We start from the raw sequence: 83,600 nt of genomic DNA on the forward strand, positions 1-83,600 counted from the left end.
TACCCGGAAATCCGCTACGTCGACCTGATCTGCCTGGATATCCCCGGCCACTTCTACGGCAAGCGTTATCCCATCGAGATGGTGGAAAAGGTGGCTGCTGGCAGCCCGCTGAAAGTGCCGCAGAACTGCGTCCTGCTGGGCACCCAGGGCGGGCTCTATCCCATTGGCGATTACTGCTTCGCCGACGGCGACCCGGATGCACCGCGCCGCCTGGTGCCGGGCACCCTGGTACCGGTGCGTTGGGAGAAGGAGCCCCTGGGGCAGATGCTCATCACCTCCGACGGGACCGAAGCCCCCATCGAGTTCGAGCCCCGCGAGGTGCTGGCGCAGGTCATCAAGCGTCTGGAAAAACGTGGCATCCATCCGGTGGTGGCCTTCGAACTGGAGTTCTACCTGTTCGACCGCAAGCTCAAGGAAGGCCTGCCGCAATTCCCCCGCGACCCTCTCTGCGAGGACGAGGACGACCAGCCGAACATGCATATCGAGCGCCTGTCGCGCTTCTCCAGCGTGTTGCATGAGATGGTCGAGGCCGCCAACGAGCAGGGTGTCGCCGCCAACGTCATCACCGCTGAACTCGGCCCGGGTCAGTTCGAAATCAACTTCGGCCACTGCGACGACGGCCTCAAGGCCGCCGACTGGGCCGCCCTGTTCTGCCGCAGCACCCGCGGCGTAGCGATGAAGCACGGCCATCGCGCCAGCTTCATGAGCAAGCCCTACCTGAACGCGCCGGGCAGCGGCATGCACGTGCATGTCAGCCTCTACGACCGCGACGGCAACAACCTGCTGGCCGCCGACGACCAGCGCCCGCTGCGCCACGCCGTAGCCGGCTGCCTCGACCTGCTGCCCCACTGCATGCCGATCTTCGCCGCCAACCACAACGCGTTCCGCCGCTATGGCGCGATGGTCAACGCCGCCAGCCGCGCGAGCTGGGGCTTCGAGGACCGCGATGCGTGCATCCGCATCCCCGAATCCGATGGCCGAAACCTGCGCCTCGAACACCGCCTGGCCGGCGCCGACGCCAACCCCTACCTGGTGCTGGCTGCGATCCTCAGCGGAATGGAACACGGCCTGGACGCTGCCCGCGAACCCATCCCGCCGCTCAACGAAGACCGCGAAAGCGGCATCGACTTCCCCAAGGACATGCTCACCGCCGTGACCGCCATGCGCAGACACCCCGTGGTGAATGAAGGCCTGGGCAGCGAGTTCGTGATGGTCTATTGCGAGAACAAGCGGCAGGAGTTTCTCGACTTCATGAACGAAGTGAGCGCGCGGGAATATCGTTGGTACATGTAACCCCGGAGTCTCCGTAGGTTGGGCAGAGCGCAGCGAAGCCCAACATTCGAAGCATCATGCGAGCACCTCGTTGGGCTTCGCATAGCTCAGCCCAACCTACCCGCTCGGCGAATGAAATCGCCCCCACAGAACAGCAGGCAGTCCTGCGTCAGAGGTGAGCCCAGAGTCACTCCTCTCCTCTTCAGGGAGAGGGGCCGGGGGTGAGGGTGTTCGCTGGCTGGCGCGGTGCCAATTCCATTTCGCGAATGAATTCGCCCCCACAAAAAAATCGCGCCTACGTACCCCGAAAGGCAGCCAACAAATCCTCCACAAACGCCACCTGCGCCTCGCTCGGCTGCCGTCCGCGATGGTGGCTGAGGTGGAATTGCACGCGGTAGCCGGTTTCTTCTGGCAGCAGGGCGCGCAGTTGCCCGCTGGCTTCCCAGGGCGCGGAGATGTGCTCCGGCAGGTAGCCGATATGCGCCCCGGAGAGGATGAACGCCAGGCTGCACTCCACCTGCTCCGTGCGGGCGCTGCTGGGGCCGCTCGGGAAGGATTGCCGGGCTTCCTCGAAGCGGTAGGGGTGCTGCACCAGGTCGCAGGCGGCGAGGTCGTCGAGGCTGAGGTCGCGACGGGTGAATAGCGGATGCCCGACCCCACAGAACAGGCGCTGCTGCTCACTGAACAGCGGCTGGAAATCCAGCGCCGCCTGGGTGCCGGAAAAATAGCCGATGGCCAGGTGCAACTGGTCCTGCAGCAGGCGTCGCTCCAGCTCGGCGGGCATGGCGCTGATCAGCTCGAACTGCACGGCCTGATTGCGCTGGCGGAAGCGCCCAATGGCCGCGCCCAGGCGCTGCAGCACCTGGCTGTCGAGGGATTCGGACAAGCCGATGCGCAGCTCGCCTAGGAGCATGTCGGCCATGCCCCGCGCTTCACCCTTGAAAGTCTCGATGGCGCCGAACAGCTTGCGGGTGGCGGCCAGTACCTGCTCCCCCTTGGGCGTCAGGCGGAACCCGGCCTTGCCGCGTTCGCAGAGGCGAAAGCCCAGGCGCGTTTCTAGCTTGGCCATCTGCGTGCTGATGGTGGATTGGCCGATCCCCAGCTCGCCCTGGGCTGCACTGAAGCCGCCGCTTTCCACCACCGTGATGAAGATGCGCAGCAGTTGCAGGTCGAGGTCATGGAGCTGGCTGAGCATGGTGGCACCAAACATTGATATTCGTAGATGCCAAAGTAGAACACTTCATATTTATTCAAAGCAAAGCCCGGCGCAGCATGGCCCCACCTGCAATCCCCCAGGAGTCCATCATGCGTTGTCCCTTGTTGCTTGCCGCCCTGTTTGCCTGCGCCTTGCCGGTGCATGCCGAAGACAAGGCGCTGAACCTCTACAGCTGGTCGGCCTACATCCCGGAAAAGGCCCTGCAAGGCTTCAAGGACGAAAGCGGCATCGAGGTCAAATACGACATCTTCGACAGCGCCGAGGCCCTCGATGCCAAGCTGATGACCGGCGGTAGCGGCTATGACGTCGTCTTTCCCGCCAGCAGCGGCCTGGCCCGCGCCATCCAGGCCAAGGCGGTGCAACCGCTGCAGCGCGAGCGCCTGAAGAACTTCGCCAACCTCGACCCGGAACTGCTGGCGAAGCTCGCCACCGTCGACCCCGACAATCGCTTCGGCGTGCCCTACACCTGGGGCACCGTGGGCCTGGGTATCAACAAGGAAGCCGTCACCAAACGAATTCCCGACGCGCCGCTGAACAGCCTCGACCTGCTGTTCAAGCCCGAATACGCCAGCCGCCTGAAGGATTGCGGCATCGCCGTGATCGACTCGCCGCAGGAGGTGATCAGCGTTGCCTTGCATTACCTCGGCAAGGAGCCCTACAGCACCGACAAGGCCGATCTGAAAGCCGTGCAGGAGTTGTTCGCGCAGTTGCAGCCCAACGTGCGCTACGTCGGCGCCGGCAAGCACATCAACGACCTGGCCAAGGGCGAAATCTGCCTGGCCCTCACCTACAACGGCGATGCCGCCATCGCCGCCGACCAGGCCCGCCAGGCGAAGATGCCCTTCGAGGTGATCTACCGCATTCCCCGTGAGGGCACGCTGATCTGGTTCGACACCATGGTCATTCCCGCCGACGCGCCGCACCCCCAGGCGGCCCACGCCTTCATCGACTACATGCTGCGTCCCGAGGCCATCGCCGAACTGACCAACAGCCAGTTCTTCGCCAATGCCAACAAGGCCGCTACTCCGCTGCTGACCCCGGAAGTGGCCGGCGACCCGGATATCTACCCGAGCAAGGACGTGCGTGACCGCCTGTTCGGCGAGCAGATCCAGTCGCTCAAGGACCAGCGCGCCCGCACCCGCCTCTGGACCAGTTTCCGTACCCAGTACTGAACCACCTTCAACCACCCTCACCCCCGGCCCCTCTCCCAGAGGGAGAGGGGAGAAGAACTAATGGGAGCCCGATGAGATGGACCACGCCTTCGACAACGACCAGGCCATTACCCGCGACAGCCTTTATGGCACCGCTGCCGAATCCACCTATGCCGGCATCACCAGCTTTATGCGCCGCCGCTACAGCCGCGACCTGCGCGGCGTCGACCTGGTGGTGAGCGGGGTGCCCTTCGACACCGCCACCACCAACCGCCCCGGCAGTCGCTTCGGACCGCGCGCCATCCGCGCCGCCTCGGTGCAGATGGCCTGGGCCCGGCATTTCCCCTGGGAGTTCGACCCCTTCGACCACCTGGCGGTGATCGACTACGGCGACTGTGCCTTCGACCACGGCACGCCCCAGGACACGCCTGAAATCATCCAGGCCCATGCGGCGCGCATCCTCGAATCCGGCGCGGCCATGCTCACCCTGGGCGGCGACCACTTCATCAGCTACCCGCTGCTGAAGGCCCACGCGGCGAAGCACGGTCCGCTGTCGCTGATCCACTTCGACGCCCACAGCGACACCTGGCCGGACGAAGAGGTGAAGCGCATCGACCACGGCACCATGTTCTATCACGCGGCCCGCGAAGGGCTGGTGGAACCGGCACGCTCGGTGCAAGTGGGCCTGCGCACCACCAACGACGACGTGATGGGCTTCCAGGTGCTGGACGCCCGCGAGGTCCATCGCCACACGCCGGAACAGATCGCCGAACGCATCCGCGCACGGGTGGGTGACAACCCGGTGTACCTGACCTTCGACATCGACTGCCTCGACCCGGCTTTCGCACCCGGCACCGGCACGCCGGTATGCGGCGGGCTGTCCAGCCACCAGGCGCTGGAAATCCTCCGCGGCCTGCGCGGCATCAACCTGGTGGGGATGGACGTGGTGGAAGTGGCCCCGCCCTACGACAACGCCGAAGTCACCGCCCTGGCCGGCGCGACCCTGGCGATGGAGATGGTTTGCCTGTATGCGGCGCGGCATAAGTTGGGGATGCGCTAGGCGCGACGGCCGGGCCATGAGGCACTACGTGCTCCGAAAAAGACGCGGGCTCAAGACGAGCCCGCGTTTCACGCACGAAACTTCAATCAGGCTGGATCAGCTCACGTAACCCAATGCGCGCCTCGCGAAACAGCCGCGCATCCATCAACTTCGGCTCGCGCACGATGGGGCGGAAATCCATGCGTTGCAGGATGTCCCGCTCCAGCTCCACGCCCGGTGCGATCTCGATCAACTCCAGCCCTTCGGTCGTCAGACGGAACACGCAGCGCTCGGTGACATAGAGCACCGGCTTTCCGGATTCCGCAGCCAGGCGACCGGCGAAGGTACGGTGTTCCACCTCGCGGACGAACTTGCGCACGTCGCCGTCTTGCACGATGCGCAGTTCACCGTCTTCGATGCGGATGTCCTGCGCCCCGGCGCTGAACGTGCCGACGAAGACCACCGCCTTGGCGTTCTGGCTGATGTTGATGAAGCCGCCGGCACCGGCCAACCGGCTGCCGAAACGGGAGACGTTGAGGTTGCCTTCGGCGTCCGCCTGGGCGAGGCCGAGGAAGGCGATGTCCAGGCCGCCGCCGTCGTAGAAGTCGAACTGGTAGGGCTGGTCGATCAGCGCGCTGTGGTTGCTCGCTGCGCCGAAGTCCAGGCCTGAGGCGGGCACGCCGCCGATCACGCCGGGCTCGGCGGTCAGGGTCAGCAGGTCGATCACCCCTTCCTCGGCTGCGACCGCTGCTACTCCCTCCGGCATGCCGATGCCCAGATTGACCACCGCGCCCGGCGGCAGCTCCAGGGCGGCGCGGCGGGCGATCAGCTTGCGCAGGTCCAGCGGCATCGGCGCCAGGCTGTCCACCGGGACCCGCACCTCGGCGGCAAAGGCCGGGTTGTAGTGGGTGGCGAAGGTTTGCTGGTGGTTTTCCGGACGGGCTACCACTACGCAATCCACGAGGATGCCGGGAATCTTCACCTCACGCGAATTCAGCGAACCGCGTGCCACCACGCGTTCCACCTGGGCGATCACCAGGCCGCCGGAATTACGTGCAGCCATGGCGATGGCAAGGCTCTCGATGGTCAGCGCCTCGCGCTCCATGGACAAGTTGCCGTCTTCATCGGCGCTGGTGGCGCGGATCACCCCGACGTTGATCGGGAAGGCCTTGTAGAACAGGTAGTCCTCGCCCTCGATGGGCATGCGCCGCACCAGTTCCTCGGTGGTCCGCGCATTCAGCTTGCCGCCGCCGAACTCGGGATCGACGAAGGTGCCGAGGCCGACCCGCGACAGCTGCCCGGGCTTGCCGGCGGCGATGTCGCGGAACAGCTGGGATATCACCCCCTGAGGCAGGTTGTAGGCCTCGATGCGGTTTTCCACGGCGAGCTTCTGCAAGCCAGGCACCAGGCCCCAGTGGCCGCCGAGCACCCGACGCACCAGGCCTTCATGGGCCAGGTGGTTGAGACCACGACCCTTGCCGTCGCCTTGCCCGGCCGCATACACCAGCGTCAGCCCCTGCGGCGCCTGTTCTGCTGCGAAGCGCTGTTCCAGGGCGATGGCGATTTCCTCGGCGAAACCGATGCCGACGAAGCCACCGGTGGCCAGGTTGGCGTTGTCCGGAATCCTGGCCACCGCTTCGGCGGCGCTCATCACTTTGCTCATGGGGTTCCTCGAGCGTTGAAACGGGTTGCAGGGAGCTGCTTTTCCTGTGGGGGCGATTTCAATCGCTGAGGGCTGCGCAGCGGCCCCATAGGGCAACCCTTCGGGCTGCTTAGCGAATGAATTCGCCCCCACAAGTAAAGGCCCATGACAGTGGGGTGGTGCATCAGAAACTGCCGAACGCGGTACCCAGCACGATCACCAACACCAGCGGCACCACCGGCAGCAGGGCGCTGGTCATGAACACGTACTTGTAGGAGTCGCGGTGGGTCAGCTTGCAGATGGCAAGCAGGGTGATCACCGCGCCGTTGTGCGGCAGGGTGTCGAGGCTGCCGGAGGCCAGGGCGGCGACGCGGTGCAGCAGCTCGGGGCTGATACCGGCGGCATTGGCCATTTCCAGGTATTGGGCGCCGAGGGCCTTGAGGGCGATGGACATGCCGCCAGAGGCCGAGCCGGTGATACCGGCCAGGGCGCTGACGGTCAGGGCTTCGGACACCAGCGGGTTGCCCGGCGCCACGTTGAGCAGGAGGTCGCGGAGCACCACGAAGCCGGCCAGTGAGGCGATCACACTGCCGTAGCCCACTTCGGAAGCGGTGTTGAGCACCGGCAGCATGGCGCCGAAGGTGCCGTCGTTGACGCTCTTCTTCAGGTTGACCCAGCGCCGCCAGTGCAGCACCACCAGCAGCAGAATGGCGGCGGTGAGGGCGATGATGATGGCCCAGATACCGATGACCGAGCGGGCGTCCTGCAGGCCGCCGAATTCCGGTTTTGCCAGGTAGCTGGTGTCGAGGCCGGGCAGGTAGACCTTGGCCATCAGGAAGTTCAGCACGATCACCACCAGGATCGGCAGCAGCGCCACCCAGAAGCCGGCGCCCGGCTGGTTGTCCTGCCCGTGCGGATCGTCGGCGTGGTCGCCGTAGCCTTCACCGGCGGCGATCAGCTTGCGGGCCTCGTTGCTCAGCCACCAGGAACCCAGGGCGAAGATCACCACGCCCGCGAGCAGACCGAGGCCGGGCGCGGCGAAGGTGTCGGTGCCGAAGAAGGGGATCGGGATGGCGTTAGTGATGGCCGGGGTGCCGGGCAGCGCCGTCATGGTGAAGGTGAAGGAACCCAGGGCGATGGCGCCCGGCAGGATGCGTTTGGGAATGCCCGCCTCACGGAACAGCGCCGCACCGATGGGGTAGACCGCGAAGGCCACTACGAACAGCGAGACGCCGCCGTAAGTGAGGATGCCGCAGGCGATGACGATGGCCAACACGGCGCGGGAGCTGCCGATCTTGCTGACGATGCCGTGGGCGATGGCGCGGGCGGAGCCGGAGTCGTCCATCAGCTTGCCGAAGATGGCGCCGAGCATGAACAGCGGGAAGAACTGGATCAGGTAGCCGCCGAGCGCCTTCATGAAGACCTGGGTGTAGGTCGGCAGCAGCAGCGCCGCGTCGCCGGCGAACAACACCGCGAGCAGGGCCAGCAGGGGTGCGAGAAGCAGGACGTTGATGCCTCGGTAGGCGAGGTACATCAGCAGAGCGAGCGAAATCAGGATGCCTAGGGTGCCCATGGGGACTTCCTTCTTGTTGTTGTTTTCCGCTGCGTCGGGGCAGCGGGTAGAAGGCGTTAGAGCGAAAGCTGTGCCAAGTGTGGAGGGGAGGGGTTGGATGGCTCTGGGATGGGGATTGCAGGGAAATGGTCGTGTTTTGCAGGGGAAATGGGGCGTCCATTTCTTTGGACTGTGTCCAGGAAATTGGACGCTTGATGTGTCCATGAATTTGGACGATCACGTTGGATTGAATCCTTGTGGGGGCGAATTCATTCGCTAAGGGACGCGCAGCGTCCCCCTTGGGATTCAGAAGGGCAGCCCTGCGGCCTGCTTAGCGAATGAATTCGCCCCCACAGGAAAAGCAAAGGCCCGCGTCGTTACAACCCATGCACCTGCAACTTGTTGTACAGGCTCGCCCGGGCGATACCGAGGCGTTCTGCGGCCTGGGTGCGGTTGCCATTGCAGGCGGCCAGGGCGGCGAGGATGGCCTGGCGTTCGGCGGCGGCCATGCTGTCGGCCAGGGGGCGGACATCGCCTGTCATGGGAGCGGGTGTGGCAGCGAGAGACGTAGCCGGCAGTGGATTCACCAGCAAGGTGCGCAGGGACTCGGCACTGAGCGGTCCGGCTTCACTGAGCATCTGCGCGCGCTCCAGCAGGTTGCGCAGCTCGCGCACATTCCCCGGCCAGGGTTGGGCCTGGAGCAACTGCTGGGCACCTTCGGCCAGTTCCAGCGGTGGCTGGCCGGAGCGGCTGGCGATATCGTCCAGCAGGTGCTCGATGAGCACTGGCAGATCCTCGTGGCGGTCGCGCAGGGGCGGCAGGCGCAGGGCCAGCACGTTGAGGCGGTAGTAGAGGTCTTCGCGGAACTGTCCGGCAGCCACCCTGGCTTCCAGATCCACATGGGTGGCGGCGATCACCCGTACGTTCAGCGCTTTCACCTGATTGGAGCCCAGGGGCTCCACCTCCTGTTCCTGCAGCACGCGGAGCATCTTCGCCTGCAGGGGCAGCGGCAGATCGCCGATCTCGTCGAGGAACAGGGTGCCGCCATCGGCCAATTCGAACTTGCCGGCGCGGGCACGGCGGTCGGCCCCGGTGAAGGCACCGGGGGCGGTGCCGAAAAGTTCGGCTTCCACCAGGGATTCGGGAATGGCTGCCACGTTCACCGCCACGAAGGGCCCGTTGGCGCGCAGGGACTGGTTGTGGATGCCCTGGGCCAGCAGTTCCTTGCCGGTGCCGGTTTCACCGCGCAGCAGCACGGTGGCGTCCAGCTGTGCGGCGCGACGGGCCTGGCGCTTGACCTCGCCGGCAGCGGTGCTGCTGCCGATGAATCCGGCGATGGTGTAGCGGGCGCGACGGGCCTTGGCCAGTTCGCGCTGCGCGGCGGCGAGCTGGGTCTGCAACTGGTTGTACTTGGCCATGACCGGCTGCAGATGGCGGGCGCGGTCGAACAGCACGAAACCGAGTGCACCGACCAAGGTGCCGTCTTCGTCGCGCAGTGGAATGCGGGTGACTACGAAGTGCTCGTCGCCGAAGGCCATCAGGTCGAGCATGCTCGGCTGGCCGTTCTGCACCACTTCGCGGAGGCGGCTGGCGGGCAGCACTTCCTCGATTTCCTTGCCGAGCACGCTGCGCGGGTCGCGGATGCCGACCTTCTCGGCGTACTTGTCGTTGATCCAGACGATTCGTGCCTGGCGATTCACCGCGATGGTGCCTTCGCACTGGGCGTTGAGGTGATCGAACAACAGTGGCATCGCCACTTCGCGGAACCGCTCGGGGGAAACGCCGATGACCAGGCCGTTCTGGTCGATGTCTTCGCTGGCGATGGGCATGGCAGGGGCATCCGGCTGAAACATCAGGCAGCGATTATGGGGGTGTGCCGTGATGAACGCCTAGCCTGTACTAAGGTCGGTATCCAGGCGTACGGTTTTTCACACAAGGAGCAACTACATGGACCTTATCCGCATCCTCATCGCCATCCTCCTGCCGCCCCTCGGCGTATTCCTGCAGGTAGGCTTTGGCGGCGCCTTCTGGCTGAACATCCTCCTGACCCTGCTGGGCTACATCCCCGGCATCGTCCACGCGGTGTACATCATCGCCAAGCGGTAGAGCCCATGGTTGTCGGGGGTGACGATTGATGGGTATCGCAAGCTCCACCCATCCTACGAGGCCTCCACGTAGGATGGGAGGAGCGGAGCGATTCCCATCGATCAATCCACCATCTTGATCAGCAGGATGCCGGCGGTGACCACGCAGGCGGCGAGGATGCGGCGGAGGCCGAAGGGTTCCTTGAACACCAGGCTGGCGATGATGGCGGCGATGATCACGCTGCTTTCGCGCAGGGCGGCGACCTTGGCCACGTTGTCCAGGGTCATGGCGAACAGCACCAGGCCGTAGGCCACGCAGTAGTTGAAGCCGCCGAACAGGCCGATGCGCCAGTTGTCGCGGGCAAAGCGCAGGACCAGGGGGCCACGGCGCATCCAGGCCACCACCGGTATGGTCATGCTCTGCATCAGCGTCAGGTAGACCACGAACTGCAGGACGCTGTCGGCACGGCGCACCCCCTGGGCGTCGATCAGCGTGTAGAGCGCCACCCCGGCGCCAGCCAGCGCGGCGCAACCCAGGGCCTTCAACGCATTGGATTCGAGGCGGGTGGAGAGCAGGCTGAGGATGCCGAGGGAAATCAGGACGATGCCCAGCAGCATGGCGCTCGACAGGTGCTCGCCGAACACCAGCCCCGCAGATAGCGCCACCAGTAGCGGCGGCAGGCCGCGCACCACCGGGTAGACCTGGCCGAAATCACCGTAGTGGTAGGCGCGGATCAGCAGCAGCCGGTAGAGGGTGTTCACCACCACCGACAGGCCGATCAGCCCCCAGACCACCAGCGGCGGTGGGCCCACCAGGGGAAGCAGGGCGATGCTGAAGCAGAAGGCGACGCCATCCACCAGCGCCATGGAGGACAGCCGGTCGCTGCCGGCCTTGATCACCGCGTTCCAGCTCGCGTGCATCAGCGCAGAAAGCAGCACCACCAGCGTGGCGAGGTCGTTAGTGGCGAGCACGGAATCACTCCAGCGGCGAGATGAAAAGGGCGATGCGGCGTAGCGTGCGGGTTCATCGATCTATCATTCAAATCGTTTATCGTTATCCGTCGAATAAGTCCTACTGATGGAGTGGCCATGAACCTGTTCCAGCTCCGCGCCTTCGATGCGGTGGTCCGCGAGGGCAGCTTCACCCGTGCCGCCGAGCGCCTGTGCATCAGCCAGCCGGCGGTGACCGGGCACGTGAAGGCACTGGAGGAGCATTACCAGGTGCAGCTCTTGCGACGCACCGCGCGGCAGGTGGAACCGACCGAACTGGGCCGGCGCCTGGCCGCCATCAGCCACCAGTTGTTCGCCCTGGCGGACCGTGCCGAAGATCTGCTGGACAGCAGCCAGGCGCTGACGTCGGGTCGCCTGGATCTCGCGGCAGACAGCCCGCACCTGGTCATGCCCCTGCTGGCGCGGATGCGCGAGCGCTACCCCGGCGTGCGCATCAACCTGCGCCTGGGCAACACCCAGGAGACCCTCACGGCGCTGTACGGCGAACGGGTGGACCTGGCGCTGGTCAGCGATATCGCCCCGCGTGCCGGCCTGCACCTGCTGCCGCTGGGAGAAGCGCGACTCTGCCTGCTGCTGCCGGCGGCGCACCCCTGGGTTGACCGCCGCGATGCAGTGGCGCTGAACGAACTGCGGGGCCAGGTCCTGCTGCAACGAGAGCCCGGTTCACTGACCCGGCGCACCTTCGAGCGGGCCTGCGCCAACCAGGAGCTGGAGTTGCCGGCAGACCTGGAGCTGAACAGCCGCGAAGCGATGATCGAGGCGGTGGCCGCCGGGATCGGGGTGAGCATCCTCTACGACCAGGAGGTGCCCAAGGACCCCCGGGTGAAGGTGCTTCCGCTCAAGGGCGAAGGGATGGTGAGCCGGCATTTCCTCGCCTGCCAGCAGCGCCATGCGGAGCTGCGGGCGGTGAAGGCGTTCTTCGAGGTGGCCGAGGATGTGGGGTATCCGAGCCCGTAGGCTCGGCTTTTCTTTGTGGGGGCGAATTCATTCGCCAAGGCCGCGCAGCGGCCCCGTAGGTTGGTCCGAGCCTGCGAGGCCCAACGAGGCCAGGGATAGGCGCTGCAACGTTGGGTTTCGCTGCGCTCTACGCCAACCTACGAAAGCCGCCCCTCGCCAAGGCCGCGCAACGGCCCGTAGGTTGGTCCGAGCCCGCGAGGCCCAAGGCGGCCAGGCACAGGCGCTGCAGCGTTGGGTTTCGCTACGCTCTACGCCAACCTACAAAAGCCGCCCCTCGCCAAGGCCGCGCAACGGCCCCGTAGGTTGGTCCGAGCCTGCGAGGCCCAACGTGACCAGGCGCAGGCTCTGCAACGTTGGGCTTCGCTTCGCTCTGACCAACCTACAAAAGCTTTACTGAATCAGCTTGCTGACCTCGCCCTGGGGGAAGTAGCTGTCGTAGATCTTCTGGTAGGTGCCGTCGCGGCCGATGTTGACCAGGGACTGGTTGAAGCGGTCACGCAGGGCCTCGTTGCCTTTGCGGAAGGCGATGCCGGCGCCCTTGCCGAAGTATTCCTCCTCGTCGTAGCTCGGGCCGTTGAAGGCGAAGCCCTTGCCGCCTTCGCTCTGCAGGAAGTTTTCCTTGAGGTTGATGGCGTCGGCCATCATGGCGTCGACGCGGCCGGAGATCAGGTCCAGGTCGGCTTCCTGCTGCGAGCCGTACTGCACCATCTGCACACCGCGCGGCACGAGTTTGTCCTGCACGTAGCGGGCATGCACGCTGCCGCGCAACACGGCCACGCGCAGGCCGTCGAGGCGACCTTCAGCAGTGATCTCGGGGCGGTCCTTGCGGGTGACGAAGCGGGCCGGGGTCTTGTAGTAGCTCTGGCTGAAATCGACCACCTTGAGACGGACTTCGGTGACGGTCATCGACGACATGATGGCGTCGATCTTCTTCACCCGAAGCGCCGGGATGAGGCCATCGAAGGGCTGCTCGACCCAGGTGCAGGTGACTTTCATCTCGGCGCAAAGCGCGTTGCCGACGTCGATTTCGAAGCCGGCCAGGCTGCCGTCGGCTTTCTTGTAGGAGAAGGGCGGGTAGCTGGCTTCGACGCCGATGCGCAGGCTGTCCTGGGCCATGGCCTGGGTACCGGCGAGCAGGGCGAGGACGCCGAGGAGAAGGTGCTTTTTCATGCTGGATGATCTCGGGTGGTTAAGTTCAGTGAGCGAGGAAGTGACCGTCGCGGGCAATCAATCGGCCCTTGCTGATCACGCTGCGGCGGTGGGTTCGGGACACCACGGCTTCGGCGACATTGCGCACCGGCAACAGGACGCCGCTGGCATGGCAGCCCGGTTCCAGTCCGTAGTGGGCAAGCCCCAGTGCGCGGGCGCCGTTGACCGTGGCTGCGCGCAGGCAGGCGGCGATTTCCTCGTCGCGGCGCAGGTTGAAGCGGAAGGCGAGCAGCATGGCGCGTTCGAGCATGTCGCCATTGCCCATAGGGGACCAGGCGTCGCGGATGCCATCGGAGCCGAGGCAGAGGTTCACGCCGCGCGCGTCCAGTTCCAGGTAAGGCGGCACTTCGATATCCGCCGGCGCGGTGCTGACGATGGAAATGCGCTGCGCCGCCAGGCGCTCGGCGATGGCGTGCAGGCGCGCCGGACGGGCCTGGCCCAGGCAGAAGGCGTGGCTGATCGCGACCCGTCCCTGCAGTTGATGGCGCTCGGTGAAGTCGATGATGCGCTCGATCTGCCAGAGACCCAGTTCGCCTTCGTCATGCAGGTGGATGTCGACGCCGAGCTGGTGAGTGCTGGCCAGTTCGAACACCCGGGTGAGGTGCGCAATGGGGTCGTTGTCGATACCGCAGGGGTCGAGCCCGCCGACGTTCTCCGCCCCCATGAGCAGGGCTTGCTCCAGGGCGTCGACGGTGCCCGGATCGCGCAGCAGCCCGGTTTGCGGGAAGGCCACGAACTCCATGTCGATCAGGTCGCCGAAGTGCTCGCGGACCCGCAGCATGGCTTCCAGGTGACGGCTGCCGAGCTGGGCGTCGACGTCCACATGGCAGCGGAAATGCAGCGAGCCGTGGGCGATGCATTCGCGGATCAGCGCACTGGCACGTTCCTCGATCGGCGTGTCGATGCTGCGCAACAGGCTGCGTTCGTTGGCAATGCGCTGGCTCAGGCTGTCGCCGGCGGCGTGGCTGTGCCAGTCCTCGCCCCAGAGGGTCTTGTCGAAGTGGGCGTGGGCCTCCACCAGCGGCGGCAGCATGATCTGCCCGTTGCCTTCCAGCAGCACCGATTCGGGAGCGCGTGGCGACGGTGGGCTCAGCGCGGCGATGCGGCCGTTGTCGACGGCGATATCCACCGCTGCGCCGCCCCATGGGCGGACCTGGGTAATCCATTGGGTCATCTGGGTGTACTCGAACAATAGGGTCAGCGGGCTGGCGGCCACTGGCGCTCACCGCCGTGGGGATCGTCGCGCCAGGCCTGCAGGGAACGGGTCGGCAGATCGAAATACTCCCGCGTGCGCGCATAGCCGTGGCCGCCCATGCGGCCGATGGCGTCGAGGCCCAACTGGTCGATGTAGAGAGTGGCGGGGTCGATCAGGTCGTCGCGCACGTGAACCATCAGCACTTCACCGAGGATGATTTCCCGCGACTGGCCGATGGACAGTCCCATCATTCGCCGGCACTCCAGGGCGACCGGTGCTTCGGCGATGTAGGGGCAGCCGACGCGGCTGCCGGGCAGTGCGGTGAGCCCCGCCGCCACCAGTTCGTCGAAGCCGGGTTCGAAGGGCACGGCGCAGACATTCATGGCTTCCACCAGGGCATCGTTGACGATGTTCACGGTGAACTCCTGGTTCATTTGGGCGTTGCGCGTGGTGTCCTTGGGGGTGAGGTCGGCGTGGTTTTCCACCCCCAGGGCGAGGATCGGCGGGTCGGCGGACAGCGCGTTGAAGAAGCTGAAGGGCGCGGCATTGGCGCGGCCTTCGGCGTCCACCGTGGTCACCAGGGCGATGGGCCGGGGCACCACGCTGCCAATGAGGATCTTGTATTTCTCGCGAGGGCTCAGTTTGGCGAAGTCGAAGCTCAGCATGGCGTCATCTCTTGTCGTCGTTCGGGCTGGCGAAGGTGCAGAGCGGGCGGTCCGCGCTCCAGGCGTCGGCGAAGGGAATCGCCGGCTGGAACAGGGAGCGCCAGTCGGGCTGGCCGAATGCCCGGTCGGCATGGCTTTGCATCAGCCTGTGGAACTGCCGCTGGGCTTGCTGCTGGAGGCCGGCGTAGTCGACGCCGTTGACCTGGCCGTCCTGCATCACGCAGCGGCCGTCGATCCAGCTGGCGATGCAGTCGTCGCCACGGCCGGCGAGGATCAGGTTCTTCAGCGGGTCGAACAGCGGGCCCAGGTGCAGGCCGTCGAGGCTGAACACGGTGATGTCGGCCTTGCTACCGGGTGCCAGGCGGCCGAGGTCGTCGCGCCCCAGGGCCTTGGCGCCGCCGAGGGTGGCGGCGTTGTAGAGGTCAAGGGCGGAGGTGCTGGCGCTGCCGCCTTCCTTGAGCCGCGCGATGTTCAGGCCCTGGCGCATGTTGTCCAAGAGGTCCGCCGGCCAGGTATCGGTGCCGAGGGCGAAGTTGACGCCGTGGGCGCGGTAGCGGCCAAAGGAATCGAGTGCCTCGCCGTCACGGGCGAACACTACCGGGCAGTGCACCAGGCTGGCGCCGCTGTTCGCCAGGCGTGCGAGGTCGTCGTCGCCTTCGATGTAGATGCCGTGAGGCAGCACGGCGCGCGGGCCGAGCAGGTCCAGCTCCTCCAGCCAGGCCAGTGGCGCCTTGCCGCGCAGCGCCTTGACCAGCGCGACCTCGCCGGGGCCCTGGCAGCAATGCAGGCGCACTGGTGCGGCCAGTTCGCGGCTGAGGGCGGCAGTGCGTTGCAACAGCGCCGGGGTGCAGGTCTGGATGCGGTCGGGCAGCAGGGCGCCACGAATCAGCCCGCCCTGGGTGCCATCGAAATCGCGGAAGAAGCGCTCGGCGGCGTCCAGTCCGGCCAGGCCGCGGGCTTCTTCCCAGTGTTCGGCGCGGCTGCCGTCGGCCTGCAGGTACTGCATGCCGCTCATGTAGCAGGGGCCGAGGTAGGTGCGCAGGCCCAACTCGGCGGCGACGCCGGCCACGGCTGCGAACTCGTCGTAGGTTTCCGCCCACTCCCGGTAGTACATGGAGGTGATCGGCATGGCGGTGGTGATGCCATTGCGGATCAGCTGGGTGAAGGCGTAGCGGTATTTGAAGACTTCTTCGTCGAAGCTGTAGCTCTCCTTCGGCCCGCGGGCGAGGTACTCCGCCGACCACATGCGGCCCATGGCGTTCTCGTCGCCGTTGTCCAGGCAGAGCACGGTGGAGTCGAGGTCGCCGAGGGCGTCGAGGTCGATGAAACCGGGACCGAGCAGGGCATTGCCGTAGTCGATCCACTGGTCCACCGGGCCGGGAAAGCCCCGGCCGACGAAGAGCACGCGCGAGCCTTCGATCACCACTTCGCCGTCGCGCCAGAGCACATGGCGAGTGCCATCGAAGCCCACCACGCAGCTGGCTTTCAGGCCGATGCGGGGTGCGCTCACAGGCGGCTCTCCAGCAGGCGGCCCTGGGCGGCGATCAGCTTGCCGGCGCGGTAGACCTGGCGAGGCGGCCGCGTGACCACGGCATCGCCCAGGCTCTGCGCATCCATCAGCAGGAAGTCTGCGCGGGCCCCAAGGGTGAGGCCGTGTTCCGCGAGGCCAAGGGCCTTGGCGCCGTGCAGGCTGGCGGCATCGAAGGCGGTGGCCAGTTCTTCGTCCTTGTTCAGGTCGAAGCGGAACGCCAGGAGCATGGCGCGTTCGAGCATGTCGCCATTGCCCATGGGGGACCAGGCGTCGCGGATGCCGTCCGAGCCCAGGCAGAGGTTCACGCCGGCCTCGTGCAGGGCGAGGAAGGGCGGCACGGAGCAGTCGGCGGGCGCCGAACTCATCAGCGATATGTTCAGCGCGGCGAGGCGTTCGGCCAGGGGCTTCACCTGGCTCCAGGGCGCCATGCCCAGGCAGTAGGCGTGGCTGATCATCACGCGGCCCTGGCGGTTGAACCGCTCGGTGTAGTCGGCGATGCGTGCGATCTGCCAGAGGCCCAGCTCGCCCTTGTCGTGCAGGTGGATGTCGACGCCCCGGTCGAACTCGCTGGCCAGGCCGAAGACGATGTCGAGCTGGGCGATGGGGTCGTTGTCGATGCCGCAGGGATCGAGTCCGCCGACGTTCTCGACGCCCAGGCCCATGGCCTCGCGCATCAGCTCGGCGGTGCCGGGGCGGCTGACCAGTCCGGTCTGCGGGAAGACCACCAGTTCCAGGTCGATCAGGTCGCGGTAGCGCTCGCGCAGGGCTTGCATGGCCTCCACGTGGCGCAGGCCGAATTCGGGGTCGATGTCCACGTGGCAGCGCATGGTCAGCGAGCCACGGGCGATGCAGTTTTCCAGCAGGGCGCCGGCACGCTCGGAGATGGGTGCGGTGACCTCGCGCAGCACGCGACGCTCGTTGGCGATGTAGTCCTTCAGCGTCGGTCCCGCGCTATTCGGACGCCAGGGCTGGCCCCAGAGGGTCTTGTCGAGGTGGATATGGCTTTCCACCAGGGCGCAGGTCATCAGCTGGCCGGCGCCGTCGATGTCAGCGGTGGCGAGCGGCGCATCACTGGCAGGACGGCGCTCGGCGAAGCGGCCGTCCTGGATGAGAAAGTCTTCAGCCGCGCCGCCGAAGGGGCGGACGTTGCGCAGCCAATAGGTGTCGGTCATGGGGACCTCAAAGGCAAAGTGCAAAGGTTGGGGGACCGCTGCGCGGCCCTTCGCGAATGAATTCGCTCCCACAGGTGGCTCAGTTCGTAGGATGGGTAGAGCGGAGCGAAACCCATGCTGCTGTGCGCGGGGCGATGGGTTTCGCAGGCTCAACCACATCCTACGAATACGGTTCGATGTCAGCCCTTGAGCTTGGACCAGATGCGGTCCTGCAGCTCGCGGGCCTGGTTGCTGCATTCCTTCTCCGGGCGCAGGCGTTCGGCGAACTCGTCGGGCATGTTGATGGCGTCCATCACCTTCCACTTCTTGTCCAGCAGCGCATCGCTGTCGACGCCGTTGGCGTAGGCGATGGAGTTGGACACGGCGGCGGCGTTTTCGGGCTTCATCATCCAGTCGATGAACACCTTGGCGTTGCCCGGGTGCGGCGCGCTCTTCGGCACGGCGAAGTTGTCCTGGAACATGGCCACGCCTTCACGCGGGTAGACGTACTTGATGGTGTTCTTCTGCAGCGTGGCGCGGGCGGTGGAGCCGTTCCAGTTCTGCATCATGATCACTTCGCCCGAGGCCATGCGGTCCACGGTGTTGTCGGAGCTGTACATCTTCAGGAAGGGTTTCTGCTTCTGCAGCAGTTCGAGGATGCGCTTGGCGTCCTGCGGGTTCTCGGTGCACTCGTCCACGCCCAGGTAGTGGCTGGCGGCGTTGATCACGCTGCTCGGCGTATCCAGCGCGGCCACCTGGCCCTGCAGTTCGGGACGCGGCTCGAAGAACTCCTTCCAGGAGTCATCCAGCTTGCCGCCCGGTACCCGTGCGCTGTCGTACGAGAACCCGGTGGTGCCCCAGAGGTAGGGCGCCGAGTACTTGCGGCCGGGGTCGAAGTCCGGGTTGCGGAAGGCCGGTTTCACATGGGCGAAGTTCGGCAGGCTGGGGGAGTCGATTTCCTGCAGCAGGTTCTGCTCGATCAGGGTGCGCATGATGGAGTGCGACGGCACGATGACGTCGTAGGCGGCGCCGCCGGCCTGCAGCTTGGCCAGCAGCGTTTCGTTGCTGTCGTAGCCGTCCATGGTGACCTTGATGCCGGTTTCCTTTTCGAACTTGGCCAGCAGTTCCACCGGGTAGTAGTCGGTCCAGTTGTAGAAGAACAGCTCCTTGGGCTCGTCCGCCTGGGCGACGGTGGCGGCGAAACAGCTGAGGGCGAATCCGGCTACCCCATGACGCAATGCTTTCAACTTCATTGTTTTTCTCCGGGTTGAAGAACAGGTTGGGCAGAGGTGGAACAAGGTTCAGGCGGCTGGTTTGCCTCGCTGGCCGAGCCAGTACGAGAGCACCACCAGGACGATGGAGATCACCAGCATCAAAGTGGAGATCGCGTTGATCTCCGGCGTTACCCCGGCCTTGATGGCCGAGAAGATGTAGACCGGCAACGTCGTCGAGCCGGGGCCGGCGACGAAGAAGGTCATGATGAAGTCGTCCAGGCTGACCACGAACGCCAGTACCGCACCGGACAGCACCGCCGGGAACAGCAGCGGCAGGGTCACGCGGCGGAAGGTGTGGAAGGGATTGGCGTAGAGGTCGTTGGCCGCCTCCAGCAGGCTCTTGTCGAGGTCGTTCAGGCGAGCGCGGATCGGCAGGTAGGCGAAGGGGATGCAGAAGCCGATGTGGGCGACGATCACCGTCAGCAGACCGAGCTTGATGCCGAGCGCCATGAACAGCAGCAGGGTGGCCACGGCGGTGACGATCTCCGGCAGGATCAGCGGCAGGTTGATCCCGCCTTCCACCATCTTCTGTCCGTAGAACGGCTTGTAGGTGGCCAGCGCCGCCAGCAGCGCGATGGCGGTGGCGCAGACGGTGGCGATGCCGGCGACGATCACCGAGTTCAGCGCCGCCGCCTGGATCGACGGGTTGGCGAGGATGCGCCCGTACCAGGCGAAGGAGAACTCGGTCCATACCGTGGCGGTGCGGTTGGCGTTGAAGCTGTAGGCGATCAACACCAGGATCGGCAGGTACAGGTAGGCCAGTACCAGCAGGCTGGTTTCGCGGGTCAGCGGCAGTTTCTTCAAGTGCGAGGCGATCATCAGCGGGCTCCCTGGCGAACGGCCTTGGCGGCCTTCTTGGCGTAGAGGGCGTAAAGCACCAGGGCCAGCAGCATCAGCCCGAGCAGGAGGAAGGACAGCGAGCTGCCCAGCGGCCAGTTGCGGGCGGTGCCGAACTGTTGCTGGATCAGGTTGCCGATCATCAGGGTCTTGCCGCCGCCGAGGATGGCGGGGGTGATGAAGGCGCCGAGGCTCGGCACGAACACCAGCAGGGAGCCGGCCACCACGCCCGGCATGGACAGCGGCAGGATCACCCGGCGCAGGGCTTTCCAGCGGTTGGCGCCGAGGTCATAGGCGGCTTCCACCAGGCGCCAGTCGAGCTTCTCCAGGGTGGAGTAGATCGGCAGGATCATGAACGGCAGGAAGCTGTAGACCAGCCCGACCACCACGGCGAAATCGTTGTACAGCAGGGTGATGCCGCCGGCCTGCGGGAACAGCGCATTGATGCTCTGGGCCAGCCAGCCGTGCTCGCGCAGGATGATCAGCCAGGCGTAGTTGCGGATCAGCAGGTTGGTCCAGAAGGGGATAGTGATCAGCAGCACCATGATGTTGCGCGAGCGCTCGCTGAGGCTGCTCATCCACAGGGCCACGGGGAAGCCGACGATAAAGCACAGCAGGGTCGTGCCGCCGGCCTGCAGCACCGAGCGCAGCAGGGCCTGGGCGTAGACCCAGTTCAGCTCCAGGTTGCCGTCGAAATCTTCCTGGAAGAACAGCTGGATATAGCTCTGCCACTGCCAGTTGGCGCTCCAGTCGACTCCGCCGTAGAGGTTGCGTGGCAGCAGGCTGATATAGCCCATGATGCCCAGCGGAATGGCGATCAGGCAGAGCAGGGTGAGCAGCACCGGCGACAGCAGCAACAGCCGGTTGAGGCTGGGGGAGGTGGCGCTGACGCTCATCTCAGGCCTCCATCAGCAGGCAGGCATGGGGCGGCAGGTGCACTGCCACCGGTGAGCCCACGGGGCGGGAGCTGGTGGCGCCTTCATTGCTCTCGCGCAGCATCACCTTGAGGTCGTTGGCCAGCCGGCACTGGTAGAGCGTGGCGGTGCCGACGTAGAGCACGGCTTCGACCACGCCGCGCAGGTGGTGCGGCTCGGACGGGTCCACCAGCTTCGAGCGTTCCGGGCGGAAGGCCAGTTGCGCCTTGCCGCTGTCCAGTCCGTTGGCGGAAGCGCAGGGGATTTCCACCGGCAGTCCTTCAGGCTGGAACAGGCTGCCGTTCTGGGCGCAGCGCTTGAGGTTGCCGGGGAGGAAGTTGATGTCGCCGATGAAGTGGGCGACGAAGCGGTGCTGCGGGCGTTCGTAGATGTCGTTGGGGGTGCCGATCTGAAGGATCTTGCCGCTTGACATCACGGCGATGCGGTCGGAGAGGGTCAGCGCTTCTTCCTGGTCGTGGGTGACGAAGATGAAGGTGATGCCGGCTTCCTGCTGAACGCGCTTGAGCTCTACCTGCATTTCCTTGCGCAGCTTCAGGTCCAGCGCGGAAAGAGGTTCGTCCAGCAGCAGCACATCAGGGCGCGGCGCCAGGGCGCGGGCCAGGGCCACCCGCTGCTGCTGGCCGCCAGAAAGCTCGGCGGGGCGACGACGGGCCAGGTGTTCCATCTGCACCAGGGCCAGCATCTCCTTGACCCGACCGGGGATGGCGTTGCGCTCCAGCCCCTGCATCTCCAGGCCGAAGGCGATATTCTCGGCCACGCTCATGTGCGGGAAGAGCGCGTAGTTCTGGAACACGGTATTGACCCGGCGCTTGTAGGGCGGGAGCTGGTCCACGCGCTGGCCGCCGATCTGGATGGAGCCGGACGTGACCTGCTCGAAACCGGCGATGGAGCGCAGCAGGGTGGTCTTGCCGCAGCCCGACGGGCCGAGGAGGGTGAAGAACTCGTTGTGGCGGATGCTGACCGAAACATCGTCGAGCGCGGGAGCCACTTCGGGGTCATCGGTGTAGCGCTTGCTGACGCGTTGCACCTCGATGGAGGATGTGTGCTTCATAATGGTGCATTCCTCTTGTTTTTGTATGCAAAAATTGAATGCAATCTAGAAATACTCGGATTATGCTGACAACGCAACCGGGTTTTTCTGCCTGCTTGTTTCCTGCAGGAGCCGGGTTGCACACGCACTTACGGAGTCACGAATGGCAGACAAGAAACTGGAAACCACGGTGGACCGCGTCTACCAGGGGGTTTACCAGGCCATCAGCAACCGCTCGCTACGGCCTGGTATGAAACTGGGGGAAGCCTCCCTGGCGGAGCTGTTCAACGTGAGCCGCACCTCGGTGCGGGCGGCGCTGAAGCAACTGGAGGCCGATGGCCTGGTGTCCTCCGAACCGAACAAGGGCTGCTGGGTGTCACTGCCCAGCGATGATGAAATCCGCCTGCTGTTCGAAACGCGGCGTCTGATCGAGATCGGCGTTGTCACCGAGCTCTGCCGGCGTCGCGACAGCGCGGCAATGCTGGACCTGCGCGAGCACTTGCTGCTGGAAGAGGAAGCCCGGCGCAACCATGACCACGAGCGCCTGATCTACCTGCTTGGCGAGTTCCACATCAAGCTGGCCGAGGCACTGAACAACCCGGTGCTGCTGGACTGGTTCCGCAAGCTCATCTCGCGCGCTTCGCTCTATGTCGCCGCCCTGGATGACGAGCGCCATGACGCCTGCCGCGACGACGAGCACCTGCGTCTGATCGAGTTCATCGAGGCCGGCAACCAGAACGCCGCCATCGAGCTGACCTGCTTCCACCTGGGGGCCATCGAGAACGCCATCGTCGAGTCGGCCGGCAAGCTCAAGGCCAACTACCACCCGCTGAAACACCTGATCGAGACCTGACCTCGGCCATGAAAATCCAGCTGATCAACCCGAACACCAGCGTGGCGATGACCTCCGGTATTGCCGAAGCCGCCAGCCACCTGCTGCGCCCCGGCAATCAGTTGCTGGCCGTGACCAACAGCGCAGGTCCGGCTTCCATCGAGGGGCATTACGACGAAGCGCTTGCCGTGCCCGGGTTGCTTCAGGCCATTCGCGACGGCGAACGGGACGGCGCAGAAGGACACGTGATCGCCTGCTTCGGCGACCCCGGCCTGCTGGCGGCGCGGGAAATCGCACGGTACCCGGTGATCGGCATCGCCGAAGCGGCCATGCACCTGGCCACCTGGGTCGCCACCGGCTTCAGCGTCGTCACCACGCTTGGCCGCACCAAGGTCATTGCCCGCCATCTGGTGGAACGTTATGGCTTCCACCAGCACTGCCGGGGCATCCACGCCGTGGAGATTCCGGTGCTGGCGCTGGATGAAGACCCGGACGGTCTGTTCCGCATCATGCGTGCGGCCTGCCTGGAAGCGCTGGAGCGCGATGAGTCGGGCGCCATCGTCCTCGGCTGCGCCGGCATGAGCCACCTGGCCGCTGCGCTGCAGGAAGAGATCGGCGTGCCGGTGATCGACGGCGTCAGCGCTGCCTTGAAGATGGTGGAACTGCTGGGTGAACTGCGGCTTTCCACCAGCAAGCGCGGCGACCTGGATTTCCCGTTACCCAAGCCTTATGCGGGGTTCTTGCGCGGCTTTGCGGTCGGTGCCTGAGGGGACTCGCGGGCGGCTTTTCCTGTGGGGGCGATTTCTATCGCTAAGCAGGTTGAAGACCTGCCCTCAGCGAATGAATTCGCCCCCACAAGGTCAGGTTGCCGGGTTGGGGCCTCGTCCCTCGAACAACTCCGCCACATGCACCATCCGCACCCAGCTACGCCCTTGCCATTCCATCAGGCTGTACTCCTTGCCCTGCCACTCTACCCGGCGATGCTGGGGCAGCTGCGGATGAGCCGCTGAACGCAGGGCGGGTACCACCTCACCGGTGATCCACTGCCGCAGGCTGCGGTTTTCCGGGTGGTAGTAATTCGTCCTGAGCACCTCGCACACGGCGCTTTCGCTGATCAACAATTGCTGCTCGAAATTGCCCTTCGGCTTCTGCAGGGTTGCGATGCGCCACTGGTCGCGGTCAAGTTTCTCGGCGAGGCGGTCGTTGAAATGGCAGTCGGTCAGAGCGCCGAGATCGCGGGCCACGACCCAGGCCTGATCGTCGATCAGCAGGGCACGGAGTGGGCGGCGATGGCGATGGAAAACGCTGGGGACGAAATAGTCGTGGGACATGAGCAGACTCCTTTCTGATATCGAAGAGTCCACCACTTGAGAGGGTGGCGGACCGTACGAGGTGTGGAATACCGGCGCAGCAGGAAACCGGTGGGCTACTGCCCCCCTCGCACGGTCCGCCATAGACCGCCAGAGTCATCGAATGAAACGTCCAATCGCTGACCCTGCTTATGGCGCTTGTGCTTTTCCTGCTACATCGGGATTCCACTCCCGGACGCAACCAAGGCTGCGACGGGGGAGGACGCTACCGATGCCCCTTGTAGGCCGACAATGGCGAACTCGGGTAGGAAAGCTCGGAAGAAGATTGGAGCCGAATCTTCTGCTTCAGGAGAGGTGCGCGAGATGCTCCACCGTCTCCGGGTACTGCTGCACCAGGCGGATCAAAGTTGTGGCCTGGGCGTTGGGTTTGGCGCGGCCTTGCTCCCAATTTTCCAACGTTCGCGGATTGGTGCGCAGATACATGGCAAAGACTGGGCGCGACATCTTCAGCCGTTCACGAATTGAAACCAGCTCCTCCGCAGTCACGGCGCGTAGCTCCGGCAAGGCGAGTCGGTGCGAGCGAAGTGTCACCTTGCCCTCACGTTCTTGTGCCAGTGCTTCGATGCCTTCCATCAACTCGGCAAAAATGTCCCGGTTCATATCGTCTTCCTCGCTTCGAGTTCCGCTTCCAACAGCTGCCTGAATACCTTTTTCTGGGCTGCGCTCAGGTCATCGCGAACGTCCTTGCCGTAGAGGGTGAAAAGCCAGAACTGCGCTCCACCCAGCCACCAGTAATAGATCACGCGGATGCCGCTACGCTTGCCTTTGCCTCGTCCCTCGTCAGCAAAACGCAGCTTGCGAAGTCCTCCGGTTCCTTGAATGAGGCTCCCGGCTTCCGGCTGAGTCAGCAGCAGATGCTGCAAGGCTGTGTAGGCGTCATCGTCCAGATGATCCGCCCGGTGCCGCTGGAACGGCGGCAGCTCCACGAAGAGTGCTTCCATATTCTCTACGTAATTTGCGTATAGATTGGGCGCGCATGTCACTAACGGTCAAGCTGCGCCGATGATGGAGCACCACCTTATCCGTTGCTTTGGCATGCAGGGGCTGAAGCGGGAGGGTGAAACGGATGACGAGGAAGTCAGAAACGCAAAAGCCGCGCAATGCGCGGCTTTTGATTTGGTGGGCCCACACGGACTCGAACCGTGGACCAAAGGATTATGAGTCCTCTGCTCTAACCGACTGAGCTATAGGCCCCAGAAGGCCGGCGGATTATACAGGCGCCTTTTGCTGGGTGCCAATCGTGGGGAGGGGGCTTAGGAATTTGCGTTCGAAAGCTTCTGGCGGCAAGGGTGTGCTGACGATAAAGCCTTGAATCTGTTGGCATCCTTCGGCGGCGAGGAAGTATTCCTGGGCCTTGGTTTCGACGCCTTCGGCGATCACGGTGAGTTGCATGCTGCGGCCGAGGGCGATGATGGCGCGGCTGATGGCGGCGTCGTTGGGATCGTCGGGCAGGCCGCGCACGAAGGACTTGTCGATCTTCAGCACATCCAGCGGCAGGCGCTTGAGGTAGCTGAGGGAGGAATAGCCGGTGCCGAAGTCGTCGATGGCCAGCTGTACGCCGAGGGCCTTGAGGTTGTGGAGCACGCTGAGGGCTTCTTCGGCCTGGCTCATGATGAAGCCTTCGGTGATCTCCAGCTGCAGGCGCTGGGGCTCCAGGCCAAGGCTGTCGATGAGGCGTTGCAGGCGTTCCACCAGCAGCGGTTGGCGCAGTTGGGCACCGGCGAGGTTGACGGAAAGTGGGCCGAACGGTGCGTGGGCTTCCTGCCAGCGCTGCATCTGCCGGCAGGCGTGGTCCAGCACCCAGTCGCCCAGCGGGAGGATGAGGCCGCTTTCTTCAGCGAGCGGGATGAAGCGCTCTGGTGGAATCTCGCCGAGCTTCGGGTGGTACCAGCGCACCAGGGCTTCGGCGCCCACCAGGGCCTGGTTCTGCAAGCTGAGCTTGGGCTGGTAGGAGAGGGACAGCTCGTTGCGTTCCAGAGCGCGGCGCAGTTCGGTTTCCAGCGCCATACGTTCAGTGGCCTGGCTGGTGAGGTCGCGGGTGTAGAACTCGATGCGGTTGCGGCCACGGGCCTTGGCCCGGTACATGGCGGCGTCGGCGTTCTTCACCAGGGTGGCGACGTCCAGTCCGTGCTCCGGGAACAGGCTGATGCCGATGCTGGCGCTCATGAAGAACTCGTGCTGGCCGGCTGGGAGTGGCGCTTCGAAACAGGCCAGCAGTTTGTGGGCGACGGCTTGGGCGTCATCGGGGCCGTGCAGGCCGGGCAGCAGGATGATGAATTCGTCGCCGCCCAGGCGGGCCACGGTGTCGATGTCGCGCAGCTGTTCGCGCAGGCGATGGGCGATGCCCTTGAGCAGCAGGTCGCCCACCGGGTGGCCGAGGCTGTCGTTGATGTGCTTGAAGCGGTCGAGGTCGATGAAGAGGACGGCGCCGTGGAGGTCGTCATTGGCGGCTTCGACCAGGGCCAGTTGCAGGCGGCTCTCGAACAGCAGGCGGTTGGGCAGGCCGGTGAGCGGGTCATGGTGGGCCTGGTAGTCGAGCCGCGCCTGGGCGTGTTTGAGCGGCGAGATGTCGGCGAACACGCCGACGTAGTGGGTAACCTGCTGGTGGCGGTCGCGTACGGCGCTGATGGTGAGCCATTCGGGGTAGGGTTCGCCGTTCTTGCGGCGGTTCCAGATCTCGCCTTGCCAGTGTCCTTCACGTTCCAGCTGGTGCCACATGGCGGCGTAGAACGCGCTGTCGTGCTGACCGGAGGCGAGCATGTGTGGTGATTGGCCGAGGGCTTCTGCTTCGCTGTAGCCGGTGATTTCGCTGAAGGCGCGGTTGACCGCGGTGATGCGCTGTTCGGTGTCGGTGATCATCACGCCTTCGGCGGTGCTTTCGAAGACGGTGGCGGCCTGCAGCAGTTTTTCCTGCATCTGCTGGCGCTCGGTGATGTCGCGGGCAATGGTCAGCATGCAGGGCTCGCCGCCGATGGGAATCGGCTGGGCGGAGAGTTCGCAGATGCGCACCTGGCCGCGCTTGGTGCGCACGGCGGTGGTGAAGTTGTGCAGGCTGCCCTGCTCGCGGACGAGTTGGATCATGCGCTCGCGTTCCGTCGGGTCGGCCCAGAGACCAAGGTCCAGTGTGGAGCGTTCGGCGATCTCCTGCGGGCTGTAGCCGGTAATGCGGCTGAAACCGTCGTTCGCCTCCAGCAGCAGGCCATCGCTGATGCGGGTGATGAGCAGGCCGTCGGGGGAGGCATGGAAGGCGCTGGCGAACTTCTCTTCGGAAACCTGCAGCAAGCGCTGGGTTTCCTTTACCTGGGTGATATCACGTACCACGACCACCAGGGCTGGCGTGTCGTCCAGGTCGATGGCCTGGGCGGAGATCAGGCCGATGAAGGTTTCGCCGTTGGCGCGGCGGAAGGGCATTTCCAGGTTGTGCAGCGGGTTGCCCTGTTGCAGGCGCTGGAGGAGTTTCGGGCCAATGCCGGGGATGCCCCAGATATCGAGTTCGGTGGCGGTGCGGCCGAGGACTTCGCTGGCTCTGAGGCCGATCTGCTGCTCGAAGGTGTGGTTGATGGCCAGCAGGCTGCCATCGGTGCGACGGGCGATGACGATGATGTCGGGGCAGTTGTGGAACACCGAGGCGAACTTCTGTTCGGACAGGCGCAGGGCTTGCTCGGTTTGTTTTGCCTCGGTGATGTCGATCATCAGACCGCGCATCATCTGGGTCTCACCGTGGGGGATGAGGGTGATGATGTCGCGCACCCAGAGGACCCGGCCGTCGGCTGCGATCATGCGGTAGTCGAGGCTGTGGTCGCGACCCGCGGCGGTTTCGGTTTCACAGAAGGTGTTGGCCCATCCTGCGTCGTCGGGGTGCAAGGTGCGACGCCAGAAACCGGGTTCCAGCCAGGTGCTCAAGGGGTAGCCCAGCAGGCGTTCGGCGTGGGGCGAGACGTAAGTGTAGCAGTAGTCGTCGACGCGCATTTCCCAGGCGATGGCGTTCAGGCTTTCTACCAGGCCGCGGTAGTGCTGCTCGCTGCTGCGCAGTTCGTCCTGAAGGGCGGCGCGGCCGGCCATTTCGTTGCTCAGGCGGTGGTTGACGCGCAGGACGAAGGTCAGGGCGCCGGCCACCAGCAATAGCGCAGGGAGTCCGTAGAGGAGGATGCGGTTCCAGTCGGTCCGCTGATAGAGGGCGTCGCCCACCCAGCGCTCCTGGATGGCCGCGGTTTCTTCCGGGGTGATCTCGGCGAAGACCCTGTCGAGGATACCGGCCAGCAGCGGGTGGATCTTTGGTGTCGCCATGGCCAGTTGATAGCGATAAGGCGTTTCGCCACTGATGCTGATGCCGTTGAGCTTGAGCTGGCGCAGGCTCCAGACGCTGGAGGCGAGGTCGCCGACGAAGGCATCCACTTCGCCGGTAGCCAAGGCCTGGAGTGCGGCTGCGACGGTGGGGTAGCCCTGCAGGCTGAGGTCGGGGTGCTGGTTGCGCAGCAGCTCATGGGGGGCGTAGTCGGACACGATGCCGACGCGCAGGCCGTAGAGGCCCTGGATATTCGAAGGTTGGGGGCCTTTGGTCTGGGAAAGGATGACGATGGGGAAATCGAGGTAGGGCCGCGTGAAGTTCAGGTACTGCTGGCGTTCGGGGGTGGACATGATGCCGGGCAGGATATCCAGCTTGCCTGCGCGGGCCCGCTTGAGCACATTCCCCCAATTGCTGGACTCGATGGGGGTGACCTTCACGTTCAGTCGCCGGCGGATCAGCTCGACATAGTCGGCGGCCAGGCCCTGGTGGCGGCCCTGGGCATCCCGGAACTCGAAGGGGGGCCAGGAGGCATCTATGCCCAGTTTCAGTTCGCCATGCTGGTCGAGCCAGGCCTGTTCGTCCGGGGTGAGCGTCAAGGCTCCGGCCGGAATGGTCCAGAGTGCCAGCCAGAACATCAGTAGGGCCCGCACTCGCGCCATTGGCGGCCTCATTCCTTGATGGGATGTCAGACGGAAGTGTAGACGTGGCCGGTTGGCATCTGGAAGGGGAAAGAACGCAGCTGCGATCTGGTTCGCGGACAAAAGAAAACCCCCGGACTGGCCGGGGGTTCTCGTATCGCTTTACTCGTCGAGGAAGGAGCGCAGGTGCTCGCTTCGCGACGGGTGACGCAGCTTGCGCAGCGCCTTGGCTTCGATCTGGCGGATACGCTCGCGGGTCACATCGAACTGTTTGCCGACTTCCTCGAGGGTGTGGTCGGTATTCATGTCGATGCCGAAGCGCATGCGCAGGACCTTGGCTTCACGGGCGGTGAGGCCGGCCAGGACTTCGCGGGTCGCTTCCTTGAGGCTTTCCACGGTGGCCACGTCGATCGGGGACTGCATGGTGCTGTCCTCGATGAAGTCGCCCAGGTGCGAGTCTTCGTCGTCGCCGATCGGGGTTTCCATGGAGATCGGCTCTTTGGCGATCTTCAGTACCTTGCGGATCTTGTCCTCAGGCATCTCCATGCGCTCGCCAAGCTCTTCCGGAGTGGGCTCGCGGCCCATTTCCTGCAGCATCTGACGGGAGATGCGGTTGAGCTTGTTGATGGTCTCGATCATGTGCACCGGAATACGGATGGTGCGTGCCTGGTCGGCGATCGAGCGAGTGATCGCCTGACGGATCCACCAGGTGGCGTAGGTCGAGAACTTGTAGCCGCGACGGTATTCGAACTTGTCCACCGCCTTCATCAGGCCGATGTTGCCTTCCTGGATCAGGTCGAGGAACTGCAGACCGCGGTTGGTGTACTTCTTGGCGATGGAGATCACGAGACGCAGGTTGGCCTCGACCATCTCTTTCTTCGCCCGGCGAGCCTTGGCTTCACCGATGGACATGCGGCGGTTGACGTCCTTGATCTCGTTGACGGTCAGCTCGACCTCGTTCTCGAGATCCACCAGCTTCTGCTGGTTGCGCTTGATGTCGTCCACCAGCTTGCCGATGGCTTCGGCGTACTTCGCCTTGCCCTTGGCCAGGCCGTTGGCCCAGTCGAGGTCGACTTCGTTGCCCGGGAACAGGCGCAGGAAGTCGGCGCGCGGCATGCGGGCGTCACGCACGCAGAGCTGCATGATGGCGCGTTCCTGGCCGCGGACGCGGTCCAGGGCGCTGCGAACTTTTTCCACGAGGACGTCGAACTGCTTCGGCACCAGCTTGATCGGCATGAAGAGTTCGGCCAGGGCCTGTAGCTCCTCAGTAGCCTGTTTGCTGTCGCGACCGTGCTTCTTCAGGGCCTTCTTGGCCTTGTCGAGCTGATCGGAAACCGCGGTGAAGCGGCGCAGGGCCTCTTCCGGGTCCGGACCGCCGTCGCCTTCTTCCTCTTCGTCGCTTTCGCTTTCTTCGTCCTCGTCTTCGTCCTTGTCCTTGGCCGAAGCGGAATTGTCCTTCAGCTCAACGGGTTCGACTTCCTCGGCCGGCAGGGTGCCGTCATCCGGGTCGATATAACCGCTGAGAACGTCGGACAGGCGGCCACCTTCGCTGGTGATCCGCTGGTATTCGGCGAGGATGCCGTCGACAGCGCCGGGGAAGTGGGCGATGGCGCACATCACTTCGCGGATGCCTTCCTCGATACGCTTGGCGATTTCGATTTCGCCTTCGCGGGTCAGCAGCTCCACGGTGCCCATTTCACGCATGTACATGCGCACAGGGTCGGTGGTGCGGCCGATATCGGTTTCCACGGCAGCCAGAGCGGCGGCGGCTTCTTCAGCTGCGGCTTCGTCGGTGTCGGCTTCGGCCAGCAACAGGGCATCCGCATCCGGGGCACTCTCGAATACGTTGATCCCCATGTCGTTGATCATGCGGATGATGTCTTCCACCTGTTCCGGATCGGAAATATCCTCCGGCAGGTGGTCGTTGACCTCCGCGTAAGTCAGGTATCCCTGCTCACGGCCACGGGCGATCAACTCTTTGAGGCGAGACTGCTGTTGCGCTTTTCCGGACATAGCACCCTATCCACTTAAGGTCTTGGCGGGCTGAAAACAAGCCGAGGATTATACCTGATCCGGGGCCTCACGCGCCAGTTGAGGTCGGAGTCAGTGGAGACGTGTTGCGGCTGAGAAGGTCGCGCAGCTGATCTTTTTCCTCTGCGCTGAGTTCGCTTTGCCGTGCTTTCCGCAGCAGATTTTCCAGGCGGCGTTCCCGCTGGCGAGCCGACAACCTAGTTATAGTGTCGAAAAACTGTTGTTCAAGGTTGTCATCGGAAATCAGCCATTCCTTCTCCGCCAGAGCCCGTAGCAGACGGCCCTGATCGGTGCCGTGCCAGCGGGCGATCAACTGCAGCGAACGCAGTTTCGGATTCTTCTGCACGGCTTCCACCAGGGACACCATGAGCTGCGCGTAGGTGTCGTCTTCAGCGGCGAAATGGCTGGCATCTTCCACTTTCTGCGCAAGTGAAGGATGGTGGAGCAAGGTCCGTAGCGCGGTGAGCGTGGGGGATTCCACCTTCACTTCGGTGCGTGGTGGGCGCTTGAAATCATCGCGCCCCTGCTTGTTCCACTTTTTGCCGTCTTTTTTCCAGTTTTCCTTTTTCCAGCCTTCCTTGCGCTTCTCGTCGTTCTGCCAGTTGCCCTGCTGCGCGGCCGGCTGTTCGAAGTATTGCGAGTGGTCAGGCTCGTACTGCTGGTTGTCGTAGCCGGAGAAGCCTTCGTAGTAGGAATCTTCCGGGTAACCTTGGTTATCGTGGCTGACGCTCGGGGCGGCGCTACGGGCGAACTGGCCGAGGGCTTCGCCGTTGAGGCCGGTGATTTCGGCCAGTCGCTGGCGCATCAGCACCTTCAGGTTGGCGCCTGGGATTCGCTCGATCAGCGGCGCGGCCAGGGTGGCCAGGTGGGCCTTGCCTTCCAGGGAGGTCGGATCGGCTTCCTGGGTCAGCTGCTGGAAAAAGTAATCGGCCAGCGGCTGGGCGTGCTGGGTAATGCGGGCGCGGAAGGCGTCAGTGCCTTCCTTGCGGACCAGGCTATCCGGGTCTTCGCCTTCGGGCAGGAAGAGGAAGCGCGCGCGGCGGCCGTCTTCCAGCCCCGGCAGGGTGGCTTCCAGGGCGCGCCAGGCGGCCTTGCGTCCAGCCTGGTCGCCGTCGAAACAGAAAAGAATGTTCGGCACCAGTCGGAACAGGCGGCGGATGTGCTCCTCGCTGGTGGCGGTGCCCAGGGTGGCGACGGCATTGCGCAGGCCTTGCTGGGCCAGGGCGATGACGTCCATATAGCCCTCGACCACCATGATTTCGTCGAGGTTTCGGTTGTGCTTGCGCGCCTCGAACAGCCCGTAGAGCTCCTGGCCCTTGTGGAAAACCGGGGTTTCCGGGGAGTTCAGGTACTTCGGCTTGTCGTCGCCCAGCACGCGGCCGCCAAAGGCGATGATGCGTCCGCGGCTGTCGCGAATCGGGAACATCACCCGGTCACGGAAGCGGTCGTAGCGCTTGCCGGAATCGCTGTTTTCGATCAGCAGGCCGGCATCGATCATGTGCTTCTGCTGCAGGCTGTCGCCGCCCATGTGCTTGAGCAGGTTGTCCCAGCCGGGCGGGGCGAAGCCGAGGCCGAAGTCGCGAGCGATTTCGCCGGTCAGGCCGCGTCCTTTCAGGTATTCGACGGCGGCCTTGCGGGTCGGGTGCTGTTTCAGCGCGTGGCGGTAGTAATCCGAAGCGGCGGTGAGCAGTGCGTAGAGCGGGGAGTCAGTTGGCTGGCGCGGGCCGCTGCTGCGTCCACCTTCTTCTCTCGGAACATCCAGGCCGGCGCGTTTGGCCAGTTCCTCGACCGCCTGGGGAAAGTCCAGGTGGTCGTGGTCCATGATGAAGCCGAGGGCGTTGCCACCGGCGCCGCAGCCGAAGCAGTAATAGAACTGCTTGTCCGGGCTGACGCTGAAGGAGGGCGTCTTTTCGTTATGGAAGGGGCAGCGTGCGCTGAAGTTCTTGCCGGCCTTTTTCAGCTGCACGCGCGCGCCGACCACTTCGACAATGTCGGTGCGGTTCAGCAGGTCGTCGATGAAGCCTTGGGGGATCAGGCCAGCCATAGGGTGCTCGGGACGCGGGGAGGTTCAAAGCATACTCGCGCCCAGAGGCGAGAGTCTTGAGCTGGAAAGCAAAAAACTCCGCCATTCGCCTAGGCGAAGCGGAGTCTCTTGTGTGCCCAACATGCACTCGCCCGGCCGGAGCCGGGCGACGCTTGAGCGTGCTGCGGAGCCTGTTAACTCAGTACAGGCGCTCGCGGCGGCGCTGCTCGCGCTGCACTTTCTTGGCGTGACGCTTAACCGCGGCGGCGGCTTTGCGCTTGCGCTCAGCAGTGGGCTTCTCGTAGAACTCACGGCTGCGAACTTCGGCCAGTACGCCGGCTTTTTCGCAGGAGCGCTTGAAACGACGCAGGGCTACGTCGAAGGGTTCGTTCTCTTTAACTTTGACGGCTGGCATCCAGGTCGTACCTTCATCAATTACCGAATGGTCGACGCATTCCGGCAAAAGTTGGCTCGGTGGCGCGTCGGATTTCAAGGGCTGCGGATATTAACGCCTCAAGGCACGGAATGCAAAGCCTTCAGTCGAAAACCGCTAGTCGGCACAAGGGGCGACGATTATGATTCGCGCCTTCTTCTTTTACCAGGCCAGAAAGGCTCGTACCCATGCTAGTGCTGGGGTTGGAAACCTCTTGCGACGAAACCGGCGTCGCCCTTTACGACAGTGAGCGTGGCCTGTTGGCCGACGCGCTGTTTAGTCAGATCGACCTGCACCGGGTCTACGGCGGCGTCGTACCCGAGTTGGCCTCCCGCGATCACGTCAAGCGCCTGCTGCCGCTGCTGCGCGAGGTGCTGGAAGAGGCCGGTCGTAAACCCGAAGACATCGATGGCATCGCCTATACCGCCGGCCCCGGCCTGGTGGGCGCGCTGCTGGTGGGGGCTTCCTGCGCCCAGGCCCTGGCCTTCGCGTGGGGTGTGCCGGCACTCGGCGTGCACCATATGGAAGGCCACTTGCTGGCCCCCATGCTGGAAGAGCAGCCGCCGCAGTTCCCGTTCGTCGCCTTGTTGGTGTCCGGCGGCCACACCCAGTTGGTGCGGGTGGATGGCATCGGTCGTTACCAGTTGCTTGGTGAATCGGTGGACGACGCCGCCGGCGAAGCCTTCGACAAGACCGCCAAGCTGATCGGCCTCGGCTATCCCGGTGGTCCGGAGATCGCCCGCCTGGCCCAGAGCGGCACACCCGGTCGCTTCACCTTCCCGCGGCCGATGACTGATCGTCCCGGTCTGGATTTCTCCTTCAGCGGCCTCAAGACGTTCGCCCTCAACACCTGGCAGCAGTGTCGCAATGCTGGGGACGACGGCGAGCAAACCCGTTGCGACATCGCTCTGGCCTTCGAACAGGCGGTCGTGGACACTCTCACCATCAAGTGCAAGCGCGCCCTCAAGCAGACCGGCCTGAAGCGCCTGGTGATCGCTGGCGGCGTCAGTGCCAACCAGTCGTTGCGCCAGTCGTTGGGCAAGATGCTCGGCGATATGAACGGCGATGTGTTCTATGCGCGGCCGCGTTTCTGCACCGATAACGGCGCGATGATCGCTTATGCCGGCTGCCAGCGTTTGCTGGCGGGGCAGCAGGATGGTCCGGCGATTGGTGTGCAGGCGCGCTGGCCGATGGAGCAGCTACCCGCTGTCTGACGGCTGGTTGAGCCGATTTCATTCAGACGATCAGAAATGCCGTTCGCGTCCAGCGAAAAGGTCGCGTAGATTGCCGCGATGGCGCCAGACGATGAGCCCGGTCAGCACGGTCATCGGCAGGAGCGCGCCGGGTTGCTGCCAGGCCAGTAGTGGCAGGGTCAGCGGCGTGGCGATCAGCGCTGCCAGTGAGCTGGTGCGGGTCAGGTGGAAGGTCAGCAGCCAGACGCAGATGGCCAGCAGCGCGGCCGGGGGATAGAGCCCCAGCAGCATGCCGGCGGCGGTGGCGACGCCCTTGCCGCCACGGAAGCGGAAGTACAGGGGATAGAGGTGCCCGAGCACCGCGGCAAGGCCGATCCAGGCCTGTTGCTGGATGTCGAAGCCGCAGTAGCGGGCGACCAGCACTGGCAGCAGGCCTTTGAGCAGGTCGCCGAGCAAGGTCAGGATCGCCAGCTTCTTTCCTGCCACCCGCAGCATGTTGGTGGCGCCAGGGTTGCCGGAGCCCTGGGCACGCGGGTCGCCCGTGCCGAACAGACGGCTGAGCAGAATGGCGAAGGACAACGATCCGAGCAGGTAGGCGAGAGTCGCCAGCAGCCAAAACATGGTATCCATTCCGGGGCGAGGAAGTCCCGATTCTAGCGGGGCAGCACTGACGTGGACACGGTTTTCATTGAGGGTCTGGAAGTCGACACCGTAATTGGTGCCTATGACTGGGAGCGCAGCATTCGCCAGTGCCTGCGCCTGGACCTGCAACTGGGCTGGGACAACCGCCCGGCCGCCGAGGGCGATGACCTGGACAAGGCGCTCGACTACGCCGCCGTATCCCAGCGCATTCAGGCCTTCGCCGCCGAAGCGCAGTTCCTCCTGGTGGAAACCTTCGCTGAGCGCCTAGTGGCCGTACTGATGGCCGAGTTCAACATCCCCTGGGTCCGCCTGAAGTTGCACAAGCCTGGCGCAGTTGCCGCGGCCAGCAGCGTTGGCGTGGAGATCGAGCGCGGATGTCGCTGACCACTATCTACCTCGGCCTCGGCAGCAACATCGAGCGCGAGCGCAATCTCACCGCCGGGCTCGAAGCCCTGGCCGGTTTCCTTCAGGACATCCGCTGCTCGGCGGTGTTCGAGAGCCTGCCCGTTGGTATCAAGAGCGGGAATTTCTTCAATTTCGTGGTGGTCGCCCGCACTGACCTGTCGCTCCACGAGCTGGATCGCCGGCTCAAGGAAATCGAAGCCGACAACGGCCGATACGCGCCGGGCCGCAAGGGCCTGCCGCTGGACATCGATGTGCTGCTGTATGGCGACCGCGTGGGCAATTTCGACGGCCTGGTCCTGCCGCGTCCCGAGGTGCTGAAGAACGCCTTCGTGCTCTGGCCCCTGGCGCTTCTGGCACCCGAGGTGCTGCATCCGGGAGAGCGCCGCCCCTTCGCTGAGCTGTGGCAGGGTGCCTCCATCCAGCAAATGCTCTGGCCGGCTTCCTTCTCGTGGCGGGGCGCCGAGTTGACGCCCGCCGAGCTGATTCAGGCCTTCCCGCAGCCTTCCTTGTAAGCCTTCAGGGCCTTGAGGCGCTCACCCTTGAGCGCTTCACCCAGTTCGGCGCCCTTCAATCCCTTCTCCAGCAGCGGCTGCACCGTCACCGCGCGGGCGACAGCCACCGCGCCCAGCAGGTACGCGGCCTGGGGGTAGTCGCGCCGTTCCAGGCCGGTGCGTCCGCGGGCATCCATTTCGCTGGCGGCGACGAACTCTTCGAAGCGCTGCGGTCGGCGGTAGACATCGAAGCTCTGCAGCAACTCCAGCAGGGTGGTCGGACGAAGTTCCAGCGCGCGATGGGCATGGGTGTGGTACTCGCCCACCAGCAGCGCCAGTTCCTGGCAATCCCGGGGTACCTTGCAGCGCTCGTTCACGGCCTTGATCAGCTTCAGGCCGCGCTTTTCGTGGGCGATGTGCTGCGGCCACTCCTCTTCGGGGGTCAGGCCCTTGCCCAGGTCATGCAGCAGACTGGCCCAGCGCACGGTGAGCGGCTGCTGGTGTTCCGCACATTGGCGTAGCACCGCCAGCACATGGATGCCGGAATCCACCTCGGGATGGTGTTTCTCCGGCTGTGGCACGCCGAACAGACGGTCCACCTCGGGCAACCAGGCGGCGAGGGCGCCGCAGTCGCGCAGGACCTGGATGAACACATCCGGTCGCGGTTCCATCAGGGCGCGGGAAACTTCCTTCCAACTGCGTTCAGGTGTCAGGGCGTCCAGTTCGCCGGATTCGGCAATCTGTCGCATCAGCACCAGGGTTTCCTCGGCGACCGTGAAGCCCAGCGGCGCATAACGCGCGGCGAAGCGCGCCACGCGCAGTACGCGCAGGGGGTCTTCGGCGAACGCGGGGGAGACATGGCGCAGCACGCGGGCAGCGAGGTCCTTCTGGCCGCCGTAGGGGTCGATCAGGTTGCCGTGGTCGTCCTCGGCCATGGCGTTGACGGTGAGGTCGCGGCGGATCAGGTCCTGTTCCAGGGTCACATCCGGGCTGGCATAGAAGGTGAAACCACCGTAGCCGCGGCCGCTCTTGCGCTCGGTGCGCGCGAGAGCGTATTCCTCGCCGCTCTGGGGGTGCAGGAACACCGGGAAGTCCGCACCCACCGGGCGGTAACCCAGCTCCAGCATTTCTTCGGCCGTGGCGCCGACCACTACCCAGTCGTTTTCGATCGCCTCGCGGCCCAACAGACGGTCGCGTACCGCTCCGCCCACTTTGTATATCTGCATGGCTTGCCTCCGTGGCTGCGGAGGATAGCAGCCTAGCGAGCGGCAGGGACCTGGGCGACCAGCGCGCGCACGGCGCTTTCCAGCAGCTCGGCGCTGTCCCAGGAGGGGCTGAGGCCGGTGCTGGCCAGGCCTTCCCAGAGTACTTGGCCGTCGGGGTCGGTCAGGCGCAGGCGCAAGGTGCCGGTTTCGTCGTGCAGCCGGTGGATGGCCTGGTACGGGCCGAGGGGGCTGGGCGGTGCCTGATTGACCTTGAATTCCAGTGGCTGGTCGCTCACTGCCAGCCAGTAGTAGACACGCATTTGCGCATCATTGGCATCGCGATAACCACGCTCCCCCAGGGCCTGGCGGATCAGTGGGCCGAGCTGGGCGTAGCGCTCCGGGTAAGGCAGTTCGCCGTCTACCGCCTTTTCCGGCGAGATCAGCTGGAAGCTGCTGCGCCCCGCCAACCCGGCTGTGGCGGGTTGCAGGATGCGGACCTGCGGAATGGGCGTGGAGCAGGTGGCCAGGGCCAGGCACAGCAGCAGGACGAGGAACAGGCGCATCTGAGGGCGGCTCCCATAGGGGGGAACCGCATGCTCGGCGCGGGCCGGGCATGCGGTCAACCGATCAAATGGGTGGAATGATCAGGTCCAGGCGCGGGTATTCCCCGTCCTCAGTGCGCTCCCCCTTTGGGGGGACATGATGGCTCCCTGTTATCTGCTCGCCGTGGCGGGTTTCCAGGTGGATATCGAAGCCCCAGAGGCGATGCAGGTGCTTGAGCACTTCATCGGTCGACTCACCCAGTGGCTTGCGGTCGTGCTGCTGGTGACGCAGGGTCAACGAGCGGTCGCCGCGGCGGTCCACACTCCAGATCTGCACGTTGGGTTCGCGGTTGCCGAGGTTGTACTGGGCCGCCAGGGTTTCGCGGATCAACCGGTAGCCCTGCTCGTCATGGATGGCCGGGACGTACAGCTCGTCCTTCTGGTCGTCGTCGAGGATGCTGAACAGCTTGAAGTCGCGGATCACCTTGGGCGAGAGGAACTGCAGGATGAAGCTCTCATCCTTGAAGCTGTTCATGGCGAACTTGAGGGTGGACAACCAGTCGCTGCCGGCGATGTCCGGGAACCAGTACCGATCCTCATCCGTGGGCTCCTCGCAGATGCGGCGGATGTCGCGGTACATGGCGAAGCCCAGGGCGTAGGGGTTGATGCCGCTGTAATAGGGGCTGTCGAAGGGCGGCTGGTAGACCACGCTGGTGTGCGACTGCAGGAACTCCATCATGAAGCCGTCGGTGACCAGGCCCTCGTTGTACAGATCGTTGAGGATGGTGTAGTGCCAGAAGGTGGCCCAGCCTTCGTTCATCACCTGGGTCTGGCGCTGTGGGTAGAAGTACTGGGCGATCTTGCGCACGATGCGCACCACTTCCCGTTGCCAGGGTTCCAGTAGAGGCGCGTGCTTCTCGATGAAGTAGAGGATGTTTTCCTGCGGTTCGGCGGGGAAGCGCTGGTTGTCTTTCTCGCCGCCCTTGCCGCTGCCCTTGGGAATGGTGCGCCAGAGGTCGTTGATCTGCTTCTGCAGATGCTCCTCGCGTTCCTTCTGCCGGCGTCGCTCTTCCTCGGCTGAAATGGGGTAGGGACGCTTGTAGCGGTCCACGCCGTAGTTCATCAGGGCGTGGCAGGAGTCCAGCAGGTCTTCCACGGCGTCGATGCCATGGCGCTCCTCGCACTGGGCGATGTACTGCTTGGCGAACACCAGGTAGTCGATGATCGAGCTGGCGTCGGTCCAGGTGCGGAACAGGTAGTTGCCCTTGAAGAAGCTGTTATGGCCGTAGCAGGCGTGGGCGATTACCAGCGCCTGCATGGTGATGGTGTTTTCCTCCATCAGGTAGGCAATGCAGGGATCGGAGTTGATCACGATCTCGTAGGCCAGGCCCATCTGACCCCGCGAATAGCCCTTTTCGGTGGCGAGGAAGTGCTTGCCGTAGGACCAATGGTGATAGCCGATGGGCATGCCGACCGAAGCGTAGGCATCCATCATCTGCTCGGCGCTGATCACTTCGATCTGGTTCGGGTAGGTGTCCAGCGCGTAGCGCTCGGCGATCCGGCTGATCTCGCGGTCATAGGTGCGGATCAGGTCGAAGGTCCATTCCGACCCCGTTGAAATGGGCTTGCGTTCCTTCTTGCTGGCAGTCATTTCACGCCTCCCCTCAGGTCACGAGCCTGCGCTGGAACAGCTCGCGGAACACCGGGTAGATATCCGCCGCCGAGACGATCTGCTGCTGGGCGAAGGTATCGGCGAACGTATCGCAGACCTGTTCGTACTCGTACCACAGCGCCTGGTGCTCGCGCGGGGTGATCTCGACGTAGGTGTAGTACTGCACGAACGGCATGATCTGCTTGATCAGGATATCCCGGCAGATGGGTGAATCGTCGTTCCAGTTGTCGCCGTCCGAGGCCTGGGCGGCGTAGATGTTCCACTCGTTGATGGGGTAGCGCTCGGCCATGATCTCCTGCATCAGCTTCAGCGCGCTGGAGACGATGGTGCCGCCGGTTTCCCGGGAGTAGAAGAATTCCTCCTCGTCCACTTCGCGTGCGCTGGTGTGGTGGCGGATGAACACGACCTCGATCTTGTCGTAGTTCCGCTTGAGGAACAGGTACAGGAGGATGAAGAAGCGCTTGGCGATGTCCTTGGTGGCCTGGGTCATGGAGCCGGAGACGTCCATCAGGCAGAACATCACTGCCTTGGAGGACGGATTGGGTTGCTTGACCAGCAGGTTGTACTTGAGGTCGAAGGTGTCGAGGAAGGGAACGCGCTCGATTCTGGCGCGAAGTCTCGCGATTTCCGCTTCAAGTTCCTGGATATCGCCAAAATTGTCCGGCTCCTCGCGCTTCAGGCGCTCCAGTTCCTCCTTCGCTTCCTTCAGCTTGCCGCGGCTGCTACCCGACAGGGCGATGCGCCGCGCATGGGCCGAGCGCAGGGTACGGACGATATTGATCCGCGACGGGTTGCCTTCGTTACTGATGCCGGCCCGCACGGTCTTGAAGGTGTCGGCGCCGGTGAGGTGACGTTTGACCAGGTTGGGCAGTTCCAGGTCCTCGAACATGAAGTCGAGGAATTCCTCCTGGGTGATCTGGAAGACGAAGTCATCCATCCCCTCGCCCTGGTTGCTGGCCTTGCCGCCACCACGTCCACCGCCGCCGCCCTGGGGACGGGGGATGCGGTCACCGGTGGTGAATTCCTTGTTGCCGGGGTGGACGATGGTCTGCCGGCCACCACGGCCGTGGTGCAGGACGGGCTCGTCGATATCCCGGCCGGGGATGCTGATCTGTTCGCCATGCTCCATGTCGGTGATGGATCGGCGACTGACGGCCTCCTCCACGGCCTTCTTGATGTGGTCGCGGTAGCGGCGCAGGAACCGCTGGCGGTTCACCGTGCTCTTGTTCTTGCCGTTCAAACGCCTGTCGATGACGTAGCTCATATACCCCTCCGGGGAGCTTCAGGCTGCAAGGCACGGAGGACGCCGCGTGTAACGGCGCCTCCGGCGTGCATGTTCCAGGCTTGCAGCTTGAGACTGTTTTACTGCGACTTGCGTACCCGCAGGTACCATTCGGACAGCAGGCGTACCTGTTTCTCCGTATAGCCGCGCTCGACCATGCGTTTGACGAAGTCGTTGTGTTTCTGCTGCTCCTCCTTGCTGCCCTTGGCATTGAAGCTGATGACCGGCAGAAGGTCCTCGGTGTTGGAGAACATCTTCTTCTCGATGACCACGCGCAGCTTCTCGTAGCTGAGCCAGCTCGGGTTCTTGCCGTTGTTGTTGGCCCGGGCGCGCAGTACGAAATTGACGATCTCGTTGCGGAAGTCCTTCGGGTTGCTGATGCCGGCCGGTTTCTCGATCTTCTCCAGTTCCTCGTTCAGGGCCACACGGTTGAGGATCTCGCCGGTTTCCGGGTCGCGGTATTCCTGGTCCTGGATCCAGAAGTCCGCGTAGAGCACGTAGCGGTCGAAGATGTTCTGGCCGTATTCGCTGTAGGACTCCAGATAGGCGGTCTGGATTTCCTTGCCGATGAACTCGATGTAGCGCGGCGCCAGGTATTCCTTGATGTAGCGCAGGTAGCGCTCGCGCATTTCCGCCGGGAACTGTTCCTGCTCGATCTGCTGCTCCAGTACATAGAGCAGGTGCACCGGGTTGGCCGCGATTTCGTGGGGGTCGAAGTTGAACACCTTGGAAAGGATCTTGAAGGCGAAGCGGGTCGACAGGCCGTTCATGCCCTCGTCCACGCCTGCCGCATCACGATACTCCTGGATCGACTTGGCCTTCGGATCGGTGTCCTTGAGGTTTTCGCCGTCGTAGACGCGCATCTTCGAATAGATGTTGGAGTTCTCCGGCTCCTTCAAACGGGACAGTACGGAGAACTGTGCCAGCATGCGCAGGGTGTCTGGGGCGCAGTGGGCGTGGGCCAGGGAGCTGCTGACCAGCAGCTTGTCGTAGATCTTGATTTCGTCGGTGACGCGCAGGCAGTAGGGCACCTTGACGATGTAGATCCGGTCGATGAAGGCCTCGTTGTTCTTGTTGTTACGGAAGCTGTGCCATTCCGACTCGTTGGAGTGGGCCAGGATGATGCCGTTGAACGGCAGTCCGCCCAGGCCCTCGGTGCTGTTGTAGTTGCCTTCCTGGGTGGCGGTCAGCAACGGGTGCAGGACCTTGATCGGCGCCTTGAACATCTCGACGAACTCCATCAGGCCCTGGTTGGACCGGCACAGAGCGCCCGAGTAGCTGTAGGCATCGGCGTCGTTCTGCGGGAATTCCTCCAGCTTGCGGATATCCACCTTGCCCACCAGCGCGGAGATGTCCTGGTTGTTCTCGTCGCCCGGCTCGGTCTTGGCGATGGCGACCTGGTTGAGGATCGACGGATACAGCTTCACCACACGAAACTTGCTGATGTCCCCGCCCAGTTCGTTCAGACGCTTGGTGGCCCAGGGCGACATCACGGTACGCAGGTAGCGCCGCGGAATGCCGTATTCCTCTTCAAGAATGGCGCCATCCTCATCGGCGTTGAACAGCCCCAGGGGCGATTCGAACACCGGCGATCCCTTGATCGCATAGAAGGGCACACGTTCCATCAACTGCTTCAGCTTTTCCGCCAGGGACGATTTACCGCCACCCACCGGTCCCAGCAGATAGAGGATCTGTTTCTTCTCTTCCAGGCCCTGGGCGGCATGGCGGAAGTAGGACACGATCTGGTCGATGCACTCTTCCATGCCGTGAAAGTCGGCGAAGGCCGGATAGCGGCGGATCACCTTGTTGGAGAAGATCCGCGACAGCCTCGAGTCGACCGAGGTGTCGAGCAGCTCCGGGTCACCGATGGCCATGAGCATGCGTTCGGCGGCGGTGGCGTAGGCGCTGCGGTCCTGCTTGCACAGGTCCAGGTATTCCTGAAGGGAATATTCCTCCTGGCGAGTCGCTTCGAAGCGTTGTTGGAAGTGGCTGAAAATGCTCATGACGTCACCTCGCTGGGATCAGGAAGCCGGCGCGGGGTCGGTTGTGCGGGTGCGGGCAGTCAGCCGAAGAAGGCCGGCTGATGAAAGTCCCCCAGAACACCTGAATGGTCGCTGCCGATGGCCCGGAACCGGTGTACCGGCTCTCCCCTTTTTTGGATGGCCTGAGCTAAGAGTAGTTCGTTATCGGCAACGTCAAGCGTGACGGAACGATAACAGGGGATTACCGTCCGTCGGGGAAATGGCGCCAAGCCAGAGATAGCGCGGCGTTGCGCCTCGCCGAAAAAAATTTACTCGACGTTGCCCTGGGCGACTTCCCCGGGATAGACGCTGCGCCACAGTTCAAATCCGCCGTCGAGGCTATAGACCTCGGAGAAGCCCTGATGGGCGAGATAGGCGGCCGCGCCTTGGCTGGAGTTGCCGTGGTAGCAGGCGACGATCAGCGGTTTGTCGAAGTCGGCTTTGGCGATGAAGTCGGCCAGGGAGTGGTTGTCCAGGTGGTGCGCGCCGCTGATGTGCCCGAGGGCAAAGCTCTGCGGGTCGCGGATGTCCACCACCACGGCGCCCTGTTCGCGCAGGGTCTGGGCCTGTTCGGGGGCGATGCGCTGGAATTCACTCATGGCGGTTCTCCTCACAGCTGCAGCTGATGCGCTCGCCGCTGTCGATATTCAGTAGGGTCATGGTGCCGCCCCAGACACAGCCGGTGTCGAGGGCGTACAGGCCGGGTTCGTTGCAATTGCCTTCCAGCGCCGCCCAGTGGCCGAAGATGATCTTCTGCCCACGGGTCTTGCGCTCGGGGTAGCTGAACCAGGGGGCGAAACCGGGGGGCGCGGTATCCAGGCCTTCCTTGGACTTGAGGTCCAGGGTGCCGTCGGCGCGGCAGAAGCGCATGCGGGTGAAGTAGTTGGTGATGACCCGCAGGCGCGTGACGCCGTGCAGGTCGCCGTCCCACTTGGCCGGTTCGTTGCCGTACATGCCATCGAGGAACAGCGGCAGGCGGGCGTCGTCCTGCAGGGCTTCCTCGACTTCGGCGGCGCGCTTGAGGGCCTTCTTCAGCGACCACTGGGGCGGAATCCCGGCGTGGACCAGGGCAATGTCCCGCTGCTCGTCGTAGTGCAGCAGCTTCTGTCGGCGAAGCCAGTCCAGCAGCTCGGCGCGGTCCGGCGCTTCGAGGATCTCGCGCAGGGTATCGGCCTTGCGCAGTCGTTCGATGTTGTTCGCCGCGGCCAGCAGGTGCAGGTCGTGGTTACCGAGAACGCAGACCACCGATTCGCGGATGGAATAAAGGAAGCGCAGGGTCTCCAGGGACTTGGGGCCCCGGTTGACCAGGTCGCCCACCAGCCAGAGTTCATCCTTGGCTGGATCGAAGCGGACCTGTTCCAGCAGGCACTTCAGTTGATCGAGGCAACCCTGGAGGTCGCCGACCGCATAAGCCGTCATGCCGGTGTCCTCAGTGCAGCGAGCCGGGAACGGCCAGGCGGAAGGGGGCGATGATGGCGTCGAAGCGTTTGCCGTCGTCAGCGAGCATCTGGTAGCTGCCCTGCATGCTGCCGACACGCGTGGCCATCACGGTACCGCTGGTGTAGGTGTGGCTGGCGCCCGGGTCGATACGCGGCTGCTGCCCGACCACGCCGGCTCCGCGTACTTCCTGCACATGGCCATCGCCATCGGTGATCACCCAGTGGCGAGTGAGCAGTTGGGCCGGCAGCTCGCCATTGTTCTGGATGGTCACGGTGTAGGCGAAGGCAAAGCGGTTCTCGTCCGGCTGCGATTGTTCCGGGAGGAAGCGGGTGACGACGCTGACGTCGACCTTGTAACGGGGATCGGACACGCGAAAGTTCTCGAATTGCTGGAATTGGAGTCTAGGGGGTCGCGCTGGAGGCAGCCAGTTGATCGGCCAGGCGGACAAAGGCAGCCAGGTCGAGTTGCTCGGGGCGCAGCCCGCCGTCGACGCCTGCGGCTTCGATGGCGGAAGCGTCCAGCAGGCCCTTCAGGGTATTGCGCAGGGTCTTGCGGCGCTGGTTGAACGCCTCGCGGACTACGCGCTCCAGCAGGGCGGGATCCTTGGCCGGGTGCGGCAGGACTTCGTGGGGGACCAGGCGCACGATGGCCGAATCCACCTTGGGCGGCGGATTGAAGGCGCCCGGTCCGACGTTGAACAGGTGTTCCACGCGGCAGTGGTACTGAACCATGATCGACAGCCGGCCCCAGTCGCCGCCGCCGGGCTCGGCGGCCAGGCGCTCCACCACTTCCTTCTGCAGCATGAAGTGCATATCGCGGATCAGGTCCGCATGGCTCAGCAGGTGGAAGATCAGCGGCGTGGAGATGTTGTACGGCAGGTTGCCCACTACCCGCAGGCTGTGGGGTTCGGCGTCGAGTTGGCGGAAGTCGAACTTCAGCGCATCGCCCTGGTTGAGGCGGAAGTTCGGCAGAAGTCCGAACTTGTGCTTCAGGATGGGGATCAGGTCCAGGTCCAGCTCGACGACGTCGAGCTGGGCGCCGCTCGCCAGCAGACCTTCGGTGAGTGCGCCCTGGCCCGGCCCGATCTCTAGCAGGCGCTCGCCCGCGCGGGCATGAATGCTGCGCAGGATGCGGTGGATGATGCCGGCGTCATGCAGGAAGTTCTGGCCGAAACGCTTGCGCGCGCGGTGTTGGTAGTGTTCGGACATCGAAGGCTCCAGGCCTTGGGGCCAGGCTGGGAGCCTGGCGTGGAAACTTGAGTCGCGCAGTTTATCAGGCGCCAGCCCGCGCCGCCTAAGGCTTGGCCGCGAAAGCGGCGCGGGATGGTCGCTTTATCGAAGGGCTTGTTGCGCCGCGGCCATCTGGTAGGCGGTTTCCAGGGCGACTTCCAGGCTGCCGCAGTCGATGCGCCCGGTGCCAGCCAGGTCCAGCGCGGTGCCATGGTCCACCGAGGTGCGGATGATCGGCAGACCCAGGGTGACGTTCACTGCCGCGCCAAAACCCTTGTACTTGAGCACGGGCAGCCCCTGGTCGTGGTACATGGCGAGCACGGCATCGCAATGCTCCAGATGCTTGGGGGTGAATAGCGTGTCGGCGGGCAGCGGGCCGATCAGGTTCAGACCCTCTTCGCGCAGGCCTTCGAGCGTCGGCTCGATGACTTCCAGTTCCTCCCGGCCCAGGTGGCCGCCTTCGCCAGCGTGGGGATTGAGGCCGCACACCAGGATGCGCGGCTTGGCGATGCCGAACTTGTTCACCAGGTCCGCATGGAGGATGCGGCTGACTCGCTGGAGCCGGTCGGGCGTAATGGCGGCGGCGACATCCTTGAGGGGCAGGTGAGTGGTCACCAGGGCCACGCGCAGGCCACGAGTGGCCAGCATCATCACCACTTGCCGGGTGGCGGTCAGGTCGGCGAGAAATTCGGTGTGGCCAGAGAAGGCAATGCCGGCCTCGTTGATCACGCCCTTGTGCACAGGGGCTGTGATCATCCCGGCGAACAGCCCGTCGAGGCAGCCCTGGCCGGCGCGGGTCAGGGTTTCCAGCACATAGTCGGCGTTCTCGGTCTCCAGCTGGCCTGGCTTGGCCGCGGTTCGCAGGGGCGTGTCCCAGACGTAGAGGCTGCCAGCAGGGGCCGGGGCCTCCGGCAGGCGGGATGGATCGGTCTGGATCAGCTGAATCGACAGGCCCAGTTCAGCGGCGCGCTGCTCAAGCAAGTCGCGGCTGGCGATGGCAATCAGGGCGTGGGGCTGGGCGGAGCGGGAGAGCAGCAGGCAGAGGTCGGGGCCGATGCCGGCGGGTTCACCTGGGGTGAGGGCGAAGCGGAGAGGTTTCATTGCGGGTCCTTGCTTGGTGTCCAGCGCGTTGGCGGTGATTGTACCGCCAGCGCGCTGGACTGGACCCAGCGACTTACAGCTTGGTTTCGACGTAGGCTTCGTCGCGGATCTGGCGCAGCCAGGCCTGCAGTTCTTCGTCGTACTTGCGGTTACGCAGGATGTTGATGGCTTGCTGCTCGCGGAACTTCTCGCTGCTGTCGGTGGCGCGGCGGCCCAGCACTTCCAGGACGTGCCAGCCGTAGGGGCTCTTGAACGGCTTGGAGAGCTCGCCGGCAGGGGTCTTGGCCATGACCGCGCGGAATTCCGGAACCAAGGCGTTGGGGTCGATCCAGTTCAGGTCGCCGCCGTTGAGGGCCGAACCCGGGTCTTCCGAGAAGCTCTTGGCCAGTTCGCCGAAGTCTTCGCCAGCCTGGATGCGCTCGTACAGACGCTCGGCCAGACGCTGGGTATCCGCTTCGCTGCGAATCTCGCTGGGCTTGAGCAGGATGTGGCGGACATGCACTTCGTCGCGAACCAGGGTGTCGCCACCGCGCTTTTCCATCAGCTTGAGGATGATGAAACCGCCCGGGGTGCGGACCGGTTCGGTTACCTGGCCAGGCTGCAGGGCACCGATCATGGCGTCGAAGGGCGGCGGCAGCTGGGCGGCCTTGCGCCAGCCGATCTCGCCGCCTTCCAGCGCGGTTTCGCCAGCGGAGCGGGAAATCGCCAGCTGGGCGAAATCGGCACCTTGCTGCAGCTGCTGGTACAGCTCCTGGGCCTGGCGCTCGGCAGCCTGGATGGTGCTCGGCGAGGAGCCTTCCGGTACCGGGATCAGGATGTTGGCCAGGCGGAATTCCTCGGACAGCTGGATCTTGCCCATGTCGGAAGCGAGGAAGTTCTGCACTTCCTGGTCGGTGACCTGGATACGCTCGGCCACACGACGCTGACGGACGCGGCTGATGACCATTTCGCGGCGAACCTGGTCACGGGCGTCGTCATAGGACAGGCCATCGCGGGAAAGGGCACTGCGGAACTGGTCGACCGTCATGCCATTGCGCTGGGCGATGGCTTCGATGGCCTGGTTCAGTTCTTCGTCGGCGATACGGATGCCGGAGCGGTCGCCGATCTGCAACTGGATGTTCTCGATGATCAGGCGTTCCAGCACCTGCTGGCTCAGCACATGCTCGGGCGGCAGCGAGGCGCCGCGCTTGGCAATGGTCTGCTGCACTTCACGCAGACGCTGGTCCAGCTGGCTCTGCATGATCACATCGTTATCGACAATGGCGACCACGCGGTCGATGGAGCGAACCTCGGCGTGCGCGAGGCCGCCGAGGAGGAGGGCGCCCAACAGCAGCGGGCGCAGACAATCAGAGAGCTTGGTCTTCACGTTCACGGTAACCTTGAATGCCTTTTTCCAGGAAGCCTTCGGCCTTGTTTCCCACGATGCCGCCGAGGCCCTTCAGGACGATTTGCAGGAAGATCCCGCGGTCGCCGCTTACGTTGGCTGTGTTGGGGGTCTGGTCGAATTCGTCGTAGTCCACCCAGTAGCGGTTGATCAGCCGCAGCTTCCAGCAGCAACTGTCGTACTCAAAGCCACCGAAGGCTTCCAGGGTACGGTTTTGGCTGTAGTCGTACTGCCAACGGGCCAGAGCGCTCCATTGCGGGACCACCGGCCAGATGACCGAGAAGTCATGCTGGCTGATCTTGTAGTAATCCTTGATGAAACCCGGGGTGCCGGGGGTGCCGAAGTCGCCACCGCCCACTACCCAGTTACCAGTGGACTGGTCGAAGTGGACGGTGTCGTTGCGATAGCGGTAACCGGCGTTGACCACCTTGTTCGGATTGTCTTCCGGCTGGTAGTGGAACATCGCGCTGCCGGAGCGGGTGCGATGGGTATCCGGGTCCCAGTTGAAGGCCGAGTTGATGCGCCAGTCGCGGTTGAAGCGGTACATGTACTCCAGCGCGTAGGGCGATACATCAGCCTGCGCGTCGGCACGGTCGTGGAAGTCGATTCCGGGCAATTGCACCTTGCGGTCTTGGAAGTAGAAGGCCTGGCCAATACTGAAGCGCTGGCGCTCGAACCCGTTGGACTCGATCCAGCGATTGCTCACGCCCAGGGAAGCCTGGTTTGCGTCGCCGATACGGTCGCGGCCGGAGAAGCGGTTTTCACGCCACAGCGACGAGTAGCTGAAGGTGGATTCGCCGGTATCGAACAGTGGAATGTCGGTCTGGTCCTCTTCCGGCACGTAGAGGTAGTACAGGCGCGGTTCCAGGGTCTGGGTGTAATCCTTGCCGAAGAACTGGGTCTGGCGGTCGAAGTACAGGCCGCTGTCAACGCTGTAGATCGGTACCTGGCGATCCTGGCTGCTGTGGAAGGTCTGTTCGGCCAGCAGGCTGTTCTTGCCTTGCTGGTCCAGGTCCAGGTCGTACTGGGTATAGGCGTACTTGACTTGCGGCTTGAGGAAGCCCCAGGTCCAGGTCATCGGCAGTCCGACGCTTGGCTCCAGATGGGTACGATCACCATTGGCACGGGCCAGGCCGCGAAGGTTGTTGTCGTTCCATGGCGAAGTGACGCCATCGATATCGGAGAACAGACCGTCGCGCAGGTTGCGGTCGAAACGCACAAACTCAGTCTTATAGGCGAAGTTCAGTCCGCCCGGTCGGAAGGGCAGCGCGCCATCCAGGGTAATCTGAGGGAGGCGATCATAGGGCGTGATGTCCGTGATGGTCGCCAACTCATACGCATGGGCGTTCAGTCTTGCGGTGTAGCCTTCGCCGCGATAGGTGAGGGTGCCGCGCTGGTTGACGTAGGTAGGGGTGTCCACACCCAGGTCGGTGTCCAGGTCGTCGAAGTAGTACGGGTCGCTGACGTCGGTGTAGTCGACTTCGGCCAGCAGGCGGGAGTCCAGGCCACCGGTGTGTTTCCAGTTGTACAGCCAGCGCTTCTTCTCGTACTCGGACATGAGTTTGCGCTCGTCTTCCTTGTCATCGAGGTAGGCGGCGCCAAGCTGGCCCTCGCTGCTGCGGGTCAGGTAACGGAACTCACCTTCCATCAGCAGGCCGCGCTTGGCCATGTAGCGCGGGTACAGGGTGGCGTCGTAGTTCGGCGCCAGGTTGAAGTAGTACGGCGTGACCAGCAGGAAACCGGTGTCGGTGCTGCTACCGATGGTCGGCGGCAGGAAACCGGATTGGCGACGGTCGTCGATCGGGAAATAGATGTACGGGGTATAGAACACCGGAATGTCCTTGACCCGCAGGGTGACGTTGGTCGCGGTGCCGAAACCGGTGGCCGGGTTCAGCTTGATGTTGTTGCCTTTCAGGTGCCAGGCGTTGTCACCCGGTTCGCAACGGGTGTAGGTACCGTCTTTCAGACGGATGACCGCGTCTTCCTGGCGCTTGGCGTACAGCGCGCTACCGCGGGTATGCGACTGGTGCAGGACGTACTCGGCGTTGTCGATCTTGGCTTCGCCGTTGTCCAGTTGCAGGTCGGCGTGGTCACCGACTACCAGGGCGCCCTTGTCGCGAAGCTTGACGTTGCCGACCAGCTCGCCACGGTTTTCGGCCTGGTGCAGTTTGGCTTCGTCAGCCTCCACCTGCATGCTGCCCTGGCGCAGGACGACGTCACCGGCGAGGGTGGCGATCTGCTTCTCCTGCTCGTAGCGCGAGGCCTTGGCGGAGATGTAGGTCGGCGCATCTTCCGGCGAAGTGTTGTCGTTGATGCCCGGGCGCGGCGGCTCGATATAGGCACCGGCGCAATAAGGGCCGGCTTCGGCCAGTTGCGCGGGAGTGAGCTCGTCGCGCGGCACCCAGTCGAGGTGACTATAGTCGGCACTGCGGGATGCCAGGCCCTTGCCTTCGGCCTCGGTAACCAGGGTCGGCTTGCCGCCCTCGGCTTCGCCGCCTTCGATGGCCTGGGGAGCGACGCCAATGGTCGAGCTCACGGCGCTGTCGCTGTGTACCGGGCGTGGCGGCAGGCTCTCGGCGCTGGCCTTGGGCGCACAGGCCCAGCCGCCAGCAGTGGAAGCCTTGCAATCGAACTGCTCTGCGGCGACGACGAACGAAGTGGCTACTGGCTGGAGGGCCAGCAGGCTGCCGGTCACCAGCAGAGGGAACTTTCTACGAAACGCGGGGGATCTTACTGCCATCTTATTAGTCCGGGCTTCCTGCGCGCCTTCGGCCCGCTGGGCCGCACGCCTCTCGATGGGCTGAAAAAGATGCTGGATAATAAAGCATGACCCGCACAACGGCTAGCGCCGCCGGAGACCACCCGATGCACCACGAAGACCTGCGCCTTCAGCAGCTGAGCCAGTGGCTTGATCAGCAGTTGCCCACCCTGTTCGCTGCCGAAGGCTGGGGCCTCGTGCCCGTCGCCACGCTGGTTCCGGCCAGCAGCGACGCCAGCTTCCGTCGTTACTTCCGCTGGCAGGCCGAAGGCCGCACCCTGATCCTGATGGATGCCCCGCCGCCCCGAGAGGACTGCCGTCCCTTCGTCAAAGTGGCCGGAATGCTCGCCGAGGCCGGCGTGCACGTGCCGCGTATTCTTGCCGCCGATGTGGAGCAAGGCTTCCTGATCCTCGATGATCTGGGACGCCAGACCTACCTCGACGTCATCAATGCCGAGAACGCTGACGCTCTGTTCGAGGACGCCCTGCAGGCGCTGCTGACGTTCCAGAAACGCAGCCTCGACGTCCCCATGCCCAGCTATGACGATGCCCTGCTGCGTCGTGAGCTGCAGCTGTTCCCCGAGTGGTACCTGCAGCACCACCTGGGGATCAAGCTGGAAGGCGAGCGCCTGGCGGCCTGGCAGCGCATTTCCGACCTGCTGATCGACAGCGCGCTGGCCCAGCCGCAAGTGCTGGTGCACCGCGACTACATGCCGCGCAACCTGATGCTCAGTGCCCCGAACCCGGGCGTGCTGGACTTCCAGGATGCGGTCTACGGTCCGGTCACCTATGACGTCACCTGTCTGTTCAAGGACGCCTTCCTCAGTTGGCCCGAGGAGCGCGTCGCCGGTTGGCTGGAACGCTACTGGACCCAGGCCCGCGCAGCGGGGATTCCGGTCCAGACCGAGTTCGCCGAGTTCCGCCGCGCCAGCGACCTGATGGGCGTGCAGCGCCACCTCAAGGTCATCGGCATCTTCGCGCGTATCTGCCATCGCGACGGCAAGCCCAAGTACCTGGGCGATGTGCCGCGCTTCTTTGCCTATATAAAGGCAGTGATCGAGCGTCGTCCGGAACTGGCCGAGCTGGGTGAGCTGCTCGCCAGCCTGCCCCGGGACGAGGCTGTCGCCCAATGAAGGCCATGATCCTTGCCGCGGGCAAGGGCGAGCGCATGCGCCCCCTGACCCTGCATACCCCGAAACCGCTGGTGCGCGCCGCCGATACCCCGCTCATCGAGTTCCATCTCCGGGCGCTGGCGGATGCCGGCTTTCGTGAGCTGGTGATCAACCATGCCTGGCTCGGCCAGCAGATCGAGGATCACCTGGGCGACGGTGCGCGCTTCGGCCTGTCCATCCGCTATTCCGCCGAGGGCGAGCCCCTGGAAACCGGCGGTGGTATCTACCGTGCGCTGCCGCTGCTGGGGGATGGCCCCTTCCTGGTGGTGAATGGCGATGTCTGGACCGACTTCGACTTCCGCCGCCTGCGCCAACCGCTGGACGGCTTGGCCCACCTGGTACTGGTGGACAACCCCGCCCACCATCCCCGTGGCGACTTCCGCCTGCAGGGCGGCCGAGTGAGTGATGCGGTGGACGGTGAGCCCAGCCTCACCTACAGCGGCATCGCCGTGCTCCATCCGCGCCTGTTCGCCGACTGCCAGCCCGGTGCCTTCAAGCTGGCGCCGTTGCTGCGTCAGGCCATGGCTGCCGGCCAGGTGAGCGGGGAGCACTTCTCGGGACGCTGGGTGGATGTCGGTACCCACGAGCGCCTGGCGGAAGTCGAACGCCTGCTGACGGCGGAGGCCTGAGTTGGTCTGGCCTGCCACCCTGATCGGCGCCGCGGCCGGCTTCGCCCTGGCGAGCATTCCGGGCGCCATGCTCGGTGCGCTGCTGGGCCAGGTGCTCGACCGGCGCCTGAAGCTGGAGTCCTGGGGCGACCTGCGTGCGCGCCTGCGCGGCGATCCCGCCATCGAAGAGCAGGACCTGCTGTTCGTCCTTCTCGGGCGTCTGGCCAAGAGCGATGGACGAGTGCAGGAAGCCCACATCCAGCAGGCACGGTCGGAAATGAAGCGGGTCGGCCTGGATGACGCCAGTGCCCGTCGAGCCATCGCGGCCTTCAACCGCGGCAAGGCAGGCAGCGACAATCTGCAGCCCAGCCTGCACGTGTTGAAGGGCGAGCGTCTGACCGCGGAGCGCCTACTGCGCAGTTGCTGGCAGATGGCGGCTGCCGATGGCCGGATCGGTCAGCGCGAGCGCGAACTCATCCTGCAGTGGGGGCATTGGCTCGGCCTTCCGACAGCTCGAATCGAGGCGCTGGGGGCCGGTTACGACATTCCCCATGGCCTGCCGCCCAAACGCGGCAACAGCTACAAGGATGCGCTGATCCTGCTGGGGGTGACTGCCGACTGCGAACCGGCGGTGATCAAACGTGCCTATCGCCGCCTGCTCAGCCAGAACCATCCGGACAAGCTTGCCGGCTCAGGCGCCAGTCCCGCCCTGGTGCGCGCCGCCACCGATCGCACCCGCGAACTGCACAGCGCCTACAACCTGATCCGCGAGCGTCACGGTTTCCGCTGAAGCGTTCTTCGGAGCGACGTTGCGCCGGGTGCTTCCTTAGATGGAGGGACCTGAAGCGGCATTTGCTGGCACCTTGCTGGCGTCCGCTTCCAGATGCAGGCTCAGCCAGCCGCGAATGCGCCGGATGAGCTGCTCCTGTTCGATGCGCCGATCAGCCGGCAGGCCTTTCATGGCGATCTGGATATAGGCCGGGTGCTTCTGCCGCTTGCTCGCGTGCAGGCGTCGCAGGGCGGCATCGCGGTCGGTGGGCTGGTCCTTGTAATAGAAGTCGCCAGTGGCCAGCTTCAGCGCGGGCAGTGAATCCTCCAATGCGGGCTCGTAGCCTGCAGGCAATTCCGCCGCTACCAGCAGGAGGTTGCGCACATCCTTCGGTTCATTGGTGGCGAGGTACTGCGTTGCCCAGTAGGCGCCTGTGCCATGCCCCAGCAGCACGATCGCCCCGGATTTCTGCTGGCGGGCGAAGGCCAGCGCTGCGTCGATGCGGGCAAACACACGCTCGGTCTGGGTCTTCTGGATGGCATCGCGGGACAGCGGCGGAGGCGCCGGGTCGGTATTGGGTTCGGCGCTGCCGGCTTGCTCGGTATTGGCTGGGCCCTCTTCTTCGGCCTTCTCTGGGCTTACCGCCGGCTCCGCCTTGGTCGGCTCCTCGGTTTTCAGCGGGCGGGGCGGTAGTGGGTCGCCGCTGGGGTCCGGCAGGGTCAACGCGAGGGTGCTCCAGCCGGAGTCCGGCAGCTTGCGCCGCAGCGGGCCGACGGCTTCGGGCCAGTCGGCGGTCTCGCCTTCGCCTGGGAGGAGAATTACCAGTCCGCTGGGCTCACCGACATTCGCAGGCTGCCACAGCACGAGGAAACTCTCCTCGCCGGCCTTGAGCTGCTGTTGCTCCCGCGCGGGAAGTTGGCGCTCCAGGCTGCTGGCCTCCTCCTGGCTGCGTTCCTCCAGGGGCGCTCGCTCTACTGCCGGCGCAGTCTCCTTCGACGCGGCGGCGTCTTCTTCCGCCAGCAGCACGGGGGAGGCGGGCAGCAGGGCGAGACAAAGGGCCGCAAGGACAGGGCGAATGGCACGGGGCATCGGGGACTTCCTGGTCAAGCTGGGAAGCAGGAGCCTAATGGCTCGTCGTGCATTTGTCAGGCCGAGCCTTCGCATGGTTCGCCACGGCTGGAGTAAGGTATGTCGGCTGTTTCTCCTGGTTGCGGTTGGCCATCCATGATCCGTGAGCTCCTTTCCCTGTTGTTCGCCTGCTGCCTGGCGATGCCCGCACTGGCCGCGTCGAGCGATCTGCCTCTGGACGAAAGTCAGCGGCAATGGCTCGAGAATCACGCCCAGCTGCGTGTCGGCGCGGTGCTCCAGGCGCCTTATGTCCAGCTGGATCGTCGACTGCAGCAACTCTCCGGCGCCAACGTCGAGCTGATGAACTGGCTGGCCAGGGACATGGGCGTGGAGCTGGTCTGGCGCACCTACGACAGCCAGCCCGAACTGGAACAGGCCATGCGCAGCGGGCAGATCGACCTGGCCCCGGGCCTTGGCCAGACGCCTGCCGGCCTGCGTCTGTGGCTGTTCTCCGATCCCTACCTGCGGGTTTCCCAGTTGCTGGTGGGCGAGCGGGAGGGCAGTGCGGCGGTGGATCTGGAGCAGCTCGATGCCACCTCGCCCGTGGCCCTGCGCCAACCCAGCGCGGTGGCTGATTACCTGCGCGCCACCTATTCCAACCTCGATCTCAAGCCAATGGCCAGTGAGCGGCAGGCGCTGCAGGCGCTGCTCGCCGAGCAGGTGCGCTATGCCGTGCTGGATGAGGCCCAACTCAGTCGCCTGTCCCGCGAACAGGAATTCGCCGGGCTGGCGGTGGTGGGGGATATCGGATTTCCGCAGCTGCTGCGGGTCGCCTCGCGCAGGGACTGGCCGGAACTGGCCTCGATCATCGACATCGCCCTGCGTAGCCTGCCGGCCAAGGACCTCGACCAGCTCCATGAGCGCTGGCTGCAGCCCAAGTATCCGCGCCTAGGAGAGTCCGCGGGCTTCTGGCAGAACCTCAGCCTGCTGCTAGGTGTGTTGCTCGTGATCGCTGCTGCCATCATCGCCTGGCTGCGTCGGCAGCGGCGTCAGCTGGAGCGGCAATTGCTGGATGCCCGCCACGCCCTTCAATTGCGCGAAGCGGCCGAAGAAGCCCTGCGCCTCACCCAGTTCTCCATCGACCACAGCACCCTGGGCATTCTCTGGGTGAACTGGGACAGCCACGTGCGCTACGCCAACCGTGCCGCCGAACAGATGCTCGGCTACGTGCCGGGCAGCCTGGCGGACCGGCCTCTGGCTGACTTCCAGCCCGAACTGAGCATGGACCGCTGGCTCGATCTCTGGCGCCGAGCACGCAACAGCGACGAGGGGCCGTTGAGCTTCGAGACACGTTGCCTGCGCCCCGATGGAAGCTGGCTGCCGGCGGATGTGTCGCTGAGTTTCCTGCGCTTCGGCTCCTCCGAATACCTGGTGGTGTTCCTCTCCGACGCCACCGAGCGTCGCCGCGCCCGCGAGGCACTCGAAGAGAGCGAGGCGCGCCTGAAGGGCATCGCGTCCAACGTGCCCGGCCTGGTGTTCCGCCTGGAGCGGCCGCAGGCCGGCGCGCCGTCCGCCTTTGCTTTCATCGGCGAGGGCAGCGAAGGGTTGGTGGGCTACAGCGCCAGCGAGTTGCTGGATACCGGGCGCGGCATTCGCGGCCTGGTCCATCCGGAGGATCGCGATGGCTACTGGGAGAGCCAGTTGCAGGCGCTGGAGGCCGATCGCGACTGGCATTGGCAGGGGCGCATCCTCACTCGTGACGGTGAGCTGCGCTGGGCCGACATCAAGGCCAGTGCGCGGATCTTCGATGACGGCCGCGCAGTCTGGGATGGCGTGGTCTGGGACATCACCGCCAATAAACAGATCGAACTGGAATTGGGGGCTTCCCGCGCCCAGTTGCGCGATCTGTCGGCGCACCTGGAAAGCGTGCGAGAGGAAGAGAAGGCGCGTATCGCCCGGGAAGTCCATGACGAACTGGGCCAGGTGCTCACGGTGCTCAAACTGGAGACCTCCATGTGCGAACTGGCCTACGCCGGGCTCGACGCCGGGCTCAAGGAGCGCCTGGACAGCATGAAGCGGCTGATCGCCCATCTGTTCCAACTCGTGCGCGACGTGGCGACGGCATTGCGGCCGCCGATCCTCGACGCCGGCATCGCCTCGGCCATCGAGTGGCAGGCGCGGCGCTTCGAGGCCCGCACGCAGATTCCCTGCCTGGTGGAAGTGCCCGAGCAGCTGCCGCAGTTGTCCGATGCCAAGGCGGTGGGCCTGTTCCGCGTGCTGCAGGAAGCGCTGACCAACGTCATGCGCCATGCCGAGGCGCATACTGTCGCGGTCCGCCTCAGTGAGGAGGACGACATGATCTGCCTGCGCATCAGCGACGATGGCCGTGGTTTCGATACCGGCGCCAAGGGCGGCGGATCATTCGGCCTGGTGGGCATGCGCGAGCGCGTGCTGATGCTGGGCGGCAGCCTGCAGATAGAGAGTCAGCCGGGCGAGGGCACCACCCTCTGCGTGCGCGTGGCGTTGGATAAGGAGAAAGTGGCGTGATCCGAGTACTGGTGGCCGAAGACCACACCATCGTCCGCGAGGGCATCAAGCAGCTCATCGGGCTGGCCAAGGACCTTTGCGTGGCGGGGGAGGCCGGCAACGGCGAGCAGCTGATGGATGCGCTGCGCCAGACACCCTGCGAAGTGGTGCTACTGGATATTTCCATGCCCGGGGTAAACGGCCTGGAAGCGATTCCGCGCATCCGCGCCCTGAGCAATCCGCCGGCAGTGCTGGTGCTGTCCATGCACGACGAAGCGCAGATGGCGGCGCGGGCGCTGAAGATTGGCGCCGCCGGCTACGCCACCAAGGATAGCGACCCGGCCCTGCTGCTCACCGCGATCCGCAAGGTGGCCTCAGGCGGTCGTTACATCGATCCGGACCTGGCCGACCGCATGGTCTTCGAGGTGGGACTGACTGACGCCCGGCCGGCTCATACCCTGCTTTCGGAGCGTGAGTTCTCGGTGTTCGAGCGCCTGGTGCGCGGTGAGGGGGTGAATGAAATCGCCCAGCAACTGGCGGTCAGCAGCAAGACTGTGAGCACCCACAAGGCCCGTCTGATGCAGAAACTGGGATTGCACTCGGTGGCTGACCTGGTGAAGTACGCCGTGGAGCACAAGCTCCTGTGAATGTCCGACAATCGCGCTCTGATTTGTAGGGCGATCCTTACAAAAAATCCTCTCTAAGCCTTATAGCAATCTCTCATACCGCCCGATTTGCGTGCTTTGCCGCCTTCTCTAGGCTTTGGACTACGGCAGACACAAAAATAAAGGTGCGGTTATGGCCGAGACACAAGGCAACGACATCCTGGTCAGCTTTCGCGGCGTGCAGAAGAGCTACGACGGCGAGACCCTGATCGTCAAAGACCTCAACCTGGATATTCGCAAAGGCGAATTCCTCACCCTGCTCGGGCCGTCCGGCTCCGGCAAGACCACCAGCCTGATGATGCTCGCCGGGTTCGAGACCCCCACCAGCGGCGAAATCCTCCTGGCTGGTCGTTCCATCAACAACGTGCCTCCGCACAAGCGCGACATCGGCATGGTGTTCCAGAACTACGCCCTGTTCCCGCATATGACGGTGGCCGAGAACCTGGCCTTCCCGCTCTCCGTGCGTGGCATGAGCAAGACCGACGCCAGCGAGCGGGTCAAGCGGGCGCTGTCCATGGTCCAGCTGGACACCTTCCGCAACCGCTACCCTGGCCAGCTTTCCGGCGGCCAGCAGCAGCGCGTCGCCCTGGCCCGCGCCCTGGTGTTCGAACCCCAGCTGGTGCTGATGGACGAACCCCTCGGTGCGCTGGACAAACAGCTGCGTGAACACATGCAGATGGAGATCAAGCACATCCACGAGCGTCTGGGTGTGACTGTGGTCTACGTGACCCACGACCAGGGCGAAGCCCTGACCATGTCGGACCGCGTGGCCGTGTTCCACCAGGGCGAGATCCAGCAGATCGCCCCGCCGCGCGAGCTCTACGAGCTGCCGAAGAACACCTTCGTGGCCAACTTCATCGGCGAGAACAACCGCATCAACGGCCAACTGGAAAGTCGCGACGGCGACAAGTGCGTGGTTCGCCTGGCCCGTGGCGAGAAGGTCGAGGCCCTGGCGATCAACGTCGGTCAGCCGGGTGAACCGGTGACCCTGTCGATCCGTCCCGAGCGCGTGCGCATCAACGGCCACAGCGAGAGCTGCGTGAACCGCTTCTCCGGGCGCGTCACCGAGTTCATCTACCTGGGCGACCACGTGCGTATCCGCATGGAGGTCTGCGGCAAGCCCGACTTCTTCGTCAAGCAACCTATTGCTGAGCTCGACCCCGCACTGGCGGTAGGCGATGTGGTGCCGCTCGGCTGGCAAGTGGAGCACGTCCGCGCACTGGACCCGCTTCTGGCGGAATGACGCGGCGGCGCCAACGCATTAGCAACCCTGCACTGTGGAGAAAACAACAATGTCGAAATCCCTGAAACTCACCGCCATCGCCCTCGGGTTGGCCTGCGCCGCACAGGCAATGGCTGCCGACCTGACCGTGGTGTCCTTCGGCGGTGCCAACAAGAATGCGCAGGTCAAGGCGTTCTACGAGCCCTACCAGAAGAGCACCGGCGACAAGATCATCGCTGGCGAATACAACGGCGAAATGGCCAAGGTGAAGGCCATGGTCGACACCAACAGCGTTTCCTGGAACCTGGTTGAGGTGGAGTCGCCTGAACTTGCCCGTGGTTGCGACGAAGGCATGTTCGAAGAGCTGGACGCCGCCCAGTTCGGCAAGGCCGAAGACTTCGTTCCCGGCGCTATCCAGCCCTGCGGTGTCGGCTTCTTCGTATGGTCCACCGTGCTGGCCTACAACGCCGACAAGCTGCAGTCCGCCCCCACCAGCTGGGCCGATTTCTGGGACGTGAAGAAATTCCCGGGCAAGCGCGGCCTGCGCAAGGGTGCCAAGTACACCCTGGAATTCGCCCTGATGGCCGACGGCGTTGCGCCGAAGGACGTCTACACCGTGCTGGCCACCAAAGAAGGCCAGGACCGCGCCTTCAAGAAGCTCGACGAGATCAAACCGAGCATCCAGTGGTGGGAAGCCGGCGCCCAGCCGCCGCAGTTCCTCGCTTCCGGTGACGTGGTCATGAGCTCCGCCTACAACGGCCGTATCGCTGCCGTGCAGAAGGAAAGCAACCTGAAGGTCGTGTGGACCGGTGGCATCTACGACTTCGACTCCTGGGCCATCCCGAAGGGTGCCAAGGATGCCGATAAGGCCAAGGAATTCATCGCCTTCTCGGTCAAGCCCGAGCAGCAGAAGACCTACTCCGAGAACATCGCCTATGGCCCGGCCAACACCCAGGCCGTGCCGCTGCTGGACAAGGGCCTGCTGAAAGACATGCCGACCACCCCGGAGAACATCAAGGACCAGGTCGCCATGGACGTCACCTTCTGGGCTGACTACGGCGAGCAACTGGAACAGCGCTTCAACTCCTGGGCGGCCAAGTAAGTCCGGCTGCTCCTCCCCTCTCCCTTTGGGAGAGGGGCTGGGGGTGAGGGAGCTTCTTCCTCACCCTGGCCTTAGGGCCTGAACCTAAATACCTGTTCCAACGGAGTTCGCCATGGCCACTGCAGTGCCACTGAACGAGGTCGCCGGCCCCAGCCTCAAGCAGCGCCTCGCCCGAGCCGAGCGGATGAACCGCCTGAAGTCCCAGGCGCTGATCCTGCCGCTGCTGATCTTCCTTCTGCTGACCTTCCTGGTGCCCATCGGCGCGCTGCTCTACAAGAGCGTGAACAACCCGGAAGTGGTCGGTTCCATGCCGCGCACCGTCGACGCCATCTCCAGCTGGGACGGCAAGGCGCTACCTGCCGAGCCCGTGTACAAGGCGCTGGCCGAAGACCTGGCCGCGGCGCGCAAGAACCAGACCATCGGCGATCTTTCCAAGCGCCTGAACATGGAACTGGCCGGCTACCGCAGCCTGATGGCCAAGACCGCTCGCGCACTGCCGTTCAAGACCGAGCCGGCTTCCTACAAGGACGCCCTGGAGAGCCTGGACGAGCGCTGGGGTGACCCGGCCTACTGGCAGGCGATCCGCCGCAATGCCAGCAACCTGACCCCCTATTACCTGCTGGCCTCCCTTGACCATCGAATCGATGACCTGGGCGAATTGGCTCCGGCCACGCCGGACCAGGCCATCTACCTGGACATCTTTGCCCGCACCTTCTGGATGGGCGCGGTGATCACCGCCATCTGCCTGCTGCTGGCCTATCCGCTGGCCTACCTGCTGGCCAACCTGCCGACGCGGCAGAGCAACCTGCTGATGATCCTGGTGCTGCTGCCGTTCTGGACCTCGATCCTGGTGCGCGTCGCCGCCTGGATCGTGCTGCTGCAGTCCGGCGGCCTGATCAACGGCGCGCTGATCAAACTCGGCCTGATCGACCAGCCGTTGCAGTTGGTGTTCAACCGCACCGGCGTCTACATCGCCATGGTGCACATCATGCTGCCGTTCATGATCCTGCCGATCTACAGCGTGATGAAGGGCATCTCCCCCAGCTACATGCGGGCGGCGATCTCCCTCGGCTGTCATCCGTTCGCCAGCTTCTGGCGGGTGTACTTCCCGCAGACCGTGGCTGGCGTCGGCGCCGGCTGCCTGCTGGTGTTCATCCTGTCCATCGGCTACTACATCACCCCGGCGCTGCTGGGCAGCCCGAACGACCAGATGGTCAGCTACTTCGTCGCCTTCTTCACCAACACCACCATCAACTGGGGCATGGCCACGGCCCTGGGCGGCATGCTGCTGTTCGCCACCCTGGTGCTGTACGTGGTTTACACCTGGCTGGTCGGCGCCGGCCGCCTGCGTCTGGGATAAAACGCCTCCGAAGGAGGCCGTCCGATCCCCCTCTCCCGCGTGCGGGAGAGGGTGGCCCGAAGGGTCGGGAGAGGGCGGGGTAACAAGAAAAGATTCTGAGGAGAGAGCTTCATGCTGAGTCCCTACATGTCCCCGGTCCAGCGCCTGTGGTTCTACACGCTGCGCGGCCTCTGCGGCCTGGTGCTGCTGTTCCTGATCCTGCCGGTGCTGGTGATCGTGCCGCTGTCGTTCAACTCCGGCACCTTCCTGGTCTATCCGCTGCAAGGCTTTTCCCTGCGCTGGTACGCCGACTTCTTCAGCTCGGCCGAGTGGATGCGCTCGTTGACCAACAGCATGATCGTCGCCCCGGCGGCTACCGTGCTGGCGATGGTCTTCGGCACCCTGGCGTCCATCGGCCTGACCCGTGGCGAGTTCCGCGGCAAGGCGCTGGTGATGAGCCTGCTGATTTCACCGATGGTGGTGCCGGTGGTGATCATCGGTGTCGCCAGCTACCTGTTCTTCGCACCGTTGGGCCTGGGCAACAGCTACCTGTCGCTGATCCTGGTGCACGCAGTGCTGGGCGTGCCCTTCGTGATCATCACGGTGTCGGCCACCCTGCAGGGCTTCAACTACAACCTGGTGCGTGCAGCCGCCAGCCTGGGGGCGCCGCCGCTGACCGCGTTCTTCAAGGTGACCCTGCCGCTGATCGCGCCGGGGGTGATCTCCGGGGCGCTGTTCGCCTTCGCCACCTCCTTCGACGAAGTGGTGGTGACGCTGTTCCTCGCCGGACCGGAGCAGGCCACCCTGCCACGGCAGATGTTCAGCGGCATCCGCGAGAACCTCAGCCCGACCATCGCCGCCGCGGCGACCCTGCTGATCGGCTTCTCCATCGTCCTGCTGCTGGTTCTGGAGTGGCTGCGCGGCCGTAGCGAGCGCATGCGCACGTCCATGCCGGAATAACCCTGTCCAACCTTCGCCTGCCCGCGTCCCCGTAGCGGGCAGGTGCTTTTCCCTCCCGCCTCAGTCATCGGTCGAATCCCCGCGCGCCATCCATCCCGGCTACAATTCGCGCCACCGTGATTCCCCCCTGAGGTCAGCCATGCAGCCCTTCGCCATCGCACCGTCGATCCTTTCCGCCGATTTCGCCCGCCTGGGTGAGGAAGTGGAGAACGTTCTCGCCGCCGGCGCCGACATCGTTCACTTCGACGTGATGGACAACCACTACGTACCCAACCTGACCATCGGCCCCATGGTCTGCTCGGCGCTGCGCAAGTACGGCATCACTGCGCCCATCGACGCGCACCTGATGGTTTCGCCCGTGGACCGCATCATCGGCGACTTCATCGAGGCCGGCGCCACCTACGTCACCTTCCACCCGGAAGCCACCCTGCACGTCGATCGTTCCCTGCAGCTGATCCGTGACGGCGGCGCCAAGGCTGGCCTGGTGTTCAATCCGGCCACCCCGCTGGACGTGCTGAAGTACATGATGGACAAGGTCGACATGATCCTGCTGATGAGCGTGAACCCCGGCTTCGGCGGGCAGAAGTTCATCCCCGGCACCCTCGACAAGCTGCGCGAGGCCCGCGCCCTGATCGACGCCTCCGGCCGCGACATCCGCCTGGAGATCGATGGCGGCGTCAACGTGAAGAACATCCGTGAGATCGCTGCGGCGGGTGCCGACACCTTCGTCGCCGGTTCGGCCATCTTCAATGCCCCGGACTATGCCGAGGTCATTGCCGCCATGCGCGCCGAACTGGCCCAGGCCTGATATGGGCACGTTGTACCGGATGTTTGACGGGCGCCTGCCGCGCCTGGTGATGTTCGACCTGGACGGCACCCTGGTGGATTCGGTGCCGGACCTGGCCGCTGCCGTCGACCGCATGCTGGTCGCCCTCGGGCGTCCGGCGGCAGGCGTCGAGCAGGTTCGCGAATGGGTTGGCAATGGCGCCCGGGTGCTGGTGCGCCGCGCCCTGGCCGGCGGCCTTGACCACTCCACCGTGCATGACAGCGACGCCGAGCGCGGCCTGGACCTGTTCATGGAGGCCTACGCCGAAAGCCATGCGCTGACCACGGTCTATCCGGGGGTGGCGGAAACCCTCAAATGGCTGAAGAAGCAGGGCGTGGAGCTGGCGCTGGTCACCAACAAGCCCGAACGCTTCGTTGCCCCCTTGCTGGACGAAATGAAGCTGGGTCGCTACTTCCCGCTGATCATCGGCGGCGACACCCTGCCGCAGCAGAAGCCGGACCCGGCCGCGTTGCTCCACGTGATGCACCTCACTGGAGTCAGCCGCAGCGAAGCGCTGTTCGTCGGCGACTCGCGCAACGACGTACTCGCTGCCAAGGCCGCCGGGGTGAAATGCGTGGCGCTGAGCTACGGTTACAACCACGGCCGGCCCATTGCCGAGGAAGAGCCGGCCCTCGTGGTGGATGACCTGCGTGAGCTGCTTCCGGGAGGTTGCGCCGCCTACGGCGCTGCGCTAATGTCGCCGGACCCCTCCGACAATCCGCCTCAACGAGACAGAAACGTGGTGGTTTCCAGCAAGCATCGGCTCGCACGAGCCGGAATGAGCATCATCAAGGCTATCGCCCGTTGGCGCTGGCGCGCCTGAATTCATTCTGGCCGGATGCTCCGGCGCGCTTGCTTGCACACCGACGTTTTCATCTCCAGGAGCCCCAAGGGGCTCCCCGCCCACGAGGCTGATCATGACCCGCGAAGAATTCCTGCGTTTGGCCGCCGAAGGCTATAACCGCATTCCGCTTGCGTTCGAGACACTGGCGGATTTCGACACCCCCCTCTCCCTTTACCTGAAGCTCGCTGATACCCCGTATTCCTATCTGCTGGAGTCCGTGCAGGGCGGCGAGAAGTGGGGCCGTTACTCGATCATCGGTCTGCAGAGCCGCACTGTGCTGCGTGCCCATGGCCTGAAGGTCAGCGTCAGTGTCGACGACGTCGAAGTCGAGTCCCACGACTGCGAAGATCCGCTGGCATTCGTCGAAGACTTCAAGGAGCGCTACCAGGTGGCGCCGATCGCAGGCCTGCCGCGCTTCAACGGCGGCCTGGTGGGTTACTTCGGCTATGACTGCGTGCGCTACGTCGAGAAGCGTCTGGCCAACTGCCCGAACCCCGATCCGCTGGGTACCCCGGACATCCTGCTGATGGTCTCGGACGCGGTGATCGTCTTCGACAACCTGGCGGGCAAGCTGCACGCCATCGTCCTGGTCGACCCAACCCAGCCCGACGCCTACGAACAAGGCCAGGCGCGCCTGGTGGAAATCCGCCAGAAGTTGCGTCAGCCTGTTGTGCCGCGCCTCGGTGTGGACCCGGGCCTGCCGGCGGGCGGCGAGCCGGAGTTTCGCTCCAGCTTCACCCGCGAGGACTACGAGCAGGCAGTGCGGGAGATCAAGGAATACATACTGGCCGGCGACTGCATGCAGGTGGTGATTTCGCAGCGCATGTCGATTCCCTTCCAGGCTGCGCCCATCGACCTGTACCGCGCCCTGCGCTGCTTCAACCCCACGCCTTACATGTACTTCTTCAACTTTGGCGACTTCCACGTAGTGGGCAGCTCGCCGGAGGTGCTGGTGCGCGTCGAGGATGGCCTGGTCACCGTGCGCCCGATCGCTGGCACCCGCCCGCGTGGCGCGACCGAGGAAGCCGACCGCGCCCTGGAAGAGGACCTGCTCTCCGACGCCAAGGAACTCGCCGAGCACCTGATGCTGATCGACCTCGGCCGCAACGACGTCGGCCGCGTTTCCAGCACCGGTTCGGTGAAGGTCACCGAGAAGATGGTGATCGAGCGTTACTCCAACGTGATGCACATCGTTTCCAACGTCACCGGCCAGCTCAAGGAAGGCGTCTCCGCCATGTCGGCACTGCGCGCCATCCTGCCGGCCGGGACCCTCTCCGGCGCACCGAAGATCCGCGCCATGGAAATCATTGACGACCTCGAACCGGTCAAGCGTGGCGTCTACGGCGGCGCCGTGGGCTACCTGGCCTGGAACGGCAACATGGATACGGCTATCGCGATCCGCACGGCGGTCATCAAGGACGGCGAACTGCACGTACAGGCCGGCGCCGGCATCGTCGCCGACTCGGTCCCGGCACTGGAATGGGAAGAGACGCTGAACAAGCGCCGCGCCATGTTCCGTGCCGTGGCCCTCGCCGAACAGACCGCCAAGACCGACGCCTGAGGATTGCACCATGCTGCTGATGATCGACAACTACGATTCCTTTACCTACAACGTGGTGCAGTACCTGGGCGAGCTGGGCGCGGACGTGCACGTGATTCGCAACGACGAGCTCTCCATCGCCGAGATCGAGGCGCTGAACCCGGAGCGCATCGTGGTCTCCCCCGGTCCCTGCACGCCCAACGAAGCCGGCGTGTCGCTGGAGGTGATCCGTCACTTCGCCGGCAAGCTGCCGATCCTCGGCGTGTGCCTGGGCCACCAGAGTATCGGCCAGGCTTTCGGCGGTGACGTGGTGCGCGCACGCCAGGCCATGCACGGCAAGACCAGTCCGGTGTTCCACAAGGACCAGGGCGTGTTCGAAGGCCTGAATCACCCACTGACCGTCACCCGCTACCACTCCCTGGTGGTGAAGCTGGAGACCCTGCCCGAAGCGCTGGAAGTCACCGCCTGGACCCAGCATGCCGACGGCTCGGTAGACGAAATCATGGGGCTGCGTCACAAGACGCTGAACGTCGAGGGTGTGCAATTCCATCCGGAGTCCATCCTTACCGAACAAGGCCATGAACTGCTGGCCAACTTCCTCAAGCAGACCGGTGGAGTGCGTTGATGGACATCAAGGAAGCCCTGAACCGTGTGGTCAACCAGCTGGACCTGACCACCGAAGAAATGCAGGACGTGATGCGCCTGATCATGACCGGTCAGTGCACTGATGCGCAGATCGGCGCGTTCCTCATGGGCATGCGCATGAAAAGCGAGACCATCGAAGAGATCGTCGGTGCGGTGTCGGTCATGCGTGAGCTGGCCACCCGCGTCGAACTCTCCACGCTCGATCACGTGGTCGACGTGGTGGGCACCGGCGGTGATGGCGCGAATATCTTCAACGTCTCCTCGGCGGCCACCTTCGTGGTCGCCGCAGCGGGCGGCAAGGTGGCCAAACACGGCAACCGCGCGGTGTCCGGCAAGACCGGCAGCGCCGACGTGCTGGAAGCCGCCGGTATCTACCTGGACCTCAAGCCGGAGCAGGTGGCGCGCTGCATCGAGAGCATCGGCGTTGGCTTCATGTTCGCCCAGGTTCACCACAAGGCCATGAAATACGCTGCCGGTCCGCGCCGCGAACTGGGGCTGCGTACCCTGTTCAACATGCTCGGCCCGCTTACGAATCCGGCCGGGGTGAAGCGCCAGGTCGTGGGCGTGTTCAGCCAGGCGCTGTGCCGCCCGCTGGCCGAGGTGCTCAAGCGCCTGGGTAGCGAGCACATTCTGGTCGTGCATTCCCGTGATGGCCTCGACGAGGTAAGCCTCGCCGCGCCGACCCACGTCGCCGAACTGAAAGATGGCGAAGTGACCGAGTACCAGATTCAGCCCGAAGACTTCGGCATCAAGAGCCAGAGCCTGATCGGCCTGACCGTCGGCAGCCCGCAGGAGTCGCTCGAACTGATCCGCGACGCCCTGGGCAAGCGCAAGACCGAGAATGGCCAGAAGGCCGCCGACATGATCGTGCTGAACGCCGGCGCGGCCCTCTATGCCGCTGACCTGGCTTCCAGCCTGAAAGAAGGTGTACGCCTGGCGCAGGACGCCCTGCACACTGGCCTGGCCCGCGAGAAACTGGACGAGCTGGCCTCCTTTACCGCGGTGTTCCGAGTGGAGAATGAAGCGTGAGCATCCCAACCGTTCTTGAGAAGATCCTGGCGCGCAAGGCAGAGGAAGTGGCTGCGTGCCGTGCCCGCGTTTCCCTGGCTGAAATCGAGGCGCTGGCGCGTGCTGCCGATGCGCCCCGTGGTTTCGCCCGGGCACTGCTGGAGCGCGCCGAGCGCCACGAGCCAGCGGTGATTGCCGAGGTGAAGAAAGCCTCCCCGAGCAAGGGCGTACTGCGCGAGAACTTCAATCCTGCGCTGATCGCCAGGAGCTACGAAGCGGGCGGTGCCGCCTGCCTGTCGGTGCTCACCGACGTGGACTTCTTCCAGGGCGCCGACGCCTACCTGCAGGAAGCCCGTGCAGCCTGCTCGCTGCCGGTGATCCGCAAGGACTTCATGATCGACCCCTACCAGGTGGTCGAGGCCCGTGCCATCGGCGCCGACTGCATCCTGCTGATCGTCTCCGCCCTGGAAGACAGCCGCATGAAGGAGCTGGCCGCTACCGCCAAGGACGTCGGTCTCGACGTGTTGGTGGAAGTGCATGACGCCGCAGAACTGGACCGCGCACTGAACTGCCTGGATACCCCGCTGGTGGGCATCAACAACCGCAACCTGCACACCTTCGAGGTCAGCCTGGAAAACACCCTCGACCTGCTGCCGCGCATCCCGCGCGACCGCCTGGTGGTGACCGAGAGCGGCATCCTCAACCGTGCCGACGTGGAGCTGATGGAAGTCAGCGGCGTGTACGCGTTCCTGGTGGGCGAGGCCTTCATGCGCGCCGAGGAGCCGGGTACCGAACTGAGCCGACTGTTCTTCCCCGAGCGTAATCGCGTTGTGGCGGGCATCGATCCGGACTGATCCGGCGCTGACCTCCAGACATGAAAAAGCCGGCTTGCGCCGGCTTTTTCGTTTGTGGTCTCAGTGCACTCAGCGGGTGCCGAAGACCACCATGGTTTTACCCTTCACATGCACCAGACCCTGTTCTTCCAGGCTCTTCAGCACGCGACCAACCATCTCGCGGGAGCAGCCAACGATACGGCCGATTTCTTGACGGGTGATCTTGATCTGCATGCCATCGGGGTGAGTCATGGCGTCGGGCTGCTTGCACAGGTCGAGCAAGGTGCGCGCAACGCGGCCGGTGACATCGAGGAAGGCCAGGTCGCCCACCTTGCGCGTGGTATTGCGCAGGCGGTCGGCCATCTGGCTGCCCAGGGCGTAGAGGATTTCGGGGTCCTGCTGGGTGAGCTCGCGGAACTTGGCGTAGCTCAGCTCCGCCACTTCGCACTCCGTCTTGGCGCGAACCCAGGCGCTGCGTTCCTTCTCCGCGCCTTCCTTTTCGAACAGGCCCATCTCGCCGAAGAAGTCCCCGGCATTGAGATAGGCAATGATCATTTCTCGGCCATCGTCATCCTCGATCAGGATGGTGACGGAACCTTTGATGATGAAGAAGAGGGTTTCGCAGCGATCGCCTGCGTAGATGATGGTGCTCTTGGCCGTGTAGCGACGGCGATGACAATGCGCGAGTAGTTTGTCCAGGCTCTTTATTTTTGGTGTAAGGGTAATTGCGACCATGCCCGAGTCCCGAAAAAGAGAAGGTAAGCCTTTGTCTAACAGGCAATTTTCTAATAGTTGTCCGGCCAAGTGTGCCAGTAATCCGGCGCCAGCTTAACAGACGCCCATGATTCAACAATGTGATTTTGCGACGCATCTAACACCTGTCCGGGAACTATTTCAGACCCGGAATGGAAAATGCGCTGTGATAAGCTACCGCACCTTTTTTCAAGCGGAGTTTCAGGCGATGAAAGCACGCATCCAATGGGCTGGCGAAGCCATGTTCCTTGGCGAATCCGGTAGCGGCCACGCAGTGGTGATGGACGGTCCGCCCGAGGCCGGCGGCCGTAACCTGGGCGTGCGTCCCATGGAAATGCTCCTGCTGGGCCTCGGTGGCTGCACCAACTTCGACGTCGTCGCGATCCTGAAAAAATCCCGCCAGCCGGTAGAGAGTTGCGAAGCCTTCCTCGAAGCCGAACGCGCCAGCGAAGACCCCAAGGTCTTCACCAAGATCCACGTGCACTTCGTGGTGAAAGGCCGTGGTCTGAAGGAAGCCCAGGTGAAGCGCGCCGTGGAACTCTCCGCCGAGAAATACTGCTCGGCCTCGATCATGCTCGGCCGCGCCGGCGTCGAGATTACCCACGACTATGAGATCGTCGAACTGGGTGCCTGACCCCGTATCGATGGCCGGTTGTCTGAAGACATCCGGCCATCATATTTGCGCGGCAAACTCTGGCAGACGGCGCCCGTCGTCTGCATAATTCGCCCCCTTCCAGATTCCGGGGCTCCGGGCCCCGAAAATACGACCACAATCGCCAACGCGAAGAGGTGTAAACCGTCCTACGCAGAAGTGTCGTGCGCTTCTGACGGGCATGCTCAACCACGCGGCAGAGCCGCATATGCACAGAGAGCTCTCAACGGTGAAAAGCAAACTCAAGCTCCACGGGTTCAACAACCTGACGAAGACCTTGAGCTTCAACATCTATGACATCTGCTACGCGGAAACCCCCGAGGACCAGCAGGCCTACGTCCAGTACATCGACGAAGAGTACGACGCCGAACGCCTGACCCAGATCCTCACCGACGTAGTCGATATCATCGGTGCCAACATCCTCAACATCGCCCGCCAGGATTACGATCCCCAGGGTGCGAGCGTGACCATCCTGATCTCCGAGCAGCCGGTGACTCCCACCGACAGCCAGATCGAGGAATCTCCGGGCCCGCTGCCGGAGACCATCCTGGCGCACCTCGACAAGAGCCACATCACCGTTCACACCTATCCGGAAATCCATCCGGTGTCGGGTATCGCCACCTTCCGGGTGGACATCGATGTTTCCACCTGCGGCGTGATCTCCCCGCTGAAGGCGCTCAACTACCTGATCCACCAGTTCGATTCGGACATCGTCACCGTGGACTACCGCGTGCGCGGTTTCACCCGTGACGTGGAAGGCAAGAAGCACTTCATCGACCACGAGATCAACTCGATCCAGAACTACCTCTCCGAAGACACCCAGGACGCGTACCAGATGACGGACGTCAACGTGTACCAGGAGAACATGTTCCACACCAAGATGCTGCTCAAGGACTTCGAACTGGACAACTACCTGTTCGGCGACGCCACCAGCAACCTGACTGCGGAGCAGCGCAAGGAAGTCGAGGCGCGCGTGCGCCACGAAATGCTGGAAATCTTCTACGCGCGGAACATGCCCAACTGAGGCGGTTCGACGCGGGAAAGAAAAAGGGCGCCTGATGGCGCCCTTTTTTCGTTTGCGGGATCAGACCCGGTAGGTGCTTTTGGTCATGACCTTGGAGAGCAGCGTCATGCCGAACTTGACCGGCGCCGGGAAACGCAGACCGCCGGCTTCCAGGGCGCTGGTGGCGTGCTGCTCTTCGTCTATGCGCATCTGTTCGAGGATGGCGCGGGACCGGGCATCGTCCGCCGGAAGTTGCTCGAGGTGCTCGTCGAGATGCTTGCACACCTGGTCCTCGGTGGCCGCGACGAAGCCCAGGCTGACGCGGTCGCTGATCAGGCCGGCCATGGCGCCAACACCGAAGGACAGGCCGTAGAACACCGGATTGAGGATGCTCGGGCGGCTGCCCAGTTCGCGGATGCGCTGTTCGCACCAGGCCAGATGGTCGATCTCTTCCTCGGCGGCATGCTCCATGGCTTCGCGCACCTCGGGCAGCTTGGCGGTCAGCGCCTGGCCCTGGTAGAGCGCCTGGGCGCAGACCTCGCCGGTGTGGTTGATGCGCATCAGGCCGGCAATATGGCGGGCATCCTCGGGCTTGAGCTCGGCATCGGGCTGGCCATCGGCCGGGGACGGGCGGAACGGCTGGCCGGTGAACGGCAGCAGGGTGCGCAGTGCGGCATCGGCCTGCAGCAGCAGGCGGTCGGCGGGGGAGTAGGAACGTTCGCTGGCCATGCGGCACCTCCGTGGGACGTCGGCGGGCATTCTACCGCAAGGCCATGATCAAGGCTTGACTGGCGTCAGGCCAGGGGTGACGGGCGGGAGGCTTCCCGCCCCGGAAGGCGCTGGCGGATCAGCCCGGAGGCCAGTGCATCTGACGCTGACCGAGCACATGCATATGGATGTGGTAGACGGTCTGGCCGCCTTGCTCATTGCAGTTCATCACCAGGCGGAAGCCTTCGTCGCAGCCCTGTTCGGCCGCCAGGCGCTGGGCGGTATAGGCGATATGGCCAACCAGGGCCTTGTCGTCTTCGGTGAGGTCGGTGAGGACGGGAATGTGTTTCTTCGGGATCACCAGGAAGTGCACGGGAGCTTGCGGCGCGATGTCGTGGAAGGCGACGACGTGATCGTCTTCATAGAGCTTGCGTGCGGGAATTTGCCCGGCGGCGATTTTGCAGAACAGACAGTCCACGGGAATTCTCCGGCCTGTTATAAGAAGTCCCGAGTTTAACGGCGAGCGAATGCCCCGGCCAGCGCCGGCCGACCCCTCAAGGAGCCCCTGTGAAGAACGATATCCACGACCTCGGCCTGGTGCTGGATTCGCGCGTGAAGCTGATCCTGATCGAGTCCTGGGATGAGCGCCGGGTACTGGAAACCCTCACCAGCCTGGCGGTCAAACGCGGACTCGGGCTCTTCACCTGGGCAATCAGCGAAGGACTCCAGCGGCTGGGATTCGGTGGTGACAGCCTGGGTGAAGGGGACAGCCGCGAGCCGGAAACCGCACTCAAGCTGATCAAGGCCGACCCGCAACCCAACCTCTACGTGATGTGCGACCTGCATCCCTTCCTCGACGACAACCCCAAGGTGGTGCGGTTGCTCAAGGAAGTGGCGATGGCCGAGGGCAACCACAAGCCGACGCTGGTGCTGGTGTCCCACGCCCTGAAGCTGCCGCCGGAAGTGCAGCGCTATGCCGCGCGCTTCGACCTGGCGCTGCCCGGCGAAGATGAACTGATGAGCATCGTCCGCGAGGAAGCGGCGCGCTGGAGTGAGCGCAATCGCGGCGCGCGGGTCCGCACGGACAATCGCACCCTGCAGCAGGTGGTGAAGAACCTGCGCGGCATGAGCCACGGTGAAGCCCGCGCCCTGGCGCGCAACGTGATCTGCGATGACGGCGCCATCACCCAGGAAGACCTGCCGGAACTGAACAAGGCGAAGTTCCAGTTGCTGGACCTGGAAGGCGTGCTCAGCTTCGAGTACGAAACCGCGCGCTTTGCCGAAGTGGGTGGCCTGGCCAACCTCAAACGCTGGCTGGCCGAGCGTCAGGCTGCGGTACTGGAGGAGAAGCCAGTGGACCGGCCCAAGGGCGTGCTGCTGGTCGGTGTGCAGGGCGGCGGCAAGAGTCTTGCGGCCAAGGCGGTCGCCGGTCTCTGGGGGTTGCCGCTGCTGCGCCTGGACTTCGCCTGCCTGTACAACAAGTTCTTCGGCGAGACCGAGCGCAATCTGCGCGAGGCATTGAAGCTCGCCGAGCAGATGGCGCCCTGTGTGTTGTGGATGGACGAAGTGGAAAAGGGGCTGGCCAGCGGCGATCACGATGGCGGTGTGAGCCAGCGGGTATTGGGCACGCTGCTGACCTGGATGGCCGAGCGCAAGGAGCCGGTGTTCATGGTGGCGACTGCCAACGCCATCGACCGGCTGCCACCGGAGCTGCTGCGCAAGGGCCGTTTCGACGAGCTGTTTTTTGTCGACCTGCCGCAACCCGAAGTCCGTGCGGAGATCTTCCGTATCCACCTGGGCCGCCGCGAGCTCGATCCGGCACAGTTCGACCTGCATCAATTGGTGGCTGCCAGTGATGGATTCTCCGGTGCCGAAATCGAACAGGCAGTGGTCGGGATGCTTTATGCGGCGCAGGCCCAGCAATGTCCGGCCGATCAGTCGCTGCTGCTGCGTGAGATCAAGGGCACCGCGCCGCTATCGGTATTGATGGCCGAGCAACTGGCGAGCCTGCGGGCCTGGGCGAATGGCCGTTGCGTGAAAGCCGACTGACGCCGGTCAGGGCTGGGCGAAGCGGCGAATGACCTGACCCAACACGCGACGCACCAGCCAGCGTGGGGCCAGTCGGGGGAAGAAAGCGGCCAGCCGGTTGCGCCAGCCGGGGATGATGATGGCGCGGTTCTTTTCCAGTGCGCGCACCGTGATCAGCGCCACTTCCTCGGGGCTCATCATCAACTTGCTGCTTTCGAGGCTCCCAACCTCCATATGGGCTCCGCGAAAGAAGGCCGTGCGGGTGGGGCCGGGGCACAGAACCGAGACTTTCACGCCGCGCGGACGCAGCTCCTCGCGCAGCCCCTCGGTGAAATTCAGCACGTAGGCCTTGCTGGCGTAGTAACTGCTCATCCAGGGGCCGGGCTGGAAACCGGCCACCGAGGCGATATTGAGGATCTGGCCGCCACCCTGGCGCGCCATCAGGCTGCCAATGCCATGACAAAGGCGGGCAAGGGCCAGGATGTTCACTTCGATCAGTTCCTGCTCGCGCCCCCAGTCCTGGTCGACGAAGGCCCCGGAAGTGCCGATGCCGGCGTTGTTCACCAGCAGGTCGATCTCCCGCTCCCCTTGCTCCAGGTCCATCAACAACCCGGAAACCTGCAAGGGCTCGGCCAGGTCGCAATAGCGGAACAGCACCTCAACACCGAAACGCTGGGTCAGCTCGCAGGCGACGCTCTCCAGCACATCCCGTTGCCGGGCGACCAGCAGCAGATGTCGACCCCGACGTGCCAGCGCCTCGGCCATGGCCAGGCCAATACCGCTGGAGGCGCCGGTGATCAGGGCATAACGAGGCATCTGGAGGTTCTCCGTAACGGGGCCGGGTTGGACATCGCCGGCCCCGGGAGGTTGCTTACTCGGCGGACTCGCCTTCAAGGGCGGGTGCTTCGGCAGGCTGCTCGAAGCTGGCGGCATCGCCCATCTGGGCGCGCATCACGTAGTCCTGGTAGGCCGGTATCGAAATGGCGGCGACTATACCGATAACCGGTACAAGAAGGATCAACCAGGCGAGCACTTTCACCGAACGGCTGTTGGGCGGCGGCGGTGGGCCATAGCGGTTGGGGCCGTCGGTGCCCGGCATGAACAGCATCAGCAAGGCGAACACACTGCCGACGACGGGGACGAAGTTCAACAGCCAGAGCCAGCCGGACCAACCCATGTCGTGCAGGCGCTGCACGCCGATGCATACGCTGACCACCACCAGCGCGAGGCAGGCGGCAATCGTCAGCAGGCCGGCGAGGGCATCGGAAAGCGCGTAGCTGCCGAGGATCACACCGCCGATGGGCAGGAAGGCCAGCATCAGCGCCATGCTCCAGCCGAGGTAGCGGACCCGGCCGATCCGGCCACTGGTGCCGAAGACCTTCAGTTCGCCGAATTCCGGAAGTTGCTCGCCCACCTGGGCCTGGGGCGGGGCATAGGGGGAAGTGGCGGAGCCGCCGTCATTCGAGGCGCTTACGTGGGGCGCTTCCTGGGCCAGTTGCACCTGGCGGGCCAGGTACTTGTCGACGATGATGCCGCAGGCCTGGCATTCGGCTGCTTTCGGTTGCTCATGGCCACATTTCGGGCAGCTCATGTTCTCGGTGGCTGGAGATGCAGCTTCAGTTGCGACGGTGGCCGGGGCCGGATGGTCCTCCGTGGTCACCAGACTCAGCCCGGCCACGGTGTCCTGCTCCTTGCGCACCTTGGCGCCCGCCCGCTGCAATGCGGCCAGGTACTTGTCCGCCTCGGCTTCCACCAGGTCACGCTTGAGGGCGACGCTGCGCCCGCCGAACAGGCTTTCGATCTTGTCGGCATCGCTCTTGAACAGGCGGGCGAGGTTTTCCTTGACGGTTTCCAGTGCCACACCGGGCATCGGTTGACCATCAAAGACGATCTTGTAGCGGGCTTCGGTCATACGGGCGTCCTTGTCGACGACAGAAATGGATGATGGCACAGCGTAATTGCGCTGCGGCCCGCGGCACAAGCGGCCTGGCGCACAAAACGCAGAGGGTTCAGGTGAGTCCGAGCGGGCTCCAGCGGCCGACCAGGGTGCCGCGGCGCAGTAGCCTCAGGTCAGCGAATTCGCCAAGGGTGCCCTCGGATTGCATGGGGCGCAGGAAGACCCAGTCGTCCACGGCGAGCTTCGTGGCGCGTGAACCGATCAGGCGCTCCTGGTTGGCGCTGCGTCCGTAGAGGCTGTCGTAGGCAAGCCCGACCGGGGAAACCGGTTCGGCCTGCCAGTTGCCCCCGTACAGGTAGTGGGCGCGTTGGCGATTCGGATTCCAGCCCTGTAACAGGGTTTGTGCGCCTTCCAGGTAGGGTAGGGCGCCATCGAGCACCTTGAGTACCGGCGCGGCTATCCACAGGGCCGGCTGGTGCTCCTTGAGCAGATCGCTGTCGAAACCGGCGGGCTTCAGTAGCGCCGAGCCCACTGCAATCTCGTTCAGGGGCCCATTGCTGTCGCTGTGTAGCGGGTAAGTCTGACTGCCGCCGCCATTCAGTAGCGGCACTTGCGGCCAGAGCGGTGATGCCTGGGCGGTGTGGATGAAGGCCTGGTAGCGCGCGTTGCTCTCATCCAAAGCCTTTGCCCGACTTACCCAGATTGGGGCGTGGGCCACGTGGGCGTCGTAGCCCATCAGTCCGCGCAGCCGCAGCAGGGGTTGGTCGTTGGCGAATTGCTGGAGCGCACTGCCCATCGCCTCGGGCGTGGGGAATCCGCCCCGGGACAGGCCGATATCGATTTCCAGGGCGATTTGCAGCGGCTGGCCCAGGGCACGGCCCAGTTCGGCGTATTCCTGCAGGCGCTGGGGACTGTCTACCAGCCAGGTGACCTGACGGCTGGGCTCGAACCCCAGGTGCCGGGGCAGTTGCTGATAGAAGGCCAGGGCCGCGGCGGCGGGCAACGGCTTGCCCAGCAGCAGATCGCCATTGGGGAAGAGCCGGGCCAGTTGGTTCAACTGCGGCTGGTGGAAGACCATGAAGCGCGAGCAGTTCAAGCGACGTGCGAGATAGTCGAGCAATCCACCGCAAGCCAGGGATTTCGCCACCAGGCGCAAGGGGCGCTGGCCGAGCCGGGATGCCAGCAGGTCGGCATTGGCATCCAGCCGATCCAGGTCGATGACCAGCTGCGGGATGCCACCGCCCTCCAGGCGCAGCATTTCATTCAGGCGTGCGAAGTAGGCGTCGTGGGGACGGCCATGATCGGTCGGGCGCGCAGCCAAGAGTCCCAGCGCGCCGATTGCCCCGAGCCCGAGCAGGGTGCGTCGCTTCATCGGGCCCAGCGCTGGCCCAGTTGTTCTGCTTTCTCGCGCGCGGCGCGATATTCCTGGTCGAGGCGGGCGATCAGCTCGTCCACCGTTGGCAGATCACGGATATTGCCGACGCCCTGGCCGGCGGACCATACGGTCTTCCAGGCCTTGGCCTCGTCGCTGACCGGCTTCAGCTTCTCGCCGTAATTGATGTCGCCCTTGTCGGCGAGGCGCTTCAGGTCGTAGCCGGCGGCTTCCAGGCTCTGGCGCATGAAGCTGGCGGGGACGCCGGATACTGCCGGGGTGTGGATGATGTCGGCGGCGCGGGCGTCGAGGATCATCTGCTTGTAGCGGGTTTCGGCATCGCTCTGCTGGGTGGCGATGAAGCGGGTGCCGAGGTAGGCCAGGTCGGCGCCGAGCATCTGCGCGGCAAAGATCTCGTGGCCGTGATTGAGGCAACCGGCGAGTAGCAGGGTCTTGTCGAAGAACTGGCGGATCTCGGCGACGAGGGCGAAGGGGCTCCAGGTCCCGGCGTGGCCACCAGCGCCGGCGGCAACCGCGATCAGGCCGTCAACGCCAGCCTCCGCGGCTTTCTCTGCATGGCGGCGGGTAGTCACGTCGTGGAACACCAGACCACCGTAGCTGTGCACGGCGTCCACCACTTCCTTCGCTGCGCCCAGGCTGGTGATGACGATCGGGACACGCTTTTCCACGCAGATGGCCAGGTCGGCCGGCAGGCGCGGATTGCTATGGTGGACGATGAGGTTGACCGCGAAGGGCGCGGCGTCCGCACCCAGTCCGGCTTCAATCTCGTCCAGCCAGGCGCGGAAGCCACTGCTCTCCCGCTGGTTCAGGGCCGGAAAACTGCCGACGATGCCGTTGTTGCAGCACGCCAGGACCAGTTTGGGATTGGACACCAGGAACATCGGCGCAGCCACGACCGGCAAGCGCAGGCGTTGATCGAGCAGGGCGGGCAGGGACATCTGGCATTCCTCTTGTCAGGTCAGAAAGGTTTGACCACCACCAGGATGACGATGGCGATCAGGAAGAGCACCGGGACTTCGTTGAACCAGCGGTAGAACACGTGGCCACGACGGTTTTCGTCTCGGGCGAAGCGCTTGAGCAGCGAGCCGCAGGCATGGTGGTAGCCGATCAGCAGAACCACCAGCGTGAGCTTGGCATGGAGCCAACCCTGGCTCAGCCAGCCGGAGTTGAGGTAGAGCATCCAGATGCCGAAGACCAGGGTAGCGATCATCGAGGGGCCCATGATGCCGCGGTAGAGCTTGCGCTCCATGACCTTGAAGCGTTCGCGGCTGGGTTCGTCCTCCGCCATGGCGTGGTACACGAACAGACGCGGCAGGTAGAAGAGGCCAGCGAACCAGCAGATGACGGCGATGATGTGCAGGGCCTTGAGCCACAGGTAGAGCATGGGGTGATTTCCATCGGGCAGATTGCCCGGATAGTAGAGGCTTGATGGGCCGCACGTCACCTCGGCGGTTGGCCCCTGACCGATGCGGCCTTATCATCGGCAGCTTTCCAATCGGTTCTTTGAGGGGCAAGTGATGGTCAAGGTCGGAATCGTCGGCGGCACGGGCTATACCGGTGTCGAACTGCTGCGTCTGCTGGCTCAGCATCCGCAGGCGGAGGTCGCGGTAATTACCTCGCGATCCGAGGCTGGGGTGAAGGTCGCCGACATGTATCCGAACCTGCGCGGCCACTATGACAACCTCGCGTTCAGCGTGCCCGACGTGGCCACCCTGGGCGCCTGTGATGTGGTCTTCTTCGCCACTCCCCATGGTGTCGCCCATGCCCTGGCTGGCGAACTGCTGGATGCCGGTACCCGCGTCATCGACCTGTCCGCGGACTTCCGTCTGCAGGATGCCGAAGAGTGGGCCAACTGGTACGGCCAGCCCCACGGCGCCCCGGCGCTGCTGCCGGAAGCCGTCTATGGCCTGCCGGAAGTGAACCGCGAAGCCATCAAAGGGGCGCGCCTGATTGCGGTTCCCGGCTGCTACCCGACCGCCACCCAGCTTGGCTTCATCCCGCTGCTGGAGGCCGGCCTGGCCGATACCAGCCGACTGATCGCCGACTGCAAGTCCGGTGTCAGCGGCGCTGGTCGTGGTGCCAAGGTGGGTTCACTGTTTTGCGAGGCCGGCGAGAGCATGATGGCCTACTCGGTGAAAGGGCACCGTCACCTGCCGGAAATCAGCCAGGGCCTGCGCCGCGCAGCCGGTGGCCCGGTTGGTCTGACCTTCGTGCCTCACCTGACGCCGATGATCCGTGGCATCCACGCAACCCTCTACGCGAACGTCGCGGACAAGGGCGTGGACCTGCAGGCCCTGTTCGAAAAGCGCTATGCCAATGAGCCCTTCGTCGACGTGATGCCGGCCGGCAGCCACCCGGAGACGCGCAGCGTGCGCGGTGCCAACGTCTGCCGTATCGCGGTGCACCGTCCCCAGGGCGGCGACCTGGTGGTCGTGCTCTCGGTGATCGACAACCTGGTCAAGGGCGCATCGGGCCAGGCGGTCCAGAACCTCAACATCATGTTCGGCCTCGAGGAGCGCCTGGGCCTGTCCCACGCTGCCCTGCTGCCTTGATGTTCATCGGCGCCGGCGACTTGCTCGCCGGCGCCGCACTTCGGCCTGTCGGCCGAGTCGAATCGCTTAATAGTTGACCAGTTTTCTAGGGTAAGCGGATAATGCCTCGCCTTAGCGCAGTATGGCGGCGTCGAGCCGGGAGAGTTGCAGCATGAGCGTCGAAACCTTCACCCCTTCAGCCCTGATGTTCACCGAAGGTGCGGCCAACAAGGTGAAGAACCTGATCGATGAAGAGGGCAATCCGCGCCTGAAACTCCGTGTCTTCGTGACCGGCGGCGGCTGCTCGGGCTTCCAGTACGGTTTCACCTTCGATGAAGACGTGTCGGACGATGACACCATTGTCGAGCGCGACGGTGTGAGCCTGGTCGTCGACCCGATGAGCTTCCAGTACCTCGCGGGTGCCGAAGTGGATTACCAGGAAGGCCTCGAGGGTTCGCGCTTCGTGATCAAGAACCCGAATGCCACCACCACCTGTGGTTGCGGTTCGTCCTTCTCGATCTGATCTTCCGAGCGAATACAGAAACGCCGTGCCCCTGGGCACGGCGTTTTCGTTTGTGAGTCAGGCGGGGTAGATCGCGCCGAGGACGCGCAGCCCTTTGGCGCCGGTGACGCTGGGGCGATTGGTGGGAATGCCTTCGAGGCAGCAGTGAGCGAGCCAGGCGAAGGCCATTGCCTCGACCCAGTCCGGATCCACGCCGAAATCTGCAGTGCTGCTGACACGGGCACCTGGCAGCAGGGCAGCCAGACGCAGCATCAACTGCCGGTTATGGGCGCCGCCGCCACAGACCAGCAGGTCATCGGACTTCGGCTGTGCCGCCTGGAGGGACTCGATGATGCTGCGGGCGGTGAGCTCCAGCAGCGTGGCCTGTACGTCCTCGGGCTTGAAGCGAGGCAGCCGCGCCAGGTGGGACTGCAGCCAGCCGAGGTTGAACAGCTCGCGGCCTGTGCTCTTGGGGCCTCGTGTGGTGAAGAAGGCATCGCCGTACAGGGTATCCAGCAGCTTCTGCTGCAGGGTACCGGTGGCGGCCCAGTCTCCATTGCGGTCGTAGCTATCACCGCGCTGGAGATGAATCCAGGCGTCCAGCAGGACGTTGCCTGGACCGCAGTCGAATCCATGAACTGCCTTGCCCGGCTCGATGAGGCTCAGGTTGCTGAAGCCGCCGACGTTGAGCACGGCGCGGTTGCAGTTCGCGTCGCTGAAAAGGGACTCGTGGAACGCCGGAACCAGCGGCGCGCCCTGGCCGCCAGCGGCTACATCGCGTCGCCGGAAGTCGCCGACGACAGTGATTCCGGTGAGCTCGGCTAGCAAAGCGGGATTGCCGATCTGGATGGTGAAACCGCGCGCTGGTTCGTGGCGCACGGTCTGGCCGTGACTGCCGATGGCGCGAATGTCCCTGGCGCCCAGATTATTGCGAACCAGTAGGGCATTGATCCCTGCCGCGGCCAGTTCGACCCAGCCGTTCTCCGCAAGGGCAGCCCGGGCCAATTCGTCAGGTCCGGAAGCGCAAAGCGCCAACAGCTCGCTACGAAGCGAGCCGGGCATGGGAATGTAGTGGGTATCGAGGAGGGTAATGCGGTCGGTCTGCTCGACCAGAGCGATGTCCAGGCCATCAAGGCTGGTCCCGGACATCACCCCAAGGTAGCGCGGCATCGGGTCAGCGCTTGTTCAGGGCCAGCATGCTGGCCTTTTCCTGGTCCATCCGCGCCATCAGCGGCTGGCTCATTTGCAGGAAGCGCTTCTTCTCGCTTGCAATCAGCGGATCCGCCATCGGCAGCTTCACGCCCAGCGGGTCGACGTGCACACCATTCACCTGGAACTCGTAGTGCAGGTGCGGTCCAGTGGAAAGACCCGTCGTGCCCACGTAGCCGATGATCTGGCCCTGCTTAACGCTACCGCCGGTACGAATGCCCTTGGCGAAGCCCTGCATGTGGCCGTAGAGCGTCTTGTACTTGCTGCCGTGCTGAATGATCACCGCATTGCCGTAACCGCCGCGGCGGCCGGCCAGGGCGATCTTGCCGTCGCCGGTAGCCTTGATCGGCGTGCCACGGGGAGCAGCGTAGTCCACACCTTTGTGAGCACGGATCTTGTTCAGGATCGGATGGCGGCGGCCGTTGGAGAAGCGCGAGCTGATGCGGGCGAAGTCCACCGGGGTACGGATGAAGGCCTTGCGCATGGCAGTACCGTCACCGCGCAGGTAACTGGCGGTGCCCTGCTTGTCGACGTAACGGACCGCAGAGAAGGTCTTGCCGCGGTTGGTGAAGCGTGCGGCGAGGATCTCCCCGCTACCGACCTTCTTGCCCTCTACCACCTTCTCTTCGTAGATCATCTCGAATTCGTCGCCTTCGCGGATGTCGAGGGCGAAGTCGATGTCGTAGCCGAAGATGTTGGCCAGATCCATGGTCAGGTCATGGGACAGCCCGGCGCGTTTGGCGGACAGGAACAGGGAACTGTCGATCACGCCACGGGCGTAAGCCGAGCGTAGCTCCGGCTTGATCAGGTCACGCTTGAAGGCGTAACCCTTGGAAGTCTTTTCCAGGCGAACGCTCTCGAGGCCGCTCAGCTTGGTGCTGATCTTCTCGAGTTCGCCGCTGGGGGTCAGTTTGAACTCAAAGCTCTGGCCAACCTTGAGGCGGCTGAGCTGCTTGGCGTCCTTGCTGCTGTTCAGGACGTCGTGCAGGACATTGGCGGACAGGCCGACCTTGCCGAACACAGTGGACAAAGTGTCACCGTTGCCCACGGTCACAGTCTTGAGGCTGGGATCGGTAGGCGTTTGCTTGGTAGCGAGGTCGGTGGTCTCTTCTTTCTTCTTGTCCGCGTCTTTTCCGGCGCTGTTCTGGTTTTCAGCTGGGTTCTCGATCTTGGCGAATGGCGAGATACCCTCATCCCCGGTGACGGATCCTGGTCGGAGGTCGTCCTTCTCCTGGATCACCATCTCCGAGCCGTTTTCCAGCTCCAGATTGATGAAGGTCTTCTTCGCCTCGACCTCGCGAGACGGGAACACCAGCAGGGCCAGGCTGAGCAGCGCAGCCACACCGCTTGCAGCCAGCAAGTGGCTCTTCGGATACGGCGGCGGCGCTTTAGGTACTGAATGCGTCATGGCGTGTGGTGTTTTTGGAATATGAACTAACTGCCTAAAATATAATCAAAATCCGCCCTAGGCAACCTTGGATTGGTGCCTTCCGCTGACTGGCATGGGGCTGGGCGCAAAACTTGTAATTAGTTCGCGATCTTGTATGGTTGGTTCCCCTTTGTCTATCCACGGTCTACGAGTCCTGTCATGAAGTCGGTTGAAGAGCAGCTGGCGCTGATCAAGCGCGGTGCGGAAGAGGTTCTGGTCGAGTCCGAGCTGGTCGAAAAGCTCAAGCGTGGCCAGCCGCTGCGCATCAAGGCGGGCTTCGATCCGACTGCTCCCGATCTTCACCTCGGTCACACCGTCCTTATTAATAAGCTGCGCCAGTTCCAGGAGCTGGGGCATCAGGTGATCTTCCTGATTGGCGATTTCACCGGGATGATCGGTGACCCCAGTGGCAAGAGCGCCACTCGCCCGCCGCTGACCCGCGAGCAGGTCCTGGAGAATGCCGAAACCTACAAGGCACAGGTGTTCAAGATCCTCGATCCGGCCAAGACCGAAGTGGCATTCAACTCCACCTGGATGGACAAGCTGAGTCCGGCGGACTTCATTCGTCTGGCGTCCCAGTACACCGTGGCGCGCATGCTTGAGCGCGATGACTTCAACAAGCGCTACAGCACCAACCAGCCCATCGCTATCCACGAGTTCCTCTATCCGCTGGTGCAGGGGTATGACTCCGTTGCGCTGCGTGCGGATGTCGAGCTGGGCGGTACCGACCAGAAGTTCAACTTGCTGATGGGGCGCGAACTTCAGCGTGCCTATGGGCAGGAATCCCAATGCATCCTGACCATGCCGCTGCTGGAAGGTCTGGATGGCGTTAAGAAGATGTCGAAGTCCCTGGGTAACTACGTGGGTATCCAGGAGGCGCCGGGCGTCATGTACAACAAGCTGGTCTCCATTCCTGACCAGCTCATGTGGCGTTACTTCGAGCTGCTGAGCTTCCGCTCCATGGAAGAGATCGAGCAGTTCAAGCGTGATGTCGAGGCCGGCGCCAATCCTCGCGACATCAAGATCAAGCTGGCCGAGGAGATCGTTGCTCGCTTCCATGGTGAAGAGGCCGCGGCTTCCGCGCACCGCTCCGCGGGCAACCGTATGAAAGAGGGCGAGCTGCCGCTCGATCTGCCGGAGGTTCAGCTTGCGTCCGCGGAAGACATGCCCATTGCATCCGTTCTTAATAAGGCAGGTCTGGTGAAGAACGCTGCCGTCGCTCGCGACCTGCTCGGTTCTGGCGGCGTGCGCGTGGATGGCCAGGTTGTGGATCGCGGCTTTGTCTTTAAGCTGGGGTCGACCCATGTGCTGCAGGCGGGCAAGAAGTCTTTTGCTCGTGTTTCCCTGGTTGCCGAATAAGATACTTTCAAAAAGGTGTTGACGGCAGATTCTGCATCCCTATAATGCGCACCTCTTCCGGCGCAGTCGACAAGCAAAACTCCTTGTAGATCAATGAGTTAAGTGTTTGGAGAAAGTGCTGGAAGGGTTCGCTTCGCAAGGTTCGCCACTGGCGAATGAAGCTGAATCGGAGGTGTTGACAGCGGGTTTGAACGCTGTAGAATGCGCCTCCCGCTGACGAGAAGAGTGAATCGGATCGGAAGCGCAAGCGGTTGAGTAGAAACGAAAATTTCGAAAAA

77 protein-coding genes and 1 tRNA gene (1 of these 78 cut by a window edge) are annotated in these 83,600 nt (G+C 64.2%); 31 read left to right on the forward strand and 47 right to left on the reverse strand.

Annotated elements, in window-relative coordinates:
• Window positions 1-1,293: the 3' portion of a glutamine synthetase family protein gene (locus tag E8F06_RS07615; RefSeq protein ID WP_280365781.1), read on the forward strand. 60 nt of this gene lie to the left of the window's left edge; 1,293 of the gene's 1,353 nt are visible here — the last part of the coding sequence; its start codon lies beyond the left edge, outside the window; its stop codon occupies window positions 1,291-1,293.
• A gap of 274 nt (window positions 1,294-1,567) precedes the next feature.
• Here the strand turns inward: E8F06_RS07615 and E8F06_RS07620 are convergent, their stop codons facing one another.
• Complete coding sequence (locus E8F06_RS07620) at window positions 1,568-2,467, reverse strand: LysR family transcriptional regulator (protein WP_280365782.1); 900 nt, start codon at window positions 2,465-2,467, stop codon at window positions 1,568-1,570.
• Between the two features lie 110 nt (window positions 2,468-2,577).
• On the opposite strand from E8F06_RS07620, the gene E8F06_RS07625 reads away from it, so the two are divergent.
• Together E8F06_RS07625 and speB are read left to right on the forward strand one after the other, a co-directional pair.
• Window positions 2,578-3,660 (forward strand): polyamine ABC transporter substrate-binding protein, encoded by a 1,083-nt coding sequence (locus E8F06_RS07625; RefSeq protein ID WP_280365783.1) that lies wholly within the window; start codon window positions 2,578-2,580, stop codon window positions 3,658-3,660.
• Between the two features lie 76 nt (window positions 3,661-3,736).
• Window positions 3,737-4,699 carry an agmatinase gene (gene speB, locus E8F06_RS07630; RefSeq protein ID WP_280365785.1) on the forward strand — a complete coding sequence of 321 codons (963 nt, stop codon included), beginning with the start codon at window positions 3,737-3,739 and terminating at the stop codon, window positions 4,697-4,699.
• An 82-nt stretch (window positions 4,700-4,781) separates the two neighbouring features.
• Here speB and E8F06_RS07635 read toward each other — a convergent pair whose 3' ends face one another.
• The 3 genes from E8F06_RS07635 to E8F06_RS07645 all read right to left on the reverse strand — a co-directional run bounded on the left by E8F06_RS07635 (window position 4,782) and on the right by E8F06_RS07645 (window position 9,701).
• A complete protein-coding gene (locus tag E8F06_RS07635) occupies window positions 4,782-6,341 on the reverse strand; it encodes an acyl CoA:acetate/3-ketoacid CoA transferase (RefSeq protein ID WP_280365787.1) in 1,560 nt (519 codons plus the stop codon).
• Between the two features lie 163 nt (window positions 6,342-6,504).
• Window positions 6,505-7,893 carry a GntP family permease gene (locus E8F06_RS07640; protein ID WP_280365788.1) on the reverse strand — a complete coding sequence of 463 codons (1,389 nt, stop codon included), beginning with the start codon at window positions 7,891-7,893 and terminating at the stop codon, window positions 6,505-6,507.
• A 356-nt stretch (window positions 7,894-8,249) separates the two neighbouring features.
• Window positions 8,250-9,701 carry a sigma 54-interacting transcriptional regulator gene (locus E8F06_RS07645; protein ID WP_280365790.1) on the reverse strand — a complete coding sequence of 484 codons (1,452 nt, stop codon included), beginning with the start codon at window positions 9,699-9,701 and terminating at the stop codon, window positions 8,250-8,252.
• Between the two features lie 118 nt (window positions 9,702-9,819).
• On the opposite strand from E8F06_RS07645, the gene E8F06_RS07650 reads away from it, so the two are divergent.
• Window positions 9,820-9,978, forward strand: coding sequence for a YqaE/Pmp3 family membrane protein (locus E8F06_RS07650; protein WP_003084988.1), 159 nt, complete (start codon window positions 9,820-9,822; stop codon window positions 9,976-9,978).
• Between the two features lie 101 nt (window positions 9,979-10,079).
• On the opposite strand, the gene E8F06_RS07655 is transcribed toward E8F06_RS07650, so the two are convergent.
• Window positions 10,080-10,928: an EamA family transporter gene (locus tag E8F06_RS07655; RefSeq protein WP_280365791.1), complete on the reverse strand. Its 849-nt coding sequence runs from the start codon at window positions 10,926-10,928 to the stop codon at window positions 10,080-10,082.
• Between the two features lie 117 nt (window positions 10,929-11,045).
• Here E8F06_RS07655 and E8F06_RS07660 point away from each other — a divergent pair, with 117 nt between their 5' ends.
• Window positions 11,046-11,924 carry a LysR substrate-binding domain-containing protein gene (locus E8F06_RS07660; RefSeq protein ID WP_280365793.1) on the forward strand — a complete coding sequence of 293 codons (879 nt, stop codon included), beginning with the start codon at window positions 11,046-11,048 and terminating at the stop codon, window positions 11,922-11,924.
• Between the two features lie 390 nt (window positions 11,925-12,314).
• On the opposite strand, the gene E8F06_RS07665 is transcribed toward E8F06_RS07660, so the two are convergent.
• The 9 genes from E8F06_RS07665 to E8F06_RS07705 form a co-directional block, all read right to left on the reverse strand.
• Window positions 12,315-13,094 (reverse strand): lysine/arginine/ornithine ABC transporter substrate-binding protein, encoded by a 780-nt coding sequence (locus E8F06_RS07665; protein WP_280365794.1) that lies wholly within the window; start codon window positions 13,092-13,094, stop codon window positions 12,315-12,317.
• A 25-nt stretch (window positions 13,095-13,119) separates the two neighbouring features.
• Window positions 13,120-14,307, reverse strand: coding sequence for an amidohydrolase family protein (locus E8F06_RS07670; RefSeq protein WP_280365908.1), 1,188 nt, complete (start codon window positions 14,305-14,307; stop codon window positions 13,120-13,122).
• A 23-nt stretch (window positions 14,308-14,330) separates the two neighbouring features.
• Window positions 14,331-14,993 carry a flavin reductase family protein gene (locus E8F06_RS07675; RefSeq protein WP_280365796.1) on the reverse strand — a complete coding sequence of 221 codons (663 nt, stop codon included), beginning with the start codon at window positions 14,991-14,993 and terminating at the stop codon, window positions 14,331-14,333.
• A gap of 4 nt (window positions 14,994-14,997) precedes the next feature.
• Window positions 14,998-16,503, reverse strand: a complete 1,506-nt coding sequence (locus E8F06_RS07680) for an amidohydrolase family protein (protein ID WP_280365797.1) — start codon at window positions 16,501-16,503, stop codon at window positions 14,998-15,000.
• Complete coding sequence (locus tag E8F06_RS07685) at window positions 16,500-17,696, reverse strand: amidohydrolase family protein (RefSeq protein WP_280365800.1); 1,197 nt, start codon at window positions 17,694-17,696, stop codon at window positions 16,500-16,502. Before E8F06_RS07685 ends, E8F06_RS07680 begins: the two co-directional genes overlap by 4 nt.
• Before the next feature lie 179 nt (window positions 17,697-17,875).
• Window positions 17,876-18,928, reverse strand: coding sequence for an extracellular solute-binding protein (locus E8F06_RS07690; protein ID WP_280365802.1), 1,053 nt, complete (start codon window positions 18,926-18,928; stop codon window positions 17,876-17,878).
• A 48-nt stretch (window positions 18,929-18,976) separates the two neighbouring features.
• Window positions 18,977-19,768, reverse strand: coding sequence for an ABC transporter permease (locus E8F06_RS07695; RefSeq protein WP_179058093.1), 792 nt, complete (start codon window positions 19,766-19,768; stop codon window positions 18,977-18,979).
• A complete protein-coding gene (locus E8F06_RS07700) occupies window positions 19,768-20,682 on the reverse strand; it encodes an ABC transporter permease (RefSeq protein ID WP_179058094.1) in 915 nt (304 codons plus the stop codon). The genes E8F06_RS07695 and E8F06_RS07700 overlap by 1 nt, the downstream gene beginning before the upstream one ends.
• A gap of 1 nt (window position 20,683) precedes the next feature.
• Window positions 20,684-21,772, reverse strand: coding sequence for an ABC transporter ATP-binding protein (locus E8F06_RS07705; RefSeq protein WP_280365804.1), 1,089 nt, complete (start codon window positions 21,770-21,772; stop codon window positions 20,684-20,686).
• Window positions 21,773-21,914: 142 nt separating this feature from the next.
• On the opposite strand from E8F06_RS07705, the gene E8F06_RS07710 reads away from it, so the two are divergent.
• Both E8F06_RS07710 and E8F06_RS07715 read left to right on the forward strand, forming a co-directional pair.
• Window positions 21,915-22,604 carry a GntR family transcriptional regulator gene (locus E8F06_RS07710; protein ID WP_179058096.1) on the forward strand — a complete coding sequence of 230 codons (690 nt, stop codon included), beginning with the start codon at window positions 21,915-21,917 and terminating at the stop codon, window positions 22,602-22,604.
• Window positions 22,605-22,612: 8 nt separating this feature from the next.
• Complete coding sequence (locus E8F06_RS07715) at window positions 22,613-23,350, forward strand: aspartate/glutamate racemase family protein (RefSeq protein ID WP_280365808.1); 738 nt, start codon at window positions 22,613-22,615, stop codon at window positions 23,348-23,350.
• A 93-nt stretch (window positions 23,351-23,443) separates the two neighbouring features.
• On the opposite strand, the gene E8F06_RS07720 is transcribed toward E8F06_RS07715, so the two are convergent.
• From E8F06_RS07720 to rpsU, 8 genes are all read right to left on the reverse strand, one after another.
• Complete coding sequence (locus E8F06_RS07720) at window positions 23,444-23,914, reverse strand: phage antirepressor (protein ID WP_280365811.1); 471 nt, start codon at window positions 23,912-23,914, stop codon at window positions 23,444-23,446.
• A 324-nt stretch (window positions 23,915-24,238) separates the two neighbouring features.
• Window positions 24,239-24,553, reverse strand: coding sequence for a transcriptional regulator (locus tag E8F06_RS07725; RefSeq protein WP_280365814.1), 315 nt, complete (start codon window positions 24,551-24,553; stop codon window positions 24,239-24,241).
• Window positions 24,550-24,894 (reverse strand): toxin, encoded by a 345-nt coding sequence (locus E8F06_RS07730; RefSeq protein ID WP_280365817.1) that lies wholly within the window; start codon window positions 24,892-24,894, stop codon window positions 24,550-24,552. The genes E8F06_RS07725 and E8F06_RS07730 overlap by 4 nt, the downstream gene beginning before the upstream one ends.
• A 176-nt stretch (window positions 24,895-25,070) precedes the next feature.
• A tRNA-Ile gene (locus tag E8F06_RS07735) sits at window positions 25,071-25,147 on the reverse strand.
• Window positions 25,148-25,162: 15 nt separating this feature from the next.
• A complete protein-coding gene (locus E8F06_RS07740) occupies window positions 25,163-28,900 on the reverse strand; it encodes an EAL domain-containing protein (protein WP_280365820.1) in 3,738 nt (1,245 codons plus the stop codon).
• Window positions 28,901-29,041: 141 nt separating this feature from the next.
• Window positions 29,042-30,892, reverse strand: coding sequence for an RNA polymerase sigma factor RpoD (rpoD, locus tag E8F06_RS07745; protein WP_280365822.1), 1,851 nt, complete (start codon window positions 30,890-30,892; stop codon window positions 29,042-29,044).
• 67 nt (window positions 30,893-30,959) lie between these two features.
• Complete coding sequence (dnaG, locus tag E8F06_RS07750; protein ID WP_280365824.1) at window positions 30,960-32,954, reverse strand: DNA primase; 1,995 nt, start codon at window positions 32,952-32,954, stop codon at window positions 30,960-30,962.
• 178 nt (window positions 32,955-33,132) lie between these two features.
• Window positions 33,133-33,348: a 30S ribosomal protein S21 gene (rpsU, locus tag E8F06_RS07755; protein ID WP_003085057.1), complete on the reverse strand. Its 216-nt coding sequence runs from the start codon at window positions 33,346-33,348 to the stop codon at window positions 33,133-33,135.
• A 206-nt stretch (window positions 33,349-33,554) separates the two neighbouring features.
• Between rpsU and tsaD the strand changes: the two genes are divergently transcribed.
• A complete protein-coding gene (gene tsaD, locus E8F06_RS07760; RefSeq protein ID WP_280365826.1) occupies window positions 33,555-34,580 on the forward strand; it encodes a tRNA (adenosine(37)-N6)-threonylcarbamoyltransferase complex transferase subunit TsaD in 1,026 nt (341 codons plus the stop codon).
• A 30-nt stretch (window positions 34,581-34,610) separates the two neighbouring features.
• Here the strand turns inward: tsaD and plsY are convergent, their stop codons facing one another.
• A complete protein-coding gene (plsY, locus tag E8F06_RS07765) occupies window positions 34,611-35,180 on the reverse strand; it encodes a glycerol-3-phosphate 1-O-acyltransferase PlsY (RefSeq protein WP_190834524.1) in 570 nt (189 codons plus the stop codon).
• Between the two features lie 51 nt (window positions 35,181-35,231).
• Between plsY and folB the strand changes: the two genes are divergently transcribed.
• Both folB and folK read left to right on the forward strand, forming a co-directional pair.
• Complete coding sequence (gene folB / locus E8F06_RS07770; protein ID WP_151131518.1) at window positions 35,232-35,585, forward strand: dihydroneopterin aldolase; 354 nt, start codon at window positions 35,232-35,234, stop codon at window positions 35,583-35,585.
• Window positions 35,576-36,118, forward strand: a complete 543-nt coding sequence (gene folK / locus E8F06_RS07775; protein WP_280365828.1) for a 2-amino-4-hydroxy-6-hydroxymethyldihydropteridine diphosphokinase — start codon at window positions 35,576-35,578, stop codon at window positions 36,116-36,118. Before folB ends, folK begins: the two co-directional genes overlap by 10 nt.
• On the opposite strand, the gene E8F06_RS07780 is transcribed toward folK, so the two are convergent.
• The 12 genes from E8F06_RS07780 to E8F06_RS07835 all read right to left on the reverse strand — a co-directional run bounded on the left by E8F06_RS07780 (window position 36,091) and on the right by E8F06_RS07835 (window position 50,713).
• Window positions 36,091-37,323: a multifunctional CCA addition/repair protein gene (locus E8F06_RS07780; protein ID WP_280365830.1), complete on the reverse strand. Its 1,233-nt coding sequence runs from the start codon at window positions 37,321-37,323 to the stop codon at window positions 36,091-36,093. The genes folK and E8F06_RS07780 overlap by 28 nt on opposite strands.
• Window positions 37,324-37,355: 32 nt before the next feature.
• Window positions 37,356-37,865, reverse strand: a complete 510-nt coding sequence (locus E8F06_RS07785) for a DUF4136 domain-containing protein (protein ID WP_280365833.1) — start codon at window positions 37,863-37,865, stop codon at window positions 37,356-37,358.
• Window positions 37,866-37,929: 64 nt separating this feature from the next.
• Entirely contained in the window at window positions 37,930-39,495 is a 1,566-nt protein-coding gene (locus tag E8F06_RS07790) for a SpoVR family protein (RefSeq protein WP_151131522.1), read from the reverse strand.
• A 13-nt stretch (window positions 39,496-39,508) separates the two neighbouring features.
• The gene (locus E8F06_RS07795; RefSeq protein ID WP_151131523.1) at window positions 39,509-40,780 is read right to left on the reverse strand and encodes a YeaH/YhbH family protein; all 1,272 of its coding nucleotides are present in this window, start codon (window positions 40,778-40,780) and stop codon (window positions 39,509-39,511) included.
• A gap of 98 nt (window positions 40,781-40,878) precedes the next feature.
• Entirely contained in the window at window positions 40,879-42,801 is a 1,923-nt protein-coding gene (locus E8F06_RS07800) for a PrkA family serine protein kinase (protein ID WP_280365836.1), read from the reverse strand.
• Window positions 42,802-43,088: 287 nt separating this feature from the next.
• Complete coding sequence (gene glpE / locus E8F06_RS07805; RefSeq protein WP_280365838.1) at window positions 43,089-43,418, reverse strand: thiosulfate sulfurtransferase GlpE; 330 nt, start codon at window positions 43,416-43,418, stop codon at window positions 43,089-43,091.
• Window positions 43,411-44,238, reverse strand: a complete 828-nt coding sequence (locus E8F06_RS07810; RefSeq protein ID WP_280365840.1) for a symmetrical bis(5'-nucleosyl)-tetraphosphatase — start codon at window positions 44,236-44,238, stop codon at window positions 43,411-43,413. The genes glpE and E8F06_RS07810 overlap by 8 nt, the downstream gene beginning before the upstream one ends.
• Before the next feature lie 10 nt (window positions 44,239-44,248).
• Entirely contained in the window at window positions 44,249-44,629 is a 381-nt protein-coding gene (gene apaG, locus E8F06_RS07815; RefSeq protein ID WP_280365842.1) for a Co2+/Mg2+ efflux protein ApaG, read from the reverse strand.
• A gap of 31 nt (window positions 44,630-44,660) precedes the next feature.
• Window positions 44,661-45,467 carry a 16S rRNA (adenine(1518)-N(6)/adenine(1519)-N(6))-dimethyltransferase RsmA gene (gene rsmA, locus E8F06_RS07820; protein ID WP_280365844.1) on the reverse strand — a complete coding sequence of 269 codons (807 nt, stop codon included), beginning with the start codon at window positions 45,465-45,467 and terminating at the stop codon, window positions 44,661-44,663.
• Window positions 45,468-45,590: 123 nt separating this feature from the next.
• Window positions 45,591-46,589 (reverse strand): 4-hydroxythreonine-4-phosphate dehydrogenase PdxA, encoded by a 999-nt coding sequence (pdxA, locus tag E8F06_RS07825; RefSeq protein WP_280365847.1) that lies wholly within the window; start codon window positions 46,587-46,589, stop codon window positions 45,591-45,593.
• 73 nt (window positions 46,590-46,662) lie between these two features.
• A complete protein-coding gene (locus E8F06_RS07830) occupies window positions 46,663-47,955 on the reverse strand; it encodes a peptidylprolyl isomerase (protein WP_280365848.1) in 1,293 nt (430 codons plus the stop codon).
• A complete protein-coding gene (locus tag E8F06_RS07835; protein ID WP_280365850.1) occupies window positions 47,936-50,713 on the reverse strand; it encodes an LPS-assembly protein LptD in 2,778 nt (925 codons plus the stop codon). The genes E8F06_RS07830 and E8F06_RS07835 overlap by 20 nt, the downstream gene beginning before the upstream one ends.
• A gap of 125 nt (window positions 50,714-50,838) precedes the next feature.
• On the opposite strand from E8F06_RS07835, the gene E8F06_RS07840 reads away from it, so the two are divergent.
• From E8F06_RS07840 to E8F06_RS07850, 3 genes are read left to right on the forward strand one after another with little or no spacing between them, the layout of a single operon-like run.
• Window positions 50,839-51,864, forward strand: coding sequence for a phosphotransferase (locus tag E8F06_RS07840; RefSeq protein WP_280365910.1), 1,026 nt, complete (start codon window positions 50,839-50,841; stop codon window positions 51,862-51,864).
• Window positions 51,861-52,532 (forward strand): N-acetylmuramate alpha-1-phosphate uridylyltransferase MurU, encoded by a 672-nt coding sequence (gene murU, locus E8F06_RS07845; RefSeq protein ID WP_280365853.1) that lies wholly within the window; start codon window positions 51,861-51,863, stop codon window positions 52,530-52,532. The genes E8F06_RS07840 and murU overlap by 4 nt, the downstream gene beginning before the upstream one ends.
• A gap of 1 nt (window position 52,533) precedes the next feature.
• Window positions 52,534-53,301 carry a TerB family tellurite resistance protein gene (locus E8F06_RS07850; RefSeq protein ID WP_280365855.1) on the forward strand — a complete coding sequence of 256 codons (768 nt, stop codon included), beginning with the start codon at window positions 52,534-52,536 and terminating at the stop codon, window positions 53,299-53,301.
• A 36-nt stretch (window positions 53,302-53,337) separates the two neighbouring features.
• Here the strand turns inward: E8F06_RS07850 and E8F06_RS07855 are convergent, their stop codons facing one another.
• Window positions 53,338-54,369 (reverse strand): alpha/beta hydrolase family protein, encoded by a 1,032-nt coding sequence (locus E8F06_RS07855; protein ID WP_280365857.1) that lies wholly within the window; start codon window positions 54,367-54,369, stop codon window positions 53,338-53,340.
• 180 nt (window positions 54,370-54,549) lie between these two features.
• Between E8F06_RS07855 and E8F06_RS07860 the strand changes: the two genes are divergently transcribed.
• From E8F06_RS07860 to trpC, 12 genes are all read left to right on the forward strand, one after another.
• Window positions 54,550-56,895 carry a transporter substrate-binding domain-containing protein gene (locus tag E8F06_RS07860; RefSeq protein WP_280365912.1) on the forward strand — a complete coding sequence of 782 codons (2,346 nt, stop codon included), beginning with the start codon at window positions 54,550-54,552 and terminating at the stop codon, window positions 56,893-56,895.
• Window positions 56,892-57,521 (forward strand): response regulator transcription factor, encoded by a 630-nt coding sequence (locus E8F06_RS07865; protein WP_151131536.1) that lies wholly within the window; start codon window positions 56,892-56,894, stop codon window positions 57,519-57,521. Before E8F06_RS07860 ends, E8F06_RS07865 begins: the two co-directional genes overlap by 4 nt.
• Window positions 57,522-57,672: 151 nt before the next feature.
• Window positions 57,673-58,782, forward strand: coding sequence for an ABC transporter ATP-binding protein (locus E8F06_RS07870; RefSeq protein WP_280365859.1), 1,110 nt, complete (start codon window positions 57,673-57,675; stop codon window positions 58,780-58,782).
• Window positions 58,783-58,831: 49 nt separating this feature from the next.
• Window positions 58,832-59,863 (forward strand): ABC transporter substrate-binding protein, encoded by a 1,032-nt coding sequence (locus E8F06_RS07875; protein ID WP_190834469.1) that lies wholly within the window; start codon window positions 58,832-58,834, stop codon window positions 59,861-59,863.
• Between the two features lie 112 nt (window positions 59,864-59,975).
• Window positions 59,976-61,223, forward strand: a complete 1,248-nt coding sequence (locus E8F06_RS07880; protein WP_280365861.1) for an ABC transporter permease — start codon at window positions 59,976-59,978, stop codon at window positions 61,221-61,223.
• 111 nt (window positions 61,224-61,334) lie between these two features.
• Window positions 61,335-62,162, forward strand: a complete 828-nt coding sequence (locus E8F06_RS07885; RefSeq protein ID WP_280365863.1) for an ABC transporter permease — start codon at window positions 61,335-61,337, stop codon at window positions 62,160-62,162.
• Between the two features lie 139 nt (window positions 62,163-62,301).
• Window positions 62,302-62,970, forward strand: a complete 669-nt coding sequence (gene rpe / locus E8F06_RS07890) for a ribulose-phosphate 3-epimerase (protein WP_280365865.1) — start codon at window positions 62,302-62,304, stop codon at window positions 62,968-62,970.
• A 1-nt stretch (window position 62,971) separates the two neighbouring features.
• A complete protein-coding gene (locus E8F06_RS07895) occupies window positions 62,972-63,811 on the forward strand; it encodes a phosphoglycolate phosphatase (RefSeq protein ID WP_280365868.1) in 840 nt (279 codons plus the stop codon).
• Window positions 63,812-63,905: 94 nt separating this feature from the next.
• Complete coding sequence (gene trpE, locus E8F06_RS07900; protein WP_280365869.1) at window positions 63,906-65,393, forward strand: anthranilate synthase component I; 1,488 nt, start codon at window positions 63,906-63,908, stop codon at window positions 65,391-65,393.
• Between the two features lie 10 nt (window positions 65,394-65,403).
• A complete protein-coding gene (locus E8F06_RS07905) occupies window positions 65,404-65,997 on the forward strand; it encodes an aminodeoxychorismate/anthranilate synthase component II (RefSeq protein WP_280365872.1) in 594 nt (197 codons plus the stop codon).
• A complete protein-coding gene (gene trpD / locus E8F06_RS07910) occupies window positions 65,997-67,046 on the forward strand; it encodes an anthranilate phosphoribosyltransferase (RefSeq protein WP_151131545.1) in 1,050 nt (349 codons plus the stop codon). Before E8F06_RS07905 ends, trpD begins: the two co-directional genes overlap by 1 nt.
• Entirely contained in the window at window positions 67,043-67,879 is an 837-nt protein-coding gene (trpC, locus tag E8F06_RS07915) for an indole-3-glycerol phosphate synthase TrpC (RefSeq protein WP_280365874.1), read from the forward strand. The genes trpD and trpC overlap by 4 nt, the downstream gene beginning before the upstream one ends.
• A 69-nt stretch (window positions 67,880-67,948) precedes the next feature.
• Here trpC and crp read toward each other — a convergent pair whose 3' ends face one another.
• A complete protein-coding gene (crp, locus tag E8F06_RS07920; RefSeq protein ID WP_044871283.1) occupies window positions 67,949-68,593 on the reverse strand; it encodes a cAMP-activated global transcriptional regulator CRP in 645 nt (214 codons plus the stop codon).
• A gap of 226 nt (window positions 68,594-68,819) precedes the next feature.
• Between crp and E8F06_RS07925 the strand changes: the two genes are divergently transcribed.
• Together E8F06_RS07925 and speD are read left to right on the forward strand one after the other, a co-directional pair.
• Entirely contained in the window at window positions 68,820-69,245 is a 426-nt protein-coding gene (locus E8F06_RS07925) for an OsmC family protein (RefSeq protein ID WP_151131548.1), read from the forward strand.
• A gap of 247 nt (window positions 69,246-69,492) precedes the next feature.
• Window positions 69,493-70,287, forward strand: coding sequence for an adenosylmethionine decarboxylase (speD, locus tag E8F06_RS07930; RefSeq protein WP_280365877.1), 795 nt, complete (start codon window positions 69,493-69,495; stop codon window positions 70,285-70,287).
• 60 nt (window positions 70,288-70,347) lie between these two features.
• Here speD and coq7 read toward each other — a convergent pair whose 3' ends face one another.
• Together coq7 and E8F06_RS07940 are read right to left on the reverse strand one after the other, a co-directional pair.
• On the reverse strand, window positions 70,348-70,995 hold the full coding sequence (gene coq7 / locus E8F06_RS07935) for a 2-polyprenyl-3-methyl-6-methoxy-1,4-benzoquinone monooxygenase (RefSeq protein WP_280365880.1): 648 nt from the start codon (window positions 70,993-70,995) through the stop codon (window positions 70,348-70,350).
• Between the two features lie 118 nt (window positions 70,996-71,113).
• Window positions 71,114-71,452: a histidine triad nucleotide-binding protein gene (locus E8F06_RS07940; protein WP_151131551.1), complete on the reverse strand. Its 339-nt coding sequence runs from the start codon at window positions 71,450-71,452 to the stop codon at window positions 71,114-71,116.
• An 89-nt stretch (window positions 71,453-71,541) separates the two neighbouring features.
• On the opposite strand from E8F06_RS07940, the gene E8F06_RS07945 reads away from it, so the two are divergent.
• Complete coding sequence (locus tag E8F06_RS07945) at window positions 71,542-73,023, forward strand: AAA family ATPase (RefSeq protein ID WP_280365882.1); 1,482 nt, start codon at window positions 71,542-71,544, stop codon at window positions 73,021-73,023.
• A 6-nt stretch (window positions 73,024-73,029) separates the two neighbouring features.
• On the opposite strand, the gene E8F06_RS07950 is transcribed toward E8F06_RS07945, so the two are convergent.
• From E8F06_RS07950 to hemJ, 5 genes are all read right to left on the reverse strand, one after another.
• Window positions 73,030-73,818, reverse strand: a complete 789-nt coding sequence (locus tag E8F06_RS07950; RefSeq protein WP_280365884.1) for an SDR family oxidoreductase — start codon at window positions 73,816-73,818, stop codon at window positions 73,030-73,032.
• A 55-nt stretch (window positions 73,819-73,873) separates the two neighbouring features.
• Window positions 73,874-74,914, reverse strand: coding sequence for a DUF805 domain-containing protein (locus E8F06_RS07955; RefSeq protein ID WP_280365886.1), 1,041 nt, complete (start codon window positions 74,912-74,914; stop codon window positions 73,874-73,876).
• A gap of 97 nt (window positions 74,915-75,011) precedes the next feature.
• Window positions 75,012-76,271, reverse strand: coding sequence for an alanine racemase (locus tag E8F06_RS07960; protein WP_280365889.1), 1,260 nt, complete (start codon window positions 76,269-76,271; stop codon window positions 75,012-75,014).
• Complete coding sequence (locus E8F06_RS07965) at window positions 76,268-77,230, reverse strand: nitronate monooxygenase family protein (protein ID WP_280365891.1); 963 nt, start codon at window positions 77,228-77,230, stop codon at window positions 76,268-76,270. The genes E8F06_RS07960 and E8F06_RS07965 overlap by 4 nt, the downstream gene beginning before the upstream one ends.
• Before the next feature lie 20 nt (window positions 77,231-77,250).
• Window positions 77,251-77,676 carry a protoporphyrinogen oxidase HemJ gene (hemJ, locus tag E8F06_RS07970; protein ID WP_226283395.1) on the reverse strand — a complete coding sequence of 142 codons (426 nt, stop codon included), beginning with the start codon at window positions 77,674-77,676 and terminating at the stop codon, window positions 77,251-77,253.
• Between the two features lie 133 nt (window positions 77,677-77,809).
• On the opposite strand from hemJ, the gene argC reads away from it, so the two are divergent.
• Together argC and erpA are read left to right on the forward strand one after the other, a co-directional pair.
• Window positions 77,810-78,844 carry an N-acetyl-gamma-glutamyl-phosphate reductase gene (gene argC, locus E8F06_RS07975; protein WP_280365895.1) on the forward strand — a complete coding sequence of 345 codons (1,035 nt, stop codon included), beginning with the start codon at window positions 77,810-77,812 and terminating at the stop codon, window positions 78,842-78,844.
• Between the two features lie 151 nt (window positions 78,845-78,995).
• Window positions 78,996-79,346, forward strand: coding sequence for an iron-sulfur cluster insertion protein ErpA (gene erpA / locus E8F06_RS07980; RefSeq protein WP_151131559.1), 351 nt, complete (start codon window positions 78,996-78,998; stop codon window positions 79,344-79,346).
• A 57-nt stretch (window positions 79,347-79,403) separates the two neighbouring features.
• Here erpA and E8F06_RS07985 read toward each other — a convergent pair whose 3' ends face one another.
• A complete protein-coding gene (locus E8F06_RS07985) occupies window positions 79,404-80,495 on the reverse strand; it encodes an anhydro-N-acetylmuramic acid kinase (protein WP_280365898.1) in 1,092 nt (363 codons plus the stop codon).
• Between the two features lie 4 nt (window positions 80,496-80,499).
• Window positions 80,500-81,942, reverse strand: a complete 1,443-nt coding sequence (locus tag E8F06_RS07990) for a peptidoglycan DD-metalloendopeptidase family protein (RefSeq protein WP_280365900.1) — start codon at window positions 81,940-81,942, stop codon at window positions 80,500-80,502.
• 180 nt (window positions 81,943-82,122) lie between these two features.
• Here E8F06_RS07990 and tyrS point away from each other — a divergent pair, with 180 nt between their 5' ends.
• On the forward strand, window positions 82,123-83,322 hold the full coding sequence (gene tyrS, locus E8F06_RS07995; protein ID WP_280365902.1) for a tyrosine--tRNA ligase: 1,200 nt from the start codon (window positions 82,123-82,125) through the stop codon (window positions 83,320-83,322).
• Between the two features lie 90 nt (window positions 83,323-83,412).
• Here tyrS and E8F06_RS08000 read toward each other — a convergent pair.
• Window positions 83,413-83,600, reverse strand: a 188-nt coding sequence (locus E8F06_RS08000) for a hypothetical protein (protein ID WP_280365905.1), incomplete at its 5' end; no start/stop codon positions are given.

The sequence above is a fragment of the Pseudomonas sp. BN411 genome (assembly GCF_029871235.1).
GTDB lineage: Bacteria > Pseudomonadota > Gammaproteobacteria > Pseudomonadales > Pseudomonadaceae > Metapseudomonas.

Coding starts and splice junctions, on each gene's coding strand:
- E8F06_RS07685 (WP_280365800.1), bottom strand. CDS start 17,696: ATGACCGACACCTATTGGCTGCGCAACGTCCGCCCCTTCGGCGGCGCG.
- E8F06_RS07650 (WP_003084988.1), top strand. CDS start 9,820: ATGGACCTTATCCGCATCCTCATCGCCATCCTCCTGCCGCCCCTCGGC.
- E8F06_RS07870 (WP_280365859.1), top strand. CDS start 57,673: ATGGCCGAGACACAAGGCAACGACATCCTGGTCAGCTTTCGCGGCGTG.
- E8F06_RS07985 (WP_280365898.1), bottom strand. CDS start 80,495: ATGCCGCGCTACCTTGGGGTGATGTCCGGGACCAGCCTTGATGGCCTG.
- E8F06_RS07740 (WP_280365820.1), bottom strand. CDS start 28,900: ATGGCGCGAGTGCGGGCCCTACTGATGTTCTGGCTGGCACTCTGGACC.
- E8F06_RS07700 (WP_179058094.1), bottom strand. CDS start 20,682: ATGAGCGTCAGCGCCACCTCCCCCAGCCTCAACCGGCTGTTGCTGCTG.
- E8F06_RS07860 (WP_280365912.1), top strand. CDS start 54,550: ATGCCCGCACTGGCCGCGTCGAGCGATCTGCCTCTGGACGAAAGTCAG.
- speB (WP_280365785.1), top strand. CDS start 3,737: ATGGACCACGCCTTCGACAACGACCAGGCCATTACCCGCGACAGCCTT.
- E8F06_RS07790 (WP_151131522.1), bottom strand. CDS start 39,495: ATGACTGCCAGCAAGAAGGAACGCAAGCCCATTTCAACGGGGTCGGAA.
- E8F06_RS07800 (WP_280365836.1), bottom strand. CDS start 42,801: ATGAGCATTTTCAGCCACTTCCAACAACGCTTCGAAGCGACTCGCCAG.
- E8F06_RS07635 (WP_280365787.1), bottom strand. CDS start 6,341: ATGAGCAAAGTGATGAGCGCCGCCGAAGCGGTGGCCAGGATTCCGGAC.
- pdxA (WP_280365847.1), bottom strand. CDS start 46,589: ATGAAACCTCTCCGCTTCGCCCTCACCCCAGGTGAACCCGCCGGCATC.
- E8F06_RS07715 (WP_280365808.1), top strand. CDS start 22,613: ATGAAAATCCAGCTGATCAACCCGAACACCAGCGTGGCGATGACCTCC.
- E8F06_RS07690 (WP_280365802.1), bottom strand. CDS start 18,928: ATGAAGTTGAAAGCATTGCGTCATGGGGTAGCCGGATTCGCCCTCAGC.
- E8F06_RS07840 (WP_280365910.1), top strand. CDS start 50,839: ATGCACCACGAAGACCTGCGCCTTCAGCAGCTGAGCCAGTGGCTTGAT.
- E8F06_RS07705 (WP_280365804.1), bottom strand. CDS start 21,772: ATGAAGCACACATCCTCCATCGAGGTGCAACGCGTCAGCAAGCGCTAC.
- E8F06_RS07710 (WP_179058096.1), top strand. CDS start 21,915: ATGGCAGACAAGAAACTGGAAACCACGGTGGACCGCGTCTACCAGGGG.
- E8F06_RS07670 (WP_280365908.1), bottom strand. CDS start 14,307: ATGACCCAATGGATTACCCAGGTCCGCCCATGGGGCGGCGCAGCGGTG.
- tsaD (WP_280365826.1), top strand. CDS start 33,555: ATGCTAGTGCTGGGGTTGGAAACCTCTTGCGACGAAACCGGCGTCGCC.
- E8F06_RS07675 (WP_280365796.1), bottom strand. CDS start 14,993: ATGCTGAGCTTCGACTTCGCCAAACTGAGCCCTCGCGAGAAATACAAG.
- E8F06_RS07810 (WP_280365840.1), bottom strand. CDS start 44,238: ATGACGGCTTATGCGGTCGGCGACCTCCAGGGTTGCCTCGATCAACTG.
- dnaG (WP_280365824.1), bottom strand. CDS start 32,954: ATGGCTGGCCTGATCCCCCAAGGCTTCATCGACGACCTGCTGAACCGC.
- E8F06_RS07960 (WP_280365889.1), bottom strand. CDS start 76,271: ATGAAGCGACGCACCCTGCTCGGGCTCGGGGCAATCGGCGCGCTGGGA.
- E8F06_RS07885 (WP_280365863.1), top strand. CDS start 61,335: ATGCTGAGTCCCTACATGTCCCCGGTCCAGCGCCTGTGGTTCTACACG.
- E8F06_RS07695 (WP_179058093.1), bottom strand. CDS start 19,768: ATGATCGCCTCGCACTTGAAGAAACTGCCGCTGACCCGCGAAACCAGC.
- E8F06_RS07640 (WP_280365788.1), bottom strand. CDS start 7,893: ATGGGCACCCTAGGCATCCTGATTTCGCTCGCTCTGCTGATGTACCTC.
- glpE (WP_280365838.1), bottom strand. CDS start 43,418: ATGAGTGAATTCCAGCGCATCGCCCCCGAACAGGCCCAGACCCTGCGC.
- E8F06_RS07835 (WP_280365850.1), bottom strand. CDS start 50,713: ATGGCAGTAAGATCCCCCGCGTTTCGTAGAAAGTTCCCTCTGCTGGTG.
- E8F06_RS07950 (WP_280365884.1), bottom strand. CDS start 73,818: ATGCCTCGTTATGCCCTGATCACCGGCGCCTCCAGCGGTATTGGCCTG.
- rsmA (WP_280365844.1), bottom strand. CDS start 45,467: ATGTCCGAACACTACCAACACCGCGCGCGCAAGCGTTTCGGCCAGAAC.
- plsY (WP_190834524.1), bottom strand. CDS start 35,180: ATGTTTTGGCTGCTGGCGACTCTCGCCTACCTGCTCGGATCGTTGTCC.
- E8F06_RS07725 (WP_280365814.1), bottom strand. CDS start 24,553: ATGAACCGGGACATTTTTGCCGAGTTGATGGAAGGCATCGAAGCACTG.
- E8F06_RS07795 (WP_151131523.1), bottom strand. CDS start 40,780: ATGAGCTACGTCATCGACAGGCGTTTGAACGGCAAGAACAAGAGCACG.
- E8F06_RS07620 (WP_280365782.1), bottom strand. CDS start 2,467: ATGCTCAGCCAGCTCCATGACCTCGACCTGCAACTGCTGCGCATCTTC.
- E8F06_RS07660 (WP_280365793.1), top strand. CDS start 11,046: ATGAACCTGTTCCAGCTCCGCGCCTTCGATGCGGTGGTCCGCGAGGGC.
- E8F06_RS07925 (WP_151131548.1), top strand. CDS start 68,820: ATGAAAGCACGCATCCAATGGGCTGGCGAAGCCATGTTCCTTGGCGAA.
- E8F06_RS07625 (WP_280365783.1), top strand. CDS start 2,578: ATGCGTTGTCCCTTGTTGCTTGCCGCCCTGTTTGCCTGCGCCTTGCCG.
- E8F06_RS07720 (WP_280365811.1), bottom strand. CDS start 23,914: ATGTCCCACGACTATTTCGTCCCCAGCGTTTTCCATCGCCATCGCCGC.
- E8F06_RS07965 (WP_280365891.1), bottom strand. CDS start 77,230: ATGTCCCTGCCCGCCCTGCTCGATCAACGCCTGCGCTTGCCGGTCGTG.
- argC (WP_280365895.1), top strand. CDS start 77,810: ATGGTCAAGGTCGGAATCGTCGGCGGCACGGGCTATACCGGTGTCGAA.
- rpoD (WP_280365822.1), bottom strand. CDS start 30,892: ATGTCCGGAAAAGCGCAACAGCAGTCTCGCCTCAAAGAGTTGATCGCC.
- folK (WP_280365828.1), top strand. CDS start 35,576: ATGTCGCTGACCACTATCTACCTCGGCCTCGGCAGCAACATCGAGCGC.
- rpe (WP_280365865.1), top strand. CDS start 62,302: ATGCAGCCCTTCGCCATCGCACCGTCGATCCTTTCCGCCGATTTCGCC.
- murU (WP_280365853.1), top strand. CDS start 51,861: ATGAAGGCCATGATCCTTGCCGCGGGCAAGGGCGAGCGCATGCGCCCC.
- E8F06_RS07905 (WP_280365872.1), top strand. CDS start 65,404: ATGCTGCTGATGATCGACAACTACGATTCCTTTACCTACAACGTGGTG.
- E8F06_RS07880 (WP_280365861.1), top strand. CDS start 59,976: ATGGCCACTGCAGTGCCACTGAACGAGGTCGCCGGCCCCAGCCTCAAG.
- coq7 (WP_280365880.1), bottom strand. CDS start 70,995: ATGGCCAGCGAACGTTCCTACTCCCCCGCCGACCGCCTGCTGCTGCAG.
- E8F06_RS07875 (WP_190834469.1), top strand. CDS start 58,832: ATGTCGAAATCCCTGAAACTCACCGCCATCGCCCTCGGGTTGGCCTGC.
- trpE (WP_280365869.1), top strand. CDS start 63,906: ATGACCCGCGAAGAATTCCTGCGTTTGGCCGCCGAAGGCTATAACCGC.
- E8F06_RS07990 (WP_280365900.1), bottom strand. CDS start 81,942: ATGACGCATTCAGTACCTAAAGCGCCGCCGCCGTATCCGAAGAGCCAC.
- hemJ (WP_226283395.1), bottom strand. CDS start 77,676: ATGCTCTACCTGTGGCTCAAGGCCCTGCACATCATCGCCGTCATCTGC.
- E8F06_RS07730 (WP_280365817.1), bottom strand. CDS start 24,894: ATGGAAGCACTCTTCGTGGAGCTGCCGCCGTTCCAGCGGCACCGGGCG.
- crp (WP_044871283.1), bottom strand. CDS start 68,593: ATGGTCGCAATTACCCTTACACCAAAAATAAAGAGCCTGGACAAACTA.
- E8F06_RS07645 (WP_280365790.1), bottom strand. CDS start 9,701: ATGCCCATCGCCAGCGAAGACATCGACCAGAACGGCCTGGTCATCGGC.
- rpsU (WP_003085057.1), bottom strand. CDS start 33,348: ATGCCAGCCGTCAAAGTTAAAGAGAACGAACCCTTCGACGTAGCCCTG.
- E8F06_RS07780 (WP_280365830.1), bottom strand. CDS start 37,323: ATGCAGATATACAAAGTGGGCGGAGCGGTACGCGACCGTCTGTTGGGC.
- tyrS (WP_280365902.1), top strand. CDS start 82,123: ATGAAGTCGGTTGAAGAGCAGCTGGCGCTGATCAAGCGCGGTGCGGAA.
- E8F06_RS07955 (WP_280365886.1), bottom strand. CDS start 74,914: ATGACCGAAGCCCGCTACAAGATCGTCTTTGATGGTCAACCGATGCCC.
- E8F06_RS07895 (WP_280365868.1), top strand. CDS start 62,972: ATGGGCACGTTGTACCGGATGTTTGACGGGCGCCTGCCGCGCCTGGTG.
- erpA (WP_151131559.1), top strand. CDS start 78,996: ATGAGCGTCGAAACCTTCACCCCTTCAGCCCTGATGTTCACCGAAGGT.
- E8F06_RS07785 (WP_280365833.1), bottom strand. CDS start 37,865: ATGCGCCTGTTCCTCGTCCTGCTGCTGTGCCTGGCCCTGGCCACCTGC.
- E8F06_RS07855 (WP_280365857.1), bottom strand. CDS start 54,369: ATGCCCCGTGCCATTCGCCCTGTCCTTGCGGCCCTTTGTCTCGCCCTG.
- trpD (WP_151131545.1), top strand. CDS start 65,997: ATGGACATCAAGGAAGCCCTGAACCGTGTGGTCAACCAGCTGGACCTG.
- E8F06_RS07665 (WP_280365794.1), bottom strand. CDS start 13,094: ATGAAAAAGCACCTTCTCCTCGGCGTCCTCGCCCTGCTCGCCGGTACC.